The sequence below is a fragment of the Vibrio sp. SSH13-20 genome (assembly GCF_040104475.1).
In the GTDB taxonomy this organism is placed as follows: domain Bacteria; phylum Pseudomonadota; class Gammaproteobacteria; order Enterobacterales; family Vibrionaceae; genus Vibrio; species Vibrio harveyi.
The window spans coordinates 287908-402779 of the sequence record NZ_JBECOU010000004.1 but is presented as its reverse complement, the minus strand read 5'-3'; the positions used below and the strand labels follow the sequence as shown (position 1 = coordinate 402779).

Genomic DNA, 114872 nt, shown 5'->3' with positions numbered 1-114872 from the left:
TAGTTGATTAGCGTTTAAAATTTATGACTGAAAAAAAGTTTTTTGGCTGAATGAGCGAGCCAAATTGAACCGAGTTGCGTAGGAGAAGGGGAAGAAAAATGCCGAAGTTATGATCTCACGCAATCTATGGTGTGGCACGGCGTTTCTTCCTTAACCATACTTAAAGTGTGTTTATTGCTGAGGGAATCGCAATGAAAAACGACTTAGACGCAACCAAAGTGCTGCAAGCATACGAATGTGTGATGAACAACGGCACGCCTACCGAGTTTGGCAAGATGTATGAAGGGGTAGAAGCCTTTTCTGATTACGACGGCTATAACGTGTTTCTGAGAGGCAATGGCGTGGAGCTGAAGGTAGGCTTCCACAACACCTATCAGTTGGAGTATGACCAAGAGCATCTTAAAGACAGCTTCTTGAAGAAGGTCGCCATGTTGGCGAAGTGAGTGCTCGCCGGATAAATAGGTTTACTAAAAAATGAAAAAGCCCTTTGGTGAAACACCTCTGGGCTTTTGGAAAAGAAAAATTTTTGCAACTCCACAGAATGAAACACTCTGAGGATTAACCAAGCATTAAGGCTTGGCAGAGTCGGTTAATCGTCTTCTGCTAGGCTCTCTTCTGCGTAGTCATCTGACGCCTCTGGTTTGTTACGACCGTTTAGCGTGTGGAAGCGTTTGCGACCACGAGCTAACTGTGTGTATTTTAACCAAGTGCGCTCGATCTTAGTTTTCGCTTTGCCTGGGTTTTCCAGAACTTTTACGAAGTGTTTCTCTTCGCTGTTCTCAGGTGTCAACTCGCCTGACTCTAGGCCAAGCATAGTATCCCCATAAATTGTTAGGATTTCCTCTTCCGAAAGAGTAAAATCGCCAGACTTTGCAAAGCCGCGTGGGAATTTTACGTTGTCGTAAAAACGTTTTTTGCCATGACGAAATTCAGTGTCAGACATATCAACAGCCTCTGTAACCGTTATTGATGAATGTGATGAATTACGGCGAAAATTAGGCGCAAAGCTAACAAAAGAAAAACAAAACTTTTTTGTCGTCAAAATTTTAATTAGTTGTTAATCTGGTTTTATATTGACCAGGAGATGGTTTATGGATGTAAAGGTCTTTCGAACATTTTTAGAGCTGGCAAAGGTTCGTCACTTCGGACGAGCTGCTGAGAACTTGTACATTACTCAAGCCGCTGTGAGCGCACGCATCAAACAACTCGAAAGTTATTTCGATACGCAGTTGTTTATTCGTGATCGAAATAACATAAAGTTGACCTCCGCAGGTGAGCGTTTAATAGGCTATGCCGAGGTGATGGTCACCACTTTGCAGCAAGCCAAACTCGAATTATCCCTCGAAGATGGCAAAGCGTTGCAGCTCACCATGGGTGGTACGCCGAACATTTGGGATGCTTACCTGCAAAACTGCTTGAGTGTCGTAACGGACTCGTTTGGTGGTTACGGTTTTATGGCGGAAGTCATGGGACGTGAGATGCTAAGCCGCAGCCTGTTGGAACGTACACTCGATATGGCTTTCGCCTTCGATCAAATCAAAGCGGATGAGCTTAACTGCAAGAAAGTTGCTGATGTGGTGTTGGTGCTGGTGTCTACCGAACAAGATTCTCTTGATACGGTGTTTAACAAGAAATACGTTTACGTTGATTGGGGTACGCGCTTCGCTTCAGAGCACGCGGAACGTCACCCGAAAATCCCAGCGCCTTACCTTCGTACTTCTACCGCTCGTATCGCGTTAGACTTCGTTTTAGAGAAAGGTGGCAGCGCATACCTACCAGCGTCTCTGGTAGAGCCGTTTATTGCAAGCGGGCAGCTCCACAAGGTGTCTGGCGTAGAAGATTGGTACCGTCCTATCTATTTGAGCTATCGCAAAGCCAGCACGTCTGTAGAAGCGATTAAGCAGGTTGAAGAAATCGTAAAAGAGATTGACCCGTTAACGGCGTACAGTTTGCAGCAAATTGCGGACATTCCTGCAGACGAGTAATTTCTGCTTTTGCGATCCAGTGCAAAATTAAACGAAAACCCCTTGGTGTGATGCCAAGGGGTTTTTTGTATGGGTTTCCGGAAATGCCGATATGTTTATAAATAAGTCGCCTTCTTGAAGCGAGAGTTGTGGCACTGTGAAGGTCGTTTTTGCTCCCGTTTATGCCAGTTTCTGACGAAGTGTTTCATCCAATGCGGCTTTGCCTGCGCCAGAGAAAGCGAGAGAAACGCTTGCTGCCAGCAGTGCTAAACCAAACTCGTAACCGTTGTTCGACATAAACAAACCGTTTTCAAAGTGAACCGAGAAAATCGCGATCACCATGGTGAATGCTAAAGCCACGGCTGCTGGGCGGGTAAGCAGTCCAAGTAAGATGAACAAGCCGCCAAAAAACTCTGCACTGCCGGCTAAAAATGCCATCAGCATGCCAGGACCCAAACCAATCGATGCCATCCATTGACCTGTACCTTCAAGACCATAACCGCCAAACCAGCCAAAAAGTTTTTGTGCGCCGTGCGCCATAAAGATGATGCCGACTGGAATGCGAAGTGCGAGTGCGCTGTAACCCGCGTTTGAAGTGATGATTTTCTGTAGTAGTGTTTTCATGACTTTATCCTTTCTCGAATTTTTCTGATGAGGAGTGCTGACTCCCTTACTGTTGAAACCAGTGTAGGTAGGAGGAGAGAAAGAAAAAATTGGGGCAATTTGATGTTCTCGTTCGATAAATTCGATGGAACGTTTTTTTGTTTTTAAATACATTAACTTAAAATGTTAAAAGTATTTGTTTTTAGTGCTCATACGTGCTGGATTTGATCAAGGAATTGGTAAAATTTTGAATGACATTCTTTACTTTTGTTGGTCTTTTGGAAGGGCGTCTGTGTACTACGGGCAAAAAAAAGAACACAGGGGGCTGTGCTCTTTTGCTTTTACGATTAACAAGGGAGAAAGGAGTTTTTATAGATTCATTAAGCTTTCAAGCGAGTCTTCCACACTATGGTAGTGATAAGTGCGAATGTTCACACCATCAGTCGCATTGATTTGAATTTCTGAAATCTCGTTATCAGAGTCGCGTTCGATAATCCCTATCGAGTGCTCGACTGATTTACTGGTAATAACCTTGTGATTTCTAAGTACAATCACGCACGTATGTAAGTCCATGCCAATTCCCTTTAGCCGACGTTGTTGTGTTGTTCTGATCTAACTTTAGTGCACAAATTTACTAATGCCAAAATTTCTCAATATTGAGTTCCGAAAATGGCTAATCTACAGTAACTCCTCGTTCTACAATGAAGTTATACCGATCGAGTGGCGAGCAAGTTACCCACTCGTTAAACACCCACTGTGTACGCAAGGACAGCACTATGCTCATCCACCCACACACATCGTTGACCTTTGAACAATGCCAAAAAGCACGCATGGCACGTGACAGCCGTTTTGATGGGCGCTTTTACATTGCAGTGAAAACGACAGGGATCTTCTGCCGCCCGATCTGTCCAGCCAATTTGCCCAAAGAGGAAAACGTCGAGTACTTCACTGACAAGACGCAAGCTTTGAAGGCAGGTTATCGTCCGTGTTTGCGTTGTCGCCCGGACAGTGCGCCAGGATCATGGGCTTGGAAAGGGGTTGAAACCACATTCCAACGTGCGATCAAAATGATCGATCAAGGCGAGTTACATCATCACTCCCTTGCAGATCTCTCCGATCGTCTTGGGATCTCGGATCGTTACTTGCGCATGCTGTTCGAGCAATATTTGGGGATGTCACCTAAGCAATATGCGCAGTATCAGCAATTGATGTTTGCCAAACAGCTTCTGCATTCGAGTTCGATGTCAGTCACCGAAGTCGGTTTTGCCGCGGGTTTTAACAGCACTCGACGCTTCAATGATGCGTTCCAAAAGATCCTTCAGCTAACGCCTTCTCAAGTGCGTAGAAAGGAGTTTGATGGCGTAGGGACGAATCGAATCGTGCTCCCTTATCGCGGCGCTTTGCACTGGCAACACATGCTCGACTTTTATCGTCTGCGTGCGATTGAAGGAATGGAGCAAGTCACACAAGACGCATACCAGCGCAATGTTCTACTTGATGATTGCCATGCACGATTTAAGGTCACTCAAGGGGAGGGTTACCTTGAGATGGAGTTCGACATTGAAGACGTCACTAAATTGCAGAATTTGGTGTCTGGAGTGCGTCGCATGTTCGACCTTGATGCGGATATTTGCACGGTGGAGCAGCACCTTAATTACATCGCGCCAGGGTTGGTGAAAACCCAAGGGATTCGCATTCCGGGCGTCTGGAGTGCGTGGGAAGCCGGTGTACGCGCTGTGTTGGGGCAGCAAGTGTCGGTCAAAGCGGCTATCGGACAACTTAATTTGTTGGTAGAAACGCTCAGTAACGATCAGCAAGCGCGCCACTTTCCAACGCCAGAAGCCATTGCGAATGCCGATGTTAGCTTCTTGCGTATGCCGCAAAGCCGTAAAGACACACTCGTGCGATTTGCTCAGTACGTGCAGCAAAACCCAGAAGCCGATCCGCAGCAATGGCTGGAATTAAAGGGCATTGGTCCGTGGACGGTGAGCTATGCGCAACTGCGTGGCCAATCTCAGCCCGATTGTTTTTTAGATAAAGACTTGGTGGTGAAGAAAGCCATGCCAAACTATCCGTCTTTGAATGCTCATACTGCGTCGCCTTGGGGCAGTTACGCGACTTTTCACTTATGGAATCAATCATGAAATCACTTTATACGGTAATGCCAAGTCCGTTAGGCGCTGTGACCATTCAAGCTAACGATCAAGGTTTGCTGGGAATTTGGTTTGAAACGTGTACCACCAAACCAGACGAGTTGGGTGAGCGTGATGATCAACATGCAGTGCTCAGCCAGACTGTTACTCAATTGGAAGAATACTTTGCTGGGCTGCGTAACGAATTCGACTTGCCCCTTGCAGCGACAGGTACGGCTTTCCAAACTCAAGTTTGGGATGCGCTAACGACCATTCCTTACGGTGAGACATGGAGCTACCAAGATCTGGCAAATGCCATCGGTAATCCCAAAGCGGTACGTGCGGTGGGGCTGGCGAATGGTAAAAATCCGATTTCGATTGTGGTGCCATGCCATCGTGTGATCGGCAAAAGTGGCAAGCTTACGGGCTATGCAGGCGGGGTAGAGCGAAAGCAACGATTACTCGCATTGGAGAAGGGCACGCCACTTTAAGTGAGACCATTCTCAGAATCCGGCAAGGTTTATCTTATTTGGCTAAATTTTGTGTAGGGTTGTTGTGCTAATAAACAATCCAGAGCAATGAAAAAGGATAATAAGGATATGTCTTTCAATACGGATTTTGATGCATTCATAAACCAAAGTTGGCAGCAGCATGAAGCGCAGCCACAACAAACATACACTCAATTAGAACAAGCGCTTGGCGAGGTGGAAGACACTAACCATGCTGAGCGCATCTTACCCTTGATGCTGCACACTTCAATCGGTCATCTGCACGACCCAAGCCAGTTTCTCTCCAGTTTAGATAAGCTCGAAAATGGCGTAGCGACTCAGTGTCTAGCGCGTCAGAGAGCCAAAGCCGTTGCACAGTACTTCGTTGATCAAAATACAGACCCGATTACGGATCTAGATGATGTCGATCAGCGTCGCGTGTTTGCTCAAATTGCTAACGAGCTGTCAGCAATGAATGAACTAGAGCAAGCGAGCACGTGGTTAGCAAAAGCAGCCAACGGTATAGATTCAGATCAAGCTGCCGAGCCTTTAGCGCGTTCAATTGCCATTACGGGTAACAACCTTGCCTGCCAATATGAAGAGCTTGAAACACGCTCTGAAGCGCAAGCAGAACACATGCTAGAGGCTGCTACATTGGCGCTGGAGTATTGGAAGGTAGCGGGAGGTTGGATGCAAGAAGAGCGTGCAGAATATCGCTTAGCCATGAGTTTGCTCAAAGCAGGAAACCCACTCAAAGCTAAAGTGCACGCTGATCGCTGTGAAGCAATCTGTCGACAAAATGGAGAGGACGCTTTTGAGCTTTTCTACGCGCATGATTTATTGATGGTGGTGCACTACCACTTAAGCCAAGCGAGTAAGCAAAAACTGACTGCGGATGACCAGAAGTATTGTGAGAACTCACCATTGGCGTAGCTAGAATACGTGAGAATAGAAAGTAGCAAATAACGGCTTGAACCTAATAACAAAAAGGCAGTTAAGCCCACTCAATTGGGATTAACTGCCTTCTGTTTTCTACTATGCCCAAGCGACTTCAAACGCAGGTTTCAAATCAAGTGATTCTCACTTAACTAAGCATCCGAGGTGACCTAGGTATACAAGGAATTAGTTGCCTTGATTTTGGCTTTGAAGCTTCTCTTTTGCTTCTTCAACTTTTGAGAAATCCAATCCCAACTCATCCACCGCTTCTTTGATTAGCACTGGGTTTTGCATCACTTGCGCCATCAGCATTTGTAGTTTGTCTTGTGGTAGACCTAGCTGGCTGATTGTTGCCATTGCCGCAAGAGGGTTTTGGGTCAGAGTCTGAAAAATCTCGTTGATTTGTTCGTCGCTGATATTGTTCTCTTTCAACAGCGCAATAATCGGGTTCATCGCATTTCCTTTTAATCACAGAATGAAATAGAACCCGAGTTTATCATTTGGCTGGGTTTGGTTGAACTAAGAACTGCTCGCGAAAGCATTTGTTGGTTCTACCGCGCGTTTCCGGTAATTGAATAACATGCTCAAGCTGATCACCGCGGTGAAAGACTCTGCGAAGAGAATGCTTGCCCAAATACCGTTGTGGGGGAAGAACTTAGGCAGTATCAAAACACCCAACGCAACAAAAACAAACCCTCGGCTCAATGAAATGAGTGTTGCTTGCTTTGGTTTGGCAATGGCTTGGAACAAATTAGCAATCACCATGTTTAACCCCATCAAAGGCACGCCGAAGAAGTAGAAGGTGAGTGCAGTCGCGGCAAGTGGGATCAAGTCGTTGCTGTTACCTAAGTACACCGATGCAATTATGGGTGCCAATAACCAAATCCCCATTAGGAAGACGGTGCCGCTACCAATTGCCGTTTTTAACCCTAGTTTTAAGATCTCATCAATGCGCTCTGGGCGATCTGCGCCGTGGTTAAAGCTGATGATTGGCTGACACGCTTGCGCGATGCCGACCATGACAAAGAGGGCGAACACACCGACGTTCGTAGTCAAGCCGTAGGCAATGATATGACTCTCACCAAATTGAGTCAGTAAGACATAATTAAACAAAACAATGGTCATTGCAGACGTGACTTCGATAAAGAATGTCGGTGTACCGATGCTTAAAATTTCTTTGGTTTTGCTGAATCCGATGCCTTTTAAGCTCAGTACCAAAGCGCCTTTCTTTTGCACAAAGTGAGTCAACAAAATCAGTGCGATGACCGCTTGAGCTATGGCGGTGCCGTAAGCCGCCCCTTTCATCCCCATGTTCATCTCGATGATAAATAGGTAATCAAATGCAAGATTAGTAATGGCACCAATCGACATGGCATAGGTTGCCAATTTGGGGTTGGTGTCGTTACGCACAAAGCAAGACAGTACCCAAGCGAGGGAATAGAGAGTAAAAAACGGCAACAGTACAACAAGGTAATCATGAGCAAGCTGAGCCAAGTTGCCTGAAGCGCCCATCAAGGCAATCAATTCATCTAACCAAATGAGAGCGAGCGTCACCGTGATAGTGGATAGCAAAGTGGTAATCAACATGGATTGGCTAAACCACATTTGGCTGGACTCGGAGTTGCCTTTACCAATTTCGATCGACATTTTTGCGGCGCCACCAATGCCAACCATCATGGCGATGGCAGTAAAAATCGAAAACGGTGGAATGACTAAGGCAATAGCGCCAAGTCCATCGGGACCAACACCCAAACCGATAAATAACGCATCGCCCATGATGAACAAAGATTTGATCACCATGCCAGTGAGAGCAGGCCACAGGTACTGATAAAAGGATTTTGAAATGGGATCAGTTTTTAGATTGATAGCCATGGAATAGAAAAATACCCGAATGTGGTGGATTTATGTTCGGGTATTATCAGTACATTCAAGCGTGGCGAAAAGGGATTATCCGCCCATTATATTGCACTATCTAAACATCGTAGACGAAATTCCGCTGGTGTTTCTCCTTTTTGTTTCCGATAGAAGCGGCTGAAATAGGCAGGGTCATCAAAGCCTAATTCAAATGCTATGGTCTTGACGGTTTTCGTCGAAAACACCAGTTCTCGGTTGGCTTCTAATATGATTCGGTCATGAATCAGTTGCGTGACCGTCTTGCCTCTGTCGGCTTTCACTAATTCGTTTAGACGTTTGCTGGTGAGAGCTAAGGCATCGGAGTAGAACTGGCATTTCTTTTGTTCGCGATAATGCAGCTCAATTAATTCGGTCAACTGTACGATGCGAGCGTCTTTCTGCTCACCTTTTTGAGACGGTGTTTTAGCAAAGCGCAATGCATAGCGTAGAAAGCTGTTGATGAGTGATTCGACAAGATCCCAATCACAATCCTCTCTTTCACATTCTTCTTTGATTAGGGTGTAAATTGATTCTAGGTAGGGAAAACTCTCTTCGCTACAATCGAGGTACGGCGCTCGATCAATCGTAGAAAATACGCTATTCACCAACTGCGTGCTGCGTGGATTGGTTTCAGCAAAGCCGGGACGGAATATCAACATGCGAATGTTTTTACCCATGAGCTCGGAATGGTGAACCTGCCCTGGTGAAATGGTAAATAAGCGACCAAGGCGGTTTTGGTATTCGACGAAATCGATGCTCTGCGTTCCGCTATTATCCAAGCACCAGACAATCTCCCAGTACTCGTGGCGATGTGGCTCGATGTATGGGTCTTCTTGGATGTCTGAAAATTCAAGCGCTCGACACGGCTCACCTAAAATGAGTCGCACTTGTCGGATTGGCGAAATCATATTGCTCATGAGGGTATTCAATAGCTCTTGGGGATGATGATTTCATCATTATGAATCGAATAATCAAGATTGTGCACGGAAATTTTTGTGCTCAGTAGCCGGTGAGTTCCATATAACCAGTCCCAGAATGAGAGCCATCAATACGCACCGGGCCTTCCCAATAAGGCACCGAAAGCGGCATTTTCGCGTTCGGGTTGAGTGCAGAAATTGTAAGCTCGATTTGCTGCTTAGGAATCGACACTTGCCACTGGGTTGGATAATTGCGACCTTGGATATCTGTTTGATTGGTTGCCTCTAACTGAATGTCTTTTTGAGAAATGGCGATGCCAGAACCATCTTGCTGCATCAGCCTTGCGCTGGAGTAACTGGCTTGACCGGTTTTGGAATCCCGCAACTGGAACACCACCAAGCTGGTGTCGTCACTCAATCTTAGGGCAAACCAGTCCCAGCCTTGTTGTGAGTCGAGTAAGAATTGCGAGCTCCACTCTCGATCTATCCAACCTTTGCCCGACACTTGATGAGTTTTGCCGTCGATCGTGACTTCACCGGAGACATCAATAAACGGTTGGCTGTAGTAATACGAAGCCACCTGACCATCGGCACTTTTGGTGCTGTAACCTTGCTCGCCTTGTTTTTGATAAGGTGCGTGGCTAGTAAGCGTCAACGAATAGCCAAACTGTTCGGAGTTCGCCTTCAATGTGGCAGGGAAGAGATCGGTGGTTGAAGAAGTCCACTGCCAATCATCGAGATAAACCCGAAATGGTGAAGTGTCGACGCCGGCTAGAGAGGCTTGATCGCGTGACCATTTTTCATCGGCGTAGTGTTTGTCGGTTGTGGTGACCGCGCTGTGTGCCATGAAGATTTGCTGAGTCTGCCATTCGGTTTTCTTTACGTCATCTTCGCCCTTTGGCGGTGGCGGCGGTGCAGCAGCAAAGCGAAATTGTGTCCATTGGACGCCAAGTGGGTTGCTGTCTTCATCAATTAAGTTAGCGGTTAAGTACCACCATTCATGACGAAAATTCGGGTGCGCTTGATGGTCTGCTGGGAAGGTGAGTTCAACCCCTTTTTCCACGGGTGTGAATGGGTTGCTCTCGCTTTGCGTGTCTCCACTGCCCAACAATGCGCCCATATTTTGTGTGCTCATATTTTTTTGTTGGGGATCTTCACAACCGAACAGGAACAGACTGCTTATGAGTAGAGTAAGTTTGCTTGCTAATCGAACCATCACAACACCTCGCTTTGCAAACTGGACACGACAGGCTTGCTGACTAATCGCCACAGCGGAATCAAGGTCGCAATCACTGCCACCAAGATGGTGATCGCCGCAATGCTCAGCGCATCACTCCAATTCCACAGATAATTTAGGCTCCAACCAAAAGCGCGCAAGGTGACGATGTCTGTCAGCACATAACCCACCATGGCTCCGAGGGGTAGGGCGATAACCAGAGTAAAACTGACCAAAGCGACGATCTGTCCGACCACCATGGTCATTAATTTTCGACGGCTGACGCCAAGTGCATATAGCCTTGCGATGGCGGCTTTGCGCGCGTCGAGCAACATGAAACAAGCACTGAACAAACCAATCACCGCGACCATCAACGTCACGCCGTTGAGTGCGCGTGTAATGGCGAAGGTCTGCGAGAAAATATCCAACGCGATGGATTTGATTTGCGCCTGATCGTAGAGCTGACTTGGATGCAGATTCAGTTGCTCGCGCAGTTGGTCGTATACGATTTGTGGGTCACCAGATACTTTAATGCCAAGGCTTGTTGGCAGGTCGGTAAAGCCACTCTCTTGCCATAATTTGGGTGCCAATAACACTTCACCATTGGGTGAACCGTAATCGTGAAATATCGCCCCCACAAGCAGGTTCTTATTTGGAACAGCATCAAGTGTGAGCTCGCTACCCAGTGATAAACCCAATTTGACCGCGGTTGGTTCACTGATGGCGACTAATTCACCTTGGTAAAAGCGGGACCAGAAGTTCTCCAAATGCGATTTGAACACCATGGTTTGCTCTAAGGTGTCTTTGTCTTTGGTGCCAAGCAAAATCGGTAAGCCTTTCAGGTTATCGTCGACGTAGTATTGCTTGTAGACGGTCTCAACATTGTCGAACTGTCCTAATGCGCGCTCTACATCTGCGATTTCCCCTTGGGCAGGGCTGACGTAAATATCGGCGTGCAGTCTTTGTTCTAACCACTGTTTTAGGGTGGATTCAAAGCTGCCCACTAAGGTGTTCATCCCCATATTGGCTGTAACAGCGAGTAGCAGTGCCATCATGGCGAGAGAAAGCGGAGAAATCAGCTCGCGCAGCTCAGCAAACAGATACTGCATCAAACCGGAAGTGGTGCGCTTTTCACACCAATTGGCTAAGACGCTGAGTGTTTTAGGTAGATACAAAGGAATCGACACCACAAGCACGCCGAGCCACGCCATGGTAAAGCGATGATGCTCACTCAGCCATAACCCTGCAAGTGCGAGAGCCGTCAACGCAGCACCTATCAAGAACAATTGGTTTTCGTTAGAGGCTTCAGGTGCTTGATAAAATCCGCCATGAGAGGAAAGCGGCTGGCGCACTCGCTGTTTAAAATGCTGCCAACATGCCAATATGGTTGCGGCTAATGTGAGCAGCAGGGCTTGCGCCCACCATTGCCATTGCCAAGTGCCGGGCAGCAGTGTCGCACCATAAAGTTGTTCTAGAGTCAGTGCTACGGTCGGATGCAACCAATGGCTGAGCTGTATGCCCAATACAAAACCGAGGGAAGCACCGATGGTAACGAGAAGAGAGAGTTCAACTAACAGCGCAGAGAACACAATGCTCGGCGCAACACCTGCCTGTTGGATTTGTACTAACAGACGATTGCGTTTCAGCAAACTGTATTTTACGCCGTTGTAGGCAATGAACAGCCCGACTAAAAAGGCAAGTAAGCTCATTGCTGTGAGATTGAGGTGAAAGCTGTCGGTCAGCGAGCCAAGGTCTGTGCTTTGATTGTTGGAAATCCATTGCCCTTGATCGCCAATCAGCTTCTGCCAATTTGCTTGCGTGTCTTTATTCCCTTTATCACCCGAGTGGAAAACCGCAATGTAACTGAGCTGTCCTTGTTTATTGAGCAGTTGCTGGGCAAAGCCAATGTCCATCAACATTCGGCTACCTAACTGCCATTCGTCGGGTAGCACCACCACTTGGGTTGGAATGTCGTCCAGAGTTAGGGTTTCTACCTCTCCTAAGTTTTGATGTTGAGATTGACTCATCATCACGATTGGCTTGCCGGCTAAAAGCTCAGGCAAAGGTAAAGCACTGTCGAACAAAGAGACGTTCTGTTGGTTTTCTGATGACTTTCCGTTTGCAGAATACCGAGAACGTGAAGAGATAGCGGCAATCAACTCGCTGCCTTGTACTGACCAACGACGCCCTTGTTCATCTCTCACTCGCCCTTCGATTACAGGTAGTGCTGCACTGAGCCCGTTTTGTCTAAGGGTGAAGTAGAGCGATTCAGGCAGATAGTTTTGCCCTGCTGGTGGAATAATTAAGTTCTGAGCTTGTGCGCTAAGCTGCTCGGTAGATTCCGCATAACTGCGCTTGGCATTGAGGTTGATGGCTTGTACCGCAACAAACAAGGTCACAGCCAACACGATACCGATCAGAATCGCGGCGGCTTGCAGTGGTGCCTGCCGATAGTGCGCCGCAAACAGATTCAGGGCGAGTCGAGTATGCGTGAATCTGGTGTTTTGGAGCTTAGCTTGCTTCATGGTGAAGCTCATGTTTGTTTACTTGATGACTGTTCTGTAGCTGATTATTATCCAATCGCAGCCGTGTTTTCATAAACTCAGCGCAGTCAGGACTGTGGGTGACTAACAGCACTGCCGTATTGCCTTGGGTGGTGATTTCACTCAGTAGTTTCATCACTTCCAAACCAGCTTTTTGGTCGAGGTTACCTGTGGGTTCATCAGCAAGCAGCAGTTTAGGTTTGTGGGCTAATGCGCGCGCAATCGCAACTCGTTGTTGTTGACCACCGGAAAGGGCAGAAACATGTCTATCGAGCAGTTGGCTGATGCCCAGAGTCTCGACCAAGTAATCGCACCAGTCGTTCCATTTCTGTTGATTCAAATGCAGAGGGAAGGCGATGTTTTGCTGCACGTTGAGCGGCGTTAACAGATTGAATTGCTGGAAGATAACACCGAGCTTTTGGTGTCGAAATCGGCTCCATTGTGGGTCTTTCCAAGTCGCCGTGTTATCGCCATCTAACCACAACTCACCTTCGGAAATCGGCTCAAAGCCAGCGATGATATTGAGTAGGGTACTTTTGCCGCTACCACTGGCGCCCGTTAGCGCAACACTCGCTCCTGTGTTCAACGTAAAGTCGACGCCTTCCAACACGCGATGTGTCTCTTTACCATCGACAAAGCTTTTACTCGCATGTTTAAGTGTGACAAGTGGGCTTTCCATTTCCTCTCCTTGTGTTCAAAGGTGTCGTTTCTTTTGGCAATGGTTATTACAGTAAGTTCTATAGAAACTTTAGACAACAATAAGATAAAAACAGCGATTTACATCGATTTCTTAATAACTTGTACTGAAAAGAAGAGGGATTAGATTAAACGAGGAGGGGATATGGCAGGCATTAAAAAAGCCCGAGTCAGACTCGAGCTTTCAAAGAAATTTAGCGTGGTCAGCTTACACGTAGTACGCTTCAACTTCGCCTTTAAGTTTGATAAGCATTGGGTTACCAAAACGGTCTTTTGCTTTAGGAGAAGCAATTTTTACCCAACCTTCGCTGATGCAGTATTCTTCTACGTCAGTACGCTCTTTGCCGTTAAAACGGATACCGATTTGGTGATCGAAACATTCTTTGATGAAGAATGGGCTACGTGGGTTACCCGCTAGGCGATCTGGTAGAGCTGGTTTAGCTGTATCTGTCATTTTGTGTGACCTTGAAGTCCGTAAAAAAAGTGCGCCATTGTAGTCAGTGCAAGGCGAGTGTTCAAGAAATGTTGATGTGAGTTTGAAGCGTATAACACTCACAGCCATGCTATCGTCTTTTTTGGCGTGAATACACTCTCGATTTCAATTTGATAGCATTAAAGAAAGGTTGCATTATAAACAGATACGAGTACCTATCATTACATCTATAGCTTGTTACCGGTGATCAACTTTTATGAAATTAAACGCATCATTAAGGCGCAAAGAGATTTTGCGGTTCATCCAGAACGCCCAGCGAGGTGAAGTGAGTGACTTTGCCAAGCAATATGATGTGTCAGAAGTGACCATTCGAAATGACCTCAACTATCTAGAGAAACAAGGCTGCGTCAAACGTTGTTATGGCGGAGCACTGTTGAATAATCAGTTTGCGTTTGAACGTCCTCTCAATGATAAAAAGCAGCTCAACAGTAATATCAAGGCGAAGCTCGGAGAGTATGCTGCCTCGTTGATTGCGGACGGCGATAAAATCATTCTCGACTCTGGTTCAACCACAGAGCAAATTGCTTATCATTTGAAAGGCAAGAATGATCTTGTCGTCATGACTAATGGCATTAACATCGCCTATCACCTTGCCAATCAAAGTAATGTCTCTGTTATGGTCACTGGAGGCACCATGCGTGAGAATTCTTATTCCGTCCACGGTTTGAGTGGTGAGGACTTCCTCGCAGGCTATCGCTTTAACAAGCTCTTTTTAGGTGTTGATGGCTTTGACAAATCTACTGGCGTCACGACTCCTCATCAGGGTGAGGCTGACATTAATCGAAGAATGCTTGACGCGGCACAAGTCGTTATTGCTGTAACTGACTCATCAAAGTTTTCTCGTCAGAGTTTTTGCCTTATTGCCCGACCAGAGCAACTTGATATGCTCATTACTGACAGTGGCATCCCGTCCGATTACCTTGAACATCTCACTTCAATGGGCGTTGATGTACGTATTGTTGATTAGTGATTAGTGATATTGGTTTTTCTATCAATATCGTGACGATTATTTCTGATCGACTTAAACCTTTGTGCAACTTCAGCATCAAAAAAACGCCTTCTAACGACTTCATCGACCTTCAAAAAAATAACCGATATTGCATTTTGTGATCTCGCGCAGGCTGTAGTTCGAAACGACAGCTGTTAACTCTATTTCATCCTGCCTTTCACTTTCCTTGTATCGAAAGTGAGTTTTTATGCGCCCCTTTGTGATTACTTTCAATTTAATAACGAAAGAAAAGCCTTTCGTTTTTCATGAAGTGAAAGGTTTTTTGGGGTGAAAACGAAAGAAAAATGACTGTGATCTAACTTTCACTTTTCCTAACTTCGCCCTGTTTTAATACCAACGAAAAGAAAATCGAAACATTTCTAACGGAAAGCGAAATGGAACGAAAGGAGAGTTGGTGAATGAACAGTGCAGAACGAAGACAGCAAATCATGGCTCATATTTGTCGTCATGGTTCAGGAAAAGTGGACGACTTTGTCGAGCATTACAATGTATCGGCTGTCACCATTCGCCACGATCTCAATCTTCTAGAAAAAGAAGGCTGTGTTTTTCGCTGTTATGGTGGCGCAACACTCAACCCTAACTTTGCCTTTGACCAACCGCTCTACCGCAAAGATCAACTTAATCGCAGTGCGAAACAAGCGATAGCACAGGCTGCTGCGAGCCTTATTCAAGATGGCGAAGCGATCATTTTGGATTCCGGTACCACGATAGGTCTTATGCCGCAGTACTTGGTCAATAAACAGCAATTGGTTGTGATGACCAACGCCCTCAATACCGCCTACCAACTTAGCAAGATGGAAAACGTCGAGTTACATGTGGTTGGAGGTAGCCTGCGTCGCGCTTCTTGTTCACTGATAGGTAACCATGGTGAACAGCAAATTCGATCTTACCTTTTTGACAAGCTGTTTTTGGGCGTGGACGGATTCGACCTGCTTGCTGGCGTGACTACGCCGGACAATCAAGAAGCTCAAGTAAATCGCGCCATGTGTGAGGTTGCTCGCCAAGTCATTGCTGTCACCGATTCAAGCAAATTTGGGCGCAAAAGCTTTTGCATGATCCGAGCTGCAAGCCAGATCGACGTCTTGGTCACAGATCGCAACATTCCCCATAACACGCACCAATCCCTTATTGAACTTGGCGTAGATGTCGTCATTGCGGATCAAATCGTTAACTAGGAATCAAAATGAAAGCGTTACTTTCTCTAATCGAGCAACACAAACAAGGTCAGCTTACCGGTATTTATGCGGTGTGTTCTGCTCATCCCTTAGTACTTGAAGCTGCGATAAAGCAGGCTGCGCAAAATGAGCAACTGGTTTTGATTGAGGCAACGTCAAATCAAGTTAATCAGTTTGGTGGCTACACCGGAATGACGCCACAAGATTTCGCGAGCCACGTATTTGATTTGGCTGAGCGGGTTAATTTTCCCGCTGAGAACGTGGTATTGGGTGGCGATCATCTTGGTCCTAACTGTTGGCAGCACTTACCAGCAAGCCAAGCAATGGAATATTCAGCGCAAATGATTCGAGACTATGTTTGCGCGGGCTTTAAGAAGATTCATCTCGATTGTTCAATGCCTTGTGCCGATGACGAGGTACCGCTGAGTGAAGAGCTAATGGCGCAGCGTGCTGCCCAGTTATGTTTGGTGGCAGAGCAAGCATGGAAAACGGTCGGTGGTGAAGCGCCAGTGTATGTGGTTGGCACGGAAGTTCCAACGCCAGGTGGTGCTCTTGAGTCGCTTGAAGAAGAAGGTATTCAAGTGACGAAAGCGGAAGAAGCATTGGCAACGCTAAATGCTCATCATCAAACGTTCAGTGATATCGGGCTTAGCTATGTTTGGCCTCGTGTGATTGGCTTAGTGGTGCAACCAGGAGTGGAATTTGATCACCACTCAGTACATCACTACCACAGTGCGGCAGCGCGATCGTTAAGCAATATGATCGACAGCCAACCAAACCTGGTCTTCGAAGCGCATTCTACGGATTACCAAAACCCAGAGGCATATCACCAACTGATTCGCGATCATTTTGCGATTCTCAAAGTCGGTCCAGCTCTCACATTTGCTTTGCGTGAAGCCTTGTATGGTCTGGACTCTGCGGAGAAAGAGTGGTTAGGCGCTCATCATGCTTCTCACTTACGCGAAACCATAGAACAAGTGATGAGAGAGCAACCTAATTATTGGCGTTCTCACTACTCCAGCAAAGGGCATCAACAATATCTCGATTGCAGCTACAGCTTGAGTGATCGCATCCGTTACTACTGGAATCATCCAGAGGTTAAAGCGGCGCAGCAAGCTCTGTTTGACAACTTAGCTGCTCACCCTCTGCCAATCACAATCCTTAGCCAATATTTACCCAACCAAGCTAAGGCAATTTCTCAACATCAAATTCAAAATCAACCTGCTGAGATTGTCGTGCACAAGATTATGGAAGTGACACAAGTCTATTCCGAAGCCTGTTACGCCAATTCAGTGGCTAGCAAGGAGACGACCAAATGAGTTCAGTTTTAGGCTATGAGTTGCCATGGTTAGAACAACGTAATGGTGTTCATACGGCTCAAGAAATCAGTCATCAACCTCAGTTATGGCGAGCACTTTCTACCATTTTAGAAGAGCAGTATGAGGCAATCCGCGATTTTCTAACGCCTCTGCTTGAGCAGCCAGACCTACGCATTATTTTGACTGGTGCGGGCACATCTGCATTTGTCGGCGATGCGGCAGCACCATTTATTCAAGAGGGGCTGAGATTTCAAGTTGAGTCCATCCCAACCACGGATTTAGTGTCAAACCCGGAGCAGTATCTGGACCCAAGTCGTCCGACCTTGGTCGTTTCTTACGCCCGCTCTGGTAATAGCCCGGAAAGTGTTGCTGCTGTTGCTCTTGTCGATCAGCTTGTTCCTCATTGTCATCACTTGTTCTTGACGTGTAACCGTGACGGGGAACTCTCTCATTACGCTCGAACTGCGCAAAATGCTTGCTGCGTGATCATGCCTGAAGGCTCAAATGATAAGAGCTTTGCGATGACATCGAGCTTCAGTTGTATGTTGATGTCTACGCTGACGTTATTTGGTGGTCAATCTCCAAAACAATGGCATGAACAAATTGAAGTGGTAGCAGCACTTTGCGAAGCCAAGTTAGAGCAATGGGAGTCTGCTATTAAGGTGCTCGCCAGCCAGCCTTATGAGCGTTTAATCGTAATTGGTAGTGGTGGTTTTGCAGGGCTTGCCCGTGAAGCATCACTCAAATCGCTTGAGCTAAGTGCAGGTAAAGTGATGACGGCTTTCGACTCATCTCTTGGCTTCCGCCATGGTCCTAAATTCACCATTAACGATAAAGCGGTCGTGATCCAGTTGCTATCAAGTGACGCTTATACCCGTGGGTACGATCTGGATTTATTCAATGAGATCCGACGCGACAAACAAGCATTAGCTCATATTGCTCTCACAGAACTGTCTCTCAACGAAGATGATGTTTTTGAATTTGGGAGATTGGACTTGGGCGATCAGTGGCTGTGCTTCCCATTCATTCTCTTCTGCCAAATGTTGGCATTTGAAAAATCACTTCAACTGGGATTTGGACCGGACAATCCGTGCCCAACCGGTGAAGTCAATCGTGTGGTGCAAGGTGTCACCATCTACCCATTCAACAAGTAACGGATTCGAAAAGGAATAGACCATGCCAAATATCGTGTTAAGTCGTATTGATGAGCGCCTCGTTCATGGCCAAGTGGGTGTGCAATGGGTAGGTTTTGCGGATGCCAACATTATTGTCGTTGTGAACGATGAGGTAGCAGAAGACACCATTCAACAGAACTTAATGGAGATGGTGCTAGCAGATGGCATCGCAATCCGATTTTGGACGGTGAAAAAGACCATCGACACCATCCATAAAGCGGCTGAACGCCAACGAATTCTAATGGTTTGTCGCACACCAAAAGATTTCCGCCAATTGGTGGAAGGCGGTGTGCCAATTAGCAATATCAACGTCGGAAACATGCACTACGTTGAGGGAAAAAAGCAAATTGCCAAGACGGTTTCAGTCGGAACTGAAGACGTTGCGGAGTTTGAAAAATTAAAAGCACTAGGGGTGAAATGCACGATCCAAGGGGTGCCAACTGAAAGTGCGACTGACCTCTTTACTCTTATCTAACAATAGGAAAGAAATCATGGAAATAGGACTCTTACAGGCCTTGATGCTCGGCATCTTAGCCTTTTTTGCTGGCCTAGATTTATTTAATGGTCTTACTCACTTCCACCGTCCGGTGGTGCTTGGTCCACTTGTTGGTCTGATTTTAGGCGACTTGCAAACCGGTATCTTGGTCGGCGGTACGCTTGAATTGATTTGGATGGGACTTGCCCCTCTTGCGGGGGCTCAACCACCAAACGTTATCATCGGCACCATCGTGGGTACGGCTTTTGCGATTACAACCAAAGTCGAGCCAAATGTTGCGGTTGGTGTCGCTGTGCCTTTCGCCGTTGCCGTACAGATGGGCATTACGCTGCTCTTTTCTGCAATGTCTGCGGTCATGTCTAAGTGTGACGAGTACGCACAAAATGCGGATACCAATGGTATTGAACGCGTGAACTATATGGCACTTGCTGTACTCGGTTCTTTCTACTTTCTGTGTGCATTCTTACCCGTTTATCTTGGGGCTGAACATGCAGGGAAAATCGTTGAAGTACTACCGAAAGATCTCATTGATGGCTTAGGCGTCGCTGGTGGCATCATGCCTGCAATAGGCTTTGCTGTCTTGATGAAAATCATGATGAAGAACGCCTACATTCCTTACTTCATCCTTGGCTTCGTCGCTGCAGCTTGGCTTCAACTGCCAATCTTAGCGATTGCCGCGGCTGCGACGGCCATGGCCATTATCGACTTCATGCGTAAAACGGAACCCACTCCTGTAACTGCACCTGCTGAGGACTTTGAAGATGGAATCTAATGTAAGTAACGAACTCGACCTTCGTAACCAAAATGTTGATGTGCAGCCAGCTCCTGGCGTGGCTGAAGATGAGTATGAAAATAAAGAGATTGGTGCAGATCTAACCAAAGCAGACATCAATCGTATGGCGTGGCGCTCGCTGCTACTCCAAGCGTCTTTCAACTACGAACGTATGCAGGCTTCTGGTTGGTTGTACGGACTACTGCCTGCGCTGAAGAAGATTCACACCAATAAAGCTGACCTATCTAAAGCAATGCAAGGTCATATGGGGTTCTTCAATACTCACCCGTTCTTGGTGACATTTGTCATGGGGATCGTTCTGGCGATGGAACGCTCCAAGCAAAACGTCAGCAGTATTCAGAGCACTAAGATCGCGGTTGGTGCACCAATGGGTGGCATCGGCGATGCGATGTTCTGGCTGACTCTTCTTCCTATTTGTGGCGGTATCGGTGCAGACCTTGCGCTGCAAGGCTCCATCATGGGTGCGGTGTTCTTTATTGTGCTGTTTAACGTGGTGCATTTTGGTCTGCGATTTGGTCTCGCACATTATGCGTATCGCATGGGGGTTGCTGCTATCCCTGTTATCAAAGCCAACACGAAGAAAGTCGGACACGCGGCTTCGATGGTAGGTATGACGGTGATAGGTGCTTTGGTGGCGACTTATGTTCGTCTATCGACGACCGCAGAAATTACCGCCGGTGATGCCGTGGTGAAACTGCAAGGCGATGTGATCGATAAACTCATGCCAGCGTTTCTTCCATTGGTCTACACCCTAGCTATGTACGCGCTCGTCAAGCGTGGTTGGAGCCCGCTAAAACTTATCGGTATCACCGTGGTGTTAGGCGTTGTTGGGCGTTTTATGGGTTTCTTATAAATCACATTGGACACACAAAACATTGGGGTAGAGTACTCTGCCCCATTAAGGAAACGTAAATGATTGCTGTAATTCTATCTGGTCACGGAGGGTTTGCTTCCGGTCTTGCCAAAGCGGTGTTTCAGGTTATTGGGGAGCAACCTCAATTTAAGTTTATCGACTTTCCAGAAGAGGCAACGACTCCGCAACTGGAAGTGTCAATGCGCGAGGCGATTAATGAAGTTGATTCTGGCGAAGGTATTGTTTTCTTGACTGATTTGTTGGGAGGTACACCTTTTCGTACTGCATCACTGATCAGTCAAGAGCGTGACGATGTCCAGGTTGTAACGGGAACAAACATGCAGATGGCGGCTGAGATGCTTTTGGAACGCGATGAACTCGATCTCGCTGAGTTTCGCGATCAAGCGCTGGCTTGTGGGCATCGTGGCATTACTTCGTTGAGTGCTGAAATGGCTGAGAAAGCCAAACATGTGGGAACGGTAGAAGAAGATGGCATCTGAACAAGATCGTGCAAGAGATTCTTGCTACCGAGCTCAGCGTGTATTGCAAGGTGATAGATGGCTTGATGATGGGCTAATTCGCATCAACGAAAATGGGGTGATTGATTCTGTTGAGCCATTCAACTCTCATCAACATATTGATTTTATTGACTTAGGTGAGGTGAGCATACTACCCGGCCTGATTGACAGTCATGTGCATGGAGCCAAAGGCTGTGACGTTATGGATGCCGAGCATGACAGCCTCAATACGATGTCTCGCTATTTCGCGAGCTTGGGCGTCACCGCATTTGTTGCCACAACCGTAACCGCTCCTGTGGCAAAAATTCGTGCCGCGTTAAAGCAAGTTGCTGTGAGTAAACGACATGGCGTTGATGGTGCTGAGATCTTAGGTGCGTATCTAGAGGGACCTTATTTCACCGAGAAGAATCGCGGCGCGCACCCGACGACATGGTTTAGAGATTTATCGCTCGAAGAGTTGGAGCAGTGGATTTCTTATTGTGATGACCAGCTCGTCACCGTCGCACTGGCTCCAGAAAAAGACGGGGCAATCGATGCGATTCGTTACCTGAATAAACAGGGTATTAAAGTGATGCTTGGGCATACTGATGCGAGTTACGACCAAGTGAAACAGGCGTTGGATGCGGGCGCAAATGGCATTGTCCACTGCTACAACGGCATGCGTGGTCTACATCACCGAGATCCAGGAGTCGTTGGGGCAGGGCTTATCCACCCCAATAGCTATGTCGAAATGATTGCCGATGGGCATCACGTTCACTCTGCTGCTATAGATGTCGCGCATCGCTGCTGTGGTCAACGCATGACGCTGATTACCGATGCTATGAGTGCGACAGGCATGCCTGATGGTCGCTACACGCTTGGTGAATACGAAGTGCAAATGAAAGGCGGCGTCGTTACTACAGAAAGTGGAAGTTTGGCAGGCAGCACTTTGACCTTGCCGCAAGCAGTTAAAAATATTCATAAATGGCTAAACATCCCACTAGAGCAAGCTTGGTTGATGGCATCGTTAACTCCGGCTCAATCGTTAGGTTTGCAACACCAATTAGGCACCCTAGAAGCCGGAAAGCGCGCATCTATGGTCGCTGTTAAATCAGATTTCTCAATTGTAAAAACTTGGGTCAATGGGCGTCTTGTGTTTGATGCATCCGTACCAAGTCAGGAGGCTTTATGTATCTAATTTCTTCCCGTGAAATGCTAAAACGTGCTCAACAAGCTGGTTATGCGGTGCCTGCATTTAATATTCATAACTTAGAGACGGTCCAAGTCATTGTTGAAACCGCTTCAGAGATGGGCTCTCCAGTGATTCTCGCAGGCACGCCGGGAACTTTTGATTATGCGGGTACCGATTACCTGATCAGTATTTGTAAAGAAGCTGCACATAAGCATTCGATCCCGTTAGTTCTTCATCTTGATCACCATGAAGACCTACAAGACATTTGTACTAAGGTCGATCACGGTATTCGTTCTGTAATGATTGATGGTTCGCATTATGCGTTTGATCAGAACATAGAGATTGTGCGCTCGGTGGTTCAATACTGTAACCGATTCGACGCAAGTGTCGAAGCTGAGTTAGGTCGTTTAGGCGGTCAAGAAGACGATCTGATTGTCGACAGTGCCGATGCACTAATGACCGACCCAGCTTCTGCCGCAGAGTTTGTTCGTCGTACTGGTATTGATTCGTTAGCTGTGGCAATTGGCACAGCTCATGGCTTGTATAAAGCGGAGCCTAAACTCGACTTTAACCGCTTAGATAAAATCCGTGGTGTTGTCGATATTCCGTTAGTACTGCATGGCGCATCAGGTGTTCCTGATGAAATGGTTCGTCGTTGTATTGACCTTGGCGTGTGCAAGGTGAACGTGGCGACTGAGCTGAAGATCGCGTTCTCAAATGCGGTCAAACAACATTTTGCGCATCACCCTGACGCAAACGACCCTCGCAAATACATCACGCCTGGTAAAGCGGCGATGAAACAGGTGGTGATGGATAAGATCCATATGTGCGGAAGTGAAGGAAAGCTCTAGGGTCTGTTGACCCTAACAACTGATTATATTTGGTAAACTCCCCCCGATGACATGTTTACCTAGGTGCTAGGTCTTCTAGCACCTTTTTATCTTTATGGCATTTTAACCGTTATGATGTGGGTATTACGCCCGATAGAATTTACTGTCGTTGAACACGTCACGATCACGTGGATCATTCGATAAGAACATCCACATCTCTTTCATGCTTTGTTCAAAGAATTCTTCCTCAAACACCACCATGGAACAATGTTCATTCAGCCTGATGACAAAAGATTCGAGTGCTTCAAAACCGATGTTTTCGATGTCATCAATATCGATAAAATAAAGTTTCTTATCAGTTTTTTGCGCGCTTTCTGCGGGCAATTTGCCTTTACCAAGAGCAGAGAAGTTGAGCTCTACCGTCAACCCCGTGCGGTTTTGCGTGAGCTCATAGACGTCTTCTGATTGCGTCACAACGTTGTAATTCAGATCATCAAAGTAGCTGAGCGTTTCTTGCTTCATTGGGTATAAGTCTCCCATAAATTGTGCGAGTGCAATCTTGCTCTATTCGCTTATAAGCCTTTTAAATACTGAGCATTAGCAATAGGGTGAATCGCAACATTCAGAGCGTCTACATTCTGCTCAATGTGTTCATCAAGCAGCGTTGAAAAAGCCTCTATTAGCTCAGGTTTGGTGATTGTGACTTTGGTTTCTGTCTGGATATCACGTAGGTCAATCAACACGTCTGTAAACAGCTGCGGCAAATCTTGCAATACTTGCAGGTTCAGCACGTTATGTTCGCTGTAAATTGCGTTATGGCTGCCTTTTTGCTTTTGTACCACATATGGGTTGTCTTTGAGGTTGATGATTGATGTGCGTTTATCACAACGCTTCAAACAACCTTTGTTAACCTTGATTTTGCGGCAACCTTCGGTTTGTTGGAACAAACATTGGCGACTGGTTAAGAGCGTATTTGGGTGGTAAATGCTGTAGTAACTGCGCATGTTGTGTGGGCGTTTAATATGACGCATTTGCTTCATGTTCAGCTCGTTTGAGATAAATGCTCCGCGTGCCGCGAATTCTTCTTGCAAACACTTAAATGAGTATGAGTTCACCGTATTCATTTGTGGACCTGCAACCCAACCTAATCCAAGCTCTTGAGCGAGTATGCCTACGCCAGAGTTGTTGGTGATCAGCAGCTCTGGTTGGATAATGTCTAAGAACTTGCGTGCAGCTTGGTAATCGTCGCCAATCAAAATTGCAGGGAACCAAGGCTTCAACGCCGTGTTTTCTTGGAATAAGTCGACCATGGCGTTTAACTCGCTCGCTAATCCCATTGGTAGTTGAAAGTACACATCGACATCGCGATATTTGCACAGCGAAGCATCTTCTAGCGACGAAATCAGTACCGATAGTTTTGCTGTCCCTTCACGCTCTTGTGGCTGAGGTAGCGTCGGTAAACTCGGTACATCAATGGCGCCTTTTAAACTACTGCCTGAGGTTTGTGTTGCCGTGACGTCAAAGTCTTGCGTCTTCTCGGCGACTTTTTCGATGATTGCGGTTTTGTCGTCGTACAGCTTCTTCTTCACTGTTTGCACATCGTCCGCGGATTCGCATTTGTATATCTTTGAGAAGTGTTTCACCGCATGGTCGCGTGGGTTGTCGATATACATCGCTTTACCGAAGTCGCCTTGCAAAAATGCGTTGGAGAAATCACGGTTGAATACGGTGTACAACTCTGTGGTATCGCTCGACAGCTCTACGCCATCACATAAGCGATCAATCTGCTTACGCCAATTATCGACGACGGTGTAAACGTAGTGGGACTTCTTGATGCGACCTTCTACTTTCAATGAATACACACCTGCATCGGCAAGCGCTTCTAGATCGCCAAAAGCTGAGTTGTCTTTCATGTTGAGCGGGTAGCTGTTGCCTGTCTTGGTTGTCTCGTATTGCTCACGACAAGGCTGACTACAGCGTCCACGGTTGCCCGATGCACCATTACGCGCTGAGCTAATGTAGCAAATGCCAGAGAAACCAATGCAGTAAGAGCCGTGAACGAACACTTCCATCATCACGTTGTGCTGACGACCGAACTGAGCTAGGTGTTTTATTTCATGGATATTGAGTTCACGAGAGAGGTTCACGCGGCTCGCTGTTAACTGATTGAGGAACAGAATCTGTCCTTCATTGTGAGTGTTGAGCTGGGTTGAAGCGTGTACATCTAACTCTGGGAAGTGGTTCTTGAGAATGTAAGCAAGACCAAGATCCTGCACGATTACGCCGTCAATCGCGGTGTTGTTCAACTGGCTAAGTAAGCGAACGATAGCAGGAATTTCGCTTTCCAGAATTAACACGTTCAACGTGAGGAAAATTTTACAATTGTGCTGATGCGCCAACTGTAATACGCCGTTCAAGTTATCTAAGGTGAGGTTGGTTGCGCGGTTACGTGCATTAAAGCGGTCAAGTCCGCAGTAGATGGCATCGGCACCTGCAGCAATGGCTGCTTTAATGGAATCTAAATCGCCACCTGGCGCTAATAACTCAAATTGATCGCGTGTCACTAGTTAACTCTTACTCAATAAAATAGGTTGCGTATTTTATGTGCTTCACAGTTTTAATGTTGGATTGATTAACGCTTTATTAATCTGAATCAATTATTGCCTGTTGGTCGGTCTATTGTGATTACGGGAAGTCATGACCTGAGTCCACATGCTCGCGAGTCGGTGACTTGGGTATATAATTTTTGGATATAGTAAAAATAAGGAACTTGCAGATGGTAAAAGTAATCACAGCTGGGTTGGTTGTTGCTCTGGCGTCATTTTCGACCCTAGCAGAAGAGAGTGTTATCCGCGTTGCAAGCCAACATTCGGTACAAGATACAGCGAATAAATTTGTTCAGATTGCTCAGGGTAAAGGTTTGAATGTGTTTGCTCGCGTGAACCATCAAGAGAATGCGGCGAAGGTCGATATGACGCTACGACCAACAGAAGTGATCGTGTTTGGCAACCCAAAAGTAGGGACGCCATTGATGCAATGTGCACAAGAAGTGGCGATTGATTTACCGCAAAAAGTGCTGGTTTATGAGGATGCAGAAGGTAAGACATGGCTTGCTTACAACAACCCAATGTATCTAAAAGAGCGCCACGGTATTGAAGGGTGTGATGAAGTGCTGACGAAGGTGAGTGGTGTACTCAGTAAGCTAACCGGTGCAGCGGCAAAATAGTGCTTGAAGAATAGGGGCTTATCATCGCTATCTAAGCTTACGACGCTATCATCTAAATTAATTTTGAAAACAAAAATCCCCGAGATATTGCTCGGGGATTTTATTTTTAGCTGCTGTTGAACGCTAAGACTAAGTTCGTCGTTTATTGCGTTTATACTGGCTGCGGCTTGGGCTGATAACGCCCAGGTTTGTGGTTCATCGCCAAGATCAAGTTGGTCGCCACAGCGCCAAGTACAGAAAGAGCAATCAAGTAAACATCAACGATAAACAGCGACATCACTACGATGGTGCAGTCCAGAGCCATTTGTACTTTACCTGCTCGAATACCAAAACGTTCCTGAAGAAAAAGCGCCAAGATGTTGAAGCCACCTAAACTCATCTTGTGGCGGAAAATTACCAGCATGCCCATGCCAATCAAACCACCACCGAGTAGCGCTGCGTACACGGGCTCAATACGAGAAATCTCAATCACATGATGCAAATGGTCTACCGCAAAAGACACGATCGAAACCGCAATAAAAGTGTTGATGGTAAAACGCCAACCCATGCGCATCACAGAGAGAATGTAGAACGGCAGGTTCAGTGCGAAGAATATCTGGCCAAAACTGAAGTCACTGACCTTGGTAAGGAAGATCGCCAAACCGGCCGTTCCGCCAGTGAGCAATCCCACCTTGCTGAAGAAGATAACCCCAAGTGACACCAACGCACTACCGAGCGTCAAGGCCAAGAGGTTTTCTCTAAGGCTATGATCTTTATCCATAAAAGTATTTTCCTTGGTATTAAAGCCGTTTTAGCTGTAAGTACGAAACCAAAACGGATGCGGTTAGCAAAACGCCAACCAAATAGTGATAAATCGCTGAATAAAATGTCGTGAAAAGTGATTGATGTCGAGTTTTCGACCTAGATTGCGTGGGTGTTAACTGTTTAACAGACTTTACACATTAAGCTAGGGCATGTTGCTCTTTGCTGTACGTATTTTGTTCAACAGCGCATCGGCAACCACTTTACTACCTTTCCTTGCTTCCGCATTACAAGTCCGCTGCGCACCAGCACAAGAACTAACACGCCTTTAGCCAGCGTCTCTGATATCCAGGGTGAATAGAGGTAAGTACCAAGCTGCAGAGCCGCAATATTATGTATCCAGCGCAACAGAAGGCTTGCTATAAACGGTCAAATAGCGTGCCCACTGGCATCAGCGTTTGCTTAATAAACCTAAAAAACCTTGCCTAATAATGAAAGAAATTCCCCTTGCATGCGCGGTAGTCTGAACACTCATTCCCCGACTGTATCTGGAGGTGCTGATGACGGCCGACCAAACCTTTCTGAACAACCTGCTTCTCGAGTTGGGTAACACTTGGCAACTGGACTGCTTAGAGCTTGATAACTTTGGACGTTGTGCACTGCTGACTGAAGAAGGCATCGAGCTGGCAATCGATATGGCAGCGGGAAGCAACCACCTTCAGTTTCTTGCAGAATTAGGGGCTCTGTCGGAGGTGCAGAGAGAGCGTCACCTGACCCGTCTTCTTAAGCACAACTTTGAAAATCCCGTCTTGCGTCAGGCACACTACGCCCTGAGTCCGCAAGGCGATCAGGTTCTGCTGCGCTACCAGCACCCGATTGAAGGGTTGGAGCTGGAACTACTGGCGAACCTGCTTGGCAACTTTATAACCACAGCGACTGATGCCAGAAATGCTCTTCAAGCCCCTTTAAAGGAAGAGGCTAAAGCACCTTCTCTGTTTTGCGACGCGCACCTGTTAAAAGGTTAAGGAGTCATTATGCCGGTAACTAAACTTCTCAACACCTTGTTTAAAGGTGTCTCTCAGGTACATCAGAGTGCACCGCAACAGGCGCCGAAACTGGAAAAATCTAAATCAGAACTTCCGGGGGCTGCGCATTCAACACAGAGTATGAGTGAGCCGCTAAGCCAGAACCCTGTAGGTTTGCAGAGTGCGCCTCGCATCCATGATGAGGATCTCACGCCACTTGCCAAAGCTTTTAGCAGCGCACTGCAACAATATGTAGACAATAAACCGGAGAAGCATGGCGAGTTTCTGCGCGGATATTGTGAGATGGAAGAGATCAAGGGACGGATCACCATAGATGATCAGGAAAAAGTCAGGGTCATCAGACTGCCCCGCTCGCCGCAAAAACTGGCAGAAATGTTTAACCTGATGCTAGAAGGTCACTCAAGGTTCGGCTCTATGTATAAAGCGTTAACCCGACCTTTAGAGAGCAAAGACAATATTCTGGGCTCGTACCTGCGCCTTTCTCACGGCAAGGTAAAAGCCGCTAAAACACTGCCTGCCGAAGCGGTGACTAAAGCGGAGCAGACAACCAAAGCTAAGCCTCAGGAAACAAAAGCTGAAGCAGCGCCAAAAAACGCGCCGGCTCCTGCTGCCGAGCCACCGAAAACTGAGATTAAATTTACTTCCAGTGAACGTAATATGATCTCAGACGGTATCAACCAGATACTGTCCGACTACCTGCTCACTGGCAAGAAAGCGGCCTCACACCAGGAGAAACTGAAAACGCAACTGGAAAGAGGCGATCCCATGCTCAGCCGTTTCTTAAATGTGGCAAACGGCGAAATGAAGCTGAGTTGTCCTAAAGATCGCCAGGAGTTGAAAGGATTTCTCGAAGCGCTGCTTAAAGGTCACCGGGGCTTTGATACCCGTTTTTCTGCTGGCTCAAGCAGCCTGGTAAATCTGGTCAAAAAAGCGGTGCAGAGTGAAACTGGCGCACTGCGCCACTACCTGAAGTGGGACAGCAGCAACCGGCTGACAACTCGCGCGCCGAGTGATGAGGCGATTAAAGCCGCAGAAAAGGCCGAACAACAAAAGCTTCTGATACTTGAGAACCGTGAAAAAGCTGCGCTGACCAAAGAGATCAAACTCTCTCGGGATCAACAGCCCGCTTTGATGGCTCGGGTTAAACTCGCCCGTCATCTGCAGGTGCACGCCAGAACAAATTGGCCGGAGCTAGAGTTCCGCTCGGTCCCTATAACCAGAATGACCAGCGCCCCGCTGCACGGTGACGAATCACTAACGCAACTGCGGGATATGGTCAAAGCTGTCAGCGGAGAAAACCGCGGTCTTGCCGGAGAGATAGAACTCAACCTAGAGCAGTTGCCGATAACAGCAGAGATCAGAGAGAAAGGCCTTCCGGTTACCCGGCTTCCTGTTAAGCAGGCGCTGACAGAACTTAGAGATAAAGTCACCAACATGGAGAAGGCTTCTTCAAACTGGTTCACCCGGTTGCTGTTTAAACCACAGCATCAGGCGCTGAACGAGATCAAAGGTCGCCTGAACGAGCTGGATAATCTGCGTCAGCAGCTCACCGAGTATTGGCCCGGAATGCCTAATCAGATCTGGTTTAGCAGCTTTGTGGCCAGAGAGGTAGAAAGGCTGAGTGATAAAATCATCCCAGAGCGTACCTTTGGTCCTATCCACCTGACCACACCCGAGCATAAAGCGTGGCAGGCTGTTAAGGCTGAGATGCTCACTAAGTAACTGAACCCCCTTGAGCGTGTTGAACTTTATATGGTCAGCACGCTCTACCTCTTCTTTCTAGCTCGGGCAACCTTCCCGAAATCTATACCCAGGTCACTTTCGCTGAACCATACACTCGGCTTTTCCAATACATTCACTGCCCCTTGGTACCGCACCAGTACTGTGTTGATGAGCTTTAACAATCCAGCCATCAGCAACCCCTCTCGTAATCTGGATTCTTGGCTAATTCATTGAATAAGCGGGTTAAAACACCGTTGTTGGACCAGTGATTGGAGTGACGATAAACAGTGCTCCACTCACTAAACGCTGCAGATAAATCACGCTAGGGAATGCCTGTGTGAAGTCGGTATAGTCTTCGAAGGTCATTCTATGTTTGGGCTTGTTGTATACACGGTCGGTGCTCTTCATAAGCTGAAGTGGTTTTTCCCACCGCTTATCAGTTACATTAGTCTAGGCATGATTTGGAGTGTTTTTTGCTCATGATACCTCCTTACCATGCAGTTCAAGAAAACATCATGAAAGAACAACACACTTTAGGTGAACAGGGAAGGAACAAGGAAAAATCATGATTAAACAAGTGGGTAGTACGACAATCCAGCCTTTGCATAAGCTTTCTTGTCATTGTGGAAAAGTGCAAATCGAACTGTCATTACCGAATGGAATCAAGAAGCCTCGACGCTGTGACTGTTCCATGTGCCGACGTCGCGGTGCGATTGTCGCATCGGTACCGTTGAACGGAATTCGTATCACTCAAGGTGAGGAAGTACTCAAGCTTTATCAGTTTAATACCAACACAGCTAAGCATTTCTTCTGTGGAGAATGTGGCATCTACACTCACCATCAGCGCCGCTCTAATCCGAGTGAATATGGCTATAACGTTGGCTGCTTAGAGGGCGTAAATCCGTATGAACTGGGAGAGATAGAGGTGATGGATGGCGTGAACCATCCATCAGACCGATAAGAATTATTCCGATGGATTAAGGCAGTTTAAGTGAACAAGCTGCCATTCATCCAAAGGTGCGCGGCAATACTCGCTGCGTACCCAAGAGCAATCACTGGTGCCCATTTGAGATGACCAAAGAAAGTATATTGCCCCCTCGCAGCGCCCATGAGAGCCACGCCAGCAGCAGAACCAATCGACAGTAAGCTACCGCCAACGCCTGCTGTTAGTGTCACCAACAACCAGTTACCCATCGACATGCTTGGGTCCATCGTTAACACAGCAAACATCACTGGAATGTTATCGACAATGGCAGAAAGTATCCCCACCATGACGTTCGCCCAGATTGGATTCCACTCGGTGTACATCACGTTGGAAACCAGTTCGAGATAGCCAAGCAAACTCAAACCGCCAACACACATCACTACGCCGTAGAAGAACAATAAGGTGTCCCACTCGGCGCGAGACACACGGTGGAAGACATCAAATGGTACAACAGAACCCAGACGTTTCAGCGCGTAGTCATCCCCGTTGGCAATCGCCATTGCGGCTTTTTTGGCAAGAGAATGTTTGAGTGTTTTTCGCAGGAAGTAGCCAAAAAATTGCAGATAAGCGAGCCCCATCATCATGCCGACCACTGGAGGGAAGTGTAAAACGGCGTGGAAGGAAACCGCTGTTGCAATGGTCAGGATAAACAAGCCAACGATACGTCTTGCACCACGTTTCAGTTCGATGTGCTCATGAACCGTATCTGGCTTTGTGTTTGGTACAAACAACGACATGATGAATGCAGGTATGACGTAGTTGATTAGAGAAGGTACAAACAACGGCATAAACTCAGCAAAGCTGACGTGTCCTGCCTGCCAAACCATCAGAGTCGTAATATCGCCAAATGGGCTGAATGCACCGCCAGCGTTTGCGGCAATGACGATGTTAATACAGGCAAGATTGACAAATCTTGGGTTGTCGCCAGAAACTTTCATCACTACTGCACACATTAATAGCGCTGTGGTCAAGTTATCGGCAATAGGAGAAATCACAAATGCAAGACTACCTGTGAGCCAAAATAACTTTTTGAAATCAAAACCTTTGCCAACCATCCACGCTTGCAGTGCATCAAACAGTCTGCGTTCTTCCATCGCATTGATGTAGGTCATCGCCACTAATAGGAACAATAAAAGTTCAGCGTATTCCAAAAGGTTGTGTTCCAGTGCGGCTTTAGCAACGTCAGCTTGGTTGTGTTGGGCAAAGGTATAGCCAATTAAAATCCAGATTAATCCCGCAGCGAGCAGTACAGGCTTGGATTTTCGCATTTGTAGGTATTCTTCCAGCATTACCAGAATGTAGGCAATGGTGAAGAAAATCAGTGCGGCATAACCGACGGTGGAATTGACGAGGTTAAGTTCACTGGTCGCAGCTGCAAACGTGGAGCTAGAAAATATCAAACAGCAAAACGCGACAATTGGGTAGATTGGCATAGACATTTCTCCTTGTCTGACTGGAGAAATTTTAGCCACATATTAATAGGTTAAGTGTGAGTAAGCTCGAATTAACGGTAGGAGTTTTGAATTGATGTAGCTTGCGCCACTACTTTCTGAGTGACGCAATGCTCGCCGCGCCAAATAGGATTACTGCAGCGTATAAACCATAGGTTAACCAATGGCTAATTTCTAAAAAAGGAACGAGTCCCTGACCTGCCCACATACCGCCTCCGTTTAATGAGCATTTTGTTGATGTCGGATAAATCTAAAGTAAATGAACAATGTTTTTTGTGAGTGAAAGCAAATTACAAAGTATTAGAAATGATAATTTTGGTGAGTGAGAGAGAGCTCTCATTTTTATAAAGTCTGCACTAGCCAAAAAGTGGTAGTGCAGACCATACATAGTGCTGAATGGATTTAGCGCAGTAATAGTTTTTTCAGCGGCGTAGCTTCAATGCCTTTTACAAGCAACAGGGTTACCACAATGGTTGCTGGGTAAATAAAGGCGTCTTTAGCTAAGTTTTCTAGCCCTAATATACCTGCCACGTTCATCATGATGATGATTACCAGCAAATGACTCACGTAGATACCTAAAATGCTCGGTGACCACTTAAACACCCATGGCATATTGCCAAAGTTTGGGTGGGCAAGAAGCCACATGAAGACGCCTAAAGACCAGATCACAGTGCCAAATAAGAAGTCGTGTGAATTAAAAGCGATCTCGTCGTTCATCAAATAATAGGCTTCGGCAAAGTGCAGTGCCATACCAACCAAAATCAAGCGAATGGTGTTATTACGAGACCATTGCCACTGGTGTTGTCTCGCTAAGTAACCAAGCACAACCAACAATGTGCTGAAGAACGGACCATTGCGAGTAAAGAAGGGCGCTGGTAGCTCAAACAGTGTGATGTAACTGCCTGCGAGTACCCCATAGACGTACAACAATATTGCCGTCGGGGGCAGCAACTGCGCCATGCCAACACGAATCAGCAATGCAATGATAGCGACAGCAATCACAAGTGCAGGAATGAACCACAAATGAACTAAGCCGCCTTCTAACAGCGAGTTAATTGGGTTCGACATCAAGTAGCCCCAATAGCCTTGTCGCTCAGCGAGATAGCCTGCCTCCGCAACCACTTGCCAACGGAACGGCATTAACAGACAAATCGCACTCCAAACCAGCCATATCTTAAGCAAGGGCTTAGCGTAGTTTTTCAGTGTTTCAACGGGATTTGCGCTGAGTTTAGGCTGGATTAGATAACCGGAGATGAGGAAAAACAGTGGTACAGCAAAGCGAGCCAATTGGTTAAGCATATACCCAACCCAAGGTACCTCATCCCATTGCCAGTACGTGAGTGCCATTTGACAGTGAAGCCCAACGATCGCGAACATTGCGATGATGCGGGCGAACTCTAAACTGGCAATTTTCTTTGTGGTTGCCATAAATACTTACCTAAAAAAGTGAAAAATCGCTGAGAAATTAACAGCTAATAGCTTGCTCATCGCGGTAAAAAATCAACTCATGTGCAATTGATAGTAACCAGTTTGTGAAATTCAGACCCATCTCAAATTTCGAAAATTCGTATTCATTGAGTTGCTCAATGTATTGCGATCGTGAGTGTGTCAGAGGGTATACATTGGTTTGACCAGTAAACTTTAGATTGTAAAAAAGTACGACCGTGCTAAAAATGTATTTATGAAAAAAGGAAAAGTAACCAAAGAGCTGATATTGCAGCGTGCATTCCAACTGGCGAGTGAAAACGGGTTGGAAAGTCTCACTATAGGTGAGTTGGCGAAGCAGTGTGGTATGTCGAAAAGTGGCTTGTTTGCTCACTTCAATTCCAAGTTGAACCTTCAACTATCGGTGTTGGAGTTTGCCAATCAAGTATTCGCAGAGCGGGTTATTGCGCCTGCGCGTGAGTTGGGTGACAGCAATATCGAACGTAAAGTACGTGGTCTGTTGGACACTTGGATGACGTGGAATCACTCTTTTCAAGGTAGCTGTATGTTCCTTGATGCTTGGAACGACACCGCAGAAGAATGCTGTGCGTTGCAAGCTGCATTACGTAAATCGATTGATACTTGGCTGAATTATCTCGAAATTCAAATCAAGAAAGGCAAAGAGAACCAAGAGTTTGTCGCCGATTTAGATACGCGACAAGCGACCTTTGATTTATACGGGCAGTATTTAAGTGCGCACGTGTTTTATTCGATTAAAGGGCAAGAAGAGAGCCAGAGATTGTTTTGGCAAGGCATCGATAATTTATTTATTCGATGGAAGCGCTAGCCCCGCGGTAACGGGTATAGTACGAGATTCATAATGAAGAGCGACATAGAGCGCTCTTTCTTATCAGCATAAAAAGCACGACCGTTCTATTTTGTGCAAAGCTGATAGTTAAGGAAAAGATCATGAGTGAGAAAATCTACTTCAATACTTCGCAGCGCTTCAGTGTTAAGCGTAGCTTGGTCAACATCAGTACGCGTTTGCACCATACGTTGGCACCGTCACATGCAAAAAAGACCGCGCGTAAGCTGTTGCTCACCCCAGCACGTACTCAGCCTAAAAATGCAGAGCCACAGGGGCTGATTAAAAGTGAAGTACAAGGTCATGCTGGTGCAATCAAAACTTATCAGCTTGGTAATGGTCCGGTATGGGTGCTGACTCACGGTTGGTCGGGGACAGCAAGTCAGTTCTATCCGTTGATGGAGCACATCGCCGCATCGGGTTACACCGCTTTGGCTTACGATCACCCTGCTCATGGTGAAAGTGATGGTCAGCATGGGCATATCCCGGGGTTTGTTCGTGGTCTAGAGGACGTGTTGGATTCTGTTGATGATGTTGCAGGTTTGGTGGGGCACAGTATGGGTACTGCGTCGGCGTTAGAATGTCGTCACAGCAAATTAGAAAACAAGCCATTGCTGTTGATTGCGCCGGTGCTTAACTACGTAGAAAACTTGTTTGGCAGCATTGCGCGTTCGGGTTATTCAATGAAGCTATTCAAAGCCGTGGTTTCGGAAGTGGAAGATCAGTTTGGTTACCCATTGCAATCCATTGACCCTGAAAAGCGTCTCGCTGAGCGAAAAGCAAAAACTATCATTGTTCATGATGAACAAGACAAATTCACCAAACATGGTGTATCTGCGAAAGCTGCTAATGAGATTAAGCGAGTCGAATTGGTGACGACGCAAGGGCAGGGTCATGGTCGCGTCATGAAGTGTGATGAGGTATTCCAGAGTTTTGACCGTTTAGTTGACGCTCGTTGATCGTAGCGATGGCGCTTGTGAATCAAAATCTAGAATAACAAAAGGACAGCTGATGCTGTCCTTTTCTATTTTACAATTTTGATAGCGGTAGGTGCTGAATAACAACACCTTAGCAGTGTTTAGTTACAGTTAGCTGGACCAACTTCTTTCCAAACACCCCATTCGCCAGACTTGCTAGGATCTTGACCTTGAGTCCACCATTTCGCTTCCCAAGTTTTACCTGCGTAAGTCACTTGATCACCACCAGTGTAAACTGCCGTTGCATCCCATGCGTTAGTACAAGTACCACCGCCTGTGCTGTGCTTCGCTACAACAACGGTTGCACTTGCAGTTGATACTGCTTGACCATCACTTACGCTTACTGTGAAGCTTAAGCTTGTGTCTTGTGGGTATTCTGCTGCTGTGAACGTTACTTTCGCACCGTTGACCGTAGCATTTAGACCTTGTGGTAGCGTCCAATCGAACGTTAGTGTGTCGTTGTCAGCATCGCTAGAAGCTGAAGCATCAATCACAACCACGTCACCAGCGCTTGCCGTTGCTGGTGCAGAAACCTGTGCAACTGGCGCTGTGTTTGGTGGATCAATCACGCCTGCTGGCTTAACGGTGACTACAACAAGATCAGAAGCCGTTGCGCCTTCGTTATCTGTTACGGTCAGCTTAAACGTTAGTTGCTCTTCAGCTGCGACTTCTACCGCATCAAAGCTTGCTGTTGCTGTGTTCGCGCCAGATAGAACGACTGCAGTACCTGATACTTGCTCCCAAGCGTAACTTGCGATTGTACCGTCAGAGTCAGTTGAGTTGCTGCCATCAAGCACAACGCTTGCAGGACCTGTTACTGCTTGGTCTGCGCCTGCTGCTGCCGTTGGTTTACGGTTTGGTGGGGTAACGACGCCGCCAGCCATACCTTCGTGCATTGCATTAAGGATGTCGCCGTTATCTGCATCAATCTCCCAAGAGAATAGACCTGCTAGACCTAGAGATTTTGCGTAGTTGCCTTTCGCTAACACAGAACGATGATCGTCAAATGTGATTAGCTCACCAGTCGAACGGTTCCACACCCAAGGTGCTTCTGCTTGCGCATCATAGCCGTATTCAAAGCCGTTGATGCCAGTGTTGTTCGCACCTAGCATAAATGACTTAATACCTTTGTAGTCGATTACGCCATCTTCCCAAACACCTTGAGCTGTGCTGCCTTTCAGTTTGCCTGTTGCAGTACCGGTCATTGGGTCATTTGGATCTGTTAGCGTATCAGGTGTTACACCTTCCCAACCACGACCATACATCGCTGTACCAAGAACCAGTTTATTTGCAGGAACACCTTGCGCTAGAAGAAGCTGGATACCGTTATCTGCAGTGTATGCTGGACCTTTGTACGGTTCGCCGTTTTCATCCACGCCGCTGCCATCACACTGACCAGGACGCATGAATGAGCCACAGTAAAGAGCAGTTTGGTGACCAGGAACGTTGTTCCAGCCGCCGTAGAAGTCGTAAGTCATCGCAAAGATGTAGTCCATGTACTGAACCGCGTCTGCGTAATCTACGTCTTCAATCTTGTCGTAACCAACACCGATTGCTGAAGTTAGCTCGTAAGTACGACCTGTTTCTGCTTCAAGTTCATCTAGCATTACACGTAGTTCACGCATCAATGCAATGTATGCAGGACCATCGTTTACAGGGTCACCCTTATCTGCTGCAGCGCCGCCGCCGCCAGGGAATTCCCAGTCAATATCTACGCCGTCGTAAAATTTCCAAGTTTTCAGGAATTTCTTAACTGATGCGACAAACGTGTCACGATTCTTCTTATCAACGAAGTCGTAGAATGGGTCAGAAAGTGTCCAACCACCGATAGATGGGATAATTTTTAGATCCGGGTTACGTTGTTTCAAGGCCATTAGCATTGCGTAGTTACCCTTGATTGGCGTGCTGTATTCATGACCTGCTTGAGGGAAGCTCTTCTGATAAGCAGCCCACGGGTCATGGATAACCACTTCGTAATCATTCACACCACGACATGCCGTTTGCAGTGCGTTAAAGCTGTTACCACCAACTGATTTTACTGATTCGTTTGGACCACAAATTGGGATAAAGCCGTAAAGGATGTGAGTTAGGTTATCAACTGGCATGTTGTCGACAGTGTAATCACGACCGTAGATGCCCCATTCAACAAAATAAGTACCCATCACGATACTTGGATCGGTGTTGTAGCTCTTGTTGTTCGGATCAACATTCATCGTCAGAGGCTTCAAGTGTGAGCCGTCTGTATCTGCAATGGTAATTTCTACCGGAGCGCTCTTAGAACAACCTGTTGCGTCACACGCTTCGATTTCCATTTGGTACAAGCCGCCTTGACCATATTCAAATGAAGCCGTGGTTTGACTGCCAGTGATAGCGCCTGTTGCCACTTTTACACCGTCAAAGTAGACGTTGTAAGTGTCGCCAGATGTGCCACTCCACTGGTTAAATTTCACTTTGATCTTAGCCAGTTCATGGTATTTGACCATGTCGTTGTAGCCAGATGTGGTTTCCATTGCTAATTCAATTTTAGAAAATTGAAGGTTATTGGAACCGTACATATCGATACTTGGTGCGGTTGGAGCCGCGTTTGCAGCGCCAGATAGTGCTAGGGCAACCCCAGCTGCACATAGGTTAAATCGAATCATAACTTCTCTCTCAATCCTTGAATTCATGCTCGTTTAGGAACATAAGCTGCTCTTGCGACAGAAAAGACAATCAATTCACACACTGTGCAAAAGCATCCCTTTGAGCATTTCAGAGGCTTATTTTTTTTCAAAAAAAAATAAATCAAGATTCGACCGTGTTACACAAAACTCACTACAAGAAACATAGTTTTGCATAGAAAATACAATATTGAGCCAAGATTTTATAAATATTTTGCATGTATTTAATTAATCGCTTACTCAGTCCGTAGGGGTTATTTTGCGAGTGAAATTAAACTTTTCTGATGAAACAGAAAGAGTTACGACATAGAGGTAGCGTTGAAAAGGAGGTTATTTGCGACTGAAGTGTTCGCTCAACGCTGCTCTGCGTTTGGAAGCTGCGCCAGTTTCTGAGCCCTGAACCGTGTGTTCGAAGCCTTTTAGGATAAAGCGTTGGTCAGGGAGTCGAGGCTCAATGCGTCGTATCTGTGGAGCGAGATGAGACCCTGAGATTTGGTACTCAGTTTTGCCAAGCCCGGTGTTCAGTGTGATGACTTTGCCATCAAACTCGAATTGAGTGGCGATAAGGCGATGGTTGCGAAAGACACCTTCGGGTGTAAAAGAAAGCTGTTCGGTTTGATAAGGTGGCGCACCGATCTCTATCCATTCACCGTAGATTTTGTTTGGGTCGATGTAATCTAAGTAAGATGCGTACAACTGGTAACCAAGCACACTAATCAACGAGCAACCGAAAACAGCAAAGCCCCCTTTAATGATTTTGAACTGATGACGAGCCCAAAATGAGGGTTGCGGTTCTGGCTTCTGTTTCCTTTTCCTGCGCGCAGTGGTGGTCATGATTCCTACTTACCTTCCTTTTTTATTATGGTGAGAAGCTTGAGCTATAAAAACAAACAATCTAGCTTTTGAGACGGTGAAACTATGATCTGATGTCCACTTTTACATTCCGAAACACAGTTATTGAGAATTTGCTCTTTCAACAAAGACCCATTTAGAGACTTGAGTCGTAAACCGAAACAGGGTAAAAAAGAGCTGATTTTTGATAAGGAAACCAATAATGAGTATTAAGGAAAACAGTTATTTTGCTGGTGGCGTAAAGTCACTAGGTTTTAGTCAACAAGGGCAGGATGTCAGTGTTGGCGTGATGCTACCAGGTGAATACACGTTCGGTACACAAGCGCCGGAGCGTATGAGTGTTGTTAAAGGTGCGTTGATCGTAAAGAAAGCGGGTGAAGTGGATTGGGTCACCTACAATAGTGGTGAATTCTTCGAAGTTGAAGGTAATTCATCATTCGAGCTGCAAGTGAAAGACGCGACCGCGTACTTATGTGAGTACCTCTAAGTACTAAATAGAATTGAGATAAAAGCCACCTTTTGGGTGGCTTTTTTCATGCATGTTGTTCAGATACAAACGTTTTTTAACAACAAACTGATAACTTTGTATATACTTAATACAGGTGCAACCATCAACAAGGAGGAAGTGATGGCAGTACAACCTAAACATTCTGATCTCCCTCCTCGCTTTGAGGCGACGGAATTTACGACAGAGCAAAGGCACCGTTTCACGAAAGTTGCGAATGCGGCACAAAAGCGTCGTGCTTTCTATAAACGAGCGATTGAAAACAGTCTAGTCGGAAAAATTAAGGAACGGGCACTGAAACCCGTTATTCGTCCTAGAGAGGATAAACCAAGTAAAACACGCCAAGTGATTTGGTTGATTACGTTTTTGCTCGGCGGTTTATGGGCGATGTACATGTTTGCTTAACATGTGTGATAACGACCATTTGCACTTGCCATGATGCTAAGCAATTGGTCGTTATAAACTGGCATCGCGTTGTAACGAGGTCACATTTTCACTTCCCATTGCGCCAACAAGCGAATGTCTTTGATGGCGTAACTCTTCTGCATGCGAGCAATGCTCATAATAGGCGTACTGGTTTTTACCCGTGTGCTTTGCCGCGTACATGGCTTTATCCGCACAACGAGTCAGTTCAGATAGGTCATTCGCATCCTGATGATAGATAGCAACGCCAATGCTCATTGTAAGCTCATTAATCGTGTCTTCCGATTGATAGCCAGTTTTAAATAGATTGACGATGCGATCCATGATGGTGTCTAAGTCCTTTTTACAGCGCACATCGTAGAGCATGAGTACAAACTCATCACCCGCAAAGCGAGCGATCGAATAATCGTGTTTGTCTGTCTTTCGGTCTTTGTTGCGAATGTTGTTTTTCAAGCGTGTCGCGAAGTGTTTTAGTACGCGGTCACCCACATCATGACCATAGTTATCATTGATGTGTTTGAAGTTATCAATATCAAGGAAGACCAATGCGGTAACCGTATTACTATGGGTTTGATCTAGCTCCTCTAGCTTGGCGCGAGCCCAAGTTTCAAAACTCCAGCGATTCGCTAAGCCTGTCAATTGATCGAGATAAGCGAGTTCTTCAATCCCTTCTCGATAGAGAGTTTGGATGTAATTAACCACTTTTGAGTAGTAATAAGAAAACGTATGGCACACAAAGCAGATCGCCACTAAGGTGAACATAAAGCGACGCTCAGTCATTTCACTTGCAGTGGGAACACTTTCTAGAAAGGTTAAACCAAAAAAAATGATGAGTGTGTAACTGACACTGAATAGTAAGCCGACCTTAAATTCGTTAATTAGAATAATGGCAGCCACAATGGGATAGAGCCAAAGCAACCTGCCGGATGGCGCGTCGTTATAGAGCAGCAGTAGTAAACCATCGAACATCAATACCGCGGTGAGCAGTAAATCTGCGTATTGATGATGCCCACGTACTTTAATTAAATAACTGATGGCTAAACATGCCACAGCACACAGACCAATTAAAAAGCTAAGCCCCCAGTTCCCTTCAAAGTAATGCAGCACAGAGCCATAGGTTAAAAATGCCGTCGCAATGCTGGAACAGAGAAATACAATCTTCTTTTTTCTTGTCGATCGGATATCCGCCATTTCCTCTAGGCGTGCTCCGGCCAATTTCGACATTGTGTATCCCTACTTTAGAATTATTTAATGCCTATTCTAGGTGGTAATTTAGTACTACATGGAATAGCAATACGTCTAATTGTGATATGAATCATGTTTGGCATGAATGTGAGTTATTGAATTTGTAAGAAATTTACGACCTGTGAAAGTTTTCAGGATTATGAAAACTTTCAAAAAACCAAGTATGAATTGCGCTTATTTTGAACAAATTAACGTGATTATTCTTAAACATTTCTGTGAAATGAAAGCGATTTCAAAATATGAATGACAAATTAGAATCTAATAACATTATGATTTTAATTAACAAAATACGGCGCTAGTTTCATGCGTTGTTTCATGTCATTTCGAGTGCTTGTGCCATGTGAAGCAGTAGCGACTTTTCAAACGTTTCATTCCTTAAGATCCCTATTGAAATAATTACACCTACAAAAACTTAGGGAAATCACATGAAAAACTTAAAGGTTTTACCTCTCACTCTTGCAGTGGCCACTTCGCTTGCTTCTCTTTCTACTTTTGCTGCCGATTCTGATGTAGAAGCTTTGGAAAAACGTATTCAAGAGCTGGAGAAACGCATTGACCCAACTTATGTCGATGACCAACAACCAGCGGTATTAACGCCGGACATTGAGATTCCTTATGGCGTTGTGTTCTCTGGTTATGCTCGTTACGGTGCTCACTACCAAGGGGGCGACCAAAAGTACGTGATGGTTGATGGCTCTTTTAACGGCTCATCCGCTATTGGTCGATTAGGTAACGAAGGCAATGGCGGTGAATTCCAGTTAGCTAAAGCATTTAAGAATGACAGTGGCGCAATCTGGGATGTTGTGGTGATGTTCGATCACTGGGGTGACGAGGTGAACCTGAAAAAGGCTTATGCAGGCGTTACGAATGTACTAGAGAGTCAGCCGAACGCTTACATTTGGGCTGGTCGTGATTTCCATCAGCGTCCACAACAGGGCATCAACGATTACTTTTGGATGATGCACGATGGTCAAGGTGGCGGTATCAACAACCTTGAGCTTGGTTCCGTCAAACTTGACCTTGGTGTGGTTGCTTCGGTTGAAAGCTGTAACCCGGAAATCACTCCGGGATCAAACCCTTCAATCTCTTGTACTGGTGGCTCTGGAACGGGTGATAGCGGTGCGTATGCATTCACATCTAAACTGCACGGCATTGATATGGGCTTTGCTGATTTAGAGCTTTACGCGAACTATGGTTTTGATTCAGAAGCAATTGAGAGCTCAGAACACATTGATGCTTACCAGCTGGGTGCGGTGATTTCACGTGCACACGACAGCGGATCAAACCGTTTAGTGTTGCGTTATTCTGATAACGCTGACAACGGCGTATTCTGGAAAACAGAAGACTTAACAACTATTTACGCAAGCTTTGAAGGTAATGCAAACCTTGGTGAAAACGCTGCGGTTGAATACCTATTGGCATACCACGATTACTCAATTGACGGTTCAAACAAGCTTGAAGATGAGCGTACTAACTACAGTGCTATCGTCCGTCCGATGTACTTCTGGAATGATGTTCACTCGACTTGGCTAGAAGCGGGTTACCAAATGGTTGATTACGCACGTGCCGATGATGACAACACAGGCTGGAAAGTGACGCTATCGCAAAATATCTCGTTTGATTGGGGCGCTGGCGCTCGTCCGATGCTCCGCTTCTACGCGACGGCAGGTGAGGTCGACAACAAAGCAACCAACAATGACCCTAAGCAAGACACATTTAGCGTAGGTGCTATGTGGGAAGCTTGGTGGTAAACCGAGTCTAATTAATTACTGTCCATGTAACAGTGGTAGGTACTGAAGGCAGATTTATTAGGTTTCTACCACTGATTTATTTCTTAACTCTCTCTATTTAGTCATGGTGTTCATTGCAGCCAGTGAAAACCATACTGTCCATTATTGACCCTATTTTGAGCCGCATTTGCGGCTCTTTTTTTGTTTCTATGCTTTAAAAAACTGCGCAGAGATCTTTATTAAAGAGTTGTGAAATCAATGCCTTTATTGAATCTCATTTGAACGTGAAATGACCGTTTCATGAAACAGTTTCATGGCGTGAAAGGAAACTGCCTACCGCTTCATTTTTTCCGATATTGCCCGAATCTAAAGGGATTTCGGTGTGATTTCTCTCACGATAACACCCTAGTGGATAAGAAATACTAGCTGCCATGAAAGCGGTTTCGAGAAATGCATCTCGAAGCAAAATTGAATCTTGATGCTCAGGTGGAAGAGGTTTCTTGTGGCGACGATTAAAGATGTATCTGAATACGCAGGGGTTTCTCAGGCAACGGTTTCTCGCGTGATTAATGGCACTAGCCGTGTAAGTCACGATAAGAAGCTGAAAGTCGAGAAAGCGATTCAAGAACTTGGCTATCGTCCAAACTCAATCGCTCAGGCTTTGGCGTCTAGTCGCACTGGCAGTATTGGCATCATCGTGCCAGAGCTTGGTGGTCCATTTTACTCTGGCATTTTGCACAGCATGGAAGAGCGTCTGCGCCGTTTCGGTTACCACGTGGTGGTAACTGCAGGTTCAAACTCTGAGCAAAGTCAGCGTGAGTCAGTAGAATTTCTGCTTGGACGACGCGTGGATGCCATTATTTTGCATGCACAAAACCTGACGGATGATTATTTAATCGATCTTAAAGAAAAAGGCATTCCGGTGGTACTGGTGAATCGCTTTATTCCAGAAATGGCGCAATGCTGTATTGAGATCGATAACGAATTTGGTGGTCAGTTGGCGACCGAATACTTGTTGCGAATGGGGCATCGCAACATAGCGTGTATCACCGGTCCTCTGGACAAATCTGACGCACGGGGGCGTCTACAAGGTTACCGCAAGGCTCTTGAAGAAGCGGGAATCGAGTATGACGAAGCGTTGGTGTCCGAGGCCGGTTTTACCGAAGAATCAGGGGAAAGCGCAATGCGTAAACTGTTGAAGCGCGATTGTCATTTTACTGCTGTATTTGCGTGTAATGATCATATGGCGTTCGGTGCTTACGAAGTGCTGAAAGCCAATGGTGTAAACGTTCCGGAGCAAATCTCTTTGGTGGGGTTTGATGACATTTTATTTGCACGCTACCTCACGCCAGCCCTAACCACAGTTAACTTCCCTATTGAGCAAATGAGCGCTGAAGCTGTCCAGCTCGTGATTCAAATTCTCAATAAAAATAAACGAGATGTGAACTTCAAATTGTCGCCAAGCTTGGTGCCAAGAAGTTCAGTCAAGGAACTGCATACCCTATAAAACGATAATTAAGGACAACAACATGAAACTGAAAACTTTGACGCTTGCCATGACCGCTGCTTTGGGTGTTGCTGCAACGGTAAATGCGGCTGATGAAACCAAAATTCGCTTCGATGGTTTCCCTGATTTTGATAGTAGCTTGAAAGTGCTGCTACCTGATTTCGAGAAGGAAACGGGCATTAAAGTGGATTACCTAATGAATAACCACGGTGACCACCATACCAAGCTGACAACCAACTTGGCGACGGGTTCTGGCGCAGGTGATGTGATTGTTGTTGATGTAGAAAAAATCGGTCCATTTGTGGCGTCTGGCGGCTTAGTGAATCTGTCTGAAAACTATGGTGCAGACAAATACGCAGAAAACTTTGCGCCTTATGCATGGGCGCAGGGTAAAGGAGCAGATGGCGATGTGTATGGTATGCCAGTCGATTTAGGACCGGGTGTGATGTACTACCGCACTGACATGTTTGAAAAAGCGGGCATTGATATCAATGAAGCGATCAAAGATTGGGACTCTTATATTGCGGCGGGTGAAAAGCTGAAGCAACAAAACGTTCAACTGATCGCGTCTGCTGCGGATGTGGCACAAGCGATTATCTTTACCACAGTGCCAGAAGGTGAAGGTCTATACTTCGATAAAGATGGCAACCCAGTCGTGACCTCTGAGCGTTTTGTGCACGCGTTTGAAGTGGCGAAAGAGATTCGTGATAAAGGTTTAGATGGTCGTATTCTTGCGTGGTCAAACGAATGGTACGAAGGCTTCCGTAACGGCACATTTGCTACTCAGCTTTCGGGGGCTTGGCTACTTGGTCACCTAAACAACTGGATTGCTCCTGAGACTGCAGGTAGCTGGGGTGTATCTAACCTTCCTGATGGTATTTACGGTAGTTGGGGTGGCTCATTCCTATCGATTCCAACCCAATCTAAGCATCAAGACGAAGCGTGGAAGCTGATCGAATACATGACAACTCGTCGCGATATTCAGCTTAAACACTTCGAAACTATCGCAGCATTCCCTGCAAACACAACAACTTATGACGACCCTATGTTTGAAGAGAAAGTCGAGTTCCTTGGTGGGCAGCAAGCGCGCTTATTGTTTGCTGAGGTGGCACAAAACATCAAGCCAGTGGCACCAGCAAAAGGCGACCACGTTGCTCGCTCTATCATCCTAGAAAACGCACTGATGGAAGTGCTGGATGAAGGCAAAGACATTGAAACGGCATTGAAAGAAGCGGAACGCATGATTAAGCGCCGCACCCGTAATTTGTAAGCATTTCGCCATTTGGTAAGCAAGGAGGGCGAATCGCCCTCCTGAGTAGAGGTCGTTACTATGAATCATGCAGCGAGCAAGGTTATGGAAACATCACAACGTGAGAGCATTTTTTCTCGTCTAAGTTTGAAAGCGCTTACACCGTATGGATTCCTACTGCCGTTTTTGATTATTTTTTCTGTTTTCGGGATCTTCCCGTTACTGTTTTCAATTTTTCTTTCTTTCCATGAGTGGAACCCAGTCGAAGGTTTGGGTGCGATGGATTACGTCGGGCTAGAGAACTACCACATTGCTCTGACTGACCCGTGGCTGTGGCGCTCATTGAAGAACACCCTTTGGCTAGCCATTACGTCTGGTGTGGCGCAGCACTTAGTTGCTCTGCCTGTGGCGTACATTCTGGTGTCTTTGGGTGACCGTTTCCGTCATTGGTTGACGTCGGCTTATTTCCTGCCGTTCATTACGTCAACGGTGGCTGCGTCACTTATCTTCTTCAACATGTACTCGCCAAACTCAGGGATCATCAACCAAAGCTTAATGGCATTGGCAGACAGCACACTATTTGGTTGGGCATTCTCTTGGGTGAACGACTTCCAGCCAATCCGTTGGTTAGATGACGCAACCATGGTGAAGCCTTCTATCGCCATTATGGTGTTCTGGAAATACACCGGTTTTAACATCGTGCTTTACACCACTGGTTTGATGACGATTCCTAAAGACATCCTAGAAGCGGCTCGTATGGACGGTGCAAACGCATGGCGTCGATTCTGGAGCATTTCACTACCAATGATTCGTCCATTCATCTTCTTTGCGGTCACCATGACTATCATCGGTAACTTGCAGTTGTTCGAAGAACCCTTCGTTCTAACGCGCGGTACGGGTGGTACAGGTCAGTCTGGTTTAACTATCTCAATGTACCTCTACAAAGTGGGCTGGGAATGGCTAGAGATGGGTACAGCGTCAGCGATTTCGTGGCTGCTCTTTACCTTGATTGCAGGCTGTACAGCGGTTCAATTCTTCTTCTTCGGTAAGAAAGGTCTAGGGGAGCAATAAGATGAGTACTAACACTTTACCTGCGGCGCAGCGTTGGCGTCCAAGCGATCGCAGTATCGAGATCTTCACCAAAATACTGATGGTGATGCTCGGCTCAATCCTGATTGTTTCTGCCATCATGACCGTATTTCCGTTCATTTGGTCGGCGCTGCTATCAACCCGTGACCGTACCGAAATCTTTGGCACTGGGATTAGCTTTGCGATTGGCGACAGCTTAGCGGTCAACTACGCAAAACTACTGGAAATCATGCCGTTTTGGCAGGCGATGTTTAACTCTATCTACATCGCATTCCTAGGCACCACAATTTCACTGCTGTTTTGTAGCATGGGTGGCTATGCGTTTGCGGTGTACAAGTTCAAGGGCAAAAACGTGCTATTTGGTATGTTGGTTGGCTCAATGATGATTCCGCCAGTATTGAGCTTGATCCCTTACTTCATGATCGTGAAGTTTCTCGGCTTACTCGATAACCACTTAGCGGTTTGGCTACCGTTCACAACGACACCATTTGGCATCTTTTTGATGCGCCAGCACGTGGTGGCTTCGATTCCAAAAGAGCTGTTAGAAGCGGCGAAGCTCGATGGTGCGGGTGAATTTAGAACTTACTGGAGTGTGGTATTGCCACTGATGAAACCGGCGCTTGCAACTTTGGCTATCGTGCAGTTTGTCTTCTTCTGGAACATGTTCATGCAGCCACTCGTGGTACTTACAACGCCAGAAAACTACGTGATTACGCAGGCACTGCGAAGCGTGCAGGGCATTCCGAATACGCCGTGGGGAGCGGTGATGCTCGGAACAACCATCTCCATTTTACCGTTAGTGATTACTTACTTATTTGCCTCTAAACAGATGATCAGCGGCTTGACCTCTGGTGCCGTCAAGGGCTAAGCGAAACAAAAGGTTTTATAACAATGAATAAATTCCAATTACCACAAGATTCAAAATTACGTAGCCCAGAGTTCCTATTTGGTGTCGCAACCTCTTCTTATCAGATTGAAGGCGGTGCCCAGTTAGGTGGTCGTACGCCTTCGATTTGGGACACGTTTTGTAATAAGCCAGGTGCAGTCGACAACGCAGATAACGGTGACGTGGCATGTGATCACTATCATTTGTGGAAGCAAGACATCGAGATGATTCAAGGCTTAGGGGTTGGCGCATATCGTTTATCCATGGCATGGCCGCGCATCATTCCAGAAGATGGCAAAGTGAATGAAGAAGGTTTGAAGTTCTATGAGCAAATCATCGATGAGTGTCACGCTCGTGGTTTGAAAGTTTTCGTCACGCTTTACCACTGGGATCTTCCGCAATACCTAGAAGACAAAGGTGGTTGGCTAAATCGAGAAACGGCTTACAAGTTTGCAGAGTATGCGGATGTAGTTAGTGCTTACTTTGGCGATAAGATTGATTCTTACGCGACACTGAACGAACCGTTCTGTTCAGCCTACCTAGGTTACCGTTGGGGTGAACATGCTCCAGGTCTTAAGGGTGAACGCGAAGGTTTCTTATCAGCACACCACCTAATGCTGGGTCATGGTCTTGCGATTCCACACATGCGTAAGAATGCACCAAATGCGATGCACGGTTGTGTGTTCAATGCGACGCCTGCTTACCCATACAGCGAGGCGGATATCGGTGCGGCAGAGTATAGTGATGCGGAAGGTTACCATTGGTTTATGGACCCTGTATTGAAGGGTGAATACCCTCAGTTGGTCTTAGATCGCCAATCGCACAATCTACCGATGATTCTGGAAGGTGACCTCGACATCATCCAAACCGATTTGGACTTTATCGGGATTAACTTCTATACCCGTTGTGTGGTGCGTTACAACGAACATGGTGATATTGAAACCGTTCCTCAACCAGAACAAGAGCACACGTTCATTGGCTGGGAAATTCACCCTCAGGCATTGACGGACTTACTATTGCGTCTGAATGACCGTTATCCAAACTTGCCGCCACTTTACATCACTGAAAACGGCGCAGCTGGCGATGACCATTGCATTGCTGGCGAAGTGAATGATGAGCAACGTGTGCGTTACTTCCAACTGCATCTAGAAGCGTTGGATGCTGCGATTAAAGCAGGTGTGAATGTGAATGGTTACTTCGCTTGGAGCTTAATGGATAACTTCGAGTGGGCTTACGGGTACAAGCAGCGCTTCGGCATTGTCCACGTGGATTACCAAACACAAAAACGCACCTTAAAAGTGAGCGCAATTGCTTACCGTAACATGCTGCTAGATCGAGCAGAGGAGAACCAGTAATGGCAAAAGTCGAATTCAAAAACATCAAAAAATCCTACGATGATGTTGAGGTAGTGAAACACTTCGACTTCACGGTGCAAGATGGAGAGTTTGTGGTTTTCCTTGGTCCATCGGGCTGTGGTAAATCGACCACGCTACGTATGCTTGCTGGGCTGGAAAGCATAACGGGTGGTGAGATTTACGTTGGCGATAAGCTGATGAATAAAATCGATGCGAAAGATCGTGACCTTGCGATGGTGTTTCAAAGCTATGCGCTGTACCCACATATGACGGTATACGAGAACATCGCTTTTGCACTGAAACTGAAAGGCATGCCAAAAGACCAAATCGATGTTGAAGTGCGTAAAGCGGCAAAAATGCTAGAGTTGGACGCACTGTTAGATCGCAAACCCAAAGAGCTGTCTGGTGGTCAACGCCAACGTGTTGCCATGGGACGTGCTATGGTTCGCACGCCTAAGGTGTTCTTATTTGATGAGCCATTATCGAACCTAGATGCCAAACTGCGTGGCGTAATGCGTGAAGAGATCAAACAGCTTCATCGTGAGCTAAAAACCACCACGATTTACGTAACCCACGATCAAATTGAAGCGATGACACTGGCAGACCGTATCGTGATCTTGAAAGATGGCTATGTGGCTCAAGTTGGCACACCAACGGAAGTGTTCCAACGTCCGGCAAACAAGTTTGTGGCGCAGTTCATTGGTAACCCATCGATGAACATGTTGGACGCCAAGCTGATTGGTGAAGACGGTAACTGGGAAGTGGAATTGGGTGATGTTCGTATTCCTCTACCAGAGCGTTTCAAAGCACACGCATCGAAGAACTTAGCACTGCACTTTGGTGTACGTCCTACGGACATCCATCTACGTGCTGAGCAAGTGGATCATGACCGCGTGCTGCCATTCCCTGTCAAAATTAAAGACAAAGAGCTACTAGGTGCAAGTATTCTACTGAAAACGGAAATTGCTGGTCAGCCATTAATGGTTGAAACACAAGCTGCGGAAGTGGATGTGGATAGTTTAACTCTCTACTTGGATTTAGATGCGATTCATCTGTTTGATGCGCTGAGTGAAAACTCGCTAGCGACATTCTAAACCCTCGATATGAAAGCCAGTGCGCGCTTGCGTACTGGCAAATTATCTAGCTCTCATTTCCCATATCCAAACGTTGTCGCGTTCCCCGGCGCAACTTATATTTTTGTTATTAGCTTGCTGGGAAAATTCCTACAATGAAAAAGAAAAAAAGAGCAGCATCTATTTACGATGTGGCTAAGTTGGCTGGGGTATCACCGAGCACCGTTTCACGTTTCCTCAACCGTACAACTTTTGTCTCGGACGATAAAAGCCAAAACATAGAGAAAGCGATCAAGTCACTGGGCTATAAGCCGAACTATCAAATGGGACAAGGCACTAATACGCGTTCCATGACGATTGGCGTTCTTATCCAACATCCAGAAAGTCCGCACACCAGTCGTATCCTTAACGATATGGAAAAGGTTCTGAATGCTCAGGGGTACTCGTTGGTGATTGCGACGGGACATTGGCAGCGTTCATTGGAATCGCATGCTTTGGAGTATTTGGCGAAGAGCAATGTCGATGGCGTCATCATTGTAACGGGCAGTTTGACGGAAGCGCAGATACTGGAATATGCAGAGCGAATTCCGGTTGTTGCGGTTGGATACAATGTCATTGGCGATAAGGTTCGATCCATAAATATAGATAATGTATTGGGTGGATATATGGCGACACTGCATTTGATGCAGCAAGGTCATGTTAACATCGCGCATATTAAAGGGCTTTTGAATCAACCAGACGCCGTTGCTCGCTTTGTTGGCTACAAGAACGCACTGCAAGAGGCTGGCATTAAAGTGCTACCAAAATTGGTTAAGCAAGGCGACTTCAGCAGTGAGTCCGGTTACGCCAAAACCGTTGAGTTGATCGAATCCAAAGTGCATTTCTCTGCGTTGTTTGCTGCCAATGACCAAACGGCTTATGGAGCAATAAAAGCTCTGCATGACCATGGTTTTCGTGTACCAGAAGATGTGTCCGTGATCGGTTTTGATGATTTGCCGACCTCACAGTATTTTACGCCAGCATTAACCACGTTGCGTCAGCCAATTGAAGAAGTCGGAGCGCTCAGTGCAGAGTCCATTCTTAATTTATTGAGTGGTGAGAGACACGAGGTGCGTTTGCCACCTATTGAGTTGATTGTTCGTCAATCTACCGCTTCAAAGTTTCGTCAGTCAAGCTAAGGCAATCCGTCGAATGCATTAGAAAATATTTTCCGAAACTCGACGAAATTTTGTTGTATTTGTGACCAAACTCCGTCTAGAATTCGCGCCTGCATTTTGGTGGTTAAGTGTTCAATTGCCGAAATGTCCAAATTCTAATAAATCTAATTTTTTGAACTGCCTCACAGTTTTCTGTGGGGCAGTTTTTAGTTGTAGGAAAGGTCTCAATTCATGCCTAAAAGCCAGAATATCAACCAGCGTATGTCTATCGTGGCATTGGCTTGGCCGATACTTGTCGAAATATTGCTACGGACGGCTTTAGGAACCAGTGATGTATTCATGCTGAGTGGTTACTCGGATAAAGCCGTCTCTGCGGTTGGGGTTATCACGCAGCTCACGTTCTTCCTGATCATCGTATCCACCTTTGTGAGTAGTGGCACGGGCATCTTGATCGCGCAATACAACGGTGCAGGGCGTGAGAAAGACTCTGTTGATGTTGGCGTTGCCAGCGTAGCTTTGTCCGTTATTGTTGGTGCCTTTTTGAGTGTGCTTGCTGTGATCGGTGCGGTGTTCTTCTTACCTTATTACGGGTTAGAGGCGCAGGTTGAGCAGTACGCAAGGGAATACTTGCTGATCAGCGGTGCGATGACGTTCAACGTGACGATTGGTATCGTCTTCACCACAATTCTGCGCAGCCATGGTTACTCACGCTCACCAATGGTGGTGAACCTTATCTCTGGTGTATTCAATATCATTGGTAACTACCTTGCTTTGTATCAGCCTTTTGGTTTGCCTGTGTATGGTGTTGAAGGCGTTGCGGTGGCGACTGTCGTCAGCCAAGTGATCGGTACTTTGCTATTAGGCGTGATTTTGAAACGCAGCAGTATTGAATTGCCAATGTCTAAGCTCAAACAAGTTCCGAAAGAGGTCTACAAAAAGATCTTAAAAATCGGTGGCATGAACGCGGGCGAAGTACTGTCTTACAACATGGCGCAAATCTGCATCGTGTACTTTGTGGTGCAAATGGGTACCTCTTCGCTAGCGGCATTTACCTATGCGCAAAACATCGCACGTTTCTCTTTCGCGTTTGCGCTCGCGATTGGTCAGGCAGCGCAAATCCAGACAGGGTACTACATAGGCAAAGGTTGGGTGACCAGCATTTTGAAACGCGTGCAGATCTACTTTTTGATTGGCTTTGCGGCGTCAACAGCAGCGACGTGTTTGATCTACCTATTCCATGAAGAGATTCTGAGCGTGTTTACCGATCAGCCAGAAATCTTGGCATTGGCGGGCTCATTGGTCATGGGGTCAATCGTGCTAGAGGCAGGACGCGTGTTTAACCTGATCTTCATTTCGGCACTCAAGGGGGCGGGCGACATCAAGTTCCCAGTACAGATGGGTATTCTGAGCATGTGGGGATTAGGTGTGGTGTTTTCTTACATCTTCGGCATTCACATGGGTTATGGCGTGATTGGTGCTTGGATGGCAATTGCTCTAGATGAATGGGTGCGCGGTATCATTATGGCAAGACGCTGGCGCTCTCAAGTGTGGACGAAGTTTAAAGTCAGTTAACTTCCGTTCATAAAACCCAGAGATTCCAGACATCTCGTTCCTCGATTCTGGAATGACAATGTTTAGTTATGGTGATTGGAAACCTAACTCTATAACGCGTCATTCCCGATAGCGACGGAGGAGCGCAGTCGGGAATCTCTTACTTGCTCTAAACGTAAAAAAGGCGCTGTAACTCAGCGCCTTTTTGCTATCTGCTTTTCACGTAGAGTCACTTTAAAACTCACACTCTGCTTGGAAACACATACGCTCCTTGCTGTACGGATGATCCAACTCTAACATCTCCGCATGCAAATGCAGACGGTTGGCTTTCTCGCCATATAAGCCGTCGCCAACCATCGCCATGTTCAAGCCCATGTGGTGGGCACTGTGTACACGCAATTGGTGGGTACGCCCCGTTTTCGGGTACATGTACACCTTGCTGCGTCCGTCTTTTATTTCAATCAGTTGCCAGTAAGTTTCGGCAGGTTTACCGTGCTCAAAGCACACAAGTTGACGTGGACGGTCATCTGGATCGCCACGCATCGGAAGCGAGATTTCACCTTCAGGCTCAGTTAATACACCTTCAAGCAGTGCCATATAACGCTTTTGTACGCCGCGTGTAATGAACTGCTTTTGCAAGCTCTTGTTCGCGCGTTTGGTTAAAGCAAACACCAAAATCCCCGAAGTCGCCATATCTAAGCGATGAATCACAAATGGTCCTTCGGCATCTGGGAACATTGTTTGAAGACGTGTGTACGCCGAATCCTTGATGGTTTTACCCGGAACAGAAAGCAGACCCGATGGCTTGTTGACGATTACCATGGCTTCATCTTGGAACAGTATTTCTAACTCTTTATCTTCTGCCCAATTTTCTGCCAATGGGTTTGGCTCCACATCCAAGCCTTGCAGCATGTGCCCCAAAATCGGCTGACACTTGCTGTTGCAAGATGGGTAAAACTTTTTGTGTTGGCGCACTTCCGATTTCGGCGATACGCCCCACCAAAACTCAGCTAATGCTAGTGGTTGGTAGCCATGCTTGTATGCGAACTGAAGCAGTTTCGGAGCGGCACATTCACCAGAACCGGCTGGTGGTACTGGATTGGTAGTAGGAGCAAAAATGTCCACCAAGTCGCGCTCTGCGTTGCGGTTGTCCAAGAAGCGGTATTGCTGATGCAGTTTGTGTTGTAGAGCATTAGACAAATCTTTGCGCTGCTCTTTGAGCCCTGTCAGTGTTTGTTCTAGCTCGGCTAAGCGTGCTTCTTTGATTGCCAGCCTTTCGTCCCAAGCTTGTTTGAGGTACTTGAGCACATTCTTCTCAGCAACGCTTTGTTTACCCAAATCATCCAGTAGCGCTTTTAGATCTTCTGGATTTAAGGTTTGCTCGCCTTGCGTACGTTGCTGTTTTCGTTCTGCACGACCAGCAATCATCACTTGGCGCTGGGCATTCTCTTCTTGTTGATACGCTTCGCGGTCGGCTTTAATTTCTGCTTTTAGTTGTGCCAGTTCTGGATTAGCAGCAAAGGCTTTGTATTCCGCATTCGCCGCGTTAATAGCATCCGTCTCGCCACGAAAGAAACCTTCTTCCGTCAACATGTCGAATACGGGTGGAACAAAACCAGGGAGCAAGTTTTGATCGGCAATCTTGCCAGAGAACGCACTGAAGTAGCCAATCTCACCTTGTGGATTACGCACTAGCAAAACACCGAACATCTTACCGCGTCCACTTTGCTCATCCTCAAGACCAAAATCGTGCTCAAAGTCAGTTTGTGTCATGAGGTGCTGCTGTAATTGCTCTGCAGCCAATACACACAATGGGTGAGGGGTGTAGTAGAACGGAAACGTAAACTGCGCTGGCAAGTTATAGCCAGAAATGTCTGCAGAAAATCGAGTAAAGCATTGTTCAGGCGAGTGCATGAGAGTGAGTCCGCGCGAAATAAAAATCGAGCACGGATTGTACCTGTTTTGGCTGTGATTGCTATTCGAAGGCGCTCCTGGGCTGACGGTATCGGCTCGCTATGACTCCTTATCTCAATGATTTTCATTGCTTAGAACGCAGAAATTAGGATTGCGTTTGAAATGATTAATTTGAGTGATGTACTGTTTTGATTGATATACCCAAGTGACTTCAAGATGCAGGATTCAGAGCATTGTCATTGATTCGAGTTCAAGGAAAACAACACCGTGTAATAGCCAGCTCTTTCCAAGTTGTTTGACGCAGAAATCGGGGCAATGACACGCTCCCGAAGGGCGAGTTGTCTTGGCTTGTATACTTTGTTGCCGATTCTTGATTTAGAGTGACTAGATCTTTAAATCGTCGCCGCGTCTACAAACCAAGTCATTCTCGCTGAACCTAGCATCTCGAGGTTACTTGGGTATAAGAACGAGCGTTGTTCTCGAATGATTTATTAGATGCAAAAGGAAAAGCATGTCGAAACTGGTGTTGGCATTGATACGATTTTATCAACGCTATTTATCCCCACACAAAGGGTTCCGTTGTGCTCATGCGGTGTACTACGGCACGGATTCTTGTTCTGCAGCCATCAGCAAAATAATTCAACGTAAAGGCGTGTTTTCTAGCTATACCAGTGTTCAAGACCAGTTTACACGCTGTAGACATGCTCATCAGCGTCTTCAAACTGAGGAACCTTCCCGTAATCGCAAGCGGCGTAAGAACAAAGACTCATCTTGTGTAACGGATATGGGATGCAACTCTTTGGATTGCGTCCCGAGTGACGCCTGTAGCGGTGGCAATGATTCACCTTGCAATTGTTGGTAATGGACTCTGTACGTAAATAAAAAGGAATGTGATGACCACTGATCAACTCAAAACTCTGTTTGAAAATGATTTGCGACATAAGCTCGAACCGCTGGAAGCTTTACGTTTAGAAGCGCTTCGTCGCCGCAAGTTTCTTGGTGTCGCGGTGTGTGTTTTCTTTGGAGCAGTGGCTTTTGATATTGCCACCTTCGCTACCATGTTTGTGCTCTTGGCACTGTTGCTCGGCGGTTGGGCTTACTTCAACAAAAAGCACAATGAGTATCGTACAACCTACAAGCAATACATTATGCAGAGTTTGTTGGCACATATTGAGCCTTCACTGACTTGGGACCCAAGCCGCAAGCTTGACAAAGATACCTTTGAACGTAGTGGTTTGTACTTAGACCGCTGTGATGGTTTCGAAAGTGATGATTTTATTTCAGGTACCATCGGTGAAGCCAAAGTGGTGATGTCTGAGATTCAAGCATCAAAGCTCATCAGCTCTGGAAGTGACAGTTCGAGTAAGCATTACGTATTTTTTGCGGGGTTGTTTTGCGAAATCGACGTTCCGATGAATGAAGACATTTGCACCTTTGTGCTGACTGATCGTGATGATACTCCAACCTTGCGCGAAAAGTTGTGGGATAGCTTCTTCAAGATTCAAATAGGTAAACGAGTCCGACTGGGCAATCCAGAATTTGACCAGCAGTATGAGGTGTATAGCGACGATTTAGACACGGCAAAGCAATTGTTAACGGATGAATTGATCGAGCGTGTGCTGACTTTTCGTCGTGAAAGTGAGTTTTCTAGCTTGTCGCTTTCTCAAGTAAACGGAAAGCTCTACATTGCCATCTCGCATTGGAAAGAGCTGTTTGAGCCTAAATTGGATGAACCTGCGGGTGAGTTTGAAGCGGTCGCGGAGATTTATCGTGAGTTGGATTTCTTGATTGGCACGGTTCGCAGTTTAGACCTTATGCGACCAATGATGGAGCCTGATAGTGTCGTAGAAACGGCGTAATCCCCTGTTATTCTCAAGCTGAAACTCGGTAAAGACTCGGTGATTTCAGCTTGAGATTCATCCAAGATCCTGTACCTTAGCGTGACTATTTTTTGCAGCCTGTTTTCATTCAAAGAGTGACCTGAGCTGCTTCACTTTTGAGTTAAAGTCATGTCACAAGCTAGCATCAAATTCATCGCCACCGATATGGATGGCACCTTACTTGACCAATATGGTCGTCTAGACCCAGAGTTTTTTGATCTTTTTTTACAGCTTGAAGAGAAGGGCATTTTATTCTCCGCAGCGTCAGGTCGTCAGTACTACAGTTTGCGTGATACGTTTGCGCCAATTCAAGACCGTATGATTTACGTGGCAGAAAATGGCACCTTGGTGATGCACCAAGACAAAGAGCTTTATAGCTGCACCATTCCGAAATCGGAAATCGATGAGATAGTAAAAGCGGCACGTGCGGTAGAAGGCACACACCTTGTACTGTGTGGTAAGCGTTCGGCTTACATCGAAACCAAAGATCCAAAAGCGTTAGAAGAGTTCCAGAAATACTACCACCGTTGCGAATACGTGCCGGATTTGCTGGCAGTAGAGGACGAATTTATCAAGGTCGCAATCTGTCACTTTGGTGGCTCTGAAGAATTGGTATTCCCTACAATGAGTGAGAAGTTTGGTCACAGTCATCAAGTGGTGGTGAGTGCGAAGATCTGGCTTGATGTGATGAACGCAGAAGCGTCAAAAGGGGCGGCGATCAAGCACCTTCAACAAACCATGGGTTTCGGTCCTGAAGAGACGATGACGTTTGGTGATTACCTCAATGACCTAGAAATGCTGCAAGTGAGTGAGCATTCCTATGCGATGGAAAACGCACATGAAGCAGTAAAAAAAGTGGCGCGCTTCTCAGCACCAAGTAACCGTGATTCGGGTGTGATGAAGGTCATCAAAGAAAAAGTGCTTTAATCGCCGCTTAGCGAATCTCAAGCATAAAAAAGCCCCGCCATTTGATGAGCGGGGCTTTTGTTTGTCTAAGGCTCAAACAGGTATGAGTTAGCGTACGTATTTCGCTGTCGCACTTACAAACCAGTGTTGTAGCTTGCCATCTGGGTTTTCTACCCACAAATCATTGTGATAACGGTAAATACGACCATTCACGGTTAGAGCTAGTATGTTGTCGCCGGTTTGCTCCATACGAATAAACTGATCAGAAGTCACCAAAAACGGCTCTAGGTTTTCGGTGCTTGCGCCTTTGTATACAACAAAGTAACCGAACATGTTACCCGCGTCAGGGTCTGTAGAGTGAATGCGATGACCAACCAGTATGTAGTTGTCGTTGAGCGCCTCTTCGAGGGTTTGTGCGCCCACTGTCTCGTGGGATGGGATAAAGACCCAAGCCAACACACCAAGCGCGATCACTAGCAGTAATAACACCGCTCGCATGAAATTTTTCATCATGGTTATCCGTTTAACGTTGGAATTTCATTTTGTACATGCGCTTATCCGCTAAATTGATTAGGAAGTCAATGTTGTCGGCGTCTTGCGGGTAGCTCGCTGCACCTAAACTGGTGGATAGGGCTCCGGCTTGGTCGGAGGCGAGAATCGGTTTCTCAAACACTACATGGACGTGGTGCGTTGCTTCGGTAATTTTGTTCTCGTCGGTTGTGTTGATGATTACGGCAAACTCGTCACCACCCATGCGATAGACAGTAAAGTCATCCAATGCCATGTCGTTTAAGCGCTTTGCTATCTCGATTAAAGCGATGTCACCCGCTTGGTGTCCCAACGTATCGTTTATGTTCTTAAAGCCGTTCAGATCGAGTAGGAGCAGCGAAAACGGGGTTTTGGTTTCTTCCTTGCGATGTAAATCGAGAAACAAAGCACTGCGGTTGGCAAGATTCGTCAGTGGATCACTTAACGCGAGTTGTTTGTGGAACTTTGATTCTTGCTTATAGAAGTAGGTCAGCAGCGCCACGGTAAGCACGAAAATGCCCAACAAGATGTACTGCGCTTGCAGTAAATTGTACGCACGAACTTGCTGTTGCTGATAAAGCGGGCTTGCAACACGGAAGTTCTGGGTGACGTAGTCAATCATTTCCATGTATAGATTTTGCGTTGCGCGGTAAAACTGATTAGCAGCCACGCTGCTGCCTGTTTTGGCTTCAACTAAGATGGGTTCGAGTTGTTGAAATTTATCGAATAGAGAGACAAAGTACACGCGTACTTCTTCTCTTGATAGGAAAGAGTCCGCTTCTTTGTTGTTGATCAGCAAATCAAAACGGCTCCAAGCTAACTCATATTGCAGCTCGGCTCCATCAATGTTCATCACGCTCTCATTGAGCCGACGCGCTTCACCCACTAATTCCGATAACTCTTTAGATAAATGAAATAAAAACCAAGTCGCTTGGTTTTGTTGGGCAGAGTAGCTTTGGGTAAGTGCTCGGGTTTCTTTCAATAATACGATGTTGGCGAGCAGCAATGTCGATGAAAAAATCAACAACAATAACTTACTCTTAGTCGAAAATGGACCTTGTTTTGTAGGATGGGGTTTCGCCTTCATTGTTATTCTTCTTTCACGCTGATCCTGTTGATTTGCCAGACCATTTGCGAATGGTATGGGGCAATGTCTAGTTTTGGGTATTTATTTATAGAATAGATCAACCAGTAGGGACCTTTGTTTCGGATCTTGATGTATTTATGATTTTGTTTGTACGCCACGATAGGCTGGTAACGAAGGATATCTTCACGAGATAAATCGGAGTGGTAGTCATTCAATGCACGTACTTCAACGCGCTGGGGTACTTGTCCAAATGCATTTTGTAATAGGATGCTTAACTTAACGCCTTCAAACTCGGCTGGCGTTTCGAGCCAAGGCAGTTTGGTGGTGTAGGTAGTTTGAGGCAATGACTCTAGGTCTTTTAATGCCACAACAACATCGGATTTCTCAGGACTGCTAAACTGTATCGTGTTTGCAAAAAGTGTCGGTGCAAACAAAAGCAAAGCGAGTGCCACTGTTTTTCTCATCTTGTGCCCTTTGATTTATTGACCTTGTTTCGGCGGTATAGCGTCACTACATCGATCCGCAGAAATTTCGGTTATTTATTAATAATAGAGCCAACTTGATGGATTTATATAATACGTTATGGGTGAAAAGTAACCGTTGGTGGAATATACGTCAAGGTTAATGACATAGTTAAAAATAGAACTATTGGATGAATACATTATTTAGTCTATTTTGTGTGCAGTTTGCCTCACGTTGTCTAACTTTCGCGACACTTTCATCTCATTAGGAGAAGCGATATGTTTGATTGGTACTACAGGGTCATCCTCAATTACTCCAACTTTGGTGGTAGGGCTAGACGCCAAGAGTATTGGTACTTTACGTTAGTGAATGTGTTGGTCAATTTAGTGATGGGCATCATCGATCGAGTGATCGGCAGTGTGATGCAAATGGACAATTTTGGCTTCTTTGGTGTGATTTATGCCCTGTTCATTATGATCCCATCGATTGCGGTTACCGTGCGGCGTTTACACGACTCAGGACGAACTGGGTGGTGGGCGTTGATCGCTTTTGTGCCCATCATTGGTGTCTTAGTGCTGCTGTACTTTCTCATCCAAGACAGTGAAGAAGGCTCGAACCAATATGGTGCGAACCCGAAACATGAGTAGAGATTTGGCTCTGAATCCAGCATCTTGAAGTTACTGGGTATAAGTGGGTTTAGATGCCTGAGCCCACTTGGAAATACACTGCACTGTCTTCATCGCTAAAGGCGAAGTCCATGCCTGCTTGCAGACCATAACGACGAGCGATGAGGTAACGAAAGCCCACGCCGTAAGCGTATTCGGCGTTGTTTTCGAATAGTGATGCTTCGGTTGAAGCGTAGCCAAAGCCGCCGAAAACATTCGTCGACCAGCGCGTGTTCCACTGATAGGTCAGTTGTGATTCGACTGACAGTGTCTCGTCCCCTTGATAACGATTTCTCGCAACGCCACGCAGTTCAATGTCTGGATAAGACGCTGGTGGTAAAAAGCGTTCGTCAGTGTAAAGAGATTTGTATTGACCACGTAGCGCTAGCGACCATCGATCCGCTAACTCCCAATAGTTAATGCCTTCCACATCCAGTTGTTCGTATTCGTAATCACTGCCAATCGCGTCGTTGTACCAAAGGTATTCGGCTTTGTAGTTGTAGCCTTGCGTCGGACTAAAGAAGTTGTTTCTGCTGTCCCATTCCAGTGTCAGACCCAATCCAGAGGTAGTCGGAGAGGTATTGGTCAGGGTTTGCAATAACTTATCGGCAACAGGGGAGTTGGTGATTTTCTGATCGGTGACGAAATAGAGCTGTTTCACACCGATAAACAGCGGAGCATCAATATACCCAAGTGACTTCAAGATGCAGGATTCAGAGCGTTGTCATTGATTCGAGTTCAAGGAAAACAACGTAGCGTAATAGCCCGCTCTTTCCAAGTTGTTTGACGCAGCAATCGGGTCAATGACACGCTCCCAAAGGGCGAGTTTACTGGGCTTGTATACTTTGTTGTCGATTCTTGATTTAGACCCGCTAGACCTTTAAATCGCCGCCGCGTCTACAAACCCAGTCATTCTCGCTGAACCGAGCATCTCGAGGTTACTTGGGTATAATGCGGTATTGAAGATGGTTGAGCATGCCACCGCCAGTTATTTCGAAATCCAACCCTTTGCCGTTAAAGACGCTATCTAAGCCCGGCAAGGTGGATTGCGGATAGAAGGTCATATTGAAGTCGCCATAACCCACTCCACCTAGGTAACGCACCGTGTCTTGCGCCCACGTCCGGCGGTGCCCTAAGAAGCCCATCCAAGTGCCGTTTTCGGTGGCGAAACCACCGATTGCAGTAATGGCTGGTGTTAGTAGCTGCGCACCACCATCGAGAGAGGTTTCTGCCAGTTTGCGCCTTTTCTCCCGTTGCTCATCGGATTCATGCAAAAACACGCCAGTGAAGCCCAAGCCATAGCCCACGGCGGGCTCGGTAATCACTATCGGGACGGGCAGAAATCCATAAGCGTTTTCAGCCAGATATTCTCCCATGTCCAATTGCCCATCAATGGGATCAAAAAAGTTGATTGCCTGAGCCATTGGAGAGGCGAGCAAAAAGCTGAAACAGGTGGTACTAATGATAACTGACGATGGTTTTTTCATAGGGTCCTATTCGGGTCTATAGACCCTAGTAAGCGAATAGCGTTCCCTTACAAGTTAGACACCAATCAGAGCAATTGCAATGGTGGTTTTGTAAAGAGAAGGTGAGTGTTTTTAAAACGCAAAAAGCCACCCAATAAGTGGGTGGCTTTGTATATTTAACCATTCAGTTTTTTATCGTTTTTCTTATGTCACAACCAAGGTTAAGCAAATAAGTACTTAGCGTGGAAGTTCAAATGCTCAGCGATAAAGCTAGAGATAAAGAAGTAGCTGTGGTCGTAACCTGGCTGCATGCGCAGTTCAACTTCAGAATCATGAGCTTTTGCTGCCGCCAGTAACGCATCAGGCTTCAATTGCTCAGCAAGGAAGTTATCAGCATCACCTTGGTCTACCAAGATTGGCAATGGTGATTTTGCTTGTTTGAGTAATTCACTTGCGTCGTATTGTTTCCAGCTTTCAATATCGGTGCCTAGGTAAGCGGTAAACGCTTTCTGACCCCAAGGGCATTGCATTGGGTTACTGATTGGACTGAAAGCAGAAATTGAGCGGTACTGCTCTGAATTTTTCAAACCAATGGTAATTGCACCATGACCACCCATGCTATGACCCGAAATCGACTTCACGTCAGAGACAGGGAAGTTGCTTTCAATGATCGCAGGTAGCTCTTGGGTGATGTAATCGTACATGTGGTAGTGACGCGACCACGGCTCTTGAGTGGCGTTTAGGTAGAAACCCGCGCCTTTCCCTAAATCGTAGTTCTCGTCGTCTGCAACGTCGTCACCACGTGGGCTAGTATCCGGTGCCACAATGGCGATACCTAACTCAGCAGCCATGCGAAACGCACCGGCTTTCTGCATGAAGTTCTCATCAGTACACGTCAAACCAGACAACCAGTAAACCACAGGCACTGGGTTTGATTTGGTTGCATTTGGCGGCAAGAAGATCGCAAAGCGCATGTTGCAATTTAAAGCGCGAGATTCGTGTGTGTATTGTTTATGCCAACCACCGAATACTTTGGCTTGGCTTAGGCTTTCAATGGTCATGGATAATCTCTCGATAAAACAATGTTTGTTAGAAACTGTGAGTATTTAAAACAATGATTTTTAACGGTGGACAAGACCGTTAAAGACAGCGGATGGCTCTCTTCCCAAAAGAAAACGTGTCCAAGAGAGAAGAGAGCCTGTTTCAAATTTTCAAATATCAGTCACATTACGTGAACCGTTATCTTGGATTATTTATCCATGTGAAGAACGGTACGGATAGATTCACCTTTGTGCATCAGTTCGAACGCTTCGTTCACGTCTTGTAGACCCATCGTGTGCGTGATGAATTCTTGTAGACCGAACTCGCCAGCCATGTAACGGTTTACGATTTCTGGAAGCTCAGAGCGACCTTTAACGCCACCGAAAGCAGAACCGCGCCATACGCGACCAGTCACCAGTTGGAATGGACGAGTTGAGATCTCTTGACCTGCACCAGCAACACCAATGATTACTGACTCACCCCAACCTTTGTGACAGCACTCAAGTGCTTGACGCATCACGTTTACGTTACCGATACATTCGAATGAGTAATCAACACCACCGTCTGTCATCTCAACGATAACGTCTTGGATTGGCTTGTCGAACTTCATTGGGTTGATGACGTCTGTAGCACCAAGTTGTTTCGCTAGGTCGAATTTACTTTCGTTGATGTCGACACCGATGATGCGGCTTGCTCCAGCCATACGAGCACCGATGATTGCAGAAAGACCGATACCGCCTAGACCAAATACAGCAACTGTGTCGCCTTTTTCAACTTTAGCTGTGTTTAGTACCGCACCCATACCGGTGGTTACGCCACAACCTAGAAGACAAACTTCTTCAAGTGGTGCTTCTTTGTTTACTTTCGCTAGTGAGATTTCTGGAAGAACCGTGTACTCAGAGAAAGTAGAACAACCCATGTAGTGGAAAATAGTCTCACCGTTGATAGAGAAACGGCTTGTACCATCTGGCATTAGACCTTTACCTTGCGTTTCGCGAACTGCCTGACATAGGTTAGTTTTGCCAGATTTACAGAACTTACACTCACCACATTCAGCGGTGTAAAGTGGGATAACGTGGTCGCCAACTTCAACGCTTGTTACGCCTTCGCCAACCATTTCAACGATACCGCCACCTTCGTGACCAAGGATTGAAGGGAAGATACCTTCTGGATCGTCACCTGATAGTGTGAATGCGTCAGTGTGACAAACACCAGTTGCTACGATACGTACTAGCACTTCACCCGCTTTTGGAAGTTGTACATCAACTTCTTCCATTTTAAGTGGCTCGCCAGCAGCCCATGCAACCATTGCTTTTGATTTAATGTGAGTTTGACCAGGTTTGATTTCAAGCGACATTGGATGTTTCCTTTATATTCTCAGTATATGGAGTGACGTCATAAGCGTAGTTGAGGTTTGTTCACTGCGCTGCGTCGTTTTGTTGGTGCCCATTTTAGGTGTTTCATGAAAAATGATAATCCGGCTAAATTGAAAATGATTTTTACGTATGTGTAATAATTAGTTCGATAACGTCGTTGTTAGTGCGAGTGAGGTTAAGAAGAATGACAAAAATCGCATTGGTGTTTGACCTCAAGTGCAGTTGAGGGTTTAGTGTTGTTGCCACCGTAAAAACGTTGAATTGGAATGGGTATGAACCAAACAGATCTTCAAGCCTACTTAAAGAAAGTAGGTATCTCTCAATCGCTGAATATCAATACTGATACTTTGTTATTACTACACAATGCTCAGCATCGTCGTTTGCCTTTTGAGAACTTTGATATTTCGCTTGGGCGTGGCATTTCAGTTGCTGAACAAGACATTATTAACAAACTGATTTATCGCGAGCGTGGTGGCTATTGCTATGAATTGAATGCATTACTTTTTAATGTACTGAAAACCATCGGCTTTGATGCACGACCGTTGTTGGGGCGCGTTCATTTGTCTGGCACACCATCAGGTCGAACGCATCAATTCACTTTGGTGACCATGGGGGAAGATAAGTGGATCGTTGATGTGGGGTTCGGTTCTAACACGCCACGCGCACCACTACCCTTTGTACTCAACCAAGATATTCATACTGACCTTCAAACATTCAGATTTATCGAACATGAGTTGGTTGGCTATATGTTGCAAGTTCAATCCTATGATGACCCTGAGCAATGGATTGATTTGTATAGTTTAGACTTTGAACACGTATTTGACGGTGACATCGTATGCGGCAATCACTACACATCGACTTCACCAAATTCCCATTTCACTTCGAGTCGAGTTGCAACATTGGCGACAGATAGCGGCATCATTACTTTGTTCAATCACAGTTTAAAGTACCGAGCAAATGGTGAGGTCGTTGAGATTGAGCTGGAAGCGGGAGAAACGTATCTATCTGCGCTTAAAACCCATTTTGGTATCGCTCTTGATGCTGATTACTCATCTTTAAAGCCAGTGTAAGAGTCGTAACTGAGGGGGAATCGTGCTCGAAATGAGACTTCAAGCATCGCGTTACGCTTAATTTCCTTACTTATCGGCTCAAAAATGGAAAGCGCAGCTCAACCTGCGCTTTTTTTATTTGCGCTATATCTCAGTAAGTGAGTTTTCAAAGGTTTACTTTTAACCTTGAAGAATAAATGAGGTAAATCATGCGCTTTGAATACTTGCTTGATGATGAAGTCACCCAAGAACTCGATGCTAAGTTAAGAGCTTTGCTGTCCACTTGCTTCACCAAGGAGCAAGACAAAATCTTTCAAACTCAACGTTATTTCAATGAAATACCTCGTCACCGCTATCTAATTTGGGATGGCGATAAACTCGCTGCCCACATTGCCGTACACGAAAAACAAGTCATGATTGATGATCAATCTTTTCCCATTAGTGGTATTGCAGAAGTCTGTGTTGACCCCGGTTCTCGCGGGTTAGGGCTGGTGAAAATCTTGTTGGAAGCGGTTCATCAGGATGCATTGGAGCGAGGCGACGCATTTTCTGTTTTATTTGGTCGCACGCCAGTTTATCGATCCAGTGGTTATACACCCATCAATAACTTGAAGATAAAAGTTGCCCCAAATCATTGGGTCAGTACTGATGACACCATGGTATGCTCTCTGAAAATTATTTGGCCACAACAGACGGTTCATTTAGTCGGCTATCCTTTTTAAACGGGTTTTCTCCGCGATTAACTTTGTGTGAGAATACGCAATAAATTGAATTCCATAGGATCAAAATCATGGCGAATTGGGAAGGCGTCAGCGAATTTGTCGCCGTCGCAGAAACCAACAGCTTTACCGGCGCAGCCAATAAGCTCAAAACATCGGTCGCGCAAATCAGCCGTCGTGTATCAGCGTTAGAAGAACGCTTGGCAGTGAAATTGCTTCATCGTACTACGCGTAAAGTGTCGTTAACTGAAGCTGGTCAACTTTATTACCAACAGTGTAAGCACCTTGTGGAAGGGTTAGAGTTAGCTGAGTTGGCGGTAACTCAGATGCAAGCCGAACCGAAAGGTGTGCTCAAAGTGACTGCGCCCGTGACCTATGGGGAAATGAATCTTGCTCCGCTGCTGCACCAGTTTTTAGAAAAGTACCCGCAAGTAAATCTCGATCTGATTCTTACTAACCAAAAGCTCGATTTGATTGAGCAAGGTGTCGATGTGGCGATTCGTTTGGGACGCTTGCAAGACTCGAGCTTGATCGCTAAACGCCTTTCATCGCGTCAGCTGTATGTGTGTGCCAGCCCGGCTTACTTAGAGCGCTCTGGTGAGCCGCATACCTTGTCTGAACTGAGTCATCACCAATGCTTGGTGGGTACCGCTGACTATTGGCACTTCAAAGAGCAAAAACGTGAGAAGTCTCTGCGTGTCTCTGGCCGAATCAAATGCAATAGTGGTTTTGCTTTGGTCGATGCGGCAAAACGTGGTTTAGGTTTGGTGCAGCTGCCGGACTACTACGTGCAAGAGGCGTTAGACAATGGCGAGCTGGTGGAAGTGTTAACCGATTATCGAGACGATCGCGAAGGTATTTGGGCGCTCTATCCGCAAAACCGTAACCTCTCACCTAAAGTTCGTCTGCTGATTGATTTCTTGGCTGAGAGCCTAAATTAGAAATAGGTATTTATGTGTTTAAAAGCTAAGTAGCAAATCTTGTTACTTAGCTTTTTTTGCGCTCTTAAATCACTGTTCGTTTAGCTCGGCATCTTCGCGTTTGATGACCTTATGACCATCTTCTGATACGCCTTGTTTCCAGTAACTGCTGAGGTAAAGGTTTTCACGCTCCACTTCTTTTTCGTTACGGAAGTATTGGCGTAGCGCGCGCATTGAATCGAACTCACAAGCACACCACACTGCTGCTTCACCCGTTTTCCACTCCAGTGAGCGAACCTTACCTTCGAGTGATTGCTCGGTGACCCAATGGATTTCCATACCTACTGGTGCTTCGAGAGCTTGGATATCCGCTTCAGAAATTACGCTGATCACGGCATAGCCTTTTGCGTCTTCTGGCAGAGTGCGAATCTTCGCTGATAGCGCTGGCAACGCTGTCATATCCGCAGCCATAAAGAACCAATCAGCTTCTGTGTTTAAGTTCGAGATGCTGCCAGGACCTGCGATGTTGATGGTGTCGCCTTCTTTTGCGGACATCGCCCAACGCGCGGCAAAGCCACATTGTAGGTCTTTAGTAATGTGGCGAACGAAGTCGACTTCAATCGTGCATGCTTGTGGATCGAAGCGACGAATGGTGTAGGTACGCATAACTGGACGGTTTTCTTCAGAAAAGCCTTGGATGTCAGTACCGCCTGTTTCGTTGAACAGCAGCTTGATGTAGCTGCCTTCGCAATCTTGTGGAAAGTTGCCTAGTGCTTCGCCTTGCAGGGTAATACGCTGCATGTTAGGCGTTACTGTTTGTGTGTTGATAACAACGAGGCTTTTTGGTTGTGGTTTCTTTTTCATTTTAATTCACATTTCACTACGTTTGATAACTATTCTCTTTCTCATCTAAGATTAACAGCATCTCAGTAAGGCAGATAGCGTCTTTATCTAAATTTACACTCTGATGTGAAAATCGGCGATTTAATTCCGACAGACCTCGCCCGAATGAACACTTCGTTATCCATGTTTATAAGATTTGGGTTTAAAGAATAAAAAAGGGCACCGAAGTGCCCTTGGTAGAATGAGAGGTTGCTTATTGCGTTTGATCTAATAAATGTGTCTTCAAGAATCGATCCATCGCTTGGTAACCATCGAGGCGATTTTCAAGAGAGCGGAAGCCATGACCTTCATTCTCTTTCACGATGTATTCCACTTCGACGCCACGTTCACGAAGAGCATTGACGATTTGGTCAGATTCGCTTTTCACTACACGCGGGTCTTTCGCGCCTTGTAGAACCAATAATGGAGCTTTGATTTGGTCAACATGGAATACCGGTGAGTATGCTTTCATCATCTTCGCATCTTCTGGGTTATTCGGATCGCCAACTTGCTCATGCAGCATAGCTAGGAATGGTGCCCAGTATGGCGGAATGGAATCCATGAAAGTAAAGAGGTTGGACACACCAACGTAGTCGATACCACACTTATATAGGTCTGGCGTGAACGTCACACCAGCTAATGTGGCGTAACCACCGTAGGATGCGCCGTAGATACATACTTCACCATCTTGTGCGTAGCCTTGGCCAATCGCCCATTTAACGCCGTCAGTGATGTCATCCTGCATCGACTGACCCCATTGCTTAAATGACTTCTCCCAGAATTCACGACCATAACCTGTTGAACCACGGAAGTTCATCTGTAGAACGGCAATACCACGGTTTGCAAACAACTGAACTTCTGGTTGGAAGCCCCAGTGATCGCGAGCCCAAGGACCACCGTGCGGCAGAACAAGCAGTGGCAAGTCTTTCGCTTCACGGCCTTTTGGTAACGTTAAGTAGCCATGGATGGTTTCACCATCACGAGCGGTATATGTGATTGGCTTCATCTTCGCCATGTCTTCTGGCTTATGCCAAGGTGCGTTTGCAGCTAACTTCTCAAGTTGGTCTGAATCACGATCGTAGTAGTAGTAATTAGGACGGTCGGTGTCGCTGTAGGTCACGACGATCATTTTTCTCTCGTCGCGAGTGGTGTTGTTCACCGAGATTTCAACACCCGGTAGCTTTTCTTGCAGACGCTCAAAAGTCTCTTCATAACCTTTATCAAGGAAATGGTACTGACGTTTGTCTGTCACATAAGAGATCGTTGTGAGCTTGTTGAGTGCATTTGAGTAACTTGCACTGGTGACGTCCACTTCTGGGTGAGAGAAGATCTCGCGCACTTCTTTGTTAGCCTTCACATCATATTCGATGATCGCTGATTTATCGCGAGTGATACGTGAGGCAACGTACAGGTTCTTGTTATCTGGTGTAAATGAGATTGGAGAGAAGTCTTCTTTGAAGGTGAGGTTCTTCAATGGACGGAACTCTTCATCCACGGTATCACGGTACAGAACCGCTGTATTTACGCCGTCTGAAGTTGAAATCACGCGGATGTTCCCATCGTGGTCTGTACCCCAGTAACGCACATTCCCTGGGTTTTGAGCCACAAGCGTGTTCTTACCCGTTTTTAAGTTATGACGATAAACATCAAACACTTGCGGGTTACGTTCGTTGGTCGTGATAAGAATGTCATCTGGTTGGCTTTCTAAAGTGTCGATCACATAAGCCACTACGCCAGATGTAGGTGTGATGGTTTGCTCTTCACCCGTTTTGACATTGACCGTTACGAGATAGAAGTTTTCATCACCGCCCGTATCGCGAGAGTAAATAATGGTGTCATCACCAACCCAGTAGTAGTAAGCGATGTCACGACCAGTAATTGACGTAATACGTTTCACATCCTCTGGCTTACCAACTGGATGAACAAATACGTTTTTACGGTCTTGCCATGGTTTCATCATTGAAATGTAATCTCCAGCAGGGGAGATTTGGTAGCTAGAGACTTCAGCATTACGGAAGAAGTAATCTACGGGATATTCCGGTGGGATAACTTCGGCAGTCGTCGTGGTCGAAGTTTGGCTACAACCCGCGAGTAGTAGACCAAAAGCGGTAGCAAGAATAAGCTTGCGAGTACGCATTGTATAACGCTCCTTGTGTGACGGACCTGTCAGCATCGTGCTTGTCGGTCAGAATGAATCGATAGTCGCTATTCAAGAACAAAAGCGACAAAGCAGTGAAAGAAAAGCCAAAATCGAATATATCGATAGGGCTTATGTTTGAGGGTTTTTAATATTCTTGTCACTGCTGTTGCTACTATGACCCAATCCATCCTTGGAAGTGGCGATTTTTTGTACTTACCGAACAAGGGACTAGTCGAAATTTGGCATAAGTCACACTTATCTTTCGCTGTTTTGTCATTTATATCATTGGGATAGTCGACAAAAGCAAAAGTGCTGCCATGCCATAGTTGAATCCTTTCACTCGTTTGGAGGTAGTAAGCCAGCGCTGAAGCTGGATACCAGCAGCGGTCCAAAAGGTCACGGAAGGCAGATTCGCGAGGCAAAAAATACCCGCGATGAATGCCAGTTCTAGCCAAGAGCCACCACTGCTGTATACCGTGATTGCGGTTAATGCCATTGACCAACCTTTCGGGTTGACCCATTGAAATGCTACTGCACCTAAAAAGCTCATTGGGCGGTAATCATCGTTGACTTCCGTTTTACTGCTGGTGGCAATTTTATATGTTAGGTACAGCAAGTAAGTCAGACTCAATACCTTAAGAATGCTATGCGTGATCGGGTAAGCATGGAACAAGCTCATCAAGCCAATACCAACTAAGATCAGCATTGCGCCAAAGCCGAGGGTAATCCCCAGCATATGGGGGATAGTGCGTTTAAAACCGACATTGGCGCCAGATGTCATGAGCATGATGTTGTTTGGACCCGGAGTGAAGGTCGAGACAAACGCAAACAGCGCGAGTGCACCAAGTTGAGAGTATTCCATAGTGTGTTCCTACAAATATGTTTGCCACAAAGTGATGGGCAAGGGGTTACGTTTTCTGACCGGTCAAACACAATGATAGGTAGAAGTGTCATCAATTTTGTGCTTTTATTTGATGAAAATGCTTCGTTTAAACAACAAAAGAACATTATGGATAGATTTGACGAAAGAATATTGCAAGCACTGAAATCGGACGGAAGAATCTCCAATGTAGAGCTGTCTGAGCGTGTTGGATTGTCGCCGTCTGCTACTTTGCGCCGTGTACAAGACCTCGAACGCAAAGGGACTATCAAAGGCTATCGCGCAGTGTTGGACAATCAGCAAATGGGCGTTGGTTTTGTCGCTTATGTGTCGATAGGTTTAGCGTCGCACTCAAAGCAAGCGCAGCTCGGTTTTGAAGATCATGTACGTTTTGTGGATGAGGTGGTGGAATGCCATAACATCACAGGGGCAAATGAATATTTGTTGCGTGTCGAAACTCAAGATCTTGCGGCATACAAAGCGTTTCATGCAGACGTGCTTGGTGAATGCGAACATGTCAAAGCAATCACAACCATGGTGGTGATGGACACACCAAAAGATGAACGATAACCGCTATAGGGAACATTGTGTTGTCGCACATCAATTTGAAGTGACTCGAAAGAGTGAGTCGAGTATGACTGCAGTCCACATAAAATGCTGGAAAGCAGGCTACAATCTGACAATTTCAGCATTTATTCTCACCTTCTAAATAATCGCATCCTGCTAGTTTTTCTACGTCGTTGCTTGGTTCGCGAGCAGCGTGATAGAAAATTTAAGGATGAATGATGAAATCATACGTAACCCTTCCCCTAGTGAGCTTGGGCGCGATTGCAGCGTTAAGCTCATTTAATGTTAATGCCCACGGCTGGGTCGAGTTTCCAAGCGCACGTCAAAATACCTGTTATTTAGACGGTGGCTTTTGGACCAATGAAATTCCAAACCAAGCGTGTCAGGCTGCTTATGACGAGTCGGGGGCATACCCATTTGTTCAGCGCAGTGAAGTGGCGGCTAACGTGCCAAATTATCGTGATATGGCACATGTACAAGCAATCGTTCGTGATGGAGAGCTGTGTTCTGCAGGCGATGCGGCGAAAAAAGGTCTAAACATTCCATCACCAAATTGGCAGCGTACCAATGTCACCCCAGACGCCAACAACCAAATTGAATTGGTGTTCTATGGCAAAGCTCCACATAACCCTTCTTATTGGGAGTTCTACCTTTCCAAGCCAACTTATGACGACACGCAACCTCTTACTTGGGACGATTTAGAATTGATCGATACGGCTGGTGACGTTTATGTTGATGCAGAAAAACGCTACCGCATGCAAGTGACCTTCCCTGCTGATCGTTCGGGTGATGCGATCCTTTACACTCGCTGGCAGCGTATTGATGTAGCGGGTGAAGGTTTCTACAACTGTAGTGATATTACGTTGAATGGTAATGGCACCACACCACCAACTGACCCTGTCGATCCCACCGATCCGGGTAATAACCTCACGTCACTTGGCTATTTTGTTCCACAAGGGTTTGGTCCTGTCGAGGCGGGTGATACCGTGCGCTTTCGTACGTTTAATGAAACAGGTACTGAGATCGTCGACCTTTCACTCCCTATTAATGCCAATAACACGACGACATGGGCAGCAGAACTGGCAGATCAATTTAACTCACAGCAAACCGGTGATTGGTATGTAGGTATTTGGCATGAAGCGATGAATCACTACATGTTCGATACGAACAATGTTTATGCGAACCAAGTATTGGCTCCGAGTGCCAATTTTAGTTACGCATTATCGTTGATTAAAGGCGATACTCAACCACCAGTCGAGCCAACCAATCTTTGGAGCAAAGACGCGGTGTACAACCAAGGCGATGTCGTAACGCACAATGGTCGTGAGTGGACCGCACAATGGTGGACTCGTGGCGAAGAACCTGGAACAACAGGTGAATGGGGTGTTTGGCGCTAGCATTCTTTCTTCCCAAATAAATAAAACCCTTCTCGATTGAGAAGGGTTTCTTGTTTTTAACTGTCGGAACGACTAGCAGACCAAGGTTGCCAATTCATCGTGGCATGCTTTGCCAATTTGAGCATGGGGATGTCTTCATGTGTATCGCCATACGCGTAGATTGCTTGATATTGACTAACGTCGAACTTTGCTTGAACGCGTTCGACTTTCCTTTCCAAACTGCAGTCTTTACTGTGATAGAGCCCGCTAATGCGTTTGCTGTTCCCAAGGAGTTCACTGCACAGCAAGTGGTAACCTTGAGTGTCGCACCAAGGTTTTAAGTAGGCGTTAAGTGACGCAGAAACGACTACGATCGTATCTCCTTGAGCATGATGCCAATCTAATCGTGTTTTGGCTTCAGGGCGGATGTGTTGCACGATGATCTCTTGAGCAAACCGTGCTCCTAGTGTTTTCACTTCTTCGGTTTGTCGCCCCACAAAGGCAACAAAACTGGCGATTGGACGCATTCGTCTAGTAGGGAGGAACCCAGCTTTGTACATCGCATAAAATGGCAAGATGATAATGTTGCCTAGCCACTTGCGTGGACCCGTCACCGAGTAGTGAAGGAACAGGCTAAACATGTCCTCATCGGTGATGGTGCCATCAAAATCAAACAGTGCTAAAGCGGGCTTTCGAGAATCTGACAATCTACTGCCTTAAGGGTTAATGTGCGTGTCCGTGGGAGAAGTTTATCACCATCACGCCTGCAGCGATAAGTGCCATACCAATCCAAAGGCTGGTATCCATATGCTGGCGATACACTAGTTGAGAAATTAAGGTAACAGATACGATAGCTAAGCCAGCCCAAAGTGCGTGAACGATACCCACAGGCATACCGCCTTTCATTGCTTGTGCTAAGCAGACAAATGCTGCCAAGTGACCCAGCAAAACTAGTGTTGCTGGCAGTGGCTTGCTAAAACCGTCAGTCGCTTTAAGTGCAACATGTGAAAGGGCTTCTGCGCCCACGCCTAAAAGTAAGAAAAACCAGCTCATTGTTATCATTCGTCTTCAGTTGTTGTGGAGTGCGCTTAGTATATTGATGTCGAATAAAATGATAATCCTGCAAAAAATCAAATAACTTTTACTTAAATGTAATAATAGTGGCGTCTTACATACGCTTACACCAAGTCTTGGTTGTAGTCGTTACACTGCCGCCGTCTTTAGAGAGGAGCGTGTATTGATGCATAAAGCGATAGCGGCGACTGCGGTGATATTGGCATTGAGTGGGTGTGGCGGTGAAGGGATGTCAACGGATTCAATTCCCAAGTTCAAAGACCCTAGAGCAAGCTATCAAGTGGATGGGATCGATTTGCTCCATCACTCTATTACTGATGCAATCAGCGATGATTTACTTGGTTTTGAAGCAGAAAACTTATCGCGCAAAGTCACCTATACCCTAGACAGACTTTCTTTGGGTTTGCTGTGGGAGTTTAACGTGAGCACTTTAGAAGAGCTGCAAGCGCTAGTGCCCAATGTCGGTGACAGCAAAACCTCTTCATTCTGGAAATACCATCTCATGCGTCTTTCGCCTGATATGGTAATGGTGAGCACACCAGAGGAAACTGCGCACTTCTATTATGAACAAGAAATCATTGAAACACGCTTTGGTATCTCTACCTACAAGTTCAGTGAAAAACCAACACGTATCACCATGGTGGTCTACCCTGAAGGCATCAGTATTGAAGCATTCAATGAAGGCTATCAGGCAGAATATGACGAGAGTAAAGGCACTTACACAGTGCGACTGCAATATGAAGACGCAAATCAAAGCAGTCATTACGAAAAGCTGATTGTCGAGTTGAACGGTGATCAAGTTCGGCTTGAGAAGGGCACAAGTACGATGGAAGGTCTGGAAGTAAAAGACCACGCTAAGCAAAGCCATCGCTTCGAATATAATCGCAAACAAAACACACTCTCTATCCAATAACGATTTATTGAATATTGAAGTGGTGACTAGGTTCATTTCTGAGTAACGGTTGGGAGACTGGCTCGGAGGTCATGACTTCAATTCTATTTGCGCTTTACCAAGACCCTTTGCGCATTGGGGGGAAGAGATATTTCTTCCCCCCGTTTTTCTTGTGACTAACAGCGCCAATTAACTGCGATTTTCGCTTCTAGAAGGGGGAATAAAAGTGTGGTCTTGGACGCAATAGATGACGTTGGATGATTACAGCTTGGCTTTGATGAAGTCCAAACCATCAGTATCAACAAAACCGGACGACTTGATCAGTCGACTCGGTTGAACCCCATAACGTCTCTTAAACACCCGACTAAAGTAATTAGGGCACCCAAACCCACTTTTGATCGCTGCTTGCTTGATCGACATACCTGACATAATGAGCGAAACTGACTTTTTTAACCTGATATTATTGGTTAACTGGGTAAAGGTAATGTTCGAGTTTTTGAGCTCAGTTAATAAGTAACTCTTGCTGATCCCTGTTTTTATCGAAACATTCTCCAACGTCCATGGGTACTCAGTGTCTGCTTGAATACAGTTAGTCATCTTATTTATGAGCTTTACAGACGATAAAATGTTCGCTTTATCGAACTCACTACAACTGCTTAAAAAAGACGTAAGTGCGAAGACGCTGATTGAGTGAACCATACATGACGAAACGTCAGACAAACAATATTCAATCGAAGAGTCGAAGTAGTCATTTGTATTAAATAACTTCTCTTGATCATCTCCCGTTCCAAAATCGAAGAAGTAATAATTATCTACAATGACTCTTAGCATTTCTTCTGTGTAAGTGAAGCGTTCAACTTCTATTTCTTTTTCCTTATTGATTGGTCTAAGTGAGACCCAACATTTAGAGTGCGCGGGAACATAAATAATGTCCCTTCCTTTAATCTGTATCATTCGTCCACTCACACTAACAAAGCCTATCGCATTGGACACCCTGACTAATAAATGCCGAGAGACGTATGCTTCTATTAATAACTGTGGACTTTGATATTTGAGCGCTTTAAATGTAACTTTTTTCATAGGAATATAAACAAGTCTACGCGGACAAAACTGTTTCGAATCGAGGTGTTTCCTTTATCTCTCTAAAGTTCAATAAATCGAGAGTTTCAGAGAGTGAGAGCGGGTAATAATAGTTGTAACCTTGATGAAAGACCTCAGGATGAAGAAATGCAACTCGTTGAGAGGATGTTTCTACACCTTCTACAATGATCTTCTTGCTATGGAATTTAAGTAAAGGAATCAGCATTCCGATCATGGTCAAGCCATCTTGGTATAGCAAGTAACTCTTATCGAGTTTTATTGCATCCCAATCAATGCATTGCAACGCAGAGGTTTTGAGCTTCTCATCATGATGATAGTCGTCCAACCAGAATTGGTGTCCTTGTTTTTTGAGTTTAACGATGTTTCTTTTGGCAGCGTTGACCTCTTTAATACTTTCTATCTTCGTCACTTCGATGATGATGGGATTTTCAGTATTTTCTATGACTTCATCAACGAAGGATGAATCAAGTAAACAACTAAGAGGTAGGTTGAGTGATATATTTAGGTTAAACTGAGATAAATTTTCATTTAAGAATCTGATTTGACATAGAAAAATCTTTTTTATGAACTCATCATTGATATATTCAAAAAACTCCTCGCTATTCAACCTCTCCCCACTTGAATTAACTAAATGAGACAGCACTTCATAACCGTGAATCTTATAGTTCTTTGGATCTACGATTGGCTGAAGCTTGAACTCAAGGCTGACAAAATTTTGATTATTCCAGAAAACACTAACAATATTATTGTCAATTGATATTTCTTCTATTTTTATAGTCATCTGTTTTTATTCCTTAGGCAAACGTTTTTATAAAATACTAGATGACAGAATCACGTCAAAGAAATTATTTTAAAGATCCCAATAATATCTTTTTAAGATATTTTGTCAGAATTATGACGCCATCTCTATAGCGTCAGTGAAATCTAATTACCCACTAATATATATAATACTAATATTTTCATCTAACTCTTAATGGGCATGGTTTTTTATGCGGATTTTAATGGTTGGCTTTATTATTAAATAATAAAGCCAATTGCTTGAAGTGATAAAAGTGTCAATAAGTGAGCTTTTAACGAAAGTTTAAAAGGGAGGGAATAGGCGGTGAACTATCTCATTGATAGAAGATCGCTAGCCATATTGTCTCTTGCTCTGGGTCGGTCCAACTTACTCGATGCTTCGTGTGCGCTGGAATGTTGACGTGATCGCCCGCTTCCAAACGCTTCTTCGTGCCGTCCTCATAAGTCAGTTCACCTACGCCTTTTAGCACCAATACCCACTCATGGTCTTCTTGATCGTACCATTCGCCTTCTGGCGTCGTTTGCCCCTTCGATACAATACGCTCGATTCGGAGCTGTCTGTGTGTGAGTAAATCTTCAAATACCTCTTCACTCAAATCACAAGGTAGGTCTTTTAAAAGGTTCATAATGTTTCCTAAATAACGATCAGGCCAAATGGCGAGAGCAATTGTTCTTGTTGCCAGTCGCAAATCTTAACACCGTATAAAGAGACGCGGCGGATGTCCAAACCCTCTAAATCAACATGGGTCAGGTCGCTTTCTTCTATATTAAAGCTGCCCCATTGTTCAGGGCTGAATTCTCCACGTGATAGATCCGCACCTTTAAAGCTTGCACCCATCAAGTTGGCACCATTCCATCGGTTCTCAAATAGATCGCATTTCTCTAGCAGTGCGCGCTCAAAATTAGTGTAAGCCAAGTTGCAACCCGTAATGTAGGCGATACAAAAGAACACAGTATTGCTGACGCGATTAGCGAAATTAGCACTTTGAAAGTTTGCACCCTTCAAATCGCATTTACGTAACTCAATGCCGACGCAGTCTGCGCCATTAAACTGAGACATCGCTAACATGCAGTTGCTAAAACTGGCATCTTTAAGTTTGGCATAGCGAAAGGTACAGCCTTCAATGTCGCTTGGTTGGATAAAGCGGCAATCAATAAACTTCACATCACTGAGATCGGCGTGGTCAAAATTGCATTGATAAAAGCGGCAATTTTGAAAAGTGGTGTTTTGCAAATCGTGATGCGAAAAGTCTTCCTGTTGGAAAGCGAGATCGGTCTTAATCATGGCTTTTTATCTTTTCCTTACTTGGTTAGATGCAGACTATCACTCTAAGTAACTGATTTTCCAGAAATATAACTTCTTGTATTTCAGTGGTTTACAGACCCCGAAAATCGCCAATTTAAGCGGTCAAACGGGCTGTTTAAAGTCGATGTTTTGTAAAAATAATCCGAGCATATCGAGAAAAAAGTTTTGTTGAGCACAGAGGCTTACAGAAGAATTGAAATGAGAACTGCGACGTACTCTTCTCACACGCACAGTTTGCATTACAGAATTGTATCCTATTTGCATAATTTGTTGATCAAATTGGCGTTTTTGTATACGGAAAAGCTATATTTTTCACAAATTGATTTCCATCAAAATAGTAGGGTTTCTATATGCTATTTTGCGCGCAGCTCAAGAAAATAGTGATACTCGCGTGCTTCAAGGTTTTGGATTGATAACAGAACCGTCCGAAAAGGACGAGCATAGCGGAGTACAAAAGAAACAAAGCCCTACAAAAGGAAATAACAATGAAAAAAACAATCTGCAGTTTAGCAGTGGTTGCTGCGTTAGTGTCTCCAAGTGTTTTTGCTCACAGTGAAGGTGACTTCATTCTACGTGTTGGTGCGGCATCGGTTGTACCAAACGACAGCAGTGACAAGATCCTAGGTTCTCAAGAAGAGTTAAAAGTAGATTCAAACACTCAACTGGGTTTGACGTTTGGTTACATGTTTACTGACAACATCAGCCTGGAGATTCTAGCGGCAACACCATTTAGTCACGATATCTCGACTGATCTTCTTGGTCTTGGTGATATCGCAGATACTAAACACCTACCACCAACAGTGATGCTGCAATACTACTTTGGTGATTCGCAAAGCAAGTTCCGCCCATACGTAGGTGCGGGTTTAAACTACACCATGTTCTTTGATGAGGGCTTTAACGGTAAAGCCAAAGATGTAGGTCTTACTGATCTAAAATTGGATGACTCATTTGGCCTGGCTGCCAATGTAGGTGTCGATTACATGATCAATGAAAGCTGGTTCCTAAACGCATCCGCTTGGTATGCAAATATCGAGACCGAAGCGACTTATAAATTTAATGGCGCAGCACAAAAGACTGACGTAAAGATCAACCCTTGGGTATTCATGATCAGCGGTGGTTACAAGTTCTAAGAAAAAGCAGTAGCAAAAGAACAATAAGATTATTGGCATGACTTTTAGGGGCAGTTGCGGGGATTGCCCCTCTTTTTTATCTATTCTTTCTGGTTTTCTTTGCCTTCCCTATACCTCTTCTCTCTCCCCATATGACTACGATAGTGGTGCACTACTTTGGTATTTGTAAACACGTGACCAAAAAGATGAATTTTCTGTTAATTCTCGGTTGCTGAGAAAAGCGCAAAATTACCATAGCTAGGTTTTGAAATTGTTCTGATAAATTCGATTGGAAGTGTTCGGTTAATTATTAATCGAACGCTGAAATAAAAATTACAAAATGAAGCTAAGGACTGGCTGACTAAGGAAAATCACTCATGAAGTGCGAAATTTTCACACGAGTATTTTCCGGTTTTGCTGTCTTTAGCTGAGAAAAATGTCTTTATTTTTCAATCGATAGACAGGAAGAACCTAAAATGAAAGGAACCACACTCATTGCAGTATTTGCTTCGGCAGTCTCGCTGTTCTCATACAGTGAGAAAATAAGTGCGGCAGAGAAATTTATTACTATCGGCACCGGTGGTCAAACGGGCGTTTATTACGTTGCTGGACAGTCGATCTGTCGTTTCGTAAACCGTGGCGCAGCAGACCACAGCATTAAGTGTAATGCTCCGGCCAGTGGGGGTGGCGTGGCAAACGTAAATGGTTTGCGCAGTGGTGAATACAACTTCGGTATCATGCAGTCAGACCATCAATACAAAGCCTTAGAAGGCGTGGCTCCTTTCCAAAATAACCAACCAATGACGGATATTCGTGCCGTTTTCTCCCTACAAAGTGAAGTGTTCACGATTCTTGCGCGCAAAGACGCGGGCATCACCAGTTTCGACGATTTGAAAGGCAAGCGCGTCAACATCGGTAACCCTGGTTCTGGTCAACGCGATACGTTTGAACAAGTGATGCAAGCAAAAGGCTGGTCGCAAGATGTGTTCAGTTTGGTATCGGATCTGAAGCCAGCAGAACAAGCTTCCGCAATGAGTGACAATAACATCGATGCAATGAGCTACTTCGTCGGTCACCCAAACGGCGCGATTCAGGAAGCATCAACCACCACCGATGCTGTGCTAGTACCAGTGACTGGTCCTGAAATCGACAAGCTACTTGCTGAGCGTGCGTACTTCACCAAAGCAACTATTCCGGGCGGAATGTACCGTGGCAACCCGAACGATACTCAATCTATCGGCGGTAAAGCGGTACTTTCAACCACAGCAGAGACGGACCCTGAGTTAGTGTATCAACTGACGAAATCTGTGTTCGATAACCTAGACCGCTTCAAACGCCTGCACCCAGCATTTAAAGACCTGAAAGAATCAGAAATGATTGAGGTGGGTCTGTCTGCGCCACTGCATGAAGGTGCGGTTCGCTACTACAAAGAGCGCGGCTGGTTGTAACTCTTAACACCTTCGATTTTTAGCAAGCGCTGCGATGGATTCTCAGCGCTTGCTTCTCTGTTGTTTGTGAGAAAATTATGGATAAGACGATCTCCACGTCCCATGCTGACATGCATCCGAATGAGCTGTCGGCAGAAGAACTGATTGCCCAAGATGTGGGTGCTCGCCTGCCAACCGGAATCATGGAAAAGCTGATTGCGGGTTTGGCGTTACTGTGGTCTTTGTTTCAACTTTGGATAGCGTCTCCGCTCCCATTTATTGTCGGTTTCGGCGTGATGAATGACACCGAAACGCGCGCCATTCACCTTGGTTTTGCCCTGGTGCTTGCCTTCCTCGTTTTCCCCGCTTTTAAGCGCTCTCCACGCGATCGTGTTCCTGCCTTCGACATCATGTTGGGTTTGATTGCTTGTACCTCTTCGCTGTACTTATTTGTTATGTACGAAGCACTAGCACAACGTCCGGGCAGCTTAACCACTGAAGACTTTATTACCGCATTGATCGGCTTGCCTTTGCTTTTAGAAGCCGCGCGTCGAGTGCTTGGTCCTGCTTTGCCGGTGATTGCGTTGGTGTTTATCGGCTACAGCTTAGCTGGTCCGTATATGCCGGGTTTATTGTCCCATCGCGGTGTTCAGTTGGATGCACTGGCTAACCACCAGTGGATCACCACGGAGGGTGTGTTTGGTATTGCGCTTGGCGTATCGACCAGCTTTGTTTTCTTGTTTGTTCTTTTTGGTGCGTTATTGGAACGCGCTGGAGCAGGGCACTACTTCATTCAATTGGCATTTAGCATGTTGGGGCACCTGCGTGGTGGTCCTGCAAAAGCAGCCGTCGTTGCTTCGGGCTTAACGGGTTTGATTTCGGGATCGTCGATCGCCAACGTGGTAACCACGGGGACGTTCACTATTCCTATGATGCGCAAAGTTGGCTTCTCTCCTGAGAAAGCGGGAGCAGTCGAAGTGGCATCATCGGTGAACGGGCAAATCATGCCTCCTGTTATGGGAGCCGCAGCGTTTTTGATGGTGGAATACGTCGGCATTCCTTATGTTGAGATCATCAAACACGCCTTCTTACCTGCCGCAATTTCTTACATCGCACTGCTTTATATTGTCCATCTAGAAGCGCTCAAGTTGGGCATGCAGCCAATTGATGCCGCACGCTCAAAACCTTGGCTAGCGAGACTCACGGGATTTGCATTTGGCGCGGCGTTGATTTCTGGATTGTCGATGGCAGTCTACTACGGTTTAGGATGGTTGAAGCCAGTATTGGGTGACTTTGTATTACCTGGGATGGCGTTAATTCTGGCTACGGTTTACTTGGCACTGCTAAAAGTCGCCGCAAGTAATGAGCCGCTACCAGAAGAAGATCCAGATGCTCCACTAGAACAGTTACCAAATACACGCGCAGTCTTACTCTCTGGCTTGCATTACCTACTGCCTGTGGTGGTTTTGGTGTGGTGTTTGATGGTCGAGCGTCTGTCTCCGGGGTTGTCTGCTTTTTGGGGTAGTGTGATTCTGGTGGTGATCGTTTTGACTCAGCGTCCTCTTTTGAGTTGGATGCGTAAAGATGGCAAACACGATTATGGCAACTTCAAAGACGGCTGTATCGACTTGCGTGAAGGCTTGATTGCTGGTGCGCGCAATATGATCGGCATTGGCATCGCGACCGCCACCGCAGGCGTAATTGTTGGTGCGGTATCGCAAACGGGGGTTGGCTTAGTATTGGCTGATTTGGTTGAGATGCTGTCTATGGGTAACTTGCTGTTAATGCTGATGCTCACGGCGGTATTGAGCCTGATTCTAGGCATGGGCTTGCCAACGACGGCGAACTACATCGTGGTATCGAGCTTGTTGGCGCCTGTTATCGTTACGCTGGGTCAACAACACGGCTTGATAGTGCCGTTGATTGCGGTGCACTTGTTCGTGTTCTACTTCGGTATCATGGCGGACGTAACACCGCCAGTAGGTCTGGCGTCTTTTGCTGCAGCTGCGGTGTCGAAAGGCGATCCGATCAAGACGGGCTTAACCGCGTTTTACTACAGTTTGAGAACCGCGGCTTTGCCGTTCTTGTTTATCTTCAATACGGATTTGTTGTTGATTGACGTGGATTGGGCGCACGGTATCGTCATCTTTGTTATCTCTACTATTGCGATGTTGATATTCGCTGCTGCGACGCAAGGTTGGTTCCTGACTCGTAATCGTTGGTACGAAGGCGTGTTGTTGTTGCTCGTAGCATTTACCTTGTTTCGCCCAGGGTTCTGGATCGACATGGTGGTGGATCCGTACCAATCGAGCAATCCTGCCCAACTGGCACAAACGCTTGAACCGCTTGAAGAGGGCGGTGTACTCAGAATGCGAATCAGCGGTGAAGATGCGGTAGGTAAGATGCGTGAATTCTCGGTGCTGCTTTCGGTTCCTGAAGGGGAAACCGGACAAGATAAGCTGGACGCACTTGGCATAGCGACTTATCAGCAAGATGAACAAACTCTGATTGATATCGTTAGTTTTGCTAGCCCAGCAGAGGCGGCAGGATTGCAGTTCGACCAACAGATTGTCGATGTGCGTGTGCCAGTTGAGCGTTATCGCAAAGAGTGGATGTGGATTCCAGCAATGTTCTTGTTTGGTGTTGTGATTTGGCTACAACGTCGACGTGTGGCAATGCAGAACGACACAGCATGTTGATAGTTAAAGAAAAATAACCTAATAGCCCCGTTAGAGCCAAGACTGACGGGGCTTTTTTCTGTCTGAAATATTCATCATTTTTATTTTCAATGTCGCGGAATTATTAGCGCATTCTATACTTTATGTTTGATTACTTTGTGCATCATTTGAACAAATGATCAACGCTCAAAATCGGATCTTAACCTTTCAGATCATCTTGTTGTTCGAAAGCGGAAAAATCCTACACTGATCACATAATTGAACACTTGGACAATATAAATGAGCGACGATATCGCGAAGAAATCCTCTTCGAAATCTAAAATGACCAAAATCCTTTTCCTACTCGTTTGTGCAATCGCCTTTGGTGCGATGTACTGGTCTTGGCAATATTCCGACAGTCACCCGAGTACGGAAGATGCGTATGTAAGAGCCAAAATCCTATCTGTCGCTCCACAGGTTCAGGGTCAGGTGGTATCAGTAGAAGCGAAAGATTTCCAAGTCATCAACAAAGGTGACTTACTGCTTAAGATTGATTCTCGCCCTTACTTATTAGCAGTGAAACAAGCGAAAGCCGCTTATCAGTTGGCCGTTCAACAACACGATGTGGCAGACAAACAAGTGACCGAAGCCGTGGCTGGTTTGGATGCGGCGCGTTCTAACTTGACTGAAGCGCAAGTGGAGTACAAACGTACCGATTCTCTTGTGAAACGTAAGTTAGCGTCTGACCAAGACCTTGATACGGCGAAAAACAAACTCGCTAACGCGCAAGCTGGTCTAGAGCAAGCGCGAGCAACAGTTGAAAAAGCAATCGCAAACCGTGGTGAAGAAGGTGCAGAAGCGGCGGTTGTTCAACAAGCAGCAGCGCAACTTGCACAAGCTGAATTGAACCTGAGCTACACCGACATCACTTCTCCAGTCGATGGCATTGCAGGTGAAATCAACACTCATACGGGTTCGGTTGTCAGTATCGGTCAAACACTATTCCCTGTGATCATCAAAGACAGCTACTGGGTGCGCGCGAATTTCAAAGAGACTGACTTAACTCACATCAAAGCAGGTATGCACGCTGAAGTCGTGATCGACATGTACCCAGATGTGGTTTGGGATGCAAAAGTGGAGCAGTTATCGCCTGCAAGTGGTACCTCTTTCTCATTGATGCCACCAGAAAACGCAACCGGTAACTGGGTGAAAATTAAACAACGCTTCCCTGTGCGTTTAACTTTAGAGGTACCTGAAGGTGCGCCACAGTTGCGTGTGGGTGCGAGTTCTGAAGTCACTGTTGATCTAAAAAGTAACGCACAATGAGTAACGAAATTACGGCAGATAAACGGGGTATCGCCACCGTCGCCGTGATGCTTTCTGCCATCATGGTGCTGATAGATATGACCGTTGCCAACGTGTCGCTTTCGCACATGATGGGCGCACTAGGCGCAACGGCAGACCAAATCACTTGGGTGCTGACTGGCTACAGCATGGCAGAAGCGATCTTCATTCCGATGACCAGTTTTTGGGTATCGCGCTTTGGTGAACGCAAAGTCATGCTGGTGGCGGTGATTGGTTTTGTCATTGCGAGTGCCTTCTGTGGACAAGCCAGCTCGCTCGAAGAGATGGTGGTATTTCGTATCATTCAAGGTGCGTTTGGTGCTTCGGTTATTCCACTGGCGCAATCCACATTGGTTCAGATTTACCCTTCTGAGCAAAAAGGCAAGGCGATGGCGATCTTCTCTATCGGTATCTTGCTAGGTCCTATCTTAGGTCCGGTGGTGGGCGGTGTGATTACCGATAACATCAATTGGCGTTGGATTTTCTACGTTAATTTACCATTTGGCTTGGTGTGTACCGCGCTGATTTATCGCTACATCCACATCAGCAACAAGTCGAAACCAAACTTCGACTGGTGGATCATTGGCTATATGGCGCTCGGTGTAGGTGCGTTGCAGTTCGTGCTCGATAAAGGGAACGATGAAGACTGGTTTAACTCACGCATCATTCAAACCGCTGCACTGCTAGCGATAATGGGCTTAGTCATGTGGATCTACCGCAGCTGGAAGACTAAGAGTCCAATTGCGCCGCTGTGGCTCCTCAAAGACAGAAACCTCATGGTCTCGTCCTTGATGATAGCGGTCGTTTCGATGGCGATGTTTGGCTTGACCACTCAACAGCCTATGCTGCTTGAGAGCTTGTTGAACTATCCAGTATCGACCACAGGTATGTTGATGGCACCACGAGGGTTAGCGTCCGCCTGTATGTTAATTTTGGTCATCATCATCAACCCGCAATTTGATCCAAGGTTGAAGATTGTATTTGGTTTAACCTGTATTGGTATTGGCAGTTATTTTATGACCCTATACTCGACAGAAATTGACACTTTCTGGATCGTGATGCCAAGTATGATTCAAGGTATGGGCTTAGGTTTGACTTTCTCGACTTTGTCGACGCTGGCTTACATGACGTTACCAAAAGAACAGTCAGTAGCAGGGGCAAGTATTTTTAACTTGTTCCGAACCATTGGTAGCTCATTTGGTATTTCTATCGCTACCACATACCAGTACCGTGATGGACAACAGCAATGGCACGCTTTGGGTGAAGGTTTCAATCCTTACAATCCTGTGTTGCATGATTGGGCTGCTAAGCAAGGATTGTCGATTACTGATCCTGCTGCATTGGAGCAGTACCAAAGCATGCTCCATCAGCAATCGCAAATGGTCGCGTTTGTGCACACCTTCCAGTTGGTCGGGGTGATGTTCGTGATCATGATGCCGATGCTGGTATTTATCCGTTCAAAGTAAACCTCTAAACATAAACTAAAGCGCCCTTAACTCAGCCAGTTAAGGGCGCTTTTTTACATCTGATTCTTAGGTGCTTAGGAGTTAATATCGGACAATCAACCGAAGGTGACTTTACTGAAATGCGGATTGTCTTTGAGTGCTTTCATCGCGACTAACTGTTCGGTTGGAAACGAAATGCGTTCACTTTCAATATCCAAAAATAAGCATTCTTGGCGTTCCATATCATAACCAGTATCGAACGCGCTACCTTGGTGCTTCTCACCGTTCTTGAGCGTAATTTCTACGGGTAGCTTAAACATACAGGCGATTTCAATAAAATCGTATTGGCTGCAGGTCACCATAATTTTTCTCCTTTTCTGTTCTTTATCAAGACCGACTAAGAACAGGAATCCTTCTCTGAAACCTAATCTTCATCTTACGCCCTATTTTGGTCATGAAAAAGACACACAAGCAGGCTTAACTAAAACCATAGTTTAGTGAACAAGACGTAGATAGGACATGTCTGAAACGACACTTAAAAACACGTACTTGGCTCGTGAGCGCGCAACGCAATCACTGATTACTCCTCATACTTACTACGCGCAGTTGGCGCATCGCATCAACCACTCAGCTCAATTTGAAAATGGACGCGTCAAAGATAAGATGCCAAACGTGCCAAGCCCTCAGTCATTTTGGCAAGTGTGTTGGGCTTACATGGGCGGGCGTTCGCCGCTCAGTCCTGATAAGCAACTGCCTTATTCAGTGATAGAGCCCACGCGGTTTTTAGAGCGACAACAAGCGATGCGAGTCACTTGGCTGGGGCATTCCTCTTTGATGATTGAGACCGATGGTGTGCGCATCCTGACTGACCCTGTGTTCGACTACGCGTCGCCGTTGATTGCGAAGGCGTGGTTTGAGCGCAATATTCCCAATACATCAGTTCGCGACAGCTTGCCGACTCCCGATGTCATCCTGATCTCTCATGATCATTACGATCACCTCGAAGCATCGACTATACGTTATTACTCTGATAGATCTGTAACATTTTACGTGCCACTAGGTGTCGGTAAGCATTTGATTCGTTGGGGCGTTAGACCGGATAACGTAGTGGAATTCGATTGGTGGGAGAGCGTTCAGTACGCCAACGTCGAGTTGATTTGCACGCCCGCTAACCATAATTCAGGTAGAACTTATCTGGATAAGAATGCCACTTTGTGGGCGTCTTGGGTGGTGAAAGGACAACAAGAGACGCTTTATTTCAGCGGGGACACTGCTTACGACAATCACTTTGTACAAATCGCTCAGCGCTGCGGACCGATAGACATTGCTTGTCTGGAAGTCGCGGCAGATGTGAAAGGCAATCAAGGTTATCCGGTAGAGAATTGGGGGCACATGCAAGCCCATCACACAGTGCAAGCTTTTAAAGATCTGCAAGCAAAGAAGCTGTTGCCAGTACACTGGGCAACGTATGAGTTGTTTACTCATAAATGGGATGAGCCGATTGAGGATTTGATAGCACATTGCCAAGTGGATCACATTGAGTTACTTACCCCTATGGCAGGCGAGAGTTTTTATGTCGCGCAACAATATAAAAACAACGCATGGTGGCAGGTGGAAAAATTATGTGAGCAAGCTAGAAAAATAAGGGTATAATATGACGACGCTTCAATAATATCCCTACCAATTTAACCAACTTTCTTGGTCCTTATAACAAGCTTTTTACTGGTCATCGAATCAATAAATTACCAGCAAGTCACCGTTTTTCTGTGATCTCTCACGTGACTAATTTTCTAAGTGCAACTTTTTGATACTCACCACCTAAAAATTTAATCTTTAAAAAGAAAACTTTTACTAAAAAACTAGGTGAACTTAATTTTACGCATCAAAACAATTATACTCATCGCATACTGATAAGGCTTGCAATAACTGGTTAAAGCTTAATCTTGGTGGGTAAAAATTGATCGGTTAATGCTTGGTAAAAAGTCTCATCATTGAAACATATTTAATAGATAGAAATTGCTGGAAATATTTGGAACCGGCATCACAAGAGTAGGGATTTCTTGAATATATCATCAGGGATGCTGACAAAAATAAAATAGGCATTGTTCGATGAATAATTCTGCAACGTATTTACTTGCTGCTTTGCGAGAAAAAATTAAAGAGAAGGGTATTTGTTATTCTGACCTCTCTATTGGAATGGGAATTCCTCTATCAACGATTAAAAGGCAGTTGCATAACACGTCTTTAGGGTTGGATAAAATACTCTCGTATGCCACTCATTTAGATACCGACTTAGTCGAATTGTCCATGCGTGGTAAACAGCTGCAACAAGAAAATGAGCAATTTATCACCGACACTAACAGTGAAATATTTCACCAGTATCCGTACCTATTTGATTTTTTGTATTTATTACGTCGGAAGGAATGGTCTCCGCAAGATATTGCGAGCAAATACCAATTGACCCATACCTCGATCACGCTTTATTTCCGCGCGTTGGAAATGATGGATTACATCGAGCTAAAAGGTGATGACCAATACCGTTTTAAAGACCAAGGTCGCTTTATTTTCGAAGAAGGTTCTAAGCTCGATACTTTGTTTGCTAAGCGCTTTCGAGATGAAGTGTTTAGCCATGATGTGAGACCACCGATTTGCATGGGACGCATTGCTATCACTGAAGAACAGGAAGAGAAACTGGCGAACGAGGTGTACAACAAACTGATAGAATTTGATGTGCAAAACAAGAGCGGAGAAGGCAGTAAGCGACTCCGAAACGTCTTGATGACTTACACTCCGGGCAATCAGATATTCCTTTCGGATACGATTCCGAATATTGACGGTGAATTATTAAAAGCCATCTCAATGGCGAATGAAAAATAGTGACTATTTAATCACAAAATAAAGAATTTATATTAAGTGGATGTGTTTGATAATGAATGTATCAAAGACCCACTATTATCCAAAATTAATGACCTGTTATTTAAATAGGTCAAACGAAGAAGAGACAAATTAACCGATCTCTTCTCAAATCCAAAAGTGAAATAAATAAGGCTGAATCTTCATCATCGAAACTCGGCAGGGCATGTCTCGACCTTTTTTCGCCTGATCAGGACCAAAAGCCAATAAATGAGGGATATAACATGCACTTTAAGACTTCTTTATGTGCGATTGCTGTCGGGGTTGCTCTAACACTAAGTGGATGCAACAGTAGTGATAATGACTCTAACGTGGATGCGCCATTGAAAGCGGCTGAATTCCATAACACCATCAACCGTGCGGGTGTGCCAGTGGCACTGCGTGATCTTCATGGTGGTCACCTTCGCTACATTCCTATGTTCGATAACGGCTCGTGGCATGGTCACACACTAGACACTAAAGGTGGTGAAATCACCTTAGGTGGTACAGCGTTACTAACCGAAGAGTATGTGTCATTCATGGCTGCACGTTTTGACCGTTTGGCACTAACGGTTGATGGTCAACCTATGCCACTCAAATTGACAGAAGCTTACTCACAACCTGGCGCATTGATTCAAAAATACACGGGCGATAACGGCATCACCGCCGAACTTGAAATGCGCTTTGTGACAGACCGTACTTCTCTTGTTAAAACCACCATCAAGAACCCGAACAAGCTGGCTATTCAAGGCGAATGGGACGGCGAGTTAATGCAAGATTATCGCGCGGATGATGGTCAGCTATACAAGAACGATGACAGTACAGTTCGCAGCGTTGAAGAAGCTTACCCTACCTATTCTCGTGCTATCACAGCCACCGATAGCGGTGTAGAAGTATCTTTTGGTGCAGTTCGTGACTCATGGTCTCTACTGACTTCGGGGGATTCGAAATTCGAAGTGACACGCTCTATCAAGCCAGAAACTTCAACCATCAGTGATGACAAAAAAGGTTTTGTACAAACCGCGTCCTTAGGTAACGGCGAAGAAATCACACTGTACACGGCTTACACTCACGTGCAAAACACCAAAGAGCAAGCTTCTGAGTTTGCTAAATTGGACGATGTGATGGCAGACCCGAACGGTTACATGCACAAATCGGCAATGCGCTGGGAAGAATACCTAGAAAAAGGTCTAACGAATGACGCGGCTTCTAAAGAACATGAATTCGTTGCAGTAAAGGCGATGGAAACGCTCAGTGCGAACTGGCGTGGTGCTGCTGGCGCGATTGACCACGACACCGTAACACCTTCTGTTACCGCGCCGTACTTCTCTGGCAACATGACTTGGCCGTGGGATACGTGGAAACAAGCGTACGCGATGTCTCATTTCAACCCAGACGTTGCGATGGAAAACATTCGCACGGTATTCCAATACCAAGTTAAGTCTGACGACCCTGTGCGTCCATGGGATGAAGGCTACTTGCTTGATGTGGTGACATACAATTTACCGGCTGAACGTTGGCAAGGTATGTCTGCGGAATACAAAAAAGTCTTCCCACTGGCAACAGACGGTTTGAACTGGAACGAACGTAACACCAAACCATCTCTTGCGGCATGGGCAGTATGGGAAGTGTATACCGCACTAAAAGACGAACATAATCGTCCGGAAGAAGCGAAACAGTGGTTAGAAGAGATGTATCCGAAGCTCGTTGCATTCCACGATTGGTGGTTACGTGCTCGCGATACCAACAAGAACGGCATTCCGGAATACGGTGCAGCGAAAGACCCAATTCACACCGTATTTGAAGATGACGTGAATGATGGATCTTGGGGACCAGATGCGTCTGTAGACGACATGAAATTCCAGTACAAAGACGAAGCAAATGGTGACAAGTGGATCAAAGAGACGGGAATCGAGAAATACAATGAGTTGCTGACTTCTGGTGATTACACGGCGATGAGCATTCCGGCAAAAGTGGCTGCTGGTTGGGAATCAGGGCGCGATAACGCGGGTGTGTTTGGCTTTATCGATACCATCGATGACTTGCAAGGTAAGTCTGATCTACCAACGCAAGAAGAAGCAGAAGTGATTGACCAAATGGGTCGCTACGCTCACAACACCAATGGTTTCGACAACACGTACAATATGGTGATGGGTGCACAAGGCTCGGAGATCACTTACCGTGATACTTCAGCTGCGAACATGGACAAACTGGCTCAGGCGAAGAAAGACTGGGAAGTGAAGTTCAACGAGAACACCAATGACGAGAACAAGTTGTCAGGTTACTCGCTCATGCAAGAGTCGGTAGACCAAGCCTCTTACTGGTACTCAGATAACCTGTACCTATCGCAAATTGCAGACGTTCTGGGTAAAGCGGAGAAAGCTGCTGAGTTTAAAGCGAAAGCGGATGACACCAAAGAGTACATCAACCGTTGTATGTTCGATGAAGCGACAGGGTTCTACTACGATATCGAAGTGGTACCTGGAGGTTTGAGTAACCAATGTGCGGGTCCAACTCTAGTCAAACGCGGCATGGGTCCTGAAGGTTGGTCACCATTGTTCAACAACGCGGCGACACAAGAGCATGCTGATAAAGTGGTGAAGAACATGCTTGATACCAGCAAGTTTAACTCGCCGAAGATCCCGTTAGGTACCGCATCAATGGATAACCCAGCTTACGGTCCAGACATTTACTGGCGTGGTCGTGTGTGGCTCGATCAGTTCTACTTCGGTGTTCGTGGTATGGACAACTACGGCTACGGCGTGGAAGCTCGTCAGATGGTCGATAAGTTATTCAAGAACGCTCAAGGTCTAACGGAAGCAACGCCAATTCAGGAAAACTACAACCCAGAAACTGGTGCAGTACAAGGTGCAAATAACTTCTCATGGAGTGCTGCCCACCTCTACATGTTGTACAACGGTTTTGTGGGCAAATAAGTTGACAACGTAAAGCATTAAGCGTTGTAGATGACCCCCCTAGCATCTACAACCGCTTAACCCCTTCAAATTAGGCTCAATAAGATCAAACCGGACAGTGAAAGCTGTCCGGTTTTTGTAGAGCTAAAACACTAATTTTCCGCTGTTTTTGAAAAGTTGTTTGCCATAGAAATTGCGCTACAGAGAGATTTTTCTTTAAATATTGGTAAGTTAGTTGTCCGCATTTCATTCTGTCGATTTGCAATAGATAACATTTATAAAATGATCGTTTAACCATGCTGTAACAATGCATATGCTGCAAGTATTAGTGAGGTCATTTACATTCATGCAAAAGCATTAGAGTAACCCTAAATCTCGCCGCTGTTCAGCCGCTCCGAGCCAAAATCATTCCAACACTCTACTCTGCCGCCTGAATTTTCCTCACCTTGAAGAGCGTATTGATAAATACCTCACTTTCTACGTTGTCAGCATGACGTGTTGCGTTGCAGCACCATCAAGGAAGGTGACATGAATTGTTTACAGACCAGCCTTTATAATTTGTTAGAAGATAATAACTTTGTGCCCTCTAATGAGTACAAAGCCTCTATTGCAAGCTACCTTTATTCGGATTCTTCCCTTACACCAAAAGCGATGAATGAGCTCACTCAAGAGATTTTTCAGAGTAAGCAAACCATGGCGTATTACCTGTTGCACAACGCCATCAATGAGGAAGAGGGCGCAGAGCGGCTCAAGATGATTGCCAATCGTTATGCGCAAGGGGAGATGAAGCAGCAAATCATGCACCATTGTCAAAACGACTTAAATCACTCCGCTATGTATGCCAGCTTAATCCCGTTGACGGGATACCAAACTGAGGTATACCAAGAAGCCAAGTCGAGTGATTTCAATTTTAACAACGTTAGCAACTTCTACGACGATATTAAAATTCACCTTTTCCGCGCGCATTCTGTTGAAATCCGTTCATGGTGTTTGCTGGTCGCGCAGCTTAGTTTTATTGATCAATCTGATGTGCCTTACCTGAAAGAGATGCGCCCAACCATTCAAAAAATACTGGATGATGAGGTGAAGCAGGTCTCTTATACGGCTCAGCACGTCAGCCAGTGGCTGGAAGAGGACCCGTCTTTGTGTCAGGTGTTCACCCAGTGTATGAACCACACTTACCGAGAGACATGGGACTATCTAGCCTCAATGGCTGAGTTCATGCGCGATAGTGCGCCGTATTTTATGGTTTAAGCACATAGCATTAGAAATTTAAGAGAAGCTCAACGTTGTTTGTACTGTGTTGGGCAATAGCCACGCTTCACTTCTGGAGAGCGCAATTTTAGATGTTTGGTTTTCCTGCCGGAGACTCGGTGTCGCCAAAGCTTAAAACTGCTCGGTTGTAAGTGGTGGCGCATTAAGTTAATAACCCCTTTCTCGTCCAAACCAAATTGATGTTGGATGGCTTCAAACGGGGTTCTATCTTCCCATGCCATTTCAATAATTCTTGATAGCATGTCATCGCTAAAGGTCATTCGTTAATCCTGTTCTGCTGTTGGATACACACATACGTAACGCGCAGCGATTGGGATTCATTTAGGGATGTTTCTGGTCGAAAATGGGTGGTTTTCTGGTGCATTATTTCTGTGGTTTCAGCTCGACCACATTGCCTTCTGGATCTTCCAAGTAGACAGAGCGCCCGAAGCCTTGGGCACCATATCTTTCAGCAAACTCTGCAACATGCACATTGTTTTGGCGTAAGTAAGACAGCAGTTCTTTTTCCTCGAAAGGGGCAATTTGCACGCAAAAGTGGTCAAGGTTACGACCGTTTTGACTGGGCGATTTTCCACCTAGCTTTCCGAGTTCGCTATCGACCGTCACCAAATCAATGATCGCCATTCCTGCACGAAGCTGAGTTAACCCCAAGTCTGGTAATTCACGCTCTATTGGGCATCCTAATATATCTCGGTAAAAGTGCAGCATCGCGTCGAGATTGTCTGTTCTTAGTACCACGTGGTCGAGCGCTTTTACTTCAATTGGATTTCTCGGATTTGCCATGACGTTGCCCTTTTTTCCATGATGAGAAAAGTATACGCACTAAACCAGCAAGCTGATCGCCAGAGCCAGCATGACAAAGCCAATGATGAATTCCAAAATCTGCCAAGAACGCGCATGTTTGAAGATCGGGATAAGCAGTTTTGCGCCATAGCCTAGGCTGAAAAAGAATACGAAAGAGGCACAAACAGCACCTATCGCAAACTGCCATTTATGTGGTTCATATTGAGTGGAAATAGAGCCCAGCAACACCACTGTATCAAGATAAACATGCGGGTTTAACCATGTGAATGCCAAGCAAATCAGTGCTGTCTGCCATGTACTTTTTGAGGCATCACCTTCAGGGTTCATTATGTGTTTTTGTGTGAATGCAGAGCGTAGGCTACTGATGCCGTACCAAGTTAAGAACGCTGCGCCAGCGTAACGCGCAATTGTCTCGATCAAAGGAAACTGAGTTACCAAGTAACCGAAACCCGCGACACCAAGAGAAATTAAAATGGCATCAGACAAGGCGCATAAGAAGCACACTAAGAATACATGATGCTGTTTGATGCCTTGTTTTAAAACGAAGGCATTTTGCGCCCCAATAGCCAGAATTAAGGAAATGCCCAGCGTAAAACCAGCAAGATAGGTGGTCATTTTCTCTTCCTTGAATTGTGACCAAATCAGGTTTCAAACCATAACCTTGTCGCCAAATCGCTGCAAGGTCCAGATTAGAGACTTGCCAGAACTGTTCGATGGGGGGATACGTCGTAATTGTGAGAGCCGTGAGCAATTTGCATCGCATATTTACACTAATCTGGTGTTCCCAGTTACAATATGCACGTCCATATGAAAAAGGAAAAAACGATGAAAGCAGTTTGGTTAGCTGCCGGTGCTATGGCACTGAGCGGATGTTCTGCAATGAATTCAGCAAATGATGTATCTCGCCCATCAGCAGAGATGTTTCCAGAAATGGAGAGCATGACAAAACATGTTTTCTATGTAGACCCAGCAAGCAACGAAGCAGATAAGCGCGTAGAGTTGGTGGTTGGTAAAATGATGGAAACAGACTGTAACCGCGTCTCTTTAGGTGGCTCTGTAACGGAGCATACATTGGAAGGTTGGGGTTATACCTACTATCAAGTTGATTCTTCAGCGGGTGGTGCTATCTCAACGTTAATGGCTTGTCCTGAAGATATGGAGAAGGTCGAAACGTTCGTGCAAATGCCGACTCGTGATTTGTACCGTTACAACAGCAAGCTACCAGTCGTGGTTTACGCTCCCGCTGATTTGGATGTCGATATCCGCGTATGGGCTCCTGAAGAGTGATCTTGAAGCCTAGCAAAGCCGCTCTGACTTATAGTGGCTTGTTAGGATTAGCGGGTTGTTCGTCGTCTGCACTTTGCGCCTGAATATTCATATCAAAGGTGATGAAGCCATCTTGGCTGTCAAAGAGGTATCTCAAAGCGCACCCCGCCTCAACAAGTCATTTAATAAGTGAAAGGCTTGGTTCAGTACCAAGCCTTTTTTCTATATCACGCTTTTTCGTCGCTGTGCGACACCGATTACTGTTTTGGAGAGCGGCTGCGAAATGTTTTGGGCGTAAGCCCGGTGTGCTGTTTGAATACCTTCGAAAAATAGCTACCACTTTGATAGCCCAAGTCTAAGGCGATTTTGGTGATGGACTCATTAGGGTTGGCTAAACGTTCTTTGGCAAGGCTGATGCGATAAGCTTGGATCCAGCTTGCGACGCCCATATTGAACTGCTCTCTAAAGGATTGCTTTAGATAACATTCATTCGTCGCGAGTTCTTTAGATAAGCCCGGTATGTTCCAATCAATATGGGGCTGCGTTGCAATGAGATCGCACGCTTGCTCGGCGAGAGACTTAGGCTCTTTGTGCACCATGAGTAACGCAAGCAGCTCTAAGATTTTTCCTCTTAGCCATACTGTTCGGGCTATACCTTGGAAGTCATTGTTCCAAATCGATTTGGCAACGTTAAGAATCTCTCCTGTAAGTGGCATTTGCCAACCTGTTTCATAAAGATCGAAAGGCTTGAATGATGAGCCCCTATTTTGAGGAAGAAGATTTTTAGTCAAGCTATGGTGTAATGGGAAATGAATTCGAATGTTCTCAATTCGACCTCCTTCTCCTAGCTCAATAGGGTTTACAGGTTCAGGCTTCGGCAAAAGGGATGCTATGCATCGAGAAGCAAAAGATGCTGCAGGGTAATCAGGGTATTTTGGGCTGTAGGCGTGGTTAATACCAGCAAAGCTGATATAGAACCCCGCGTCTGCCGGATCATTGAACTGAATGTCCGTTGTTGCTGTACAGTTAACGATGTAGGCATTCACACCATCATCGAGAGCAACAACATCAAACGTTCCATCTACGCCGCCTACTAAGTTTAAGCTCTTCACGATATTACTCATTGTTTCAACCTTCGTCGTTTTCTCGTGAGCATCCCCCTGAGCAATTAATATAAATGATAATAGATATCATTTGTAGAGGTTATTGAACTAAGTCGAGTTCACAGAGAAAGAAGCTCTGGATATACCTAGAGCTTCTTTAACGACAGGGCTTGGTTAGATTTGTGAGATGAGGCTCGCCTTCTCATTTGGTTTTAATACTGGGATTATGAAGATAGCGATGAGGCTAAAAGCGATCATTAACATAAAATGCACTGAATACCCGAAAGCGCCGATCAGTGCCCCGCAAATGATAGCCATCACGATTGCAATGAACATATCCATCGATTGGAAAAGAGAGAAGTTCACACCTGACTGATGTCCGGAGGCAAACCCCATCATTAGAGTATAAAGCGCAACAAATTTAGCCGACGTAATGATGCCATTAACGACAAAGATACCCGCGATTAACCATCCCTGCTCAGCAATATTTAAGTCGTATGCTAAATAGAAGCTAAAAAACACAACTTCAAAGACCATCATTAGTAGTAACACATTGAGTGATAGACTTTTTTTGATTAACCAGCCACCTAGCACTACGCCAATTAAACCGGTAATCACTCCCCCTCCGGCAACCAAAAGACCCAAGTTTTCTAGCTGTATACCGCTGTCGACTAAGAAAGGCATCATCATTGATAATGCCCCTCTCGTTCCGAGCTGCGATACGGTCACAAGGAGCAGTCCAATCCTTACTTCAGGGTTAGAAAATGCAGCTTTAAGGGAGGGAGTGCGAGCTGTTGGCACGCTTTTCTGATTGGCGCCGTGATTCCAGAATAAACAAAGCGTTGGCATACTGAATAATAAAGTCAGAAGAGCCAGACCGAATAATGCGGTTTGCCAATCGAGCAATGAAGTCGCATAGATAAATAATCCACCGCCAAAAACAGCCCCTAGATACGAACCACCAACTTGCATGACGTTGCCTAGGTATCTTCTTTTTGCCTCCAACTGGTCAATCGCCAGACCGTCTGTAGCGATATCAGCGAAGCTGGAAAATAAGCTGATAACCAAAACACCAGCAAACAGGGTCATTCGATTCTCGATCGTTCCAATGACGCAAAGCGCAACGAGTATGGCAATTAAAACTAGCTGAGAACCAAAAATAATGATGGCGTGATTTTGTAAACTCGCTCCCTTTTTGCGTTGCCGTTCGATCCAAGGTGACCACAAAAATTTAGCGACCCAAGGAAGCATTGCAAGGTAGAACAATCCTATTTGGGAGGTATCTATGCCCTCATGTCGCATTATCGCTGGCAAGCCTTGAAGTGTGAACATACTGACTAAGCTTTGGATGGTATAAACGCTCGCCAGAACGGCGAGCAATGGTTTGAGTTTGATTCCTTGAGCGCTAACCATAGGTTTCATTACCACTCGTACTTCGCTTTCACACCAACTTCTCTACCTGTACCGTAATTGCTGTATGTCTGACCATAAGAGAATGCGTAAGTGGTGTAGTCTTTGTCAGTAATATTGTTGCTAAAGAGCGAGATAGACAGAGCTTCGCTATAGTCGTAGTTAATGGATAGATCGACGAGAGTGTACGCACTTTGTGATAGTGAGTTAGCTTCGTTAAAGTAGATTTTAGAGTTATAACGAGCTTGAGAGTTGATCGAAATGTCGCCTTTGATTCCTGTTACTGGTAGGTAATAGTTAAAGCCCAACGTTGCCGTGGTGTCTGGCGCGTAAGGCAGTCGATTCCCTTCAAAGGTACTGTTGTTTGATTCAAATGTTGAACGTCCAAAAGTCCCGGCAGCAGTGATGGTCAGATCATCGGTTGGGTAGAAAGCGAACTCAGCTTCGATACCTTTACTCAGAGCCTCACCCATATTTTTAAGAGTTTGATGCCCTGGAGTACCGGTATATAGTTGAATATCATCCGTTTTAATCCAGTACAATGCGCCACTAAAATCGATTTTTTGATTCGCAAAGTTGGTGCGCCAGCCTAGCTCTCCATTCAGTGATTTTTCCGCGTCATAACCGCTTGCATCTGCATTGCTCAGAGGAACAACGTTGTAGCCCCCCGGTCGGTAACCACTGGTTATGGAAGCGTAAAGTCGAGTGTCCTCATTCGCTTGCCAACCAATTGCAGCTTTTGGTGAAACCGTCGATTCTGTCTGTTCCTTGTTATAAGGATTGATAAACCATGCCGGGTTACCGTTGAAGTCAGAGCTTACTTTTAGGTATGAAGCTCGGACGCCAAGAGTGACATCCCACTGTGGTGCAAACTGGTAGTTTGTCTGCCCAAACAACGCGTACGTGTCATAGTCCAATTTATTTCGTGCGTTATTGGCTGAAACGTCCAAACGGCGATATTCCAAGTAGCCGCCAACTACGTAGCTAAAACGATCGTTGTATTGTTGGTTTAGACGTAGCTCTTGGCTGAACTTGTTTTGATCTTCTTGGTAGTAGCCATAGACATATTCGCGGTCTATCTCGCGTGTTTGATAAGCGGTGATACTTGTGATTTGAGAGGAATCTAAATCGTAACCAAGATTCAGCGCGAAAGTATTAACGTCTCGCTTAAGTTTGGGGATTGGTGCGTCTTTTACACCAGAGTCATGTTCACTCTCAGTGAGGTACCACTCCTCATGACTGTCGAGCTTATCTGCGGCGACTGATAGGGTTGCGCTAAGTTTTGAGTCATTTGGTAAGTAGTGAAAGCGAACTTTTAATGCTTGCTCATCTGCATCGTTTGCGTCTTTTTTCCCGCTGGTGGCGTGTTTAATATCACCTTCATCGTAGACATATCTAGCGGCAATATCCGCTGAAATGGAGTCAGATAAACGGGTAGCGGCGACAGCATCAACTTGCTGACTCAAATTAGAATATAAAGCAGAAGCTTTAACTTCGGTGGCGTCAGTTTCACGACGAGTCACGATGTTAATGACACCGCCTTGCGCGTTCCCACCGTAAAGTGTGCCTTGCGGACCGCGCAGCAATTCGACTTTTTCCACGTTAATCAGCGGTTGAGTGACAAAAGCGTTATCTTGCAGGACGCCATCAACATAAATGCTCACGGTTGGCGAATAGTAGTCAGGTGAACTAATCCCACGAACGGTGGTGTTGGCGTAAGTTCGGTTCCCGCGAGTTTGTATAAGCAGTCCAGGGAATACCATCTCGAGATCTTTGACCTGATAAATGCCCGCTTTTTCGAGTTCTTCTCCCGTTTTGACCACAACTGAATTGTTCACTTGCGATAAAGGAGTATCGAACTTGGTTGCTTCAACGATAACCACTTCCATTGCTGGTGGCGTCTCTTCGGCATAGGAGTATGAAGTACCCAAAATTGTGAGGATAGCGCTCGCAATGACGGTGCGCGGCGAAGAAATCTTGTACATACTGTTTTCCTTGAATCTGAATAAGTTAGCACTACTCACAGCGCTGAATTTTTAATTGTTATGTTGAGCTTCCCACAGAGACTGGTAGTGGGAAGAGGTTGCGATTAATTGGTCGTGCGAGCCAAAATCCTCAATGCGACCGTGGTTCATCAAATAGATGCAATCTGCATCAGCAATGGTGTCCAATCGATGCGCTACTGTGATCATGGTTTTAGAGGCAAAACACTCGGTAATGCTATGCAGTATTTCCCGTTGTTTGGGGTGGTCGAGTGCGGATGTAAACTCATCAAGCAGCACAATGGGCGCATCATGAAGCAACGCTCTTGCGAGGGACAAGCGTTGACGTTCTCCACCCGATAAATCCTTGCCATTCTCGTTTATTTCGGTGTTTAGTCCTTGTGGCAAGCGAGCGATCAGCTCATCAAGTCCTGCGGTAGTGATTGCAGTTTCTAACTCTTCGGTGCTCGCGTCTTTTTTGGCGATGAGCAAGTTTTCTTTTAGCGTCCCAGCGAACAATTGCACATTTTGGGTAACGTAGGAGATGTGCTGGTACCAGTGCATTGTCCCTGTTGCTTCTACCGTGCAACCACCAATTTTTACCGCTCCATGAGTGGGGATGTGGAATGCAGCAAGTAAATCTAGCAAGGTGGTTTTTCCCGCTCCACTGGTACCGATGAGCGCGATATGTTGCCCATATGGAACCTGCAAATTGATGTCTTTAAGAATGGTGTTGCCATCCAGAGTTAACTCAACCGCTTTGAATTCGATATCGTGTTGATGTGCTTGAACACCATGCACAGGTTGCTGCGGTTCTTGGCTTAGGGCATATAGACGATCGGCAGATTTAGCCATGTATCTGAGTAACGTAGAGAAAATAGTCATGCGTACAAATGGTCGGATACAAGCGACGGCAGCAATGATTGAAACTAACCACTCCCCGAGCGTAAGGTTGCCCAGGCTCATTAAGTAAGCACCGAGCGCCGCAACCATCGGAATAGAAAGCTCAAGTAACAAGCTTGCTAAAATGACGCCAATTCCACCAGCCCATTCAACCCCTAACCCTGTTTTGCGCAAGTCTGCTAATTCTTGATTAAGTGGAGTCGCTAATACTTCACTGCGACCAAAGCGTTTTAGCGTTGGTAAACAAGCTATGTATTCGAGCAGTTTGTTGGTGCAAGAAGCGTTTTTATCGACATGGCGTTGTGCTTGCTTGGAAAAGTTATCTTCGAATTTCCACAGCAATAGGCTCGCGATCACCATAACAATCAGCATAAGTGAGGCTAGGTAAGGTGAGCAAAATAGCAGTACACAAAGCATCGCGAAAGGAACCACCAAAGCTGCGATCAAGTCAGCAATTAGGTGACTAAAAATGTCTTCGAATGCTTTTAAATCACGAGTAATTAGCTTAATGCGCTCTCCCAGACCTTGCCCCGTGATCTTGGAAAACGGTTGGCTACGAATGTCATGTAGTAGCACTTTTCTCAGGTGGTGAGTAATGTCATAAGCGCCTAAGAAGCTTTGTTTGGCGGATTGTCCTAACCGCCACTGAACGACAACCGTGATAAGTGAAACTGCGAATAGGGCTTCAAGAGAAAGTAACCATGTTTGGGTAAGGGCTCCGAATATCAGTAGCCAACAAAATAATGGCAGAATCTCACTGAACACTTTGCCAGCGATGCCAACCAAAAACGTTTTTGGATTGATATCGGCGTGATCGAGTAGCTTGAGAATGTTACGCACAGACGGTCTCCTCAAGATGAATTTGTTTAAGCTGTCCGTGTGATAATGAAAACGCTCGGTTAGCGATAGTTAATGCTTGTGAACCATGACTGATGACCAATTGGATTTGCTGCGGTGCATGTTGACGTATTGCTTCTAGAACACGATTTTCCGTTACCTTATCTAGATGAGAAGTCGCTTCATCTAAAACCAGAATGGCAGGGCGTACTAGCATGGCGCGAGCGATGGCTAACCGCTGTAGTTCCCCTCCACTAAAATTGCGTTCGGTTTCATCCATACTGGAATACAAACCATTCGGAAGCTGTTCGATAAGTGCAGAAAGTCCAAGCATATCGAGGAGTTTGATAATCACGGAGTCGTGTATCAATCGATCTCCTAAGACTAAGTTTTCGCGTATTGATGCGCTGAAGAAAACAGGGTGTTGGTCGACAACTGAGATAAATTGGCTTCGTTCTCTATCGGACATCGAAGACACGGCTTTTTGGTTAATAAACCAATCGCCTTCGTATGTTGCTAATTCTCCGTAGAGCGTTGCCAGTAGACTACTTTTCCCTGAGCCTGATGCGCCTTGAATTACGATGCACTCGCCATGAGATAACTGAAGGTTCAGTCCACTGACGATATCGAGTGAGTCACGTTTGACTGCTAAGTTTTCACAACAAAGCTCGACATAAGGCGTTGCAATGGATTTGAAATGTTGATCCGACGTTGCTGAGAACAGAGGTAGTATTCGCTCTAGAGAAGAAAAGGACTGCTGCACTTGCCCAAATATCTGTGTTAGATCCAACCATGGTTTAAGGATGCCGGCACAAAGAATCACGATCATCGCGAGCTCGACCGGGCTTAATGAACCTTGGGTCAATTTGACGATGGCGAATGGAATAACAAGAACCAAAGACGCCTGAGCTAAGGTGGTAAAGGTGACCCATGCTCCAACCATTTGATTGGTATAAGCGTTAACCAGCTTGTGGTGCTTAGTCATGTTATTGCTTAACTGGCGGTAAGAGTCCGCGTCAACGCCGAATAGTTTCATCACGCCGATGCTACGCAAAAACTCTAGTTGCGCTTTGTGCATATTCGCAACGACTTGATTGTACTTTTTTTGTCTATCTGAAAAGCCACGCATCATGACTGTTTGGGCAATCACGGCGAGGGGGAGAGGACTTAATGCGATTAAGCCTAGTTGCCAGTCGATGCTGACCATAAAACCAAGCAAAACAAACGGAAGTAAAGTACCAGTAATAATATCGGTCGTATGATGAGCAATAAGAGGTTCAAGGCTTTGACAATCGTCGCTGAGTCGTTTTTCTATATCTCCACGATGGTATTGCATCAGTTTAGCGGTTGGCATTTCGGACAGAGCACGAACGAGCTTCTGCCTAATGGTCTGAATAATTTGATAAGCAGCAAGGTGCGCCTGCCATACCGAAATCGTATAGAAAAAATAGCGCACACAGACTGCAATAGTCATAAGGGCTAAGTAGAAATAGAGACTTTGGGTATTTAGGTACTTGCTCAATGCGGCGTATAAGCAAATCCAAGTGGCGAGTTCTGCGAACACACACAACACAGCGCTAACACCGGTATAAGCGATGCGTTTTTTTTCCGTTTTTAATAATGAGATGAGTGCTTGAGTGACGCTCATCTTGTCCGTTAGATGCATAGATGACTCCTTAATGGGAGGTATTCTCATCTAAGCGTTATTTTAACAATAGCAATATCGGGAAATAGAAAGCGAATATCGGGAATCTTTATGTGCTAGCAATATTAACGTGGGAGTTAAAAAAGAAGCAATATAGATTGTTTGAGCTTAATAAACTGATTTTATTGCAAAAAAAAGACTGGTTTAGTGCCAGTCCTTTTTTGTTCTTAGACGTTTAATTATTCGTAATCAGACGCGTAAGTCTCTTCGTAAGTGTGTGAGTAAAGCTCGAATAGGTTACCAAACGGGTCTTCCATGTAGATCATTTGAGCTTGTTTGCTGTCGTCTTCTGGGTGGTAGCGCATGATGTCCATGCGAGCTTTACCACCAAACTCTTCAATACGTTTGATTGTTTGTGGGAACTGCTCTTTCGCTACTTGTAGACAGAAGTGGAAGATGCCTAAACGAGAGAAATCTACTTCGTGACGCTCTTGACGTTCTTTCATTTCAAACAACTCAACACCGATGCCGTCAGACGTCACTAGGTGAGCGATGTTGAAGCCTTTGAAGCCTTCACCGAATACGGCGATACACATACGACCGATTGCTGATTCGCGCTCTTCGATAACTTTTGTGTTGTTCATTACGATGCGAAGACCAAGCGCTTTAGTGTAGAACTCTACTGCTTTGTCCATATCGCCAACCATAATGCCTACGTGATTCATTTTCATAATTCTGCTCCAAAACCTGTGATGTTTAATTCGTGTTTCGTTTCGATGGAGGTGAGTATATGGAGAATTTCTGATTACATGAAATTATCAATAATTTTTATAATGATAATATTTTGTTATTGGTGGGTAAGGAGAAGAATAAACAAATGTATTCCGCGAGCTTATCAAACGGTTATCTTATAAATTCCTTTGCTTTTTGGGTTGTTTTATATCGATTGTGAATGGTTTTGTGAGGTAAACTTCAGACCGAAGTTGCCGCTAGTTATCTGTTTTTATTGATATTGACTGGTTGTTTTTGAACGTTGGTAGTTAGGGTTTTAGGGGAGCCTTTAATCTGAGCTCACATATAAAAGGAATAATAATTTGTACATTTGGAAAACATCAAAGCTGTCTGAGGAGCTAAGAGACAACAAAGTGCCAGACAGTGATTGGATTAAATACGCTTTAATATTCTTAATCTTTTATACGGTAACCCCGTACTTGATGATCTTGGCACCGTATGCAAGCAATGAAGCTATGATAACCGAGGCTATCGGTATCTTAGTCGTGTCAATTTTGGGGGTAGGTGTCACGTATAGAACGAACAATAGAGATGGTAAAACCTACATTCTTCGCTCTATCGCTTTATCTATCCCTTTGTCTTTTAGGTTTGTCGCTTTATCTGTGCTTGTTGGGATGGCTATCGTATCTTTTGATTTTGGCGATCAACATTATTTTATTATTGAATTACTTTCGATATTCTCTGTTATCGCTTTGCAAGCACTCTACTTTTGGCGCTTGAATGTTCATCTACAGTACATCAACTCATAGCTTTGCATTTTCTACTTTGGTTACAGGCTCTGAGATTAAGCATAAGACTGACTGACGATTAGCTCTCTTAACCATTTATGGCTTGGGTCGTTGTCGAGTTGCTTGTTCCAAAGTAGAAAGAACCCACCGGGCTCCATCTCTATCGGGAGCGGCTTGATCACAATGTCTGATTTACCTTCGAACTCGCGGATGCTTTTGTAGGGGTAGGTCAGTACCAAGTCGCTTTTTTCACACAGTTTTACCGCACTGGAAATGTCGGACATGTTGACGGCGTTATCAATGCGCAGTCGTTTTGTGTCGAGCACCTCGTGCAGTAGCCAACTAGACACGCCTCCTGTGATGACTTGTATATGGCGGTACTTTAAGAACGCATCAAGGTTCCATTCTTCCTCTAATGCAGGGTGTCCTTTTCTCAATATACATGCCGAAGTATCGCGCATCAGTTCCGCGTAATTCAGTGTGTCAGGGATGGTGTCGACATGGGTTTTCGAACGATCATCAAACTCAAAAATACCGACACCAAAATCGATTTCTCGCCTTTGTAATCGAGTAATACTGCTGTGGCTCCAATCGGCACTTTTGATGGTGATGTTCGGTGCACTGGATAACGCCTGAGGCAGAAAACGTGGGTAAATTGTGGAGTAAGCGGTTTCGATAAGATCGATACTAAAAACGCGAGTCGAGCGTTCTGGGTCAAATTCTTCTGGTTCACGAAGCTGATCAATTTGCATCAGGATTTGTTGCAGTTTGCTCTCCAATGCCAAGGCTTTTGGGGTCGGCAATAAACCTTTGGATTCTCGCTCGAATAAGGGGTCATCAAACTCCTGGCGCAATTTAGTAAGTTGTTTACTGACGGCCGATTGAGATAAGAATAGCTTTTCTGCGGTTCTGCTCACGCTGCGTTCTTGCAGTAAAACGTACAGACAAATCAGCAGGTTCATATCATTTTTGATTAAGTGGGATAGATTTATCATGATATTCCTATCATTCAACTTACAAATTGAAGGGTATGAATAGAAACTATATCACTTAATTGAATTGAGCCAGAAATACTGACTCGTTGCCCATTTAATGAATCAAACTGTTGAGGTATTGACTGAGCTCTTTCCTAATCTCTAGCTCTGCTTCCGATAGGTATTTGGGCATGTGTTTATCAGCCACGGTAATGTTTCGTTCGCGAACTTGATGGGTATAGCCGATGGCGTCAAATACGCAGCGCAGCAAGTTCATCGATTGTGACATCAAGGCTTCGCTTTCTTGTTGTGAGAGCAAAGGCTCTGCGTCAAAACCAAGCGCGCATAGGATGTCATTAAAGTGCATCGCATAACCTGAGCCAGAAACATCAAATGTGGTGCTCTTGATGCCATTGGGGCTTCTCTCCCAAAGATAAGGAGGATGCTTGAGTGTGCCAAAGCCAATTGCGATGACGCGGTCTGTGTAGTGCAGTTCCAACCGTCTGTCCCAAATATCACCCGCTTTTCCTGCCTCAATCACGACTTCAATATTGCCCTCCGGAGACGTGAGTTCGCCTTCGATATAGAGATGGGTTTCAGCGCCTTGTGTGTACTCCAATTGCGATTCGTTAATACGTTCGGCACGGATCTGTTTTAGTTCAACTTGCGAGTCTCCTATGCCGGATTTATGCAGGTAGCGAACTAGCCCTGCAATCGCATGAATGCCCATATCAAAGCCATAACCTCCGCCGCCGCTGGTGGCTAAGTTAAGTAGCTTTCTGGTGTTGAGTAACGCAATTCGGTTTTCAAAACGAAAGTCTTGGATCGCTTCATCATTGTCGATAGGGTTGTCGGCTGCAATCGCGATGATCTTCCGCGGGGCAGAGCCAGGTAGCGCGATAGATGAATCGGCAAAGAGTGCTTCCAACGAAGGGGAAACCAAAGCGGTATCAATAAAGTAAAACAGTGCTCCGCGACGTTTAAGCTTAGGAATGACTTGGTTAAAGCCTGTGTCGATTTCAGCTAAAGAGAAGGACGGTTTCTCAACCACAAACAACAGGTTTTGAATGTCGAGGGCATTACTCACTTGTTCAATGATGGAAAGATGTGTGCCGACCGGTGTTAGAACGAAGGCGGCAACAACATCAGTGTGTGAATGAGCCTGTAAAAACATATCGAAACTGGCGTAGCGAGCGGAGTAAGGGAATTGAAACTGCGATGCACAGGACTTGGGATGTTGAACTGCAGGGTCAATGGCGACGACATCAAAGCGAGAACTTAAGGTGTGCAGAAGGTTCTTATACAAACCCACCACAGACGATTTGGCGCTCCCCAATCCACCAAATACCAATACGACCTTGTTCATAAGCGGCTTCACTATTCACACGTTTCATCGTGCCAGATTAACAAATTTTAATAGCGAATTAGCTACTTTTTACCAATCAATAATCCCACATTTTGTTTTCGCAAATGCAACGCTTTGGTCTTGAGACTACTCAAATTGCCAAAGGCATAGAAGGGAACGTGCAAGACGGTTTTAAAGCCCGCTTCAATGATCATATCGTGCCAAGTAGTACGACTATGGAAGCAGACACCAACGCCCGCAGTGTTCGCACCTAGTCGTTGAGTGAGCGGTGCTAGTAGCTTGGATGAGGTAGATCGATAAATCAGTGAACTGGGTAAATTGTTCACTAAAAGCCCTTCGTAGAAGTTTTCAAACATGACAATCAGCCCTCCTGGGGTTAAATGCCGGTAGGCACAATGAAGAGCCTCTTGCTGTACTTGCTTGGTGGACTGATAGGTGTTGGTAACAAAGTGATGCAAAACCCAGTTGAACTGGATGATATCAAAACTGCTTTCAAGCGCAGCATCTTGGAAAAGGTGGCAGACCAGATGTTTGTTTGGGTTGGGACGGTTTTTGGCGATGAGTGACGCTTCTGGCTCGATAAGCGTGACTTGAGCATTGGGATAATGATTCAAAATCTTATCTGCATACATTCCATTCCCGCCACCTACATCGAGTAGGTGAAAAGGCTGCTGGGTAGGATAGAGCATGTTGAGTTGTTTGGTTAGTACTTCAAACATGCCTTTATCGATGTATTCCGTGTCAAATGAGGTGGTTTGCTGCGCATCCAATTGGCGAACTTTTTCTTGCATGTCATTTTCCTCAAAGCCAAAAGATTGAAGTAGCAAGAATCACTCCGCTGTTTTTAGTGATTATGAGTCTCAAAATGAGAAAGTATCGAAATTCAGGTGCTTATGTTTTTATCTCAGCATAAAAACAAGGGCGTAATTGTTAATTAGCCAACGCTTCAATCGCTTGCTGGACCGACACAAAATGGATTTTGATGATGCAACGTTGTGCTTTGCTAAATTCGTGTTTTTGAATCAGCTCTGTCACTTGCTGCACATTCAGTGTTTGTGGCAAAAGGCTTAATTCTACCGAGTTGTCAAAGCCAGTTTGCAATGCGTAGCAATGACCTTGCGTATCAATCACTATGTCATCCTGACCCCAAATCAACGCTTGGCATTCTGCATTTAGCTGCTTTGATGAAGCTAAATACACCAGTTCATCGTCACCATCGAGTTTAAGTAAACAAGGCCATGTGATCATTGCGTTACCTTAGGTATTGAGTGTGAATGGTCTGAAGTTGCGCGTGAGCCAAGTAAGCCAGCACAAGGCATGTACGATACACAAAGCCTTAAGAGAGCAAAAGGCTTTCTGTCTTCGAGATGGTTTTCGGGTTTTCAGTGTTGTGCATGTTGAGGCTAAGCGTAATTACCAATGATGTCGATTAAGTCGTCTACTTGATGTGCCACATAATCTGGCTGGGCGTTCCAGTGCTGCGGTTGAGCGCCACTGTACGCTGCTGCTACGGCAATCACTTTGCAGTTGCTACCTAAATGTTGCTCGATATTGCGTGCAAAAAGCGTGTCCGCTTCGTGGTCACCAATGTACATCAGCAGCTGTTTATCCGTGTGCCCAAAGATGGATTCAATACATTTGATGCCACCAAAAGGATCCGGCTTCTGATGTCCATTGGACACGTCATCGTAGCCCACGACGGCTTTAAACGGTGCATTGATTTGGTTGGCGCGAAGTACGTTACGAATGTTGGATTGCGAGTTCTGAGAGCAGACTCCGTGTGGCAGGTGCGCGAACGCATTCACCACATTGGCAATACCATTGAATAGATCCACTGGTGTTTGGTTTTGTTCTTGGTGCTCTGCCCACATGGTGCCAGCTATTAGCATTTCGTCTTGGGACATACCATAGTAGTTTACGTACAGTTCTTGCCAGTTTTTCGCTGCGTGATTGGCATGATGATAATCCGCTTCACTGCGTAGGTATTTCGGTAAGTTATCCCCGGTCAGGTGCGGCGCTACAACGGACAATATCGCTTTGGTGATGTCGATATTTTTCGGAACAGAATTTACTAGGGTGCCATCGTAATCCCACAATACGGCGTCTAACTTCATGCAAAACCTTTTGATACAGCAGAGGGTGAGTAGCTTTAAATCTTGCCAGTCTTAGGGGGGAGATAACCAGATCTTGCTCATGTTTTCATAAGCTTGCTTTGAATCGCTCGGAAAGGAGGGAAAAGAGACCAAGCGAAAGAAAAACAAAAAGCCAGCAAGGTGATGGTTGCTGGCTTTCTAGTGCATGCTGAGTTGTACAAAGCGTTAAGCGATGTGCGACATCTCGTTTAGAGTGAAGGTGTCTACCGCGCCTTCAGTTGCTTTCATGTATTGCGCTAGGTGTTCGTTGTCCATGTGCGTGCGCCATAGTTCGCGTGATTCCCAGTTTTCGTAGAAAGTGAAATGCGCTGGGTTTTCGTTATCTTGGTGAAGGTCGTAGTTGATGCAACCTTCCTCGGCACGAGTGACATCAATCAGTTTCAGTAGCTCAGCTTTTACCAATTCTACTTGGTCTGCTTTGGCAATGATGTTAGCGACGATGGTCAATTTAGCCATGGTGGAAATCCTCTGTTGATCGTGATGTATCGTGTTGACGAGGTAAAGATTAGTCGCGAATCACCAAATGATAAACAGCACAATGATTGATTTATTATCAAATATAAATTGATAATCCTGCTTCAATTTTGTGCTAGCTGTGTTTAAAAACTGGAACCAGGCTGCTGTAAGAATTCCACTTCTTCTGCGGTGCTATCACGGTCCAAAATCGCATTGCGGTGTGGGTAGCGACCAAAGCGATCAATGATCACCTTATGCTTTAGTTCGAATTCGTAGTTAGATTCTCGCCCCAGAGCTTTGAACAGCTTTTCTGCCTCTTCATGAATCCGTTTAGACTCACTGTGCATAAATGGCATATACAAAAAGCTGCGTTCAACGTCGGTCAATTCTTGGTCCAACCCTAAACGAATCGTCTCTTGTGCCAAGGCAAGTGCGAGTGCATCTTGAGCGAACGCTTTGGGCGTGTTGCGATAAACATTGCGAGAGAATTGGTCGAGCACGATGATCTCTGCGAGGCGACCTTGTGCCGTCTCTCTCCAGTCAAACAATTCAGATTGAGCGGCTTGCTCTAAGGTGGTGAGAAAGCGCGTTTCGATCTGTTTATCGACGTCTGCATTACTCACAAACCAGTCTTTTGGTTCCAGTTCTTCAAACCAGAAAGTCAGGATATCTTGGTACATGGTTGCTTCCCTGATAGAAAAAGAGCTAGGAGTATATACCCAAGTGACTTCAAGATGCAGGATTCAGAGCGTTGTCATTGATTCGAGAACAAGGAAAACAACGCAGTGTAATAGCCACCTCTTTCCAAGTTGTTTGACGCAGCCATTTGTTTGACTAAAAAAGCGAGTCAAAGACACGCTCCCAAAGGGCACTCTTTGCAAATAGTAAGGGTCTTGGCTTGTATACTTTGTTGCCGATTCTTGATTTAGGCCCACTAAACCTTTAAATCGCCGCCGCGTCTACAAACCAAGTCATTCTCGCTGAACCTAGCATCTCGAGGTTACTTGGGTATACCCCCTAGCTCTTGGTTTCGCTTATCGACCGTAAGTCTCTTCGATGTAGTGCTCAAACTGCTCGCACATCTGCTCGTCTGAGATCGAGTTGCTTGCAAGCTCTTTGCTGCCATCCACCACTTTGATGCTGGCATTTAAAGACGCTACCGGAGCACGTTCACGAGTTTGCAGCGAAGCAATCTTCTGCTGCTGAACTTCCCATGCTTGTTCTGGGGATAGGTTACACATGTCTGCCAGATACTTAGCGTTAAAGCCTTCACCCGTGAGACTAACGATAGTCTTGTTGTGCGATAGGTCGTTACCCGCATGCCAATAATGTTTCGCCAGTAGTGGACCAATCTCTGGGTTGTCAGTCAGGTAGCCAAACTTATCGAGGAAGTAAGCGCGAGTCTGGTAAACCGCCATATGTGCTAGCAAGTAACCGTGGTAGGCACACGCTGCTTCATCAGACAGAAGGTGTGGAATCGCCATCAATGGGCGTGGGCTGCACTCCAAACCAAGGATTTGCTTTTCGAAATCGCGTGCCAGCTTTGTGATGCGTTCTGGCGTCAGTTCTTCATCGCTTAATTGGTAAAGTGCGCGTTCAAAATACGGCACGACCAAAATGCTGCGCTCTTCGTACGCTTTGAATGGCTGACGGCTATTGATCATCGCTTGGATGATCTCATCCGGTACTGGGTTACCTTCTGCGTCCAACGCGTATTGTTTTAGCCAATCGGCATCGGTCAGCAGGCTGTCACAGAACATAGATTGTGTTTCTGCGTATGCCATGGAAGTTGGTGCGAACTCTTGAGAGAAACACGGCGCGTTCATCTTGACGTTAGCGAAATGCGCAGCGTGACCACCTTCGTGGAACAGAGTATTGATGCCATCATAGCCGCTGCCCACTTGGTCTGGCTTCGCGTTACTGGTGAAGTTCACCTGCGCGGCAACCCATTCGCCTTGGTTGTAGAACGATGGGATAGGACCATGACAAAAACCGTTCGGGTATTTGCCTTTACGATCAAGCAGGTCTAGCGTTAGCTCTGCGTCTGAGTATTCGATATTTAGGCGACCGAATGATTCTACCCAGCGACGTAGCGACTTTGAGAACGGCACGTACGGGTCTAAGTCACGCATGACGTCACCGGCAAACGAGTACACAAAGTTATAGCCAGTCAGTGCGCTTTGACCTTTTTGCTCTGCAAGGTTTGCCAAGCTGCTTAGGTGAGCATCGCGCGTGCGCAGTTCAAAGTCATCTAAGATGCTGAACAGTTGCTCAGAGCTCATCTTTTCCGTCTTCTTCACTGAGTAGTCAAAGAAGGTTTCGTAGCCCAAAGAACGTGCGAATTGATTACGCAGTTTGATCAGCTCAATAAAGCCGTTTTGCAGCAACCATTGCTCAAGGTCGAGTAGCGTTTGATGTGCTGATTGACGCACTTCTTCGTGATTATTGGCGCGAATGGTCGAAGACAATACAGGCAAAGAGCCCTCGGTTTGTTCACCGTTTTCATTGGTAAACGTCAGGACGTGATTTTGCTTTTTCTCGAACAACTCGGCTTCAAATGCAATCAGAGCATTCTTTTGGGCTTGAGCTTGTTCGCCTTCAATCGCGTGCGATTCAAATGTTGCCAACCATCCTTGCAAACCAATTTGCGTTTGCTGTTTCTCTTGTGGATCAGCGATCGCTTCAGCCGATTCAAGTTGCGCTTTGATGTCTGAGATTTGTTCGGCGTTGCTCAAGAAATTGGTCCAAGCGGTTTGTGCTTTTGTCGAACCATCGTGGTCGTCGCTGATGCCCATGTAGGTTTCCCAAAAGAAGTCTTCTTTGGTGCGATGGATGGCGAGGTAACGTTGGTTGAGGTCGTTTAGGTATTCCGTTGCAGTCATTTTGATCCTTCAAATGTTTGCTTTATTGAGGTTTTTATCGTCGTTGATTATGGCACGTCTAAATAGCAGAAAGGAATGCGAAATCCATTTGTCTTCTTTATGGCTTGTAAACAGTAATTTACCGCACTTTTTACATGTGCAGACGTCAGTCACAAAGTTTTTCCGTTTTTGATTAGAAATCGTGGAGCGCAGTTTATAAAATTCGGTCTTTCGCAGTGGTGCTGAAGGTAAGGAAAACAATAATGAAAACAAGAATAACAATGGGTTTAATGGGGCTAACATTAGCAGGATGCTCAACGACGCTGCCAACCAATGACCGAGTTCAGGTCATCGAAAAAAACTGCGCTGTGATACTGAGTGAATCGGCAAACGCAGAACAGCGTCAGAATGCCTACAACCAGTTAATCGAAAGCTATGGTGAGCGTTATGTGGATGCCAACAATCCAAAACAGTCGGCAAGTTGGAACTTGTTTCGCCAAAGCGTCATTCATGATGAAAGTGGTCAGTTAACGCGTGAATTTATCGAAGTGAGTGACTGGGGTTGTGCGAATGGCAACTATCTAGAAGAGGTGCGTCTGTTTGTAGAGGAAATCCAAGCAAGTGCACAGAAATAATGACGCCTAACCCGCACCGACAGCAAACTAAACCAGTTTGCATATACTCAATGTGTTAGCGAATACAACGGAAGGTGTCATGTTAACTCCTCATAGACGGATTCTTGGTGCTGTGTTGCTGTCTGCATTTAGCGCATGGGCGAATGCTGCTGAGCAAACGGCAGACATGGTGTACATCAACGCTGGTATTTATGGTCATCCGCAAGCCGATGCTGTCGCCGTGCGTGACGGGCGGATTGCTTTTATTGGCGATAAAGCCAAGGCACAAGCGTGGGTTGGTGATGGCACGGAAGTGGTGGATTTAAGCGATACCTATTTGTTACCGGGCTTTGTCGATAACCACAACCATGTGTTTGAGGCGGCTTCCGAAGCAGGCGGTACGTGCTTGTTGCAAGCTGGCGTTTTGTTGGATGAGCAAATCCCACAACTGCAAGACTGCAAAGAGTTTGTCCAAGATGGCGAGTGGTTGATGGGCTACGGTTTTACGCTTGATGCTACTTTGTCGGAAGAAAACCAACGCACACCTCTCGAAGTGATCGATGAGGTGTTTCCTGATACGCCTGTGGTGTTAATGGAGCAAACCTCTCACTCGATGTGGGTTAACTCGGCTGCGCTGAAAGCGGCGAACATTGATAAAACCACGTCCGATCCGCAAGGCGGTCGCATTCTCAAAGATCCGGATACAGGCGAGTTGAATGGCATCTTACTCGATAACGCGGGTGATTTAGTGATGGAGCTGGCTTGGAACAGCATGAGTGCGCAGTTTGCGGTGAGCTACCAAGGCTTGTTGACCGGATTAGAAGAAGCTGCGCTCTACGGCATTACCACAATTGGTGATGGACGAATGTACTGGAAGCGAGGTTGGTATGAAGTATGGAAAGAGAGCGAAAAACGAGGCGATTTGACCGCTCGTGTTTCTTTACGACCATGGATCTATCCGACCGACAGCATGGACTCTCAACTGACGTATTTGAAACGCATTCAGTCCGACGACACCTCTCGCTTGTTACTGGTAAACCAAGTCAAAATGTACAGCGATGGCATCTTTATAAATGGCACCGCAAAAACCCTTGCACCTTATCTTGATACTTACTTGCCGGATTCACCATATGGGTTGAATTACATCTCACCAAAAGTGATGCCTGAATGGCTAAACAAGCTCGATAAACTCGGTTACAGCGCGCACATTCATGCTATCGGAGATGGCGGCATTCGCGAATCACTCAATGCGATTGAAAAAATGCGCAGCCAAGGTAACCAGCGTCGTTATACTTTGACGCATGTGGAACTGGTGAACAGCAAAGATGTACCAAGGTTTGCCAAGTTGGACGTTACGGCAGACTTTCAAGTCGGTTCCGATTATGTGGCGTATCACGATCATCAATGGGCAGAAGCCTTCTTAGGCGCTAAGCGAACTAGAGCCTTAATGAACCTGCGCGCGCTTTATAATACTAAAGCTAACGTGACGTTAAGCAGTGATTGGAATGTGCATGATTTGAACCCATTGGTTGGCATCTCCAACAGCTTGGTGATGGGAGATACTGGCTTGCCAAACGTTACCGCTGCGATTGATGCATATACAATTCATCCGGCTTACAGCTTGGGTTTAGAGAAGGAAATTGGCTCAATAGATGTTGGGAAATCGGCAGACTTTGCCGTATTGGATCAAGATATTACCCAATTGAAAGCACAAGACATAGCACAAGCACGTGTCCTCATGACAGTGCTGCGCGGGGAAGTGGTGTATGAACAAATTGATGATGAATAAGCCGAGCGATGATTCACTCGGCTAAAAGGTTCTATAGATTATTCTTCAGGGTATTCGCCCATACCTTGCGTTTGTCCTTCTGCTTTCCAATGTTCGCCTGGATCAAAGGCTTCATCGCATAGATCGACGGTGTAGCCCATTTCGGTTATTTCTTTC

At 45.7% G+C, this 114872-nt stretch carries 106 protein-coding genes and 3 pseudogenes (1 of these 109 running past the window's edge); 54 read left to right on the top strand and 55 right to left on the bottom strand.

Annotation, left to right across the window (positions count from 1 at the left end):
• The first annotated feature begins 191 nt into the window (after positions 1 to 191).
• The gene (locus ABMY42_RS13880) at positions 192 to 443 is read left to right on the top strand and encodes a DUF3081 domain-containing protein (protein ID WP_009706732.1); all 252 of its coding nucleotides are present in this window, start codon (positions 192 to 194) and stop codon (positions 441 to 443) included.
• A 146-nt stretch (positions 444 to 589) separates the two neighbouring features.
• On the opposite strand, the gene ABMY42_RS13875 is transcribed toward ABMY42_RS13880, so the two are convergent.
• Entirely contained in the window at positions 590 to 943 is a 354-nt protein-coding gene (locus tag ABMY42_RS13875; protein WP_005434702.1) for a DUF413 domain-containing protein, read from the bottom strand.
• Positions 944 to 1091: 148 nt separating this feature from the next.
• On the opposite strand from ABMY42_RS13875, the gene ABMY42_RS13870 reads away from it, so the two are divergent.
• The gene (locus tag ABMY42_RS13870; protein ID WP_009696587.1) at positions 1092 to 1985 is read left to right on the top strand and encodes a LysR family transcriptional regulator; all 894 of its coding nucleotides are present in this window, start codon (positions 1092 to 1094) and stop codon (positions 1983 to 1985) included.
• 159 nt (positions 1986 to 2144) lie between these two features.
• On the opposite strand, the gene ABMY42_RS13865 is transcribed toward ABMY42_RS13870, so the two are convergent.
• Together ABMY42_RS13865 and ABMY42_RS13860 are read right to left on the bottom strand one after the other, a co-directional pair.
• A complete protein-coding gene (locus ABMY42_RS13865; protein ID WP_050907248.1) occupies positions 2145 to 2588 on the bottom strand; it encodes a DoxX family protein in 444 nt (147 codons plus the stop codon).
• 348 nt (positions 2589 to 2936) lie between these two features.
• Positions 2937 to 3140, bottom strand: coding sequence for a hypothetical protein (locus ABMY42_RS13860; protein WP_009706735.1), 204 nt, complete (start codon positions 3138 to 3140; stop codon positions 2937 to 2939).
• A gap of 203 nt (positions 3141 to 3343) precedes the next feature.
• On the opposite strand from ABMY42_RS13860, the gene ABMY42_RS13855 reads away from it, so the two are divergent.
• From ABMY42_RS13855 to ABMY42_RS13845, 3 genes are all read left to right on the top strand, one after another.
• Complete coding sequence (locus ABMY42_RS13855; RefSeq protein WP_349266444.1) at positions 3344 to 4711, top strand: AlkA N-terminal domain-containing protein; 1368 nt, start codon at positions 3344 to 3346, stop codon at positions 4709 to 4711.
• On the top strand, positions 4708 to 5190 hold the full coding sequence (locus ABMY42_RS13850) for a methylated-DNA--[protein]-cysteine S-methyltransferase (protein ID WP_009696589.1): 483 nt from the start codon (positions 4708 to 4710) through the stop codon (positions 5188 to 5190). Before ABMY42_RS13855 ends, ABMY42_RS13850 begins: the two co-directional genes overlap by 4 nt.
• A 108-nt stretch (positions 5191 to 5298) precedes the next feature.
• Positions 5299 to 6120, top strand: coding sequence for a hypothetical protein (locus ABMY42_RS13845; protein ID WP_050907250.1), 822 nt, complete (start codon positions 5299 to 5301; stop codon positions 6118 to 6120).
• Between the two features lie 189 nt (positions 6121 to 6309).
• Here ABMY42_RS13845 and ABMY42_RS13840 read toward each other — a convergent pair whose 3' ends face one another.
• The 7 genes from ABMY42_RS13840 to ABMY42_RS13810 all read right to left on the bottom strand — a co-directional run bounded on the left by ABMY42_RS13840 (position 6310) and on the right by ABMY42_RS13810 (position 13842).
• Positions 6310 to 6576 carry a DUF2999 family protein gene (locus ABMY42_RS13840; RefSeq protein ID WP_005448923.1) on the bottom strand — a complete coding sequence of 89 codons (267 nt, stop codon included), beginning with the start codon at positions 6574 to 6576 and terminating at the stop codon, positions 6310 to 6312.
• A gap of 66 nt (positions 6577 to 6642) precedes the next feature.
• A complete protein-coding gene (locus ABMY42_RS13835) occupies positions 6643 to 7995 on the bottom strand; it encodes an MATE family efflux transporter (RefSeq protein WP_349266443.1) in 1353 nt (450 codons plus the stop codon).
• 86 nt (positions 7996 to 8081) lie between these two features.
• Complete coding sequence (locus ABMY42_RS13830) at positions 8082 to 8933, bottom strand: helix-turn-helix domain-containing protein (protein ID WP_349266442.1); 852 nt, start codon at positions 8931 to 8933, stop codon at positions 8082 to 8084.
• An 82-nt stretch (positions 8934 to 9015) separates the two neighbouring features.
• Complete coding sequence (locus ABMY42_RS13825; RefSeq protein ID WP_349266441.1) at positions 9016 to 10149, bottom strand: lipocalin-like domain-containing protein; 1134 nt, start codon at positions 10147 to 10149, stop codon at positions 9016 to 9018.
• Positions 10149 to 12674, bottom strand: a complete 2526-nt coding sequence (locus ABMY42_RS13820; RefSeq protein WP_349266440.1) for an ABC transporter permease — start codon at positions 12672 to 12674, stop codon at positions 10149 to 10151. The genes ABMY42_RS13825 and ABMY42_RS13820 overlap by 1 nt, the downstream gene beginning before the upstream one ends.
• On the bottom strand, positions 12661 to 13371 hold the full coding sequence (locus ABMY42_RS13815; RefSeq protein WP_349266439.1) for an ABC transporter ATP-binding protein: 711 nt from the start codon (positions 13369 to 13371) through the stop codon (positions 12661 to 12663). Before ABMY42_RS13815 ends, ABMY42_RS13820 begins: the two co-directional genes overlap by 14 nt.
• Before the next feature lie 225 nt (positions 13372 to 13596).
• On the bottom strand, positions 13597 to 13842 hold the full coding sequence (locus tag ABMY42_RS13810; protein ID WP_005448935.1) for a DUF3297 family protein: 246 nt from the start codon (positions 13840 to 13842) through the stop codon (positions 13597 to 13599).
• A gap of 235 nt (positions 13843 to 14077) precedes the next feature.
• On the opposite strand from ABMY42_RS13810, the gene agaR (ABMY42_RS13805) reads away from it, so the two are divergent.
• The 10 genes from agaR (ABMY42_RS13805) (at position 14078) to ABMY42_RS13760 (ending at position 23241) form a co-directional block, all read left to right on the top strand.
• The gene (gene agaR, locus ABMY42_RS13805; RefSeq protein WP_009696595.1) at positions 14078 to 14848 is read left to right on the top strand and encodes a transcriptional repressor AgaR; all 771 of its coding nucleotides are present in this window, start codon (positions 14078 to 14080) and stop codon (positions 14846 to 14848) included.
• Positions 14849 to 15288: 440 nt separating this feature from the next.
• A complete protein-coding gene (gene agaR / locus ABMY42_RS13800) occupies positions 15289 to 16065 on the top strand; it encodes a transcriptional repressor AgaR (RefSeq protein WP_005448941.1) in 777 nt (258 codons plus the stop codon).
• A gap of 8 nt (positions 16066 to 16073) precedes the next feature.
• On the top strand, positions 16074 to 17384 hold the full coding sequence (locus tag ABMY42_RS13795) for a D-tagatose-bisphosphate aldolase, class II, non-catalytic subunit (RefSeq protein ID WP_009702880.1): 1311 nt from the start codon (positions 16074 to 16076) through the stop codon (positions 17382 to 17384).
• Positions 17381 to 18538 carry an SIS domain-containing protein gene (locus tag ABMY42_RS13790; protein WP_349266438.1) on the top strand — a complete coding sequence of 386 codons (1158 nt, stop codon included), beginning with the start codon at positions 17381 to 17383 and terminating at the stop codon, positions 18536 to 18538. Before ABMY42_RS13795 ends, ABMY42_RS13790 begins: the two co-directional genes overlap by 4 nt.
• A 22-nt stretch (positions 18539 to 18560) precedes the next feature.
• A complete protein-coding gene (gene agaV / locus ABMY42_RS13785; protein ID WP_005448946.1) occupies positions 18561 to 19034 on the top strand; it encodes a PTS N-acetylgalactosamine transporter subunit IIB in 474 nt (157 codons plus the stop codon).
• 16 nt (positions 19035 to 19050) lie between these two features.
• Entirely contained in the window at positions 19051 to 19827 is a 777-nt protein-coding gene (agaW, locus tag ABMY42_RS13780) for a PTS N-acetylgalactosamine transporter subunit IIC (protein WP_005448948.1), read from the top strand.
• Positions 19817 to 20701: a PTS N-acetylgalactosamine transporter subunit IID gene (gene agaE, locus ABMY42_RS13775; protein ID WP_009696601.1), complete on the top strand. Its 885-nt coding sequence runs from the start codon at positions 19817 to 19819 to the stop codon at positions 20699 to 20701. The genes agaW and agaE overlap by 11 nt, the downstream gene beginning before the upstream one ends.
• 59 nt (positions 20702 to 20760) lie before the next feature.
• Positions 20761 to 21201, top strand: a complete 441-nt coding sequence (gene agaF, locus ABMY42_RS13770) for a PTS galactosamine/N-acetylgalactosamine transporter subunit IIA (protein WP_005448952.1) — start codon at positions 20761 to 20763, stop codon at positions 21199 to 21201.
• Complete coding sequence (gene nagA / locus ABMY42_RS13765; RefSeq protein ID WP_349266437.1) at positions 21191 to 22396, top strand: N-acetylglucosamine-6-phosphate deacetylase; 1206 nt, start codon at positions 21191 to 21193, stop codon at positions 22394 to 22396. The genes agaF and nagA overlap by 11 nt, the downstream gene beginning before the upstream one ends.
• Entirely contained in the window at positions 22387 to 23241 is an 855-nt protein-coding gene (locus tag ABMY42_RS13760; RefSeq protein ID WP_005448957.1) for a tagatose bisphosphate family class II aldolase, read from the top strand. Before nagA ends, ABMY42_RS13760 begins: the two co-directional genes overlap by 10 nt.
• A 123-nt stretch (positions 23242 to 23364) precedes the next feature.
• Here the strand turns inward: ABMY42_RS13760 and ABMY42_RS13755 are convergent, their stop codons facing one another.
• Together ABMY42_RS13755 and ABMY42_RS13750 are read right to left on the bottom strand one after the other, a co-directional pair.
• Entirely contained in the window at positions 23365 to 23760 is a 396-nt protein-coding gene (locus tag ABMY42_RS13755; protein ID WP_349266436.1) for a hypothetical protein, read from the bottom strand.
• Positions 23761 to 23792: 32 nt separating this feature from the next.
• Positions 23793 to 25784, bottom strand: a complete 1992-nt coding sequence (locus tag ABMY42_RS13750) for a peptidase U32 family protein (RefSeq protein WP_349266435.1) — start codon at positions 25782 to 25784, stop codon at positions 23793 to 23795.
• A gap of 212 nt (positions 25785 to 25996) precedes the next feature.
• On the opposite strand from ABMY42_RS13750, the gene ABMY42_RS13745 reads away from it, so the two are divergent.
• The gene (locus ABMY42_RS13745; RefSeq protein ID WP_349266434.1) at positions 25997 to 26446 is read left to right on the top strand and encodes a DUF302 domain-containing protein; all 450 of its coding nucleotides are present in this window, start codon (positions 25997 to 25999) and stop codon (positions 26444 to 26446) included.
• A gap of 151 nt (positions 26447 to 26597) precedes the next feature.
• Here the strand turns inward: ABMY42_RS13745 and ABMY42_RS13740 are convergent, their stop codons facing one another.
• Entirely contained in the window at positions 26598 to 27206 is a 609-nt protein-coding gene (locus tag ABMY42_RS13740) for a YitT family protein (protein WP_005448966.1), read from the bottom strand.
• Positions 27207 to 27747: 541 nt separating this feature from the next.
• On the opposite strand from ABMY42_RS13740, the gene ABMY42_RS13735 reads away from it, so the two are divergent.
• Positions 27748 to 28212, top strand: a complete 465-nt coding sequence (locus ABMY42_RS13735; protein WP_009696607.1) for a CesT family type III secretion system chaperone — start codon at positions 27748 to 27750, stop codon at positions 28210 to 28212.
• Between the two features lie 9 nt (positions 28213 to 28221).
• Entirely contained in the window at positions 28222 to 29955 is a 1734-nt protein-coding gene (locus ABMY42_RS13730) for a hypothetical protein (RefSeq protein ID WP_269990681.1), read from the top strand.
• Between the two features lie 117 nt (positions 29956 to 30072).
• Here the strand turns inward: ABMY42_RS13730 and ABMY42_RS13725 are convergent.
• Positions 30073 to 30413, bottom strand: a pseudogene (locus ABMY42_RS13725) (transposase); the annotation flags it as partial.
• Positions 30414 to 30520: 107 nt separating this feature from the next.
• Here ABMY42_RS13725 and ABMY42_RS13720 point away from each other — a divergent pair.
• Positions 30521 to 30916 carry a GFA family protein gene (locus ABMY42_RS13720; protein ID WP_050934874.1) on the top strand — a complete coding sequence of 132 codons (396 nt, stop codon included), beginning with the start codon at positions 30521 to 30523 and terminating at the stop codon, positions 30914 to 30916.
• A gap of 26 nt (positions 30917 to 30942) precedes the next feature.
• Here ABMY42_RS13720 and nhaD read toward each other — a convergent pair whose 3' ends face one another.
• The gene (gene nhaD, locus ABMY42_RS13715; protein WP_009696610.1) at positions 30943 to 32373 is read right to left on the bottom strand and encodes a sodium:proton antiporter NhaD; all 1431 of its coding nucleotides are present in this window, start codon (positions 32371 to 32373) and stop codon (positions 30943 to 30945) included.
• Between the two features lie 420 nt (positions 32374 to 32793).
• Entirely contained in the window at positions 32794 to 33819 is a 1026-nt protein-coding gene (locus tag ABMY42_RS13710) for an acyltransferase family protein (protein ID WP_349266433.1), read from the bottom strand.
• A gap of 253 nt (positions 33820 to 34072) precedes the next feature.
• Between ABMY42_RS13710 and ABMY42_RS13705 the strand changes: the two genes are divergently transcribed.
• Entirely contained in the window at positions 34073 to 34663 is a 591-nt protein-coding gene (locus tag ABMY42_RS13705; RefSeq protein WP_239211195.1) for a TetR/AcrR family transcriptional regulator, read from the top strand.
• A 122-nt stretch (positions 34664 to 34785) separates the two neighbouring features.
• A complete protein-coding gene (locus ABMY42_RS13700; protein ID WP_349266432.1) occupies positions 34786 to 35640 on the top strand; it encodes an alpha/beta fold hydrolase in 855 nt (284 codons plus the stop codon).
• A gap of 119 nt (positions 35641 to 35759) precedes the next feature.
• Here the strand turns inward: ABMY42_RS13700 and ABMY42_RS13695 are convergent, their stop codons facing one another.
• Positions 35760 to 38300, bottom strand: coding sequence for a glycosyl hydrolase family 18 protein (locus ABMY42_RS13695; RefSeq protein WP_026138283.1), 2541 nt, complete (start codon positions 38298 to 38300; stop codon positions 35760 to 35762).
• A gap of 348 nt (positions 38301 to 38648) precedes the next feature.
• Positions 38649 to 39152, bottom strand: coding sequence for a DUF2850 domain-containing protein (locus ABMY42_RS13690; RefSeq protein WP_349266431.1), 504 nt, complete (start codon positions 39150 to 39152; stop codon positions 38649 to 38651).
• A gap of 220 nt (positions 39153 to 39372) precedes the next feature.
• On the opposite strand from ABMY42_RS13690, the gene ABMY42_RS13685 reads away from it, so the two are divergent.
• Both ABMY42_RS13685 and ABMY42_RS13680 read left to right on the top strand, forming a co-directional pair.
• Positions 39373 to 39657 (top strand): pyrimidine/purine nucleoside phosphorylase, encoded by a 285-nt coding sequence (locus ABMY42_RS13685; RefSeq protein ID WP_005448986.1) that lies wholly within the window; start codon positions 39373 to 39375, stop codon positions 39655 to 39657.
• Positions 39658 to 39798: 141 nt separating this feature from the next.
• Positions 39799 to 40080 (top strand): hypothetical protein, encoded by a 282-nt coding sequence (locus ABMY42_RS13680; protein WP_005448987.1) that lies wholly within the window; start codon positions 39799 to 39801, stop codon positions 40078 to 40080.
• 51 nt (positions 40081 to 40131) lie between these two features.
• Here the strand turns inward: ABMY42_RS13680 and ABMY42_RS13675 are convergent, their stop codons facing one another.
• Entirely contained in the window at positions 40132 to 41322 is a 1191-nt protein-coding gene (locus tag ABMY42_RS13675) for a GGDEF domain-containing protein (protein WP_053052559.1), read from the bottom strand.
• Between the two features lie 446 nt (positions 41323 to 41768).
• Here ABMY42_RS13675 and ABMY42_RS13670 point away from each other — a divergent pair, with 446 nt between their 5' ends.
• The 9 genes from ABMY42_RS13670 (at position 41769) to ABMY42_RS13630 (ending at position 52961) form a co-directional block, all read left to right on the top strand.
• Positions 41769 to 43094: a carbohydrate porin gene (locus ABMY42_RS13670; protein WP_005448989.1), complete on the top strand. Its 1326-nt coding sequence runs from the start codon at positions 41769 to 41771 to the stop codon at positions 43092 to 43094.
• Positions 43095 to 43575: 481 nt separating this feature from the next.
• The gene (locus ABMY42_RS13665) at positions 43576 to 44580 is read left to right on the top strand and encodes a LacI family DNA-binding transcriptional regulator (RefSeq protein WP_005448990.1); all 1005 of its coding nucleotides are present in this window, start codon (positions 43576 to 43578) and stop codon (positions 44578 to 44580) included.
• Between the two features lie 22 nt (positions 44581 to 44602).
• Positions 44603 to 45850, top strand: coding sequence for an extracellular solute-binding protein (locus ABMY42_RS13660; RefSeq protein WP_349266430.1), 1248 nt, complete (start codon positions 44603 to 44605; stop codon positions 45848 to 45850).
• A 60-nt stretch (positions 45851 to 45910) separates the two neighbouring features.
• Positions 45911 to 46900 carry a sugar ABC transporter permease gene (locus ABMY42_RS13655; RefSeq protein ID WP_005448995.1) on the top strand — a complete coding sequence of 330 codons (990 nt, stop codon included), beginning with the start codon at positions 45911 to 45913 and terminating at the stop codon, positions 46898 to 46900.
• 1 nt (position 46901) lies between these two features.
• The gene (locus ABMY42_RS13650) at positions 46902 to 47786 is read left to right on the top strand and encodes a carbohydrate ABC transporter permease (protein WP_005448996.1); all 885 of its coding nucleotides are present in this window, start codon (positions 46902 to 46904) and stop codon (positions 47784 to 47786) included.
• 23 nt (positions 47787 to 47809) lie between these two features.
• The gene (locus ABMY42_RS13645) at positions 47810 to 49159 is read left to right on the top strand and encodes a GH1 family beta-glucosidase (RefSeq protein WP_349266429.1); all 1350 of its coding nucleotides are present in this window, start codon (positions 47810 to 47812) and stop codon (positions 49157 to 49159) included.
• Positions 49159 to 50253 (top strand): sn-glycerol-3-phosphate ABC transporter ATP-binding protein UgpC, encoded by a 1095-nt coding sequence (gene ugpC, locus ABMY42_RS13640; RefSeq protein WP_005448999.1) that lies wholly within the window; start codon positions 49159 to 49161, stop codon positions 50251 to 50253. The genes ABMY42_RS13645 and ugpC overlap by 1 nt, the downstream gene beginning before the upstream one ends.
• Positions 50254 to 50387: 134 nt before the next feature.
• Positions 50388 to 51410 carry a substrate-binding domain-containing protein gene (locus ABMY42_RS13635; protein WP_009696617.1) on the top strand — a complete coding sequence of 341 codons (1023 nt, stop codon included), beginning with the start codon at positions 50388 to 50390 and terminating at the stop codon, positions 51408 to 51410.
• A 210-nt stretch (positions 51411 to 51620) separates the two neighbouring features.
• The gene (locus ABMY42_RS13630; protein ID WP_349266428.1) at positions 51621 to 52961 is read left to right on the top strand and encodes an MATE family efflux transporter; all 1341 of its coding nucleotides are present in this window, start codon (positions 51621 to 51623) and stop codon (positions 52959 to 52961) included.
• 213 nt (positions 52962 to 53174) lie between these two features.
• Here the strand turns inward: ABMY42_RS13630 and ABMY42_RS13625 are convergent, their stop codons facing one another.
• A complete protein-coding gene (locus tag ABMY42_RS13625) occupies positions 53175 to 54854 on the bottom strand; it encodes a pseudouridine synthase (protein WP_349266427.1) in 1680 nt (559 codons plus the stop codon).
• Positions 54855 to 55747: 893 nt separating this feature from the next.
• Between ABMY42_RS13625 and ABMY42_RS13620 the strand changes: the two genes are divergently transcribed.
• On the top strand, positions 55748 to 56713 hold the full coding sequence (locus ABMY42_RS13620; protein WP_272760130.1) for a DUF3137 domain-containing protein: 966 nt from the start codon (positions 55748 to 55750) through the stop codon (positions 56711 to 56713).
• 150 nt (positions 56714 to 56863) lie between these two features.
• Positions 56864 to 57661, top strand: a complete 798-nt coding sequence (locus tag ABMY42_RS13615; RefSeq protein ID WP_005447273.1) for a Cof-type HAD-IIB family hydrolase — start codon at positions 56864 to 56866, stop codon at positions 57659 to 57661.
• Between the two features lie 87 nt (positions 57662 to 57748).
• On the opposite strand, the gene ABMY42_RS13610 is transcribed toward ABMY42_RS13615, so the two are convergent.
• From ABMY42_RS13610 to ABMY42_RS13600, 3 genes are read right to left on the bottom strand one after another with little or no spacing between them, the layout of a single operon-like run.
• Positions 57749 to 58153, bottom strand: a complete 405-nt coding sequence (locus ABMY42_RS13610) for a hypothetical protein (protein WP_349266426.1) — start codon at positions 58151 to 58153, stop codon at positions 57749 to 57751.
• Between the two features lie 10 nt (positions 58154 to 58163).
• Positions 58164 to 59255: a GGDEF domain-containing protein gene (locus ABMY42_RS13605; protein ID WP_005447275.1), complete on the bottom strand. Its 1092-nt coding sequence runs from the start codon at positions 59253 to 59255 to the stop codon at positions 58164 to 58166.
• Positions 59256 to 59257: 2 nt separating this feature from the next.
• On the bottom strand, positions 59258 to 59719 hold the full coding sequence (locus tag ABMY42_RS13600; protein WP_349266425.1) for an oxidoreductase: 462 nt from the start codon (positions 59717 to 59719) through the stop codon (positions 59258 to 59260).
• A gap of 276 nt (positions 59720 to 59995) precedes the next feature.
• On the opposite strand from ABMY42_RS13600, the gene ABMY42_RS13595 reads away from it, so the two are divergent.
• Positions 59996 to 60364 (top strand): DUF805 domain-containing protein, encoded by a 369-nt coding sequence (locus ABMY42_RS13595; RefSeq protein WP_272760128.1) that lies wholly within the window; start codon positions 59996 to 59998, stop codon positions 60362 to 60364.
• Positions 60365 to 60413: 49 nt separating this feature from the next.
• Here the strand turns inward: ABMY42_RS13595 and ABMY42_RS13590 are convergent.
• The 4 genes and pseudogenes from ABMY42_RS13590 to ABMY42_RS13575 form a co-directional block, all read right to left on the bottom strand.
• Positions 60414 to 61067: pseudogene (locus ABMY42_RS13590) on the bottom strand (BamA/TamA family outer membrane protein); the annotation flags it as partial.
• Positions 61068 to 61329: 262 nt separating this feature from the next.
• Positions 61330 to 61869: pseudogene (locus ABMY42_RS13585) on the bottom strand (glyceraldehyde-3-phosphate dehydrogenase); the annotation flags it as partial.
• A 200-nt stretch (positions 61870 to 62069) separates the two neighbouring features.
• A complete protein-coding gene (gene fghA, locus ABMY42_RS13580; protein WP_005447282.1) occupies positions 62070 to 62909 on the bottom strand; it encodes an S-formylglutathione hydrolase in 840 nt (279 codons plus the stop codon).
• A 188-nt stretch (positions 62910 to 63097) separates the two neighbouring features.
• A complete protein-coding gene (locus tag ABMY42_RS13575) occupies positions 63098 to 64246 on the bottom strand; it encodes an S-(hydroxymethyl)glutathione dehydrogenase/class III alcohol dehydrogenase (protein WP_005447284.1) in 1149 nt (382 codons plus the stop codon).
• Between the two features lie 291 nt (positions 64247 to 64537).
• Here ABMY42_RS13575 and ABMY42_RS13570 point away from each other — a divergent pair, with 291 nt between their 5' ends.
• The 3 genes from ABMY42_RS13570 to ABMY42_RS13560 all read left to right on the top strand — a co-directional run bounded on the left by ABMY42_RS13570 (position 64538) and on the right by ABMY42_RS13560 (position 66974).
• Positions 64538 to 65335: an arylamine N-acetyltransferase gene (locus tag ABMY42_RS13570; protein ID WP_050908155.1), complete on the top strand. Its 798-nt coding sequence runs from the start codon at positions 64538 to 64540 to the stop codon at positions 65333 to 65335.
• A 188-nt stretch (positions 65336 to 65523) separates the two neighbouring features.
• Positions 65524 to 66036 (top strand): GNAT family N-acetyltransferase, encoded by a 513-nt coding sequence (locus ABMY42_RS13565; RefSeq protein WP_050908154.1) that lies wholly within the window; start codon positions 65524 to 65526, stop codon positions 66034 to 66036.
• Positions 66037 to 66104: 68 nt separating this feature from the next.
• Complete coding sequence (locus ABMY42_RS13560) at positions 66105 to 66974, top strand: LysR family transcriptional regulator (RefSeq protein ID WP_005447289.1); 870 nt, start codon at positions 66105 to 66107, stop codon at positions 66972 to 66974.
• A 69-nt stretch (positions 66975 to 67043) separates the two neighbouring features.
• Here the strand turns inward: ABMY42_RS13560 and ABMY42_RS13555 are convergent, their stop codons facing one another.
• The 3 genes from ABMY42_RS13555 to ABMY42_RS13545 form a co-directional block, all read right to left on the bottom strand.
• Positions 67044 to 67817, bottom strand: a complete 774-nt coding sequence (locus tag ABMY42_RS13555) for a siderophore-interacting protein (RefSeq protein WP_349266424.1) — start codon at positions 67815 to 67817, stop codon at positions 67044 to 67046.
• A 232-nt stretch (positions 67818 to 68049) separates the two neighbouring features.
• Positions 68050 to 69972 (bottom strand): S9 family peptidase, encoded by a 1923-nt coding sequence (locus ABMY42_RS13550; protein ID WP_050908153.1) that lies wholly within the window; start codon positions 69970 to 69972, stop codon positions 68050 to 68052.
• A 280-nt stretch (positions 69973 to 70252) separates the two neighbouring features.
• On the bottom strand, positions 70253 to 70837 hold the full coding sequence (locus tag ABMY42_RS13545; protein WP_009702356.1) for a LysE family translocator: 585 nt from the start codon (positions 70835 to 70837) through the stop codon (positions 70253 to 70255).
• A gap of 147 nt (positions 70838 to 70984) precedes the next feature.
• Between ABMY42_RS13545 and ABMY42_RS13540 the strand changes: the two genes are divergently transcribed.
• Positions 70985 to 71425, top strand: coding sequence for an Lrp/AsnC family transcriptional regulator (locus ABMY42_RS13540; RefSeq protein ID WP_009695964.1), 441 nt, complete (start codon positions 70985 to 70987; stop codon positions 71423 to 71425).
• A 215-nt stretch (positions 71426 to 71640) separates the two neighbouring features.
• Positions 71641 to 72819: a lytic polysaccharide monooxygenase gene (locus tag ABMY42_RS13535; protein WP_038898300.1), complete on the top strand. Its 1179-nt coding sequence runs from the start codon at positions 71641 to 71643 to the stop codon at positions 72817 to 72819.
• A gap of 56 nt (positions 72820 to 72875) precedes the next feature.
• On the opposite strand, the gene ABMY42_RS13530 is transcribed toward ABMY42_RS13535, so the two are convergent.
• Entirely contained in the window at positions 72876 to 73505 is a 630-nt protein-coding gene (locus ABMY42_RS13530) for an HAD-IB family hydrolase (RefSeq protein ID WP_349266423.1), read from the bottom strand.
• Positions 73506 to 73521: 16 nt separating this feature from the next.
• Positions 73522 to 73851 (bottom strand): multidrug efflux SMR transporter, encoded by a 330-nt coding sequence (locus ABMY42_RS13525; RefSeq protein ID WP_005428450.1) that lies wholly within the window; start codon positions 73849 to 73851, stop codon positions 73522 to 73524.
• A 187-nt stretch (positions 73852 to 74038) separates the two neighbouring features.
• On the opposite strand from ABMY42_RS13525, the gene ABMY42_RS13520 reads away from it, so the two are divergent.
• Positions 74039 to 74785: a hypothetical protein gene (locus ABMY42_RS13520; RefSeq protein ID WP_349266422.1), complete on the top strand. Its 747-nt coding sequence runs from the start codon at positions 74039 to 74041 to the stop codon at positions 74783 to 74785.
• Positions 74786 to 75025: 240 nt separating this feature from the next.
• Here the strand turns inward: ABMY42_RS13520 and ABMY42_RS13515 are convergent, their stop codons facing one another.
• From ABMY42_RS13515 to ABMY42_RS13500, 4 genes are all read right to left on the bottom strand, one after another.
• Positions 75026 to 75718, bottom strand: coding sequence for an AraC family transcriptional regulator (locus ABMY42_RS13515; RefSeq protein WP_005447305.1), 693 nt, complete (start codon positions 75716 to 75718; stop codon positions 75026 to 75028).
• 142 nt (positions 75719 to 75860) lie between these two features.
• Entirely contained in the window at positions 75861 to 76646 is a 786-nt protein-coding gene (locus tag ABMY42_RS13510) for an EAL domain-containing protein (protein WP_017818362.1), read from the bottom strand.
• Between the two features lie 331 nt (positions 76647 to 76977).
• Positions 76978 to 77289, bottom strand: coding sequence for a cupin domain-containing protein (locus tag ABMY42_RS13505; protein ID WP_005447308.1), 312 nt, complete (start codon positions 77287 to 77289; stop codon positions 76978 to 76980).
• An 8-nt stretch (positions 77290 to 77297) separates the two neighbouring features.
• The gene (locus tag ABMY42_RS13500) at positions 77298 to 77948 is read right to left on the bottom strand and encodes a Qnr family pentapeptide repeat protein (RefSeq protein ID WP_349266421.1); all 651 of its coding nucleotides are present in this window, start codon (positions 77946 to 77948) and stop codon (positions 77298 to 77300) included.
• A 506-nt stretch (positions 77949 to 78454) separates the two neighbouring features.
• Between ABMY42_RS13500 and ompW the strand changes: the two genes are divergently transcribed.
• The 5 genes from ompW to ABMY42_RS13475 all read left to right on the top strand — a co-directional run bounded on the left by ompW (position 78455) and on the right by ABMY42_RS13475 (position 85972).
• Positions 78455 to 79099, top strand: a complete 645-nt coding sequence (gene ompW, locus ABMY42_RS13495; protein ID WP_005447312.1) for an outer membrane protein OmpW — start codon at positions 78455 to 78457, stop codon at positions 79097 to 79099.
• 455 nt (positions 79100 to 79554) lie between these two features.
• The gene (locus tag ABMY42_RS13490) at positions 79555 to 80526 is read left to right on the top strand and encodes a TAXI family TRAP transporter solute-binding subunit (RefSeq protein ID WP_017189728.1); all 972 of its coding nucleotides are present in this window, start codon (positions 79555 to 79557) and stop codon (positions 80524 to 80526) included.
• A 77-nt stretch (positions 80527 to 80603) separates the two neighbouring features.
• Complete coding sequence (locus tag ABMY42_RS13485) at positions 80604 to 83204, top strand: TRAP transporter permease (protein ID WP_349266420.1); 2601 nt, start codon at positions 80604 to 80606, stop codon at positions 83202 to 83204.
• A gap of 258 nt (positions 83205 to 83462) precedes the next feature.
• Positions 83463 to 84488, top strand: a complete 1026-nt coding sequence (locus ABMY42_RS13480; protein WP_005447317.1) for an HlyD family secretion protein — start codon at positions 83463 to 83465, stop codon at positions 84486 to 84488.
• Complete coding sequence (locus tag ABMY42_RS13475; protein ID WP_009695971.1) at positions 84485 to 85972, top strand: MDR family MFS transporter; 1488 nt, start codon at positions 84485 to 84487, stop codon at positions 85970 to 85972. The genes ABMY42_RS13480 and ABMY42_RS13475 overlap by 4 nt, the downstream gene beginning before the upstream one ends.
• Before the next feature lie 95 nt (positions 85973 to 86067).
• Here ABMY42_RS13475 and ABMY42_RS13470 read toward each other — a convergent pair whose 3' ends face one another.
• Complete coding sequence (locus ABMY42_RS13470; RefSeq protein WP_281187840.1) at positions 86068 to 86313, bottom strand: Rho-binding antiterminator; 246 nt, start codon at positions 86311 to 86313, stop codon at positions 86068 to 86070.
• 157 nt (positions 86314 to 86470) lie between these two features.
• Between ABMY42_RS13470 and ABMY42_RS13465 the strand changes: the two genes are divergently transcribed.
• The 4 genes from ABMY42_RS13465 (at position 86471) to ABMY42_RS13450 (ending at position 93012) form a co-directional block, all read left to right on the top strand.
• A complete protein-coding gene (locus ABMY42_RS13465) occupies positions 86471 to 87604 on the top strand; it encodes an MBL fold metallo-hydrolase (RefSeq protein WP_029788761.1) in 1134 nt (377 codons plus the stop codon).
• A gap of 456 nt (positions 87605 to 88060) precedes the next feature.
• Positions 88061 to 88828 carry a hypothetical protein gene (locus ABMY42_RS13460; protein WP_005447325.1) on the top strand — a complete coding sequence of 256 codons (768 nt, stop codon included), beginning with the start codon at positions 88061 to 88063 and terminating at the stop codon, positions 88826 to 88828.
• Positions 88829 to 89088: 260 nt separating this feature from the next.
• Complete coding sequence (ygjK, locus tag ABMY42_RS13455; RefSeq protein ID WP_349266419.1) at positions 89089 to 91779, top strand: alpha-glucosidase; 2691 nt, start codon at positions 89089 to 89091, stop codon at positions 91777 to 91779.
• A gap of 507 nt (positions 91780 to 92286) precedes the next feature.
• Positions 92287 to 93012, top strand: coding sequence for a hypothetical protein (locus ABMY42_RS13450; RefSeq protein WP_005447330.1), 726 nt, complete (start codon positions 92287 to 92289; stop codon positions 93010 to 93012).
• A 29-nt stretch (positions 93013 to 93041) separates the two neighbouring features.
• Here the strand turns inward: ABMY42_RS13450 and ABMY42_RS13445 are convergent, their stop codons facing one another.
• The 3 genes from ABMY42_RS13445 to ABMY42_RS13435 all read right to left on the bottom strand — a co-directional run bounded on the left by ABMY42_RS13445 (position 93042) and on the right by ABMY42_RS13435 (position 94452).
• Positions 93042 to 93293, bottom strand: a complete 252-nt coding sequence (locus ABMY42_RS13445; RefSeq protein ID WP_005447331.1) for a TIGR03643 family protein — start codon at positions 93291 to 93293, stop codon at positions 93042 to 93044.
• A gap of 103 nt (positions 93294 to 93396) precedes the next feature.
• Positions 93397 to 93816 carry a VOC family protein gene (locus tag ABMY42_RS13440; protein ID WP_009695976.1) on the bottom strand — a complete coding sequence of 140 codons (420 nt, stop codon included), beginning with the start codon at positions 93814 to 93816 and terminating at the stop codon, positions 93397 to 93399.
• Positions 93817 to 93855: 39 nt separating this feature from the next.
• Positions 93856 to 94452, bottom strand: a complete 597-nt coding sequence (locus tag ABMY42_RS13435; protein ID WP_349266418.1) for a LysE/ArgO family amino acid transporter — start codon at positions 94450 to 94452, stop codon at positions 93856 to 93858.
• A 210-nt stretch (positions 94453 to 94662) separates the two neighbouring features.
• On the opposite strand from ABMY42_RS13435, the gene ABMY42_RS13430 reads away from it, so the two are divergent.
• Entirely contained in the window at positions 94663 to 95124 is a 462-nt protein-coding gene (locus tag ABMY42_RS13430; protein ID WP_009695978.1) for an ecotin family protein, read from the top strand.
• A 236-nt stretch (positions 95125 to 95360) separates the two neighbouring features.
• Here the strand turns inward: ABMY42_RS13430 and ABMY42_RS13425 are convergent, their stop codons facing one another.
• The 6 genes from ABMY42_RS13425 to ABMY42_RS13400 all read right to left on the bottom strand — a co-directional run bounded on the left by ABMY42_RS13425 (position 95361) and on the right by ABMY42_RS13400 (position 103714).
• A complete protein-coding gene (locus ABMY42_RS13425; protein WP_009695980.1) occupies positions 95361 to 96227 on the bottom strand; it encodes an AraC family transcriptional regulator in 867 nt (288 codons plus the stop codon).
• Positions 96228 to 96380: 153 nt separating this feature from the next.
• Positions 96381 to 97628: an MFS transporter gene (locus ABMY42_RS13420; protein ID WP_349266417.1), complete on the bottom strand. Its 1248-nt coding sequence runs from the start codon at positions 97626 to 97628 to the stop codon at positions 96381 to 96383.
• A complete protein-coding gene (locus ABMY42_RS13415; protein WP_349266416.1) occupies positions 97628 to 99601 on the bottom strand; it encodes a TonB-dependent receptor in 1974 nt (657 codons plus the stop codon). Before ABMY42_RS13415 ends, ABMY42_RS13420 begins: the two co-directional genes overlap by 1 nt.
• A gap of 51 nt (positions 99602 to 99652) precedes the next feature.
• Positions 99653 to 101341, bottom strand: a complete 1689-nt coding sequence (locus ABMY42_RS13410; RefSeq protein ID WP_349266415.1) for an ABC transporter ATP-binding protein — start codon at positions 101339 to 101341, stop codon at positions 99653 to 99655.
• Positions 101334 to 103004, bottom strand: coding sequence for an ABC transporter ATP-binding protein (locus ABMY42_RS13405; RefSeq protein WP_349266414.1), 1671 nt, complete (start codon positions 103002 to 103004; stop codon positions 101334 to 101336). The genes ABMY42_RS13410 and ABMY42_RS13405 overlap by 8 nt, the downstream gene beginning before the upstream one ends.
• Positions 103005 to 103222: 218 nt before the next feature.
• Positions 103223 to 103714 (bottom strand): VOC family protein, encoded by a 492-nt coding sequence (locus tag ABMY42_RS13400; RefSeq protein ID WP_005428296.1) that lies wholly within the window; start codon positions 103712 to 103714, stop codon positions 103223 to 103225.
• 363 nt (positions 103715 to 104077) lie between these two features.
• On the opposite strand from ABMY42_RS13400, the gene ABMY42_RS13395 reads away from it, so the two are divergent.
• A complete protein-coding gene (locus tag ABMY42_RS13395) occupies positions 104078 to 104524 on the top strand; it encodes a hypothetical protein (RefSeq protein ID WP_349266413.1) in 447 nt (148 codons plus the stop codon).
• A gap of 35 nt (positions 104525 to 104559) precedes the next feature.
• Here ABMY42_RS13395 and ABMY42_RS13390 read toward each other — a convergent pair whose 3' ends face one another.
• From ABMY42_RS13390 to ABMY42_RS13355, 8 genes are all read right to left on the bottom strand, one after another.
• Positions 104560 to 105498, bottom strand: coding sequence for a LysR family transcriptional regulator (locus tag ABMY42_RS13390; protein ID WP_005447345.1), 939 nt, complete (start codon positions 105496 to 105498; stop codon positions 104560 to 104562).
• A 94-nt stretch (positions 105499 to 105592) separates the two neighbouring features.
• Positions 105593 to 106843 carry a hypothetical protein gene (locus tag ABMY42_RS13385; protein WP_349266412.1) on the bottom strand — a complete coding sequence of 417 codons (1251 nt, stop codon included), beginning with the start codon at positions 106841 to 106843 and terminating at the stop codon, positions 105593 to 105595.
• 62 nt (positions 106844 to 106905) lie between these two features.
• The gene (locus ABMY42_RS13380; RefSeq protein WP_349266411.1) at positions 106906 to 107634 is read right to left on the bottom strand and encodes a class I SAM-dependent methyltransferase; all 729 of its coding nucleotides are present in this window, start codon (positions 107632 to 107634) and stop codon (positions 106906 to 106908) included.
• A 139-nt stretch (positions 107635 to 107773) separates the two neighbouring features.
• A complete protein-coding gene (locus ABMY42_RS13375) occupies positions 107774 to 108091 on the bottom strand; it encodes a DUF4144 family protein (protein ID WP_017189719.1) in 318 nt (105 codons plus the stop codon).
• A 155-nt stretch (positions 108092 to 108246) separates the two neighbouring features.
• Entirely contained in the window at positions 108247 to 108957 is a 711-nt protein-coding gene (locus ABMY42_RS13370; protein WP_029788771.1) for an HAD hydrolase-like protein, read from the bottom strand.
• Between the two features lie 204 nt (positions 108958 to 109161).
• A complete protein-coding gene (locus ABMY42_RS13365; protein ID WP_005435368.1) occupies positions 109162 to 109452 on the bottom strand; it encodes a putative quinol monooxygenase in 291 nt (96 codons plus the stop codon).
• Between the two features lie 143 nt (positions 109453 to 109595).
• A complete protein-coding gene (locus ABMY42_RS13360; protein WP_009695992.1) occupies positions 109596 to 110132 on the bottom strand; it encodes a DUF924 family protein in 537 nt (178 codons plus the stop codon).
• A gap of 354 nt (positions 110133 to 110486) precedes the next feature.
• Complete coding sequence (locus ABMY42_RS13355; protein ID WP_349266410.1) at positions 110487 to 112334, bottom strand: M3 family metallopeptidase; 1848 nt, start codon at positions 112332 to 112334, stop codon at positions 110487 to 110489.
• Between the two features lie 242 nt (positions 112335 to 112576).
• Here ABMY42_RS13355 and ABMY42_RS13350 point away from each other — a divergent pair, with 242 nt between their 5' ends.
• Together ABMY42_RS13350 and ABMY42_RS13345 are read left to right on the top strand one after the other, a co-directional pair.
• Positions 112577 to 112948 carry a hypothetical protein gene (locus tag ABMY42_RS13350; RefSeq protein ID WP_033007902.1) on the top strand — a complete coding sequence of 124 codons (372 nt, stop codon included), beginning with the start codon at positions 112577 to 112579 and terminating at the stop codon, positions 112946 to 112948.
• Between the two features lie 79 nt (positions 112949 to 113027).
• On the top strand, positions 113028 to 114716 hold the full coding sequence (locus ABMY42_RS13345) for an amidohydrolase (RefSeq protein WP_349266409.1): 1689 nt from the start codon (positions 113028 to 113030) through the stop codon (positions 114714 to 114716).
• Positions 114717 to 114754: 38 nt separating this feature from the next.
• Here ABMY42_RS13345 and ABMY42_RS13340 read toward each other — a convergent pair whose 3' ends face one another.
• Positions 114755 to 114872, bottom strand: partial view of a hypothetical protein gene (locus ABMY42_RS13340; protein WP_005428284.1) — the 3' portion only. 56 nt of this gene lie beyond the right edge of the window; only the last 118 of its 174 coding nucleotides appear in the window; its start codon lies off the right edge, out of view; the stop codon is at positions 114755 to 114757.

What these genes read in the sequence shown, in the direction of transcription:
- ABMY42_RS13880 (WP_009706732.1), top strand. Translation starts at nt 192, where the DNA reads ATGAAAAACGACTTAGACGCAACCAAAGTGCTGCAAGCATACGAATGT.
- ABMY42_RS13875 (WP_005434702.1), bottom strand. Translation starts at nt 943, where the DNA reads ATGTCTGACACTGAATTTCGTCATGGCAAAAAACGTTTTTACGACAAC.
- ABMY42_RS13870 (WP_009696587.1), top strand. Translation starts at nt 1,092, where the DNA reads ATGGATGTAAAGGTCTTTCGAACATTTTTAGAGCTGGCAAAGGTTCGT.
- ABMY42_RS13865 (WP_050907248.1), bottom strand. Translation starts at nt 2,588, where the DNA reads ATGAAAACACTACTACAGAAAATCATCACTTCAAACGCGGGTTACAGC.
- ABMY42_RS13860 (WP_009706735.1), bottom strand. Translation starts at nt 3,140, where the DNA reads ATGGACTTACATACGTGCGTGATTGTACTTAGAAATCACAAGGTTATT.
- ABMY42_RS13855 (WP_349266444.1), top strand. Translation starts at nt 3,344, where the DNA reads ATGCTCATCCACCCACACACATCGTTGACCTTTGAACAATGCCAAAAA.
- ABMY42_RS13850 (WP_009696589.1), top strand. Translation starts at nt 4,708, where the DNA reads ATGAAATCACTTTATACGGTAATGCCAAGTCCGTTAGGCGCTGTGACC.
- ABMY42_RS13845 (WP_050907250.1), top strand. Translation starts at nt 5,299, where the DNA reads ATGTCTTTCAATACGGATTTTGATGCATTCATAAACCAAAGTTGGCAG.
- ABMY42_RS13840 (WP_005448923.1), bottom strand. Translation starts at nt 6,576, where the DNA reads ATGAACCCGATTATTGCGCTGTTGAAAGAGAACAATATCAGCGACGAA.
- ABMY42_RS13835 (WP_349266443.1), bottom strand. Translation starts at nt 7,995, where the DNA reads ATGGCTATCAATCTAAAAACTGATCCCATTTCAAAATCCTTTTATCAG.
- ABMY42_RS13830 (WP_349266442.1), bottom strand. Translation starts at nt 8,933, where the DNA reads ATGAGCAATATGATTTCGCCAATCCGACAAGTGCGACTCATTTTAGGT.
- ABMY42_RS13825 (WP_349266441.1), bottom strand. Translation starts at nt 10,149, where the DNA reads ATGGTTCGATTAGCAAGCAAACTTACTCTACTCATAAGCAGTCTGTTC.
- ABMY42_RS13820 (WP_349266440.1), bottom strand. Translation starts at nt 12,674, where the DNA reads ATGAAGCAAGCTAAGCTCCAAAACACCAGATTCACGCATACTCGACTC.
- ABMY42_RS13815 (WP_349266439.1), bottom strand. Translation starts at nt 13,371, where the DNA reads ATGGAAAGCCCACTTGTCACACTTAAACATGCGAGTAAAAGCTTTGTC.
- ABMY42_RS13810 (WP_005448935.1), bottom strand. Translation starts at nt 13,842, where the DNA reads ATGACAGATACAGCTAAACCAGCTCTACCAGATCGCCTAGCGGGTAAC.
- agaR (WP_009696595.1), top strand. Translation starts at nt 14,078, where the DNA reads ATGAAATTAAACGCATCATTAAGGCGCAAAGAGATTTTGCGGTTCATC.
- agaR (WP_005448941.1), top strand. Translation starts at nt 15,289, where the DNA reads ATGAACAGTGCAGAACGAAGACAGCAAATCATGGCTCATATTTGTCGT.
- ABMY42_RS13795 (WP_009702880.1), top strand. Translation starts at nt 16,074, where the DNA reads ATGAAAGCGTTACTTTCTCTAATCGAGCAACACAAACAAGGTCAGCTT.
- ABMY42_RS13790 (WP_349266438.1), top strand. Translation starts at nt 17,381, where the DNA reads ATGAGTTCAGTTTTAGGCTATGAGTTGCCATGGTTAGAACAACGTAAT.
- agaV (WP_005448946.1), top strand. Translation starts at nt 18,561, where the DNA reads ATGCCAAATATCGTGTTAAGTCGTATTGATGAGCGCCTCGTTCATGGC.
- agaW (WP_005448948.1), top strand. Translation starts at nt 19,051, where the DNA reads ATGGAAATAGGACTCTTACAGGCCTTGATGCTCGGCATCTTAGCCTTT.
- agaE (WP_009696601.1), top strand. Translation starts at nt 19,817, where the DNA reads ATGGAATCTAATGTAAGTAACGAACTCGACCTTCGTAACCAAAATGTT.
- agaF (WP_005448952.1), top strand. Translation starts at nt 20,761, where the DNA reads ATGATTGCTGTAATTCTATCTGGTCACGGAGGGTTTGCTTCCGGTCTT.
- nagA (WP_349266437.1), top strand. Translation starts at nt 21,191, where the DNA reads ATGGCATCTGAACAAGATCGTGCAAGAGATTCTTGCTACCGAGCTCAG.
- ABMY42_RS13760 (WP_005448957.1), top strand. Translation starts at nt 22,387, where the DNA reads ATGTATCTAATTTCTTCCCGTGAAATGCTAAAACGTGCTCAACAAGCT.
- ABMY42_RS13755 (WP_349266436.1), bottom strand. Translation starts at nt 23,760, where the DNA reads ATGGGAGACTTATACCCAATGAAGCAAGAAACGCTCAGCTACTTTGAT.
- ABMY42_RS13745 (WP_349266434.1), top strand. Translation starts at nt 25,997, where the DNA reads ATGGTAAAAGTAATCACAGCTGGGTTGGTTGTTGCTCTGGCGTCATTT.
- ABMY42_RS13740 (WP_005448966.1), bottom strand. Translation starts at nt 27,206, where the DNA reads ATGGATAAAGATCATAGCCTTAGAGAAAACCTCTTGGCCTTGACGCTC.
- ABMY42_RS13735 (WP_009696607.1), top strand. Translation starts at nt 27,748, where the DNA reads ATGACGGCCGACCAAACCTTTCTGAACAACCTGCTTCTCGAGTTGGGT.
- ABMY42_RS13730 (WP_269990681.1), top strand. Translation starts at nt 28,222, where the DNA reads ATGCCGGTAACTAAACTTCTCAACACCTTGTTTAAAGGTGTCTCTCAG.
- ABMY42_RS13720 (WP_050934874.1), top strand. Translation starts at nt 30,521, where the DNA reads ATGATTAAACAAGTGGGTAGTACGACAATCCAGCCTTTGCATAAGCTT.
- nhaD (WP_009696610.1), bottom strand. Translation starts at nt 32,373, where the DNA reads ATGCCAATCTACCCAATTGTCGCGTTTTGCTGTTTGATATTTTCTAGC.
- ABMY42_RS13710 (WP_349266433.1), bottom strand. Translation starts at nt 33,819, where the DNA reads ATGGCAACCACAAAGAAAATTGCCAGTTTAGAGTTCGCCCGCATCATC.
- ABMY42_RS13705 (WP_239211195.1), top strand. Translation starts at nt 34,073, where the DNA reads ATGAAAAAAGGAAAAGTAACCAAAGAGCTGATATTGCAGCGTGCATTC.
- ABMY42_RS13700 (WP_349266432.1), top strand. Translation starts at nt 34,786, where the DNA reads ATGAGTGAGAAAATCTACTTCAATACTTCGCAGCGCTTCAGTGTTAAG.
- ABMY42_RS13695 (WP_026138283.1), bottom strand. Translation starts at nt 38,300, where the DNA reads ATGATTCGATTTAACCTATGTGCAGCTGGGGTTGCCCTAGCACTATCT.
- ABMY42_RS13690 (WP_349266431.1), bottom strand. Translation starts at nt 39,152, where the DNA reads ATGACCACCACTGCGCGCAGGAAAAGGAAACAGAAGCCAGAACCGCAA.
- ABMY42_RS13685 (WP_005448986.1), top strand. Translation starts at nt 39,373, where the DNA reads ATGAGTATTAAGGAAAACAGTTATTTTGCTGGTGGCGTAAAGTCACTA.
- ABMY42_RS13680 (WP_005448987.1), top strand. Translation starts at nt 39,799, where the DNA reads ATGGCAGTACAACCTAAACATTCTGATCTCCCTCCTCGCTTTGAGGCG.
- ABMY42_RS13675 (WP_053052559.1), bottom strand. Translation starts at nt 41,322, where the DNA reads ATGTCGAAATTGGCCGGAGCACGCCTAGAGGAAATGGCGGATATCCGA.
- ABMY42_RS13670 (WP_005448989.1), top strand. Translation starts at nt 41,769, where the DNA reads ATGAAAAACTTAAAGGTTTTACCTCTCACTCTTGCAGTGGCCACTTCG.
- ABMY42_RS13660 (WP_349266430.1), top strand. Translation starts at nt 44,603, where the DNA reads ATGAAACTGAAAACTTTGACGCTTGCCATGACCGCTGCTTTGGGTGTT.
- ABMY42_RS13655 (WP_005448995.1), top strand. Translation starts at nt 45,911, where the DNA reads ATGAATCATGCAGCGAGCAAGGTTATGGAAACATCACAACGTGAGAGC.
- ABMY42_RS13650 (WP_005448996.1), top strand. Translation starts at nt 46,902, where the DNA reads ATGAGTACTAACACTTTACCTGCGGCGCAGCGTTGGCGTCCAAGCGAT.
- ABMY42_RS13645 (WP_349266429.1), top strand. Translation starts at nt 47,810, where the DNA reads ATGAATAAATTCCAATTACCACAAGATTCAAAATTACGTAGCCCAGAG.
- ugpC (WP_005448999.1), top strand. Translation starts at nt 49,159, where the DNA reads ATGGCAAAAGTCGAATTCAAAAACATCAAAAAATCCTACGATGATGTT.
- ABMY42_RS13635 (WP_009696617.1), top strand. Translation starts at nt 50,388, where the DNA reads ATGAAAAAGAAAAAAAGAGCAGCATCTATTTACGATGTGGCTAAGTTG.
- ABMY42_RS13630 (WP_349266428.1), top strand. Translation starts at nt 51,621, where the DNA reads ATGCCTAAAAGCCAGAATATCAACCAGCGTATGTCTATCGTGGCATTG.
- ABMY42_RS13625 (WP_349266427.1), bottom strand. Translation starts at nt 54,854, where the DNA reads ATGCACTCGCCTGAACAATGCTTTACTCGATTTTCTGCAGACATTTCT.
- ABMY42_RS13620 (WP_272760130.1), top strand. Translation starts at nt 55,748, where the DNA reads ATGACCACTGATCAACTCAAAACTCTGTTTGAAAATGATTTGCGACAT.
- ABMY42_RS13615 (WP_005447273.1), top strand. Translation starts at nt 56,864, where the DNA reads ATGTCACAAGCTAGCATCAAATTCATCGCCACCGATATGGATGGCACC.
- ABMY42_RS13610 (WP_349266426.1), bottom strand. Translation starts at nt 58,153, where the DNA reads ATGATGAAAAATTTCATGCGAGCGGTGTTATTACTGCTAGTGATCGCG.
- ABMY42_RS13605 (WP_005447275.1), bottom strand. Translation starts at nt 59,255, where the DNA reads ATGAAGGCGAAACCCCATCCTACAAAACAAGGTCCATTTTCGACTAAG.
- ABMY42_RS13600 (WP_349266425.1), bottom strand. Translation starts at nt 59,719, where the DNA reads ATGAGAAAAACAGTGGCACTCGCTTTGCTTTTGTTTGCACCGACACTT.
- ABMY42_RS13595 (WP_272760128.1), top strand. Translation starts at nt 59,996, where the DNA reads ATGTTTGATTGGTACTACAGGGTCATCCTCAATTACTCCAACTTTGGT.
- fghA (WP_005447282.1), bottom strand. Translation starts at nt 62,909, where the DNA reads ATGACCATTGAAAGCCTAAGCCAAGCCAAAGTATTCGGTGGTTGGCAT.
- ABMY42_RS13575 (WP_005447284.1), bottom strand. Translation starts at nt 64,246, where the DNA reads ATGTCGCTTGAAATCAAACCTGGTCAAACTCACATTAAATCAAAAGCA.
- ABMY42_RS13570 (WP_050908155.1), top strand. Translation starts at nt 64,538, where the DNA reads ATGAACCAAACAGATCTTCAAGCCTACTTAAAGAAAGTAGGTATCTCT.
- ABMY42_RS13565 (WP_050908154.1), top strand. Translation starts at nt 65,524, where the DNA reads ATGCGCTTTGAATACTTGCTTGATGATGAAGTCACCCAAGAACTCGAT.
- ABMY42_RS13560 (WP_005447289.1), top strand. Translation starts at nt 66,105, where the DNA reads ATGGCGAATTGGGAAGGCGTCAGCGAATTTGTCGCCGTCGCAGAAACC.
- ABMY42_RS13555 (WP_349266424.1), bottom strand. Translation starts at nt 67,817, where the DNA reads ATGAAAAAGAAACCACAACCAAAAAGCCTCGTTGTTATCAACACACAA.
- ABMY42_RS13550 (WP_050908153.1), bottom strand. Translation starts at nt 69,972, where the DNA reads ATGCGTACTCGCAAGCTTATTCTTGCTACCGCTTTTGGTCTACTACTC.
- ABMY42_RS13545 (WP_009702356.1), bottom strand. Translation starts at nt 70,837, where the DNA reads ATGGAATACTCTCAACTTGGTGCACTCGCGCTGTTTGCGTTTGTCTCG.
- ABMY42_RS13540 (WP_009695964.1), top strand. Translation starts at nt 70,985, where the DNA reads ATGGATAGATTTGACGAAAGAATATTGCAAGCACTGAAATCGGACGGA.
- ABMY42_RS13535 (WP_038898300.1), top strand. Translation starts at nt 71,641, where the DNA reads ATGAAATCATACGTAACCCTTCCCCTAGTGAGCTTGGGCGCGATTGCA.
- ABMY42_RS13525 (WP_005428450.1), bottom strand. Translation starts at nt 73,851, where the DNA reads ATGAGCTGGTTTTTCTTACTTTTAGGCGTGGGCGCAGAAGCCCTTTCA.
- ABMY42_RS13520 (WP_349266422.1), top strand. Translation starts at nt 74,039, where the DNA reads ATGCATAAAGCGATAGCGGCGACTGCGGTGATATTGGCATTGAGTGGG.
- ABMY42_RS13515 (WP_005447305.1), bottom strand. Translation starts at nt 75,718, where the DNA reads ATGATACAGATTAAAGGAAGGGACATTATTTATGTTCCCGCGCACTCT.
- ABMY42_RS13510 (WP_017818362.1), bottom strand. Translation starts at nt 76,646, where the DNA reads ATGACTATAAAAATAGAAGAAATATCAATTGACAATAATATTGTTAGT.
- ABMY42_RS13505 (WP_005447308.1), bottom strand. Translation starts at nt 77,289, where the DNA reads ATGAACCTTTTAAAAGACCTACCTTGTGATTTGAGTGAAGAGGTATTT.
- ABMY42_RS13500 (WP_349266421.1), bottom strand. Translation starts at nt 77,948, where the DNA reads ATGATTAAGACCGATCTCGCTTTCCAACAGGAAGACTTTTCGCATCAC.
- ompW (WP_005447312.1), top strand. Translation starts at nt 78,455, where the DNA reads ATGAAAAAAACAATCTGCAGTTTAGCAGTGGTTGCTGCGTTAGTGTCT.
- ABMY42_RS13490 (WP_017189728.1), top strand. Translation starts at nt 79,555, where the DNA reads ATGAAAGGAACCACACTCATTGCAGTATTTGCTTCGGCAGTCTCGCTG.
- ABMY42_RS13485 (WP_349266420.1), top strand. Translation starts at nt 80,604, where the DNA reads ATGGATAAGACGATCTCCACGTCCCATGCTGACATGCATCCGAATGAG.
- ABMY42_RS13480 (WP_005447317.1), top strand. Translation starts at nt 83,463, where the DNA reads ATGAGCGACGATATCGCGAAGAAATCCTCTTCGAAATCTAAAATGACC.
- ABMY42_RS13475 (WP_009695971.1), top strand. Translation starts at nt 84,485, where the DNA reads ATGAGTAACGAAATTACGGCAGATAAACGGGGTATCGCCACCGTCGCC.
- ABMY42_RS13470 (WP_281187840.1), bottom strand. Translation starts at nt 86,313, where the DNA reads ATGGTGACCTGCAGCCAATACGATTTTATTGAAATCGCCTGTATGTTT.
- ABMY42_RS13465 (WP_029788761.1), top strand. Translation starts at nt 86,471, where the DNA reads ATGTCTGAAACGACACTTAAAAACACGTACTTGGCTCGTGAGCGCGCA.
- ABMY42_RS13460 (WP_005447325.1), top strand. Translation starts at nt 88,061, where the DNA reads ATGAATAATTCTGCAACGTATTTACTTGCTGCTTTGCGAGAAAAAATT.
- ygjK (WP_349266419.1), top strand. Translation starts at nt 89,089, where the DNA reads ATGCACTTTAAGACTTCTTTATGTGCGATTGCTGTCGGGGTTGCTCTA.
- ABMY42_RS13450 (WP_005447330.1), top strand. Translation starts at nt 92,287, where the DNA reads ATGAATTGTTTACAGACCAGCCTTTATAATTTGTTAGAAGATAATAAC.
- ABMY42_RS13445 (WP_005447331.1), bottom strand. Translation starts at nt 93,293, where the DNA reads ATGACCTTTAGCGATGACATGCTATCAAGAATTATTGAAATGGCATGG.
- ABMY42_RS13440 (WP_009695976.1), bottom strand. Translation starts at nt 93,816, where the DNA reads ATGGCAAATCCGAGAAATCCAATTGAAGTAAAAGCGCTCGACCACGTG.
- ABMY42_RS13435 (WP_349266418.1), bottom strand. Translation starts at nt 94,452, where the DNA reads ATGACCACCTATCTTGCTGGTTTTACGCTGGGCATTTCCTTAATTCTG.
- ABMY42_RS13430 (WP_009695978.1), top strand. Translation starts at nt 94,663, where the DNA reads ATGAAAGCAGTTTGGTTAGCTGCCGGTGCTATGGCACTGAGCGGATGT.
- ABMY42_RS13425 (WP_009695980.1), bottom strand. Translation starts at nt 96,227, where the DNA reads ATGAGTAATATCGTGAAGAGCTTAAACTTAGTAGGCGGCGTAGATGGA.
- ABMY42_RS13420 (WP_349266417.1), bottom strand. Translation starts at nt 97,628, where the DNA reads ATGAAACCTATGGTTAGCGCTCAAGGAATCAAACTCAAACCATTGCTC.
- ABMY42_RS13415 (WP_349266416.1), bottom strand. Translation starts at nt 99,601, where the DNA reads ATGTACAAGATTTCTTCGCCGCGCACCGTCATTGCGAGCGCTATCCTC.
- ABMY42_RS13405 (WP_349266414.1), bottom strand. Translation starts at nt 103,004, where the DNA reads ATGCATCTAACGGACAAGATGAGCGTCACTCAAGCACTCATCTCATTA.
- ABMY42_RS13400 (WP_005428296.1), bottom strand. Translation starts at nt 103,714, where the DNA reads ATGAAAATGAATCACGTAGGCATTATGGTTGGCGATATGGACAAAGCA.
- ABMY42_RS13390 (WP_005447345.1), bottom strand. Translation starts at nt 105,498, where the DNA reads ATGATAAATCTATCCCACTTAATCAAAAATGATATGAACCTGCTGATT.
- ABMY42_RS13385 (WP_349266412.1), bottom strand. Translation starts at nt 106,843, where the DNA reads ATGAACAAGGTCGTATTGGTATTTGGTGGATTGGGGAGCGCCAAATCG.
- ABMY42_RS13380 (WP_349266411.1), bottom strand. Translation starts at nt 107,634, where the DNA reads ATGCAAGAAAAAGTTCGCCAATTGGATGCGCAGCAAACCACCTCATTT.
- ABMY42_RS13375 (WP_017189719.1), bottom strand. Translation starts at nt 108,091, where the DNA reads ATGATCACATGGCCTTGTTTACTTAAACTCGATGGTGACGATGAACTG.
- ABMY42_RS13370 (WP_029788771.1), bottom strand. Translation starts at nt 108,957, where the DNA reads ATGAAGTTAGACGCCGTATTGTGGGATTACGATGGCACCCTAGTAAAT.
- ABMY42_RS13365 (WP_005435368.1), bottom strand. Translation starts at nt 109,452, where the DNA reads ATGGCTAAATTGACCATCGTCGCTAACATCATTGCCAAAGCAGACCAA.
- ABMY42_RS13360 (WP_009695992.1), bottom strand. Translation starts at nt 110,132, where the DNA reads ATGTACCAAGATATCCTGACTTTCTGGTTTGAAGAACTGGAACCAAAA.
- ABMY42_RS13355 (WP_349266410.1), bottom strand. Translation starts at nt 112,334, where the DNA reads ATGACTGCAACGGAATACCTAAACGACCTCAACCAACGTTACCTCGCC.
- ABMY42_RS13350 (WP_033007902.1), top strand. Translation starts at nt 112,577, where the DNA reads ATGAAAACAAGAATAACAATGGGTTTAATGGGGCTAACATTAGCAGGA.
- ABMY42_RS13345 (WP_349266409.1), top strand. Translation starts at nt 113,028, where the DNA reads ATGTTAACTCCTCATAGACGGATTCTTGGTGCTGTGTTGCTGTCTGCA.